Source organism: Microvirga rosea (assembly GCF_020595095.1).
GTDB classification, from domain to species: Bacteria; Pseudomonadota; Alphaproteobacteria; order Rhizobiales; family Beijerinckiaceae; genus Microvirga; species Microvirga rosea.
Genome location: NZ_JAJDOP010000006.1, coordinates 1 through 115,343 on the forward strand (window position 1 = coordinate 1; position 115,343 = coordinate 115,343).

General features: G+C 61.3%; 102 protein-coding genes (1 of these 102 running past the window's edge). 60 read left to right on the forward strand and 42 right to left on the reverse strand.

The window, feature by feature from the left end:
* On the forward strand, positions 1–1,440 hold a 1,440-nt coding region (gene gatB, locus LJD17_RS16105; RefSeq protein WP_264478446.1), incomplete at its 5' end, for an Asp-tRNA(Asn)/Glu-tRNA(Gln) amidotransferase subunit GatB.
* Positions 1,437–1,937 (forward strand): GNAT family N-acetyltransferase, encoded by a 501-nt coding sequence (locus tag LJD17_RS16110; RefSeq protein WP_227385222.1) that lies wholly within the window; start codon positions 1,437–1,439, stop codon positions 1,935–1,937. The genes gatB and LJD17_RS16110, both read left to right, overlap by 4 nt.
* Positions 1,938–1,959: 22 nt before the next feature.
* Here the strand turns inward: LJD17_RS16110 and LJD17_RS16115 are convergent, their stop codons facing one another.
* A complete protein-coding gene (locus LJD17_RS16115) occupies positions 1,960–2,364 on the reverse strand; it encodes a DUF4345 domain-containing protein (RefSeq protein WP_227385223.1) in 405 nt (134 codons plus the stop codon).
* Between the two features lie 133 nt (positions 2,365–2,497).
* Here LJD17_RS16115 and LJD17_RS16120 point away from each other — a divergent pair, with 133 nt between their 5' ends.
* The 3 genes from LJD17_RS16120 (at position 2,498) to LJD17_RS16130 (ending at position 4,313) form a co-directional block, all read left to right on the forward strand.
* Positions 2,498–3,139, forward strand: a complete 642-nt coding sequence (locus tag LJD17_RS16120; protein ID WP_227385224.1) for a glutathione S-transferase family protein — start codon at positions 2,498–2,500, stop codon at positions 3,137–3,139.
* The gene (locus LJD17_RS16125; RefSeq protein ID WP_227385225.1) at positions 3,136–3,594 is read left to right on the forward strand and encodes a GNAT family N-acetyltransferase; all 459 of its coding nucleotides are present in this window, start codon (positions 3,136–3,138) and stop codon (positions 3,592–3,594) included. The genes LJD17_RS16120 and LJD17_RS16125 overlap by 4 nt, the downstream gene beginning before the upstream one ends.
* Before the next feature lie 107 nt (positions 3,595–3,701).
* The gene (locus LJD17_RS16130; protein ID WP_227385226.1) at positions 3,702–4,313 is read left to right on the forward strand and encodes a LysE family translocator; all 612 of its coding nucleotides are present in this window, start codon (positions 3,702–3,704) and stop codon (positions 4,311–4,313) included.
* Between the two features lie 48 nt (positions 4,314–4,361).
* On the opposite strand, the gene LJD17_RS16135 is transcribed toward LJD17_RS16130, so the two are convergent.
* Entirely contained in the window at positions 4,362–4,616 is a 255-nt protein-coding gene (locus LJD17_RS16135; RefSeq protein ID WP_227385227.1) for a hypothetical protein, read from the reverse strand.
* 196 nt (positions 4,617–4,812) lie between these two features.
* Here LJD17_RS16135 and LJD17_RS16140 point away from each other — a divergent pair, with 196 nt between their 5' ends.
* Positions 4,813–5,520 (forward strand): glutathione S-transferase N-terminal domain-containing protein, encoded by a 708-nt coding sequence (locus LJD17_RS16140; RefSeq protein ID WP_227385228.1) that lies wholly within the window; start codon positions 4,813–4,815, stop codon positions 5,518–5,520.
* A 90-nt stretch (positions 5,521–5,610) separates the two neighbouring features.
* Here the strand turns inward: LJD17_RS16140 and LJD17_RS16145 are convergent, their stop codons facing one another.
* Positions 5,611–6,018 carry a DUF2147 domain-containing protein gene (locus tag LJD17_RS16145; protein WP_227385229.1) on the reverse strand — a complete coding sequence of 136 codons (408 nt, stop codon included), beginning with the start codon at positions 6,016–6,018 and terminating at the stop codon, positions 5,611–5,613.
* A gap of 225 nt (positions 6,019–6,243) precedes the next feature.
* On the opposite strand from LJD17_RS16145, the gene ndk reads away from it, so the two are divergent.
* The 3 genes from ndk to LJD17_RS16160 all read left to right on the forward strand — a co-directional run bounded on the left by ndk (position 6,244) and on the right by LJD17_RS16160 (position 9,355).
* Entirely contained in the window at positions 6,244–6,666 is a 423-nt protein-coding gene (gene ndk / locus LJD17_RS16150) for a nucleoside-diphosphate kinase (protein ID WP_227385230.1), read from the forward strand.
* A gap of 80 nt (positions 6,667–6,746) precedes the next feature.
* Entirely contained in the window at positions 6,747–8,906 is a 2,160-nt protein-coding gene (locus LJD17_RS16155; RefSeq protein WP_227385231.1) for a molybdopterin-containing oxidoreductase family protein, read from the forward strand.
* An 86-nt stretch (positions 8,907–8,992) separates the two neighbouring features.
* Complete coding sequence (locus LJD17_RS16160; protein ID WP_227385232.1) at positions 8,993–9,355, forward strand: hypothetical protein; 363 nt, start codon at positions 8,993–8,995, stop codon at positions 9,353–9,355.
* A gap of 68 nt (positions 9,356–9,423) precedes the next feature.
* On the opposite strand, the gene purN is transcribed toward LJD17_RS16160, so the two are convergent.
* Complete coding sequence (gene purN / locus LJD17_RS16165; protein WP_227385233.1) at positions 9,424–10,071, reverse strand: phosphoribosylglycinamide formyltransferase; 648 nt, start codon at positions 10,069–10,071, stop codon at positions 9,424–9,426.
* The gene (gene purM / locus LJD17_RS16170) at positions 10,071–11,138 is read right to left on the reverse strand and encodes a phosphoribosylformylglycinamidine cyclo-ligase (protein WP_227385406.1); all 1,068 of its coding nucleotides are present in this window, start codon (positions 11,136–11,138) and stop codon (positions 10,071–10,073) included. Before purM ends, purN begins: the two co-directional genes overlap by 1 nt.
* A gap of 178 nt (positions 11,139–11,316) precedes the next feature.
* Between purM and LJD17_RS16175 the strand changes: the two genes are divergently transcribed.
* From LJD17_RS16175 to LJD17_RS16200, 6 genes are all read left to right on the forward strand, one after another.
* Entirely contained in the window at positions 11,317–11,850 is a 534-nt protein-coding gene (locus tag LJD17_RS16175) for a CDP-alcohol phosphatidyltransferase family protein (RefSeq protein ID WP_227385407.1), read from the forward strand.
* A gap of 25 nt (positions 11,851–11,875) precedes the next feature.
* Positions 11,876–12,997 carry an AI-2E family transporter gene (locus LJD17_RS16180; RefSeq protein WP_227385234.1) on the forward strand — a complete coding sequence of 374 codons (1,122 nt, stop codon included), beginning with the start codon at positions 11,876–11,878 and terminating at the stop codon, positions 12,995–12,997.
* Entirely contained in the window at positions 12,990–13,682 is a 693-nt protein-coding gene (locus LJD17_RS16185) for a P-loop NTPase family protein (protein WP_227385235.1), read from the forward strand. Before LJD17_RS16180 ends, LJD17_RS16185 begins: the two co-directional genes overlap by 8 nt.
* 76 nt (positions 13,683–13,758) lie before the next feature.
* Positions 13,759–15,993 (forward strand): RNA degradosome polyphosphate kinase, encoded by a 2,235-nt coding sequence (locus tag LJD17_RS16190; RefSeq protein ID WP_227385236.1) that lies wholly within the window; start codon positions 13,759–13,761, stop codon positions 15,991–15,993.
* Positions 15,993–17,519 carry an exopolyphosphatase gene (ppx, locus tag LJD17_RS16195; protein ID WP_227385237.1) on the forward strand — a complete coding sequence of 509 codons (1,527 nt, stop codon included), beginning with the start codon at positions 15,993–15,995 and terminating at the stop codon, positions 17,517–17,519. The genes LJD17_RS16190 and ppx overlap by 1 nt, the downstream gene beginning before the upstream one ends.
* A gap of 144 nt (positions 17,520–17,663) precedes the next feature.
* Complete coding sequence (locus LJD17_RS16200; RefSeq protein WP_227385238.1) at positions 17,664–18,287, forward strand: 2OG-Fe(II) oxygenase; 624 nt, start codon at positions 17,664–17,666, stop codon at positions 18,285–18,287.
* A gap of 120 nt (positions 18,288–18,407) precedes the next feature.
* On the opposite strand, the gene rnd is transcribed toward LJD17_RS16200, so the two are convergent.
* Both rnd and LJD17_RS16210 read right to left on the reverse strand, forming a co-directional pair.
* A complete protein-coding gene (gene rnd, locus LJD17_RS16205) occupies positions 18,408–19,568 on the reverse strand; it encodes a ribonuclease D (protein ID WP_227385239.1) in 1,161 nt (386 codons plus the stop codon).
* 43 nt (positions 19,569–19,611) lie between these two features.
* A complete protein-coding gene (locus tag LJD17_RS16210) occupies positions 19,612–19,998 on the reverse strand; it encodes a hypothetical protein (RefSeq protein ID WP_227385240.1) in 387 nt (128 codons plus the stop codon).
* A 272-nt stretch (positions 19,999–20,270) separates the two neighbouring features.
* Here LJD17_RS16210 and aspS point away from each other — a divergent pair, with 272 nt between their 5' ends.
* Genes aspS through LJD17_RS16225 form a run of 3 tightly spaced genes read left to right on the forward strand, consistent with a single transcriptional unit; the run spans position 20,271 to position 24,063 of the window.
* Positions 20,271–22,079, forward strand: a complete 1,809-nt coding sequence (aspS, locus tag LJD17_RS16215) for an aspartate--tRNA ligase (protein ID WP_227385408.1) — start codon at positions 20,271–20,273, stop codon at positions 22,077–22,079.
* On the forward strand, positions 22,076–22,969 hold the full coding sequence (locus LJD17_RS16220; protein ID WP_227385241.1) for a glycosyltransferase family 2 protein: 894 nt from the start codon (positions 22,076–22,078) through the stop codon (positions 22,967–22,969). Before aspS ends, LJD17_RS16220 begins: the two co-directional genes overlap by 4 nt.
* Positions 22,966–24,063, forward strand: coding sequence for an acyltransferase family protein (locus LJD17_RS16225; RefSeq protein WP_227385242.1), 1,098 nt, complete (start codon positions 22,966–22,968; stop codon positions 24,061–24,063). The genes LJD17_RS16220 and LJD17_RS16225 overlap by 4 nt, the downstream gene beginning before the upstream one ends.
* Here LJD17_RS16225 and LJD17_RS16230 read toward each other — a convergent pair.
* On the reverse strand, positions 24,035–24,655 hold the full coding sequence (locus tag LJD17_RS16230) for a CatB-related O-acetyltransferase (RefSeq protein WP_227385243.1): 621 nt from the start codon (positions 24,653–24,655) through the stop codon (positions 24,035–24,037). The genes LJD17_RS16225 and LJD17_RS16230 overlap by 29 nt on opposite strands.
* 102 nt (positions 24,656–24,757) lie before the next feature.
* Between LJD17_RS16230 and LJD17_RS16235 the strand changes: the two genes are divergently transcribed.
* Positions 24,758–27,058 (forward strand): NADP-dependent malic enzyme, encoded by a 2,301-nt coding sequence (locus LJD17_RS16235; protein WP_227385244.1) that lies wholly within the window; start codon positions 24,758–24,760, stop codon positions 27,056–27,058.
* 23 nt (positions 27,059–27,081) lie between these two features.
* Here the strand turns inward: LJD17_RS16235 and LJD17_RS16240 are convergent, their stop codons facing one another.
* The gene (locus LJD17_RS16240; RefSeq protein WP_227385245.1) at positions 27,082–28,944 is read right to left on the reverse strand and encodes a hypothetical protein; all 1,863 of its coding nucleotides are present in this window, start codon (positions 28,942–28,944) and stop codon (positions 27,082–27,084) included.
* 81 nt (positions 28,945–29,025) lie between these two features.
* Entirely contained in the window at positions 29,026–29,352 is a 327-nt protein-coding gene (gene erpA / locus LJD17_RS16245; protein WP_227385246.1) for an iron-sulfur cluster insertion protein ErpA, read from the reverse strand.
* 94 nt (positions 29,353–29,446) lie between these two features.
* Between erpA and LJD17_RS16250 the strand changes: the two genes are divergently transcribed.
* From LJD17_RS16250 to LJD17_RS16315, 14 genes are all read left to right on the forward strand, one after another.
* Positions 29,447–30,655, forward strand: a complete 1,209-nt coding sequence (locus LJD17_RS16250; protein ID WP_227385247.1) for a deoxyguanosinetriphosphate triphosphohydrolase — start codon at positions 29,447–29,449, stop codon at positions 30,653–30,655.
* 82 nt (positions 30,656–30,737) lie between these two features.
* The gene (gene argS, locus LJD17_RS16255; RefSeq protein ID WP_227385248.1) at positions 30,738–32,498 is read left to right on the forward strand and encodes an arginine--tRNA ligase; all 1,761 of its coding nucleotides are present in this window, start codon (positions 30,738–30,740) and stop codon (positions 32,496–32,498) included.
* A 118-nt stretch (positions 32,499–32,616) separates the two neighbouring features.
* Complete coding sequence (locus tag LJD17_RS16260) at positions 32,617–34,005, forward strand: SPOR domain-containing protein (protein ID WP_227385249.1); 1,389 nt, start codon at positions 32,617–32,619, stop codon at positions 34,003–34,005.
* A gap of 75 nt (positions 34,006–34,080) precedes the next feature.
* Positions 34,081–35,100 carry a beta-N-acetylhexosaminidase gene (nagZ, locus tag LJD17_RS16265; RefSeq protein WP_227385250.1) on the forward strand — a complete coding sequence of 340 codons (1,020 nt, stop codon included), beginning with the start codon at positions 34,081–34,083 and terminating at the stop codon, positions 35,098–35,100.
* Positions 35,101–35,139: 39 nt separating this feature from the next.
* The gene (locus tag LJD17_RS16270) at positions 35,140–35,940 is read left to right on the forward strand and encodes a segregation and condensation protein A (protein ID WP_406600826.1); all 801 of its coding nucleotides are present in this window, start codon (positions 35,140–35,142) and stop codon (positions 35,938–35,940) included.
* 1 nt (position 35,941) lies between these two features.
* Entirely contained in the window at positions 35,942–36,661 is a 720-nt protein-coding gene (gene scpB, locus LJD17_RS16275) for an SMC-Scp complex subunit ScpB (RefSeq protein ID WP_406600827.1), read from the forward strand.
* The gene (locus LJD17_RS16280) at positions 36,658–37,779 is read left to right on the forward strand and encodes an ABC transporter ATP-binding protein (protein ID WP_227385252.1); all 1,122 of its coding nucleotides are present in this window, start codon (positions 36,658–36,660) and stop codon (positions 37,777–37,779) included. Before scpB ends, LJD17_RS16280 begins: the two co-directional genes overlap by 4 nt.
* 57 nt (positions 37,780–37,836) lie before the next feature.
* On the forward strand, positions 37,837–38,079 hold the full coding sequence (locus LJD17_RS16285; RefSeq protein ID WP_227385253.1) for a twin-arginine translocase TatA/TatE family subunit: 243 nt from the start codon (positions 37,837–37,839) through the stop codon (positions 38,077–38,079).
* Positions 38,080–38,163: 84 nt separating this feature from the next.
* A complete protein-coding gene (gene tatB / locus LJD17_RS16290; protein WP_227385254.1) occupies positions 38,164–38,742 on the forward strand; it encodes a Sec-independent protein translocase protein TatB in 579 nt (192 codons plus the stop codon).
* A complete protein-coding gene (tatC, locus tag LJD17_RS16295; protein ID WP_227385255.1) occupies positions 38,739–39,539 on the forward strand; it encodes a twin-arginine translocase subunit TatC in 801 nt (266 codons plus the stop codon). Before tatB ends, tatC begins: the two co-directional genes overlap by 4 nt.
* 95 nt (positions 39,540–39,634) lie before the next feature.
* Positions 39,635–41,119, forward strand: coding sequence for a serine--tRNA ligase (gene serS / locus LJD17_RS16300; RefSeq protein ID WP_227385410.1), 1,485 nt, complete (start codon positions 39,635–39,637; stop codon positions 41,117–41,119).
* A gap of 1 nt (position 41,120) precedes the next feature.
* Positions 41,121–41,882: a 5'/3'-nucleotidase SurE gene (surE, locus tag LJD17_RS16305; RefSeq protein ID WP_227385256.1), complete on the forward strand. Its 762-nt coding sequence runs from the start codon at positions 41,121–41,123 to the stop codon at positions 41,880–41,882.
* Positions 41,883–41,909: 27 nt separating this feature from the next.
* A complete protein-coding gene (locus LJD17_RS16310) occupies positions 41,910–42,605 on the forward strand; it encodes a protein-L-isoaspartate O-methyltransferase family protein (protein WP_227385257.1) in 696 nt (231 codons plus the stop codon).
* 171 nt (positions 42,606–42,776) lie between these two features.
* On the forward strand, positions 42,777–44,012 hold the full coding sequence (locus LJD17_RS16315) for a peptidoglycan DD-metalloendopeptidase family protein (RefSeq protein WP_227385258.1): 1,236 nt from the start codon (positions 42,777–42,779) through the stop codon (positions 44,010–44,012).
* Between the two features lie 974 nt (positions 44,013–44,986).
* Here the strand turns inward: LJD17_RS16315 and LJD17_RS16320 are convergent.
* Positions 44,987–45,910: an ATP-binding protein gene (locus tag LJD17_RS16320; protein WP_227385259.1), complete on the reverse strand. Its 924-nt coding sequence runs from the start codon at positions 45,908–45,910 to the stop codon at positions 44,987–44,989.
* 238 nt (positions 45,911–46,148) lie between these two features.
* On the opposite strand from LJD17_RS16320, the gene yajC reads away from it, so the two are divergent.
* From yajC to LJD17_RS16345, 5 genes are read left to right on the forward strand one after another with little or no spacing between them, the layout of a single operon-like run.
* The gene (gene yajC, locus LJD17_RS16325) at positions 46,149–46,436 is read left to right on the forward strand and encodes a preprotein translocase subunit YajC (RefSeq protein ID WP_227385260.1); all 288 of its coding nucleotides are present in this window, start codon (positions 46,149–46,151) and stop codon (positions 46,434–46,436) included.
* Between the two features lie 30 nt (positions 46,437–46,466).
* A complete protein-coding gene (gene secD / locus LJD17_RS16330; RefSeq protein WP_227385261.1) occupies positions 46,467–48,074 on the forward strand; it encodes a protein translocase subunit SecD in 1,608 nt (535 codons plus the stop codon).
* Between the two features lie 12 nt (positions 48,075–48,086).
* On the forward strand, positions 48,087–49,025 hold the full coding sequence (gene secF / locus LJD17_RS16335) for a protein translocase subunit SecF (RefSeq protein ID WP_227385262.1): 939 nt from the start codon (positions 48,087–48,089) through the stop codon (positions 49,023–49,025).
* A 5-nt stretch (positions 49,026–49,030) separates the two neighbouring features.
* On the forward strand, positions 49,031–49,417 hold the full coding sequence (locus LJD17_RS16340; protein ID WP_227385263.1) for an Mth938-like domain-containing protein: 387 nt from the start codon (positions 49,031–49,033) through the stop codon (positions 49,415–49,417).
* Between the two features lies 1 nt (position 49,418).
* Complete coding sequence (locus LJD17_RS16345) at positions 49,419–50,267, forward strand: phytoene/squalene synthase family protein (protein WP_227385264.1); 849 nt, start codon at positions 49,419–49,421, stop codon at positions 50,265–50,267.
* Positions 50,268–50,313: 46 nt separating this feature from the next.
* On the opposite strand, the gene trmFO is transcribed toward LJD17_RS16345, so the two are convergent.
* On the reverse strand, positions 50,314–51,732 hold the full coding sequence (gene trmFO / locus LJD17_RS16350) for a methylenetetrahydrofolate--tRNA-(uracil(54)-C(5))-methyltransferase (FADH(2)-oxidizing) TrmFO (RefSeq protein WP_227385265.1): 1,419 nt from the start codon (positions 51,730–51,732) through the stop codon (positions 50,314–50,316).
* Between the two features lie 89 nt (positions 51,733–51,821).
* Between trmFO and LJD17_RS16355 the strand changes: the two genes are divergently transcribed.
* A complete protein-coding gene (locus LJD17_RS16355; protein WP_227385266.1) occupies positions 51,822–52,580 on the forward strand; it encodes an SDR family oxidoreductase in 759 nt (252 codons plus the stop codon).
* A gap of 66 nt (positions 52,581–52,646) precedes the next feature.
* Here LJD17_RS16355 and LJD17_RS16360 read toward each other — a convergent pair whose 3' ends face one another.
* A complete protein-coding gene (locus LJD17_RS16360) occupies positions 52,647–52,802 on the reverse strand; it encodes a DUF1127 domain-containing protein (protein WP_227385267.1) in 156 nt (51 codons plus the stop codon).
* A 394-nt stretch (positions 52,803–53,196) separates the two neighbouring features.
* Here LJD17_RS16360 and LJD17_RS16365 point away from each other — a divergent pair, with 394 nt between their 5' ends.
* Entirely contained in the window at positions 53,197–53,988 is a 792-nt protein-coding gene (locus tag LJD17_RS16365) for a hypothetical protein (protein WP_227385268.1), read from the forward strand.
* 143 nt (positions 53,989–54,131) lie between these two features.
* Complete coding sequence (locus LJD17_RS16370) at positions 54,132–54,653, forward strand: DUF6790 family protein (RefSeq protein ID WP_227385269.1); 522 nt, start codon at positions 54,132–54,134, stop codon at positions 54,651–54,653.
* A 43-nt stretch (positions 54,654–54,696) separates the two neighbouring features.
* Here the strand turns inward: LJD17_RS16370 and LJD17_RS16375 are convergent, their stop codons facing one another.
* A complete protein-coding gene (locus LJD17_RS16375; RefSeq protein ID WP_227385270.1) occupies positions 54,697–55,638 on the reverse strand; it encodes a DMT family transporter in 942 nt (313 codons plus the stop codon).
* Positions 55,639–55,761: 123 nt separating this feature from the next.
* Between LJD17_RS16375 and LJD17_RS16380 the strand changes: the two genes are divergently transcribed.
* Positions 55,762–56,280 (forward strand): Lrp/AsnC family transcriptional regulator, encoded by a 519-nt coding sequence (locus LJD17_RS16380; RefSeq protein WP_227385271.1) that lies wholly within the window; start codon positions 55,762–55,764, stop codon positions 56,278–56,280.
* Between the two features lie 6 nt (positions 56,281–56,286).
* Here LJD17_RS16380 and LJD17_RS16385 read toward each other — a convergent pair whose 3' ends face one another.
* Complete coding sequence (locus tag LJD17_RS16385; protein WP_227385272.1) at positions 56,287–56,451, reverse strand: hypothetical protein; 165 nt, start codon at positions 56,449–56,451, stop codon at positions 56,287–56,289.
* Positions 56,452–56,671: 220 nt separating this feature from the next.
* Here LJD17_RS16385 and ilvD point away from each other — a divergent pair, with 220 nt between their 5' ends.
* On the forward strand, positions 56,672–58,513 hold the full coding sequence (gene ilvD, locus LJD17_RS16390; protein WP_227385273.1) for a dihydroxy-acid dehydratase: 1,842 nt from the start codon (positions 56,672–56,674) through the stop codon (positions 58,511–58,513).
* Between the two features lie 296 nt (positions 58,514–58,809).
* The gene (locus tag LJD17_RS24105) at positions 58,810–59,247 is read left to right on the forward strand and encodes a hypothetical protein (RefSeq protein ID WP_264478448.1); all 438 of its coding nucleotides are present in this window, start codon (positions 58,810–58,812) and stop codon (positions 59,245–59,247) included.
* 105 nt (positions 59,248–59,352) lie between these two features.
* Here LJD17_RS24105 and LJD17_RS16400 read toward each other — a convergent pair whose 3' ends face one another.
* Entirely contained in the window at positions 59,353–59,643 is a 291-nt protein-coding gene (locus LJD17_RS16400; protein ID WP_227385275.1) for a porin, read from the reverse strand.
* Between the two features lie 75 nt (positions 59,644–59,718).
* Between LJD17_RS16400 and LJD17_RS16405 the strand changes: the two genes are divergently transcribed.
* Positions 59,719–61,137 (forward strand): serine hydrolase domain-containing protein, encoded by a 1,419-nt coding sequence (locus LJD17_RS16405; protein ID WP_227385276.1) that lies wholly within the window; start codon positions 59,719–59,721, stop codon positions 61,135–61,137.
* Here the strand turns inward: LJD17_RS16405 and LJD17_RS16410 are convergent.
* Entirely contained in the window at positions 61,128–61,961 is an 834-nt protein-coding gene (locus LJD17_RS16410) for a CPBP family glutamic-type intramembrane protease (protein ID WP_227385277.1), read from the reverse strand. The two genes, LJD17_RS16405 and LJD17_RS16410, sit on opposite strands and share 10 nt — an antisense overlap.
* A 171-nt stretch (positions 61,962–62,132) precedes the next feature.
* On the opposite strand from LJD17_RS16410, the gene LJD17_RS16415 reads away from it, so the two are divergent.
* Genes LJD17_RS16415 through LJD17_RS16430 form a run of 4 tightly spaced genes read left to right on the forward strand, consistent with a single transcriptional unit; the run spans position 62,133 to position 69,893 of the window.
* On the forward strand, positions 62,133–63,392 hold the full coding sequence (locus LJD17_RS16415) for an NHLP bacteriocin system secretion protein (protein WP_227385278.1): 1,260 nt from the start codon (positions 62,133–62,135) through the stop codon (positions 63,390–63,392).
* Positions 63,389–65,584, forward strand: a complete 2,196-nt coding sequence (locus tag LJD17_RS16420; RefSeq protein WP_227385279.1) for an NHLP family bacteriocin export ABC transporter peptidase/permease/ATPase subunit — start codon at positions 63,389–63,391, stop codon at positions 65,582–65,584. The genes LJD17_RS16415 and LJD17_RS16420 overlap by 4 nt, the downstream gene beginning before the upstream one ends.
* Positions 65,581–68,367, forward strand: a complete 2,787-nt coding sequence (locus LJD17_RS16425) for an NHLP bacteriocin export ABC transporter permease/ATPase subunit (protein WP_227385280.1) — start codon at positions 65,581–65,583, stop codon at positions 68,365–68,367. The genes LJD17_RS16420 and LJD17_RS16425 overlap by 4 nt, the downstream gene beginning before the upstream one ends.
* A complete protein-coding gene (locus LJD17_RS16430) occupies positions 68,364–69,893 on the forward strand; it encodes an AprA-related methyltransferase (RefSeq protein WP_227385281.1) in 1,530 nt (509 codons plus the stop codon). The genes LJD17_RS16425 and LJD17_RS16430 overlap by 4 nt, the downstream gene beginning before the upstream one ends.
* On the opposite strand, the gene metX is transcribed toward LJD17_RS16430, so the two are convergent.
* Both metX and LJD17_RS16440 read right to left on the reverse strand, forming a co-directional pair.
* Positions 69,862–70,998, reverse strand: coding sequence for a homoserine O-acetyltransferase MetX (metX, locus tag LJD17_RS16435; protein WP_227385282.1), 1,137 nt, complete (start codon positions 70,996–70,998; stop codon positions 69,862–69,864). The two genes, LJD17_RS16430 and metX, sit on opposite strands and share 32 nt — an antisense overlap.
* The gene (locus tag LJD17_RS16440; RefSeq protein WP_227385283.1) at positions 70,998–72,983 is read right to left on the reverse strand and encodes a RiPP maturation radical SAM C-methyltransferase; all 1,986 of its coding nucleotides are present in this window, start codon (positions 72,981–72,983) and stop codon (positions 70,998–71,000) included. The genes metX and LJD17_RS16440 overlap by 1 nt, the downstream gene beginning before the upstream one ends.
* Positions 72,984–73,176: 193 nt before the next feature.
* On the opposite strand from LJD17_RS16440, the gene LJD17_RS16445 reads away from it, so the two are divergent.
* Genes LJD17_RS16445 through LJD17_RS16460 form a run of 4 tightly spaced genes read left to right on the forward strand, consistent with a single transcriptional unit; the run spans position 73,177 to position 77,469 of the window.
* Positions 73,177–73,569 carry a Nif11-like leader peptide family natural product precursor gene (locus tag LJD17_RS16445; RefSeq protein ID WP_227385284.1) on the forward strand — a complete coding sequence of 131 codons (393 nt, stop codon included), beginning with the start codon at positions 73,177–73,179 and terminating at the stop codon, positions 73,567–73,569.
* Between the two features lie 19 nt (positions 73,570–73,588).
* The gene (locus LJD17_RS16450) at positions 73,589–75,058 is read left to right on the forward strand and encodes a radical SAM family RiPP maturation amino acid epimerase (protein WP_227385411.1); all 1,470 of its coding nucleotides are present in this window, start codon (positions 73,589–73,591) and stop codon (positions 75,056–75,058) included.
* Positions 75,059–75,071: 13 nt separating this feature from the next.
* Positions 75,072–76,559, forward strand: coding sequence for a radical SAM family RiPP maturation amino acid epimerase (locus LJD17_RS16455; protein ID WP_227385285.1), 1,488 nt, complete (start codon positions 75,072–75,074; stop codon positions 76,557–76,559).
* 40 nt (positions 76,560–76,599) lie between these two features.
* Positions 76,600–77,469 carry a GNAT family N-acetyltransferase gene (locus LJD17_RS16460; protein ID WP_227385286.1) on the forward strand — a complete coding sequence of 290 codons (870 nt, stop codon included), beginning with the start codon at positions 76,600–76,602 and terminating at the stop codon, positions 77,467–77,469.
* 10 nt (positions 77,470–77,479) lie between these two features.
* Here LJD17_RS16460 and LJD17_RS16465 read toward each other — a convergent pair whose 3' ends face one another.
* The 3 genes from LJD17_RS16465 to LJD17_RS16475 form a co-directional block, all read right to left on the reverse strand.
* On the reverse strand, positions 77,480–80,536 hold the full coding sequence (locus tag LJD17_RS16465) for an autotransporter outer membrane beta-barrel domain-containing protein (RefSeq protein ID WP_227385287.1): 3,057 nt from the start codon (positions 80,534–80,536) through the stop codon (positions 77,480–77,482).
* Between the two features lie 156 nt (positions 80,537–80,692).
* Positions 80,693–81,046 (reverse strand): VOC family protein, encoded by a 354-nt coding sequence (locus tag LJD17_RS16470; RefSeq protein WP_227385288.1) that lies wholly within the window; start codon positions 81,044–81,046, stop codon positions 80,693–80,695.
* 28 nt (positions 81,047–81,074) lie between these two features.
* On the reverse strand, positions 81,075–82,307 hold the full coding sequence (locus tag LJD17_RS16475) for a hypothetical protein (RefSeq protein ID WP_227385289.1): 1,233 nt from the start codon (positions 82,305–82,307) through the stop codon (positions 81,075–81,077).
* A gap of 721 nt (positions 82,308–83,028) precedes the next feature.
* On the opposite strand from LJD17_RS16475, the gene LJD17_RS16480 reads away from it, so the two are divergent.
* On the forward strand, positions 83,029–84,018 hold the full coding sequence (locus LJD17_RS16480; protein WP_227385290.1) for a homocysteine S-methyltransferase family protein: 990 nt from the start codon (positions 83,029–83,031) through the stop codon (positions 84,016–84,018).
* A gap of 11 nt (positions 84,019–84,029) precedes the next feature.
* On the opposite strand, the gene LJD17_RS16485 is transcribed toward LJD17_RS16480, so the two are convergent.
* The 12 genes from LJD17_RS16485 to hutI all read right to left on the reverse strand — a co-directional run bounded on the left by LJD17_RS16485 (position 84,030) and on the right by hutI (position 99,362).
* The gene (locus LJD17_RS16485) at positions 84,030–85,274 is read right to left on the reverse strand and encodes a carboxylate-amine ligase (protein WP_227385291.1); all 1,245 of its coding nucleotides are present in this window, start codon (positions 85,272–85,274) and stop codon (positions 84,030–84,032) included.
* A gap of 161 nt (positions 85,275–85,435) precedes the next feature.
* Positions 85,436–85,924 carry a GAF domain-containing protein gene (locus tag LJD17_RS16490; RefSeq protein WP_227385292.1) on the reverse strand — a complete coding sequence of 163 codons (489 nt, stop codon included), beginning with the start codon at positions 85,922–85,924 and terminating at the stop codon, positions 85,436–85,438.
* A 173-nt stretch (positions 85,925–86,097) separates the two neighbouring features.
* Positions 86,098–89,298: an efflux RND transporter permease subunit gene (locus LJD17_RS16495; protein WP_227385293.1), complete on the reverse strand. Its 3,201-nt coding sequence runs from the start codon at positions 89,296–89,298 to the stop codon at positions 86,098–86,100.
* Between the two features lie 11 nt (positions 89,299–89,309).
* A complete protein-coding gene (locus LJD17_RS16500; RefSeq protein WP_406600828.1) occupies positions 89,310–90,461 on the reverse strand; it encodes an efflux RND transporter periplasmic adaptor subunit in 1,152 nt (383 codons plus the stop codon).
* A 255-nt stretch (positions 90,462–90,716) separates the two neighbouring features.
* Positions 90,717–91,508, reverse strand: a complete 792-nt coding sequence (locus LJD17_RS16505; protein WP_227385295.1) for an ABC transporter ATP-binding protein — start codon at positions 91,506–91,508, stop codon at positions 90,717–90,719.
* Positions 91,505–92,281 carry an ABC transporter permease gene (locus LJD17_RS16510; protein WP_227385296.1) on the reverse strand — a complete coding sequence of 259 codons (777 nt, stop codon included), beginning with the start codon at positions 92,279–92,281 and terminating at the stop codon, positions 91,505–91,507. The genes LJD17_RS16505 and LJD17_RS16510 overlap by 4 nt, the downstream gene beginning before the upstream one ends.
* Before the next feature lie 101 nt (positions 92,282–92,382).
* Entirely contained in the window at positions 92,383–93,324 is a 942-nt protein-coding gene (locus tag LJD17_RS16515; protein ID WP_227385412.1) for an ABC transporter substrate-binding protein, read from the reverse strand.
* A 196-nt stretch (positions 93,325–93,520) separates the two neighbouring features.
* Positions 93,521–94,093, reverse strand: coding sequence for a HutD/Ves family protein (locus LJD17_RS16520; RefSeq protein WP_227385297.1), 573 nt, complete (start codon positions 94,091–94,093; stop codon positions 93,521–93,523).
* A 10-nt stretch (positions 94,094–94,103) separates the two neighbouring features.
* Positions 94,104–95,768: a urocanate hydratase gene (gene hutU / locus LJD17_RS16525; RefSeq protein WP_227385298.1), complete on the reverse strand. Its 1,665-nt coding sequence runs from the start codon at positions 95,766–95,768 to the stop codon at positions 94,104–94,106.
* A gap of 12 nt (positions 95,769–95,780) precedes the next feature.
* Positions 95,781–96,614, reverse strand: coding sequence for an N-formylglutamate deformylase (hutG, locus tag LJD17_RS16530; RefSeq protein WP_227385299.1), 834 nt, complete (start codon positions 96,612–96,614; stop codon positions 95,781–95,783).
* 4 nt (positions 96,615–96,618) lie between these two features.
* Entirely contained in the window at positions 96,619–98,157 is a 1,539-nt protein-coding gene (hutH, locus tag LJD17_RS16535; RefSeq protein ID WP_227385300.1) for a histidine ammonia-lyase, read from the reverse strand.
* The gene (gene hutI / locus LJD17_RS16540; RefSeq protein ID WP_227385301.1) at positions 98,154–99,362 is read right to left on the reverse strand and encodes an imidazolonepropionase; all 1,209 of its coding nucleotides are present in this window, start codon (positions 99,360–99,362) and stop codon (positions 98,154–98,156) included. Before hutI ends, hutH begins: the two co-directional genes overlap by 4 nt.
* 141 nt (positions 99,363–99,503) lie before the next feature.
* Here hutI and LJD17_RS16545 point away from each other — a divergent pair, with 141 nt between their 5' ends.
* From LJD17_RS16545 to LJD17_RS16570, 6 genes are all read left to right on the forward strand, one after another.
* On the forward strand, positions 99,504–100,865 hold the full coding sequence (locus LJD17_RS16545) for a formimidoylglutamate deiminase (protein WP_227385302.1): 1,362 nt from the start codon (positions 99,504–99,506) through the stop codon (positions 100,863–100,865).
* Positions 100,862–101,614 carry a histidine utilization repressor gene (hutC, locus tag LJD17_RS16550; RefSeq protein WP_227385303.1) on the forward strand — a complete coding sequence of 251 codons (753 nt, stop codon included), beginning with the start codon at positions 100,862–100,864 and terminating at the stop codon, positions 101,612–101,614. Before LJD17_RS16545 ends, hutC begins: the two co-directional genes overlap by 4 nt.
* A 176-nt stretch (positions 101,615–101,790) precedes the next feature.
* Positions 101,791–103,554: an alkaline phosphatase gene (locus LJD17_RS16555; RefSeq protein ID WP_227385304.1), complete on the forward strand. Its 1,764-nt coding sequence runs from the start codon at positions 101,791–101,793 to the stop codon at positions 103,552–103,554.
* A gap of 61 nt (positions 103,555–103,615) precedes the next feature.
* Positions 103,616–104,059 (forward strand): hypothetical protein, encoded by a 444-nt coding sequence (locus LJD17_RS16560; RefSeq protein ID WP_406600829.1) that lies wholly within the window; start codon positions 103,616–103,618, stop codon positions 104,057–104,059.
* A 2-nt stretch (positions 104,060–104,061) separates the two neighbouring features.
* Positions 104,062–104,742 (forward strand): ABC transporter ATP-binding protein, encoded by a 681-nt coding sequence (locus LJD17_RS16565; RefSeq protein WP_227385305.1) that lies wholly within the window; start codon positions 104,062–104,064, stop codon positions 104,740–104,742.
* A complete protein-coding gene (locus LJD17_RS16570; protein WP_227385306.1) occupies positions 104,739–105,968 on the forward strand; it encodes an ABC transporter permease in 1,230 nt (409 codons plus the stop codon). The genes LJD17_RS16565 and LJD17_RS16570 overlap by 4 nt, the downstream gene beginning before the upstream one ends.
* Before the next feature lie 103 nt (positions 105,969–106,071).
* On the opposite strand, the gene LJD17_RS16575 is transcribed toward LJD17_RS16570, so the two are convergent.
* From LJD17_RS16575 to aldA, 8 genes are all read right to left on the reverse strand, one after another.
* Positions 106,072–107,748, reverse strand: coding sequence for a GMC family oxidoreductase (locus LJD17_RS16575; RefSeq protein WP_227385307.1), 1,677 nt, complete (start codon positions 107,746–107,748; stop codon positions 106,072–106,074).
* Positions 107,749–107,783: 35 nt separating this feature from the next.
* A complete protein-coding gene (locus LJD17_RS16580) occupies positions 107,784–108,539 on the reverse strand; it encodes an SDR family oxidoreductase (RefSeq protein ID WP_227385308.1) in 756 nt (251 codons plus the stop codon).
* Between the two features lie 33 nt (positions 108,540–108,572).
* A complete protein-coding gene (locus tag LJD17_RS16585) occupies positions 108,573–109,661 on the reverse strand; it encodes a mandelate racemase/muconate lactonizing enzyme family protein (protein ID WP_227385309.1) in 1,089 nt (362 codons plus the stop codon).
* Between the two features lie 56 nt (positions 109,662–109,717).
* On the reverse strand, positions 109,718–110,692 hold the full coding sequence (locus tag LJD17_RS16590) for an ABC transporter permease (RefSeq protein WP_227385310.1): 975 nt from the start codon (positions 110,690–110,692) through the stop codon (positions 109,718–109,720).
* A gap of 7 nt (positions 110,693–110,699) precedes the next feature.
* Entirely contained in the window at positions 110,700–111,701 is a 1,002-nt protein-coding gene (locus LJD17_RS16595) for an ABC transporter permease (RefSeq protein WP_227385311.1), read from the reverse strand.
* On the reverse strand, positions 111,694–113,220 hold the full coding sequence (locus LJD17_RS16600; RefSeq protein ID WP_227385312.1) for a sugar ABC transporter ATP-binding protein: 1,527 nt from the start codon (positions 113,218–113,220) through the stop codon (positions 111,694–111,696). Before LJD17_RS16600 ends, LJD17_RS16595 begins: the two co-directional genes overlap by 8 nt.
* 62 nt (positions 113,221–113,282) lie before the next feature.
* On the reverse strand, positions 113,283–114,260 hold the full coding sequence (locus LJD17_RS16605) for an ABC transporter substrate-binding protein (RefSeq protein ID WP_227385313.1): 978 nt from the start codon (positions 114,258–114,260) through the stop codon (positions 113,283–113,285).
* Between the two features lie 78 nt (positions 114,261–114,338).
* Positions 114,339–115,343: the 3' portion of an aldehyde dehydrogenase gene (gene aldA / locus LJD17_RS16610; protein WP_227385314.1), read on the reverse strand. The gene runs 468 nt beyond the window's last position; only the last 1,005 of its 1,473 coding nucleotides appear in the window; its start codon lies beyond the right edge, outside the window; it ends in the stop codon at positions 114,339–114,341.

Here is a 115,343-nt window from a genome sequence, read left to right on the forward strand (position 1 = left end):
GGTGCGACAGGCGATTGGGAAATCGTCATCGGCATGGAAATCCATGCCCAGGTGACCAGCCAAGCGAAGCTGTTCTCCGGCGCATCCACGGCCTTCGGCGGCGACCCGAACAGCCACGTTTCCCTGGTGGACGCCGCCATGCCCGGGATGCTGCCGGTCATCAACGAGGAATGCGTGCGCCAAGCGATCCGCACGGGCCTCGGCCTGAAGGCGCAGATCAACCTCAAGAGCACGTTCGACCGGAAGAACTATTTTTATCCGGACTTGCCCCAGGGCTACCAGATCAGCCAGTACAAGAGCCCGATCGTCGGCGAAGGACAGGTGATCGTGGACGTGCCGGAGACCGGCGAAACGATCACGGTGGGCGTCGAGCGTCTCCATCTCGAGCAGGATGCCGGCAAGTCCATCCACGACCTGCACCCCACCATGAGCTTCGTCGATCTCAACCGCTCGGGGGTCGCCCTCATGGAGATCGTGTCGAAGCCGGATCTGCGCTCGTCCGACGAGGCGCGGGCCTATGTGACCAAGCTGCGCACGATCCTGCGCTATCTGGGCACCTGCGACGGCGACATGGAGAAGGGGAACCTGCGCGCCGACGTGAACGTCTCCGTCCGCCGCCCCGGCGAGCCTCTCGGCACCCGCTGCGAGATCAAGAACGTCAACTCCATCCGCTTTATCGGTCAGGCCATCGAGGTCGAAGCCCGGCGCCAGATCGGGATCCTGGAGGATGGCGGAGTCATCGATCAGGAAACCCGGCTTTTCGATCCGGGCCGCGGCGAGACCCGTTCCATGCGGTCCAAGGAAGAGGCGCACGATTACCGCTATTTCCCCGATCCGGATCTGCTGCCGCTCGAATTCGACCAGGCCTACGTGGACGATCTCGCGCAGCACCTTCCTGAGCTTCCGGACGAAAAGAAGGCCCGGTTCATCGCCGATTACGGCGTGCCGGCCTATGACGCGGGCGTGCTTGTAGCGGAGCGTGCGTCCGCGGATTTCTACGAGAATGTCGCGAAGGGCCGGGACGGCAAGGCTGCCGCGAACTGGGTCATCAACGAGCTCTTCGGCCGCCTCAACAAGGAAGGCAAGGACATCGCGTCCTCGCCCGTTTCGGCGCAGCAGCTCGGCGGGATCATCGACCTCATCGGCGAGGGCGTCATCTCGGGCAAGATCGCCAAGGACCTGTTCGAGATCGTGTTCACCGAAGGGGGCGATCCGCGCCAGATCGTGGAAACCCGCGGCATGAAGCAGGTCACCGACACGGGCGCCATCGAGACCGCGATCGATGCGGTGATCGCCGCCAATCCGGACAAGGTGGAGCAGGCAAAGGCGAAGCCGACCTTGCTGGGATGGTTCGTCGGCCAGGTGATGAAGCAGACCGGCGGCAAGGCCAACCCGCAGGCGGTGAACGAGATGCTGAAGGCGAAGCTCGGTATCGAATGAGCGACGTCGTCACGACAGCATCCGGATCCTTGCGCCCCGCTGTGGACGCGGACGCCCAGGACCTGTTCGGACTTCTGGCTCTGTGCTTTGCCGAGTATCCCGGATGTTTCATCGACCCTCATGATGATCTTCCCGATCTTCTGAGGGCCGGGTCGTCCTTCGACCGTAAGGGCGGGGCATTCTGGGTGGTCGAAGACGAGCGCGGGCGCGTCTGCGCCTGCGTCGCGGTCGATTTTCCCGAGGAGGGAACGGCGGAGCTGCACCGGCTCTATGTCCGGCCGGACCGGCGCGGAGGCGGGCTCGGCGCTTCCCTCGTGCGGCAGGCGGAGGATCATGCCCGGGAGCGGCAGGCGCGGCGCATGATCTTCTGGTCGGACACGCGCTTTACCACCGCCCATCGCCTGTATCAGCGGCTCGGGTATGTCCAGGTTCCGGGAGAGCGGGATCTCGGCGATATTTCAAACTCGGTCGAGTACCGCTTCGAGAAGGATCTCTGACGCGCCAGACGTCGTCGTGGGGTCAGGCCACCCCGAATTCCTCCGCATAGCGGTTGGCGACACGGGTTTGCCACAGGCACAGGATCGGCGCGACGATCAATTCCAGGAACAGTCCGCCGATCATGAACAGGGACGGCAATCCCGTCAGCATCAGACCAACAAGGCGACCGAGTCCGCCGATCGCGACGAGAAGGGTCAAGATCCGGAACCGGTTGGTCTTGATCTCGATGCTCGGCACCGTGCTCCAGAAGCACACGCCGATACCGAGGAGCAGGGCCGACAGAAAGCGAAAATGGCTTTCGGCCGAGATGCTCACCGCATCGCCCGTCAACGCCTGGCCGAAAAGCACACCATAGAGGCCGATCGCAACCGGCACGATGGCGACGATCGCGACCGTTTGTTGAAGAAGCCGTCGTTCCTTGTCCATGGTCGCCCCCAAGCCAACTATTCCTGAGATTCTGGTCCTTCTGACCGATTGAATCAATCCGGCACAGGACTTTCCCATTTTGCCGGTGGAGCGAATCCTCTAGGGTCCGGCCAGTTTCTCGCAGAGGTCAACGATGCCCGCACGTTTCGAACTCCACGGCATGTTCGTTTCCGGCCCGACTTACAAGGTCGGCCTGATGCTGTCCCTGGCCGGTGAGCCCTTCGATTACACGCACCTGAATCTGATGGAGGGGGAGCACAAGCGCCCGAATTACCTCTCAAAGCAGCGTTTCGGGCAGGTGCCTCTCCTGGTGGACCGGTCGAACGGCCGCCATCTTTGCCAGTCCGCCGCCATCCTTGAATATCTGGCCGATACGCTGGGCAGGTTCGGCGGCTCGTCCCTCGAAGAGCGTTTCCAGGCGCGGGAATGGCTTTATTGGGATTTCGATCGGCTTGCCTCGCCCCTCTACAGGGCTCGCTTGATCAAGGCCGGCTTCCGTCCGGCGCCTCCCGAGGTCTACGAGGATTGCCTTGCCTCCGCCAAGGCAGCGGTGAAGGTGCTCGACACGCACCTCGCCGGCCGTGACTGGCTCGTCGGGGAGGGCGTCACCATCGCCGACGTCGATATCTATGGCGTGATCGCCTTCGCGGATGCCGCCGGAATCGACCTGAACGATTATCCGAACGTTGCGGCCTGGAAGGCGAGAATAGAGGCGCTGCCCGGATTCCAGCCTGCCGACGCGCTGTTGCCGAAAACCTCCCGTGAGGCCGCATGAGCGCCCTGACGTTCCGAGAGGCCGCGCCACAGGATCTCGAGGCGATCATCCGCCTTCACGAAGAGGATGAGCTGGGAAGCCATGGCGATGCCTGGACGCCTGAAAACCGACCGGCCTACGAGGCGGCCTTTGCGGCGATCGCGCAGAGTTCGGAAAACAGCCTCTTCGTAGCCCTCGACCGGGACGAAGTGGTCGGCACGTTTCAGCTCACCTTCATCCCCAACCTGACGAGCCGCGGAGCGCTCCGCGTGAAGGTCGAGAGCGTGAAGGTCAAAGGCGCCCGCCGCTCCGGCGGCATCGGCTCTCAGATGATGATCTTTGCGGAGGAGGAAGCGCGGCGCCGGGGCGCAGGCATGCTGGAACTGACCTCCAACAAGACCCGCACGGAGGCCCACCGCTTCTACGAACGGCTCGGCTACACCCGCAGCCACGAAGGCTTCAAGAAGAAGCTCTGACGACTTCGGCGGAGGACGTCCGGCTGTCCTGGCGATCCGTCGGAAGCGGGGCGGCTTGCAAGGTTGGCCAAGGGAGCAATACTCTCCGAGCGGCAAGGGGAGTGCTCATGACGACGACCGCGCTGATCGCTTACGTAGCAGCCCTGTTTCTGGCGGCGGCCACTCCCGGCCCGGCCATGTTTGCCGTGATTTCCACGGGCCTTACCCGGGGAGCCAGATCCGGCGTGGCCGTTGGGCTCGGTAGCGCCGCAGGGGATATGGCGCTGGTATCTCTGGCCCTTGTCGGCCTTGCGGCCCTGGCAGCTGCATTCGGATGGGTGTTCGCCGTCGTAAAATATGCCGGCGCCGCTTACCTGATCTGGATCGGCATCAAGATGTGGCGCAAGGCAGCCGAGGCCCTCCAGGACGCTCCGGCACGCCCGGGCGGTCGCTTCCGATCCGCGGTGCTGGGTGCGGCAATCGCCTTCGGCAATCCGAAGGCGATCCTCTTTCACGCCAGCCTGATGCCGCTCCTCCTGGACATCAGCGCCCTGAGGGCATCCGACATCGCCGTGGTGCTGGCAGCGGTTTGTTTCGTGAACGTCGCGACCATGTCGTTCTATGCGGCCTTGGCCGGGCGGGCATCGCAATGGTTCCGCACCCCGGCCCGCATGCGCTGGGTCGGCCGCGTCGCCGGAGGCGCCATGGTCGGTACGGGCGCCCTCATCGCAACCCGATGAGGGGCCCGTCCGGCGGCCTGGGCCGTTTCTGAGGGCGGATGCCTCAGGTCAGGCCTTGTCGCCGCCTTTGATGCGCTTGTTGCAGTCGCTCCAGAATTTCGGCCACTTCATGTCTTTCGTGACCTTGCCGGCCGCCTTGGCGTCCTTCCATTCGGCGCTGCATTTCTTCATGCGTTCCCGCGCCGCGAGCTGACCGGCGGTCGGCTCCTTTTTCGGCGTGGATTGAGCCGATGCCGGGAGCGGCGCGGCGAGCAGAAGAGCGGCCGTCACGGCCAGAGCGGTGCGCGAGATCAGGTTCGTCATCGAATCCCCCTAAAGGCCCCATGTTATGAAAACGGGCGCTTTGGGCATCTCATATGAAACGTTGAAACATGCAAGTCGGACACGGCGGCCATGCGCGCTGTCCACGGAAATTCGTTGCGATTGGTAGCGACCGTCACAATCTTATGTCTTAACGTCCCACGACGAACGTTTCGTTCATGACCAGGAGAGGAATGTCATGGCGGGAGCCGCCCAACAACCCATCGATCTCTACTACTGGCCGACACCGAACGGATGGAAGATCACCATCATGCTCGAGGAAACGGGGCTTCCCTATACGGTCCATCCGGTGAATATCGGCAAGGGCGATCAATTCCAGCCTGACTTCCTCGCCATTTCGCCGAACAACAAGATGCCCGCCATCGTCGATCCCGCGGGGCCGGACGGCAAGCCGATCTCGGTCTTCGAGTCCGGGGCCATTCTGCAATATCTCGGCCGAAAGACCGGCCAGTTCTACCCGCGGGACGAGCGCAGCCGCGTCGAGGTCGATCAGTGGCTCTTCTGGCAGATGGGAGGGTTCGGCCCGATGCTCGGCCAAACCCACCATTTCCGCATCTACGCGCCGGAGAAGGTGCCTTACGCCATCGAGCGCTATACCAACGAGACCAACCGCCTCTACGGCGTTCTGAACCAGCGGCTTGCCGACCGCGAGTTCGTGGCCGGCGCGTATTCCATCGCCGACATGGCCATCGCCCCCTGGGCCAAGCTCTGGGAACGGCAGGGCCAGAACATCGAAGAGTTTCCCAACGTCAAGCGCTGGCTTGCCGCCGTGCTGGCCCGCCCCGCCGTCACGAAGGCCATCGCCGTCAGCTCCGAGGAGAAGGCGAAGACCGATCTCAAGGATCCGGCTGTTCAGGCCATTCTTTTCGGCCAACGGGCCCGGTAGCGCTGGTGAAACGGGTCTACCCTCCGGACCGTGCGGGAGGGTAGGGCCCCTTCAATCGGCCTCAAAGGGCCGATCCGACCGGTTTCCCGGTCAGTTGACCTTGGTCCAGGTCTGCGAGCGGCAGACGAGGCCACCGAGGATGCAGCCGGAGAGCTGCATGGCTTTGCCGCCCTGGAACGACATCTTGCCGGTATAGGTCTTCCCGTCCTTGTAATTATAGAGCTGTCCCGTAAAACCTTCGCCGGAAGGCTGGAGGTTGGAGATCATCTGGACGCCAACGAGGTTCCGCCCCTTCAGGTTGGGATCGGGATTGTTGACGTCCTTCGTCTCCCCTTCAACGGCGACGATCGTTCCGCAATAGGCGCTCCCGCACTTGGCCACCCGGACCCGGGTTTCGCGGCTCTCGCTGAGATAGGTACCGCTCGGATCGGTGGATTGGGCCTGGGCGGAGCCCGCGAGGGACAGCAATATCATGGCGGCGAAGGCGACAGGTTTCATGTTTCACTCCGGAAAAGCCGGTCTTCGGACGGACCGTGCCTGAGACACTAGGGCATTTCCGACCGAAGAATACGGGATCCGGCGAGGAAAACGCCGTCGGGGGCGAAAAGCACGATAACTCTGTTGCCAATCTCGCCTTCGCAGGCGCTAAAAGGCCCTTGAGGCCTTGGAAAGCGGCCGGTATAAGCGCCCCACTTTCCATATTTCTCTTCAAGAGTGAGTTTCATGGCCATTGAGCGCACCTTCTCCATCCTTAAGCCCGACGCGACCGAGCGGAACCTGACCGGCGCCATCAACGCCGTCATCGAGAAAGCCGGCCTGCGCATCGTGGCGCAGAAGCGCATCATCATGAGCCGCCGCGAGGCCGAGACATTCTACGCCGTTCACAAGGAACGCCCCTTCTTCGGCGAGCTCGTGGACTTCATGATCTCCGGCCCGGTGGTGGTGCAGGTACTCGAAGGCGACAACGCCGTGGTCCGCTACCGTGAGATCATGGGTGCGACCAACCCGGAGAGCGCCGCCGAAGGCACGATCCGTAAGCTCTATGCGAAGTCGATCGGCGAAAACTCCGTCCATGGTTCGGACAGCCAGGACAACGCCAAGATCGAGATCTCCCAGTTCTTCTCGGGCAACGAGATCGTCGGCTAAGGCCTAGATGATATGGCATAGGAAGGCCGCCTCCGGGCGGCCTTTTCGTTTTCGGGATCCTCGTCCATGATGCCCTCGCCATGAACCAAAGTCCTCGCGTCGAACGCCGCCCCTCCGTCTGCCCCCATGACTGCCCGTCGACCTGTTCGCTCGATGTGGAGGTGATCGATGGCCGCTCCATCGGCCGCGTGCACGGAGCCCGAAGCAACACGTATACGGCGGGGGTCATTTGCGCGAAGGTGGCGCGATATGCGGAGCGCATCCATCATCCGGACCGTCTCCTTCATCCCCTGAGGCGTATCGGTCCGAAAGGCTCCGGCGCGTTCGAGCGCGTGTCCTGGGACGAGGCGCTCGACATCGTGGCGGCGAAATTCCTCGAGGCGGAGAGGGATTTTGGCTCCGCATCGGTCTGGCCCTATTACTACGCCGGGACCATGGGCTACGTCATGCGCGACGGCATCAACCGCTTGCGTAACGTCAAGAAATATTCCGGCCAGTATTCGACCATTTGCACCGCAACCTCGTACACCGGTTTCGTCGCCGGGACAGGCCGGCTCGCGGGCCCCGATCCGCGCGAGATGGCGGTGTCGGATTGCGTCGTGATCTGGGGCACCAACGCGGTGCATACGCAGGTCAACGTGATGACCCACGCGCTCAGGGCACGCAAGGAGCGCGGGGCCAAGATCGTGGTCGTGGACATCTACATGAACGCGACGATGAAGCAGGCCGACATGGCGCTGCTCGTGAAACCGGGAACGGACGGCGCTCTCGCCTGCGCCGTCATGCACGTGCTGTTCCGGGACGGCTATGCGGACCGCGCCTATCTCGCCCGCTACACCGATCGTCCGCAGGAATTCGAAGCGCATCTTAAAAGTCGCACTCCTCAATGGGCCGCAGCGATCACAGGGCTCTCGGTGGATGAGATCGAGGCGTTCGCGCGCCTCGTCGGCGAGCGCAAGCGAACCTATTTCCGCCTCGGTTTCGGTTTCGCCCGTCAGCGCAACGGTTCGATCAACATGCATGCGGCCTCATGCATTCCGGCGGTGACGGGAGCCTGGCAGCATGAAGGGGGCGGCGCCTTTCACAGCAACAGCGCCATCTATCATTGGAACAAGGGCCTCATCGAAGCGCACGAGACGGTCGATACGTCCATCCGTCGTCTGGACCAGTCGCAGATCGGCCGCATCCTGACGGGGGATCCGGATGCGCTGCTCCATGGGCCTCCGGTCAAGGCCATGCTGATCCAGAACACCAATCCGGTCTCCGTTGCGCCGGAACAGGAGCTCGTGAAGCGTGGTTTCTCGCGGGAGGATCTGTTCGTCTGCGTGCATGAGCAGTTCATGACCGAAACGGCGCGAATGGCCGATATCGTCTTGCCCGCGACCATGTTCATGGAGCACGACGACCTTTATTCCGCCGGTGGGCATCAGCATTTCCAGGTGGGTCCGAAACTCATCGAGCCGCCGGGCGAGTGCCGAAACAATCACGAGGTGATTCACGCCATCGCTCAGCGGGTCGGTGCCGCGCATCGCGCCTTCGACATGGAGCCGCGGGCGCTGATCGACGGGACGTTGAAGGATTCCGGCTGGGGCTCGCTTGCGGATCTGGAAGCGAGAGTGCACGTCGATGCGCAGCCGCCTTTCCGAGAGGCCCACTATCTCGACGGCTTCGCCTATCCGGATGGCAAATTCCGGTTCATGCCCGACTGGACAAAGGTTCCATCGGGCAACAACGGCCCGATGGGGCCATGGACGGCGATTCCGTCCTTCCCGGACCACTGGGCCGTTATCGAGGAAGCGACCGGCGAGCATCCGTTCCGTCTGGCGACGAGCCCCGCGCGGCAATTCCTCAATTCGACCTTCAACGAGACGCCGACCTCCCGGGAGAAGGAGGGGCGTCCGGAGGTGATGATTCATCCCCTCGATGCCGGGCCTCTCGGCATTGGCGACGGAGACTGGGTCCAGCTGAAAAACCATCGCGGGGACGTGTACTTGAGGGCGCGCCTGTTCGACGGCGTGAGGCGCGGCGTGCTGATTGCGGAGGGACTCTGGCCGAACGAGGCGCACCCTCATGGTCGGGGCATCAATACGCTGACCGGAGCGGATCAACCGGCACCCTATGGCGGTGCCGCTTTTCACGACAACCGGGTGGCTCTGGCGAAAGTCGATCCGGCCATCGCGTCGGCCCCGTCACTTTCCTCAGCGGCAGATAAAAGGGCGGCAGAGGCCATCGTTGTCTAAGTCTTAAGGCTATTCATGCCAGCCTCTTGACCCTGACGGGGCGAGCCTATCCTTAAGCTCGAACCTTCGTTCCTTCAGGAGTCCCCATGAGAGCCGTTCTTCGTCCGGTGCTGGCTGCAATCGCCATCGCCGCTTCCACCCATGCCGCCTTCGCAGCCGCCTCCAACACGCCCACGCAATATGCGGTGGATCCTGCGCTGAAGACCGCGAGCATCGGTGAATTGCAATCCCGCGTTCGCCAGGCCTGCGCGGTGACGCAGGCGAAGCTTCAGAACGTGAGCGAGTTCTCGCTGTCGCGCAAATGTGATTGCTACGCGGGCCGTACCATGAGGTCCCTGAGCGCCGACGAGGTCCAGGCCTATCGCGATACCGGCGTCTTCAACGAAGGCGCGCGCGCGAAGGCCCTCGGGGCGCTCGATTCCTGCAAGCTGCAGCGACCGGCCCTGTAAGCGGCGGTCCTTTCGGATCCTTCAGCCCCTGCGCACCCGCTCCGGTGCGCGGGTGATCTGCATAAAGGTCACGAGGGGGAACGAAGAGCCCCCTCGGCATTCCAGCCCTTCGTGAACAGGACGCGCCCGCGGTCGAGGCTGGCACGGCCGTCGCAGATCATCCGGAGGGCCTGCGGGTACAGCAGGTGCTCCTGCGCCAGAACCCGCTTTGCGAGGCTGTCTTCCGTGTCCCCGGGAATAACCGGCACGACCGCTTGCGCCACGATCGGCCCGGCATCCAGTTCGGGCACGACGAAATGCACGGTGCAGCCATGCACCAGCACACCTTCCTCCAGGGCCCGCTTGTGCGTGTGAGTTCCACGGAACAGGGGCAGCAGGGACGGATGAATGTTGATCATCCGGCCTTCCCAGCGTTCCACGAACCACGACGTGAGCACGCGCATGAAACCGGCGAGGCAGACAAAATCGATGTCACGGCTCCGGAGGGCCTCATCGATGGCTTGCTCGAAGGACTCGCGGGTGGAATAGGCCTTGTGATCGATGGCAAGCGCCTCGATCCCGGACGCTTTGGCGCGCTCAAGCCCGCCGGCATCCGGGCGATTGGAAAGCACGAGGGCGATCTCGCCGGGAAACTCGGTCTTCTGCGCGGCCTCGATGAGCGAGACCATGTTGGAGCCGCGCCCGGAGATCAGAACGGCGATGCGACGTCGGTTCATCAGAGGGCCAGGCGTCCGGAGGTTTGAACCGCTTCGCCCGTGGTGAGGGAAACCGTCTCGCCGATACGAATCGGATTTTCGCCGGCGGCGCGCAGGCGTGCCATGACTTCGTCCGCCTTATCGGCGGCGGCAACGACGATCATGCCGATCCCGCAGTTGAAGGTGCGCAGCATTTCCGCCTCGGCAACGCCGCCGGTCCCGGCCAGCCAGCCGAAGACCGGTGGAACCGGAATGGCGTTCAGGTCGAGGCGGACCCCGACGCTCTCAGGCAGAACCCGCGGAATGTTGTCGGGAAACCCGCCGCCGGTGATGTGGCACAGCGCGTTGATCCCGTCGCCGTCTCTCAAGGCTGCAAGAAGCGGCTTCACATAGATCCGGGTCGGCTCGAGAAGCGCCTGGGCGAGGCTGCTGCCTTGGGCGAACGGCGCCTCATCGGTCCATTGGAGGCCGGAGAGCTCGACGATCCGCCGGACCAACGAGAAACCATTGGAATGGACACCGGAGGAGGGTAGCCCGATCAGGACGTCCCCGACGGCCACATCCTTGGGCAGAAGGGTCCCGCGCTCGGCCGCGCCGACGGCGAAGCCCGCGAGATCGTAGTCACCACGGGCATAAAGGCCCGGCATTTCCGCCGTTTCTCCGCCGATCAGGGCGCAGCCCGCCAGGCGGCAGCCTTCGGCGATGCCCTTGACGATGGCCACGCCGACCTCGGGCTCGAGCTTCCCGGTCGCGAAATAGTCGAGGAACAGCAGGGGTTCTGCGCCCTGAACGATGATGTCATTGACGCACATCGCCACGAGATCGATCCCGATCGTGTCGTGAATGCCCGTATCGATGGCGATCTTGACCTTGGTCCCGACACCGTCATTGGCGGCCACAAGGATCGGGTCCTTGAATCCGGCAGCCTTCAGATCGAAGAGGCCGCCAAATCCGCCGATCTCGGCATCCGCGCCAGGGCGCCGGGTGGAGCGCACCAAGGGCTTGATCTGGTCGACCATGGCGTTGCCGGCATCGATATCGACGCCTGCCTGTGCGTAGGTGAGCCCGTTCTGCTGTTTCTCGGTCATCGGCAGTCCCCGTCCATGCGGGGCAGTAAGGCGAGAGGCCGCCAGAGGCAAGGGGTTTGTGCGTGGACCGGCGTCCGTCGCCATCGCGACGCGCTCCATCCCCTCGGGGAGCGACATGGCGACAGTCTCAAGCGTCGCCGTTGCGATTGCCGTTTCGACACCCCATCCTTCTGTGACGATGACGATCCCAAACTTTATTACAATCGCGCGCCTCATCATTGTGCCGTTCCTGATCGTGATGATCATGCAAGGGCGCTGGGAAACTGCCTTTGTGCTGTTCGTGGCGGCGGGGATATCGGACGCCGCCGATGGGTTCATCGCCCGGCGTTTCGACATGCGCAGCGAGTTCGGGGCCTATATCGATCCTATCGCCGACAAGGCCCTGCTGGTTTCGATCTACGTCACGCTGGCCGTTGTGGCGGCAATCCCCGGCTGGCTCGCCATTGCGGTCGTCTCGAGAGATGCGATGATCGTCGGAGCCGTGCTCCTGTCGTGGGTCATGCAGCGGCCCGTGGAAATCAAGCCGATCGGCTTCAGCAAGCTCAATACCGGCGCCCAAATCGCCTTTGCGGCCCTTGTGCTCGGGACCAATGCCTTTGGGGTTGCTGTGGACGATACGCTCCGGCTTGCCATGATGGCTCTCGTCGCCGCCTTGACCGTTGCCTCTGCGGGTGCCTATCTCGGAGGATGGCTCCGGCACATGAGCGGCTAGGGCAGGAGAGGGACGAGACCCGGCAATGACGGTCCAGCGGCAGATTGCTTTTTGGCTCGTGGCCTTCGTGGTCACCGTGACGCTGCTTATGGTCCTGCGCACGGTCCTGCTGCCCTTCGTGGCCGGCTTCGCCCTTGCTTATCTGCTCGACCCCCTGGCCGACCGGCTCCAGCGCATCGGCATCGGCCGCCTGGGCGCCAGCCTGGTCATCCTGATCCTCTTCGTCCTGATCTTCATCGTTCTGCTGGTGGTGGTGGTGCCCCTGGCTGCCCAGCAGGTCGGCGCCTTCGTCCAGCGGCTGCCAAGCTACGTCGCCAGGCTTCAGCAGCTGGCGGTCGAGCAGGGCGGTCCCCTCATCGAGCGGTTCGGCGGTTCCAGCGCCCTTTCCGAGATGCAGACCTCGGTGGGCAATCTCCTGAGCCAGGGCATCGCCTGGGTCGGGGCCTTTCTCCAGTCCCTTTGGTCGGGGGGACAGGCCCTGCTCAGCATCTTCTCGCTTCTCGTCGTGACCCCGGTCGTGGCCTTTTACATGCTTGTCGACTGGGATCGCATGGTGGCGACCGTCGATTCCTGGATGCCTGTGCGTCAACGAGAGACGATCCGGGCGATCGCGCGCGACATCGATATGGCGATTGCGGGATTCGTGCGCGGGCAGGCGATGGTCTGTATCATCCTGGGCACTTTCTACGCGGTCGGACTATCCCTTATCGGCCTGAATTTCGGCGCCATGATCGGCATGACGTCCGGGATCCTGAGCTTCATCCCCTATGTGGGTTCGCTCACCGGGCTGATCCTCTCCATGGGGGTCGCGATCGTGCAGTTCTGGCCGGATTGGACCTGGATTCTCGCAACTCTCGGGGTCTTCGTGTTCGGACAGTTCGTCGAGGGCAACATCCTGTCGCCGAAGCTCGTCGGCGATTCAGTCGGTCTGCATCCCGTCTGGCTGATGTTCGCGCTTCTCGCCTTCGGTGCGCTCTTTGGCTTCGTCGGCCTGCTCATGGCCGTGCCGCTCGCGGCCGCGATGGGCGTGATCGCCCGGTTTGCCCTCAAGCAATACCTGGCGAGCCCAATCTATCGAGGAGCCGACCCGGTCATCCTGATGCCGGGCCCGGAGGATGACAAGAAGCGGATCGAATTCGATGCGTGAGGGCCCCAAGCAGCTCGCCTTTGACCTTCCCCTCGATCCGCGCTTCGGACGCGAGGATTTCCTCGTCAGCCCTTCGAACGAGCAGGCTTACGCCTTCATCGAAAGCTGGCCCGACTGGCCCGATACCACCCTGATGCTTCATGGGCCGCGCGGCAGCGGCAAGAGCCATCTTGCGGCGATCTGGGCGGAACTGGCCCATGCGTGGACCATCGACGCGTTCGAGGTCGTCAAGGACAAGGTTCCCCATCTCGTCTCCAACGGTGCGCTGGTCATCGAGGATCTCGACCGGGTCGAGCGCGACGAGGCTTCCCTGTTCCACCTGCTGAACCTTGCCCGCGAGAAGCGCGCCTTCGTGTTGATGACCTGCGCGACACCGCCGGATACCTGGGGGATCCGGACGCCGGATTTGCTGTCCCGCCTGCGCCTTGCGGCCACCGTGTCCCTCGACCCGCCCGATGATGCGCTTCTCAGGGCAGTACTGGTGAAGCTGTTCGTGGATCGGCAACTCGTGGTCGATACCAGCGTTGTCGATTACATTGCTTTGCGCATCGAGCGGTCGCTTGCCAGGGCCGCCGAGGTGGTGACGCTCCTCGACAAGGAGGCCTTGAGTCGGGGGCGGCGCGTATCGCGCGCCATCGCATCGGAAATTTTAGGGGCCATTCAGGACGCTGATGAGATCGATTGAAGACGAGGTAAAGCCTCCGACATCAAGCCGTCGTGAAACCGTCACGAAGTCCAAACCAAAACGGGCTCCGCGAAAGATGACGGAGACCGATGTGCGCAGCGCCCTTGTGTTGGACGAAGCCGAAATCGTCAGTGAAGTTCCGGCCCCGAAGGCACCGCCGGACATCGAACTCGACGGCGCGATCCTGCGCCAGTTTCCGCAGCGCTTCATCAATCGCGAGCTGTCATGGCTCCAGTTCAATCGCCGCGTTCTGGAGGAGGCTTCGAATCGGAACCACCCGCTTCTGGAGCAGCTGCGCTTCCTGTCGATTTCCGCAGACAACCTCGATGAATTCTTCATGGTTCGTGTCGCCGGTCTGCGCGGCCAAGTTCGATCCGGCGTGGCGACGACGTCCCAGGATGGACTGACACCTCAGGAGCAGCTCTCGAAAATCGCCGTCGAGGTGTCCAAGCTCGCCTCCGACCAGCAAGGGCGATGGAGGGAACTGAGAACTTCCTTGCAGGAGGAAGGGATCGTCCTCGTGGACGGCTCGGGCCTGACGAAACCAGAAGCGTCGTGGCTGGAAGATTACTTTCTCAACCACATCTTCCCGGTTCTGACGCCGCTCGCCATCGATCCGGCCCATCCGTTCCCGTTCATTCCCAATCTGGGCTCGTCGATCGCCCTCAAGCTCGTCCGCCAGAGCGACGGCAAGGTTCTGAACGCGCTGATCCGCCTTCCCGTGAAGGCAGAGCGCTTCATCCGTCTTCCCGATTTTTCTGAGACCGGCTCGACCCGCTTCATCGCGCTCGAACAGATGATCGTGCTCTACACGAGCCGGCTCTTTCCGGGCTACAACGTCCAGGGGCAGGGGGCATTTCGCGTCATCCGCGACTCCGATCTCGAAGTGGAGGAAGAGGCCGAGGATCTCGTCCGGCACTTCGAGACCGCCCTCAAGCGCAGGCGTCGCGGCAGCGTCATTCGTCTCGAAGTCGAAAGCGCCATGCCGGAGGATCTGCGGCAGTTCGTGACCGAGGAGCTCGAGATCGCCGAGGACGAGCTCTTCGTCGTCGAGGGAATGCTCGGCCTCAACGACCTGTCTCAGCTCGTGAGCCTCGAGCGCCCGGACCTGAAGTTCAAGCCGTACAACCCACGCTTTCCCGAGCGGATTCGCGAGCACAGCGGTGATTGCTTCGCAGCCATCCGGGAGAAGGACATCATCGTCCATCATCCCTATGAATCCTTCGATGCCGTCGTGCAGTTCCTGCATCAGGCTGCGCGCGATCCGAACGTCGTGGCGATCAAGCAGACGCTGTACCGCACCTCCTCGAACTCACCGATCGTCGCGGCACTCGCCGAGGCCGCCGAGGCCGGAAAGTCCGTGACGGCTCTCGTGGAGCTGAAGGCCCGCTTCGACGAGGAGGCGAATATCCGCTGGGCGCGCGATCTCGAGCGTGCCGGTGCGCAGGTCGTGTTCGGTTTCATCGAGCTGAAGACCCACGCGAAGCTGTCCATGGTCGTGCGCCGCGAGGGCGGGCAGCTCATCACCTATTGCCATGTGGGAACCGGCAACTACCACCCCATCACGGCGCGCATCTACACGGACCTGTCCTTCTTCACCGCCGATCCGGTGATCGGACGCGATGTTTCGCGCATCTTCAACTTCGTCACCGGCTACGCGGAGCCGGCGGAGCTGGAGCGCATGGCGGTGTCGCCGATCAACCTGAAGCAGCGTCTCCTCCAGCACATCGGCGAAGAGATCTCCCATGCGAAGGCCGGGCGTCCCGCGGCGATCTGGGGCAAGTGCAATTCCCTGGTTGATCCGGTCATCATCGATGCGCTCTACGATGCAAGCGCCGCCGGTGTGCAGATCGATCTCATCGTTCGCGGCATCTGCTGTCTGCGTCCGGGAATTCCGGGACTTTCTGAGAATATCCGGGTGAAGTCCATTGTCGGGCGCTTCCTGGAGCACACGCGCATCTACGCGTTCGGCAACGGCCAGGGACTTCCCAACCAGAAGGCCCACGTCTACATCTCCTCGGCGGACCTGATGCCGCGCAATCTCGACCGGCGGGTCGAGGCGCTGCTCCCGATCCTCAATCCGACGGTCCATCAGCAGGTTCTGGATCAGATCATGCTCGCCAATCTCCTGGACAACGAGCAGAGCTGGATGGTGCTTCCCGACGGTACCAGCCGCCGGATCGTTCCTGCGAAAGGCGAGGAGCCTTTCAATGCCCATAGGTACTTCATGACCAATCCGAGTTTGTCGGGCCGCGGCAAGTCCCTCAAGACGTCGAGCCCGAAGGCGCTCGCCAAGCGCGGGCAGCGCTGATGGTTCTGGCTGAGCGCAGCGAGGCGCAGGGGCGGCTCAAGATCGGCCGCCCGGTCGCCATCATCGATATCGGCTCGAACTCGGTCCGCCTTGTCGCCTATGAGGGCGTCTCCCGGGCTCCCACGCCCATCTATAACGAGAAGGTGCTCTGCGGCCTCGGGCGCCATGTGGCCACGACGGGTCGCCTCGACGATGACGCGGTGGAACGAGCGTTGCGAGCTCTCGCCCGGTTCCGGGTGCTTTGCGACACCATGGACGTCTCGGAAATCTATGTGCTGGCGACGGCAGCCGCCCGGGACGCCTCCAATGGTCCGGCTTTTCTCGAGGCGGCCGAAAGGGCCTGCGGTTGCTCCATCGAGCTGCTGTCCGGCGCAAGGGAAGCGCAATTCTCGGCTTACGGGGTGGTCTCCGGGTTCTTTCGTCCCGACGGGGTCGTGGGCGACATGGGCGGCGGCAGCCTCGAATTGGTGGACGTGAAGGGCGATCAGGTCGGAGAGGGCGTTACGATGCCTCTCGGAGGCCTCGCACTTCAGGACCTCAGCGGCGGATCCCTGCGCCGCGCGGAGCGGATCATCCGCACGTCCCTGGAAAGGGCTGCCGATCAACTCGCAAGCCTTCACGGCCGCACGTTCTATGCGGTGGGCGGCACCTGGCGTGCCCTGGCGCGGCTGCATCAGGCGGTTGTCGGCTACCCGCTTCACGTGATGCACAATTACGTCATCAACCCCGATGACAGCATGGACTTCCTGCACCTCGTCGAGGATGCGGAGGCCAAGACCCTGAAGGATATCGAGAGCATCTCCGAGGCACGGCGCCCCTTGCTCGCCTATGGGGCGATCCTGCTCGAGCAGATCATCCGTCTGGGCGAGCCTCGGGAGATTGCCATCTCCGCCCTCGGCGTCCGCGAAGGCCTGCTCTACGACAAGCTCGATGCCGACAAGCGCCGGCTCGACCCACTGCTTCGCGCAGCGAGCGACCTCAATCTGCTTCGGTCGCGCTCCCCCCGTCACGGGGAAGAGCTTTGGGAGTGGACCAGCAGCTTCATCGAATCCGTGGGGCTGCCCGAAACCGAATATGAGCGCCGCCTGCGGCAAGCCGGATGCCTCCTGGCCGATATCGGCTGGCGGGCCCATCCCGATTATCGGGGTGAGCAGAGCCTGAACCTCATCGCCTATGGGGCGTTCGTGGGCTTGGATCACCCGGGACGGGCTTATCTTGCCCTGTCGAACTTCTTCCGGCACGAGGGCCTCTCGCCCGACAAGGTCGGGTCCCGGATCGTGACGCTGGCGGGCTCACGCCTGATGGAGCGGGCACGGTTGCTGGCCGCCATGATGCGGGTCGCCTTTCCTGTATCGGTCGCCATGGAGGGGGTCCTGCCGCAGACGCCACTCATCGCCAGGGGCCGGAATGTCGTCCTGCAGCTGCCGGGCCATCGGGCCGATCTTGCCAACGAGCGGCTCGTCGGCCGCCTCAAGGCCCTGGCGAAGCTCCTCAACCTCGATCCCGTCATCGAGATCATTTCCTGACCGGCTCGGGAACGCCCTTTCCTTTTCGGCTCGGGGAGTCTCGCTCGGCGGTCATGCGTTGTCGGGTCGCGCTTGTGCGGCCCGGCTGGTATATGAGCGCGATCTAGAGTAGAAAATCGCTGCCTTAAGGCCAGGGAGACCTTCATGCAGACCATTGATCTGAATGCCGTCCGTAACGCCAAGACGTCAAAGCAGCCCTATGACTTTCTGCTGACGGAGAACATTCTCAGGGCGGATGTCATCGATGATCTGCGGCGGGATTTTCCCGATATCGAGAAGCCCGGCTACCTGACCGTCGACGAGGTCAAGCTCCAAGGCCGCTTCAAAACCCTGATCGATGAACTCGAAGGTCCGGAGCTCACGGAGGAGCTTTCCAAGAAGTTCGGGATCAATCTTCACCAGTATCCCCGCCTGACCACGATCATGAAGCGCTCCCAGCCGAAATACGGCGCGATTCATACGGACGGGCCGTCCAAGGTCATGACCATGCTGGTCTATATGAACGACGATTGGAACCAGGGAGACGGGGGACGCCTGCGCGTTCTCTATGACGGACAGAATTTCGAGCCCTACGCCCTGGAAGTGCCGCCGACCATGGGCACCATGTTCGCCTTCCTGCGCTCGGATAATTCCTGGCACGGCCATCGCCCCTTCGTCGGCGAGCGGCGGGTGGTCCAGATCGCCTGGGTCAAGAGCCAGGCCGACGTCGACCGCAAGAAGAAGCACAACAAGTTGGCCCAGTTCTTCAAGGGCATCTTCGGGCGGTGAGTCGGCCGTCATTGCAAGACCGAGTGCAAAGCAGCGCTTCTGATGCGAAGCTCTCCCTGCGGTGGCGAAACCCGGGGAGGGGCTCGTCACGGTCGGTGGAGATGCGAGCCGCCCGCACCTTCAAGCTGGCGTAATCGCCTGCATCTTTACCCGTCCCCGTTCCAGAACAAGACCCAGCTGCCCATTCTTGAGCGCCAGCGCCTTTTCTCCGAAGAGGGCGCGCCGCCAGCCGTGAAGGGACGGGACATCGGCATCGTCGTCCTCCGCGATCGCCTCCAGATCGTCCACGGTGGCGATGATCTTCGGCGCGACGCCTTCCTGTTCGGAGACCGCCTTCAGCAGAACCTTCAGCAAATCAACGACCGCGCCGGTATTGCCCCGTCCGCGGCTGCGCTCGGGGATCGGCACGCTCGCCGGATCCCGGGTCAGGCCCCGCTCGACGGCTTCGAGAATATCCGCTCCCGTCCGGGAACGCTCGAACCCATTGGGAATCGTCCGCAGGCGGCCGAGAGCCTCGACGCTGCGCGGGCCGGAAACCGCGATGTCGATGAGCGCATCGTCCTTGAGAATACGACCGCGCGGAACGTCCCGGCTCTGCGCCTCACGCTCGCGCCAGGCCGCGACTTCCATGAGGACCGCCACTTCCTTGACCTTGCGGACACGCCCGAAGAGGCGCCTCCAGGCGTTGTCCGGATCGGCCTGATAGGTTTCCGGGGACGAGAGGATCCCCATCTCCTCGTCCAGCCAGGGCAGGCGACCGTTCTTCTCCAGCTGCGCCACCAAGGCCTCGTAGACCTTCACCAGATGGGTCACGTCGGACAGAGCATAGGTGAGCTGGGCATCGGTCAGGGGCCGCCGGGACCAGTCTGTGAAGCGCGATGACTTGTCGATGCGCGCCTTGGCAAGGTCATTGGCGAGCTGTTCGTAGGAAACCGAGTCGCCGTAGCCGCACACCATGGCGGCCACCTGGGTATCGAACAGGGGCTCCGGGACGATTCCGCCTAGGTTCCAGATGATCTCCAGATCCTGCCGCGCCGAATGGAATACCTTGACCACGTTGCGGTTCGCCATCAGCGCCATGAACGGCGCGAGGTCGATCTCCGGGGCCAGGGGGTCGATCAGGCACGCGTCGGCGGGGTCCGGCCCTGCCATCTGAATCAGGCAGAGCTTCGGATAGTAGGTCGTCTCCCGTAGGAATTCCGTGTCAACGGTCACGAACGGGTGGGCGGCAAGGCGGTCACAGGCCCGGCGAAGGGCATCGGTGGAAGAGATCAGTTCCATAAAGGCGTTTTAGCGGAAGCTTGGCGATCCGGCGACCCCTGTCTTAAGGCTGCCCCTGGATTTTCCTGCGTTCCTTGGCTTGCCGTTCCGCCCGCTTGATCAGCCAGTCGATGATGTTGCGGTCGACCACGAGGCCTGTTTCGGCGTCGACGAGCCGTTCGATCCGGTCGGCCCTGAAGCCCCGGTAGCCGTCATCGGCCATGTCGATGCCTCCCAGAAGGGTCTTGCCCGGCCCGACCTTCAGCTCGCGCGCGATGATCCAGCGCCGGCTCGGATTGCCGGCCTGATCCGTATAGTGAAGCTCCAGCGCGCCTTCCATGGGATAGACATGCCAAGCGCCCTCAATCCGCTCCTCGACGGGGGCGTTCCGGGCCGGCCTCAACAGGGATGTTGCATGTGCGTGAATCATAGACGGGATATGGTGATTCACGCTTTGTTCCGCAAGAATCACCGGCCCTTTTCAGGGGAAATTCTGAAGGCCGATTCTGGGTCGAAAAGGCCCGCTTCGGAGGCTCCCGCGGGCACGGTTCCGCTGGGGGCCTGAGTGGTGACCCGGCGGAGCAGGTTTCCCATGCGGGTGGCCTCTTTGGCGCCGGGTCCGTTGAGAAATCGTCCTTTCGCCTTGACATCCGATGGCCCGCATGAATGGTGCGCCGATAATCCGAATAATCTCTTCTCATGCAGGCTTCCATGTCCGCCTCTATGCATCGTTACCGTTCCCACACCTGCGGCGCCCTGCGCGAATCCGACGTCGGGCAGACGTCCCGTCTGTCCGGCTGGGTGCATCGTATCCGCGACCATGGCGGCGTCCTCTTCATCGACCTGCGCGACCATTACGGCATGACGCAATGCGTCGCCGATCCGGATTCCCCGGCCTTCAAGCTGGCGGAAACCGTTCGGTCCGAATGGGTCGTGCGCATCGACGGCAAGGTGCGCAAGCGTCCCGCAGGCACCGAAAATCCGGATCTCCCGACCGGCCTTGTCGAGGTCTACATCACCGACATGGAGGTTCTCGGCCCGGCGGACGAGCTGCCCATGCCGGTCTTCGGCGATCAGGAATACCCGGAGGAAACCCGGCTCAAGTATCGCTATCTCGACCTGCGCCGGGAGAAGCTGCACAGCAACATCATGAAGCGTGGCGCGATCATCGACTCGCTCCGCCGCCGCATGAAGGACAGCGGCTTCTTCGAGTTCACGACGCCGATCCTTACCGCCTCCTCCCCGGAAGGTGCGCGGGACTTCCTCGTGCCCTCGCGCATTCATCCCGGCAATTTCTACGCGCTGCCGCAGGCCCCGCAGCAGTTCAAGCAGCTGATCATGATTTCCGGGTTCGACCGGTATTTCCAGATCGCGCCCTGCTTCCGCGACGAAGACCCCCGCGCCGACCGCCTGCCGGGCGAGTTCTACCAGCTCGACGTGGAAATGAGCTTCGTCACCCAGGAAGACGTATTCCGCACCATGGAGCCGGTGATCCGCGATACCTTCAAGGAATTCGCCGACGGCAAGCCGGTGACGGAGACCTTCCCGCGGATTCCCTATTTCGAGTCCATGCTCAAGTACGGATCCGACAAGCCGGACCTGCGCAATCCCCTGGTGATCGCTGACGTGTCCGAGGTGTTCACCCGCGAGGACGTGACGTTCAACGCCTTCAAGAACGTCATCAAATCGGGCGGCGTGGTGCGGGCGATCCCCGCGCCGGGCGCTGCTTCCCAGCCGCGTTCGTTCTTCGACAAGCTCAACGACTGGGCCCGCTCGGAGGGCGCCCCCGGCCTCGGCTACATCGTGTTCGAGGAAGAGGGCGGCCAGATCACCGGCAAAGGCCCGATCGCGAAGTTCATTCCGGATGCGGCTCAGGCTGTCATCCGCGAGCAGGCCGGCGTTGGCGCCGGCGATGCGGTGTTCTTCTCTGCCGGCGTCGAGGACAAGGCTGCGTCCCTCGCCGGCAAGGCCCGGGTCCGGATCGGCGACGAGCTCGGCCTCGGCGACAAGAACCAGTTCGCCTTCTGCTGGATTACCGAGTTCCCGCAATACGAGTGGAACGAGGACGAGAAGAAGATCGATTTCTCGCACAATCCGTTTTCCATGGCCGACATGGATCACGAGGCGTTCATGGCGCTCGATCCGTCCGAAAAGGACCGGATCCTGAAGATCACCGCGCTTCAGTACGACATGGTCTGCAATGGCTATGAGATGGCCTCCGGCAGCATCCGTAACCACCGGCCCGATCGCATGGTCAAGGCGTTCGAGATCGCCGGTTACGGCGAGAAGGAAGTCATGGAGCGGTTCGGCGGCATGTACCGTGCGTTCCAATACGGCGCACCGCCCCACGGCGGCATGGCGGCCGGGATCGACCGCGTCGTGATGCTGCTGTGCGGTGCCCAGAACCTGCGCGAGATCACCCTCTTCCCGATGAACCAGAAGGCCGAGGATCTCCTGCTCGGGGCACCGTCCGAGGTGACGCCGAAGCAGCTGCGCGAACTCCACATCCGCCTGAACCTGCCGGAGAAATGAGCGGGGGACCGCTGGAGCGGGATCCGCCCGTGGTGACCGCCATCGTCGTGGCTTTCGACAGCGCTCATGCGCTGCCGGAATGCCTTGCGGCGCTCAAGGACGAGAGGGTGGCTGCCATCGTGGTCGACAACGCCTCCACGGATGGGAGCATCGCCGTTTCCGAGCGGATGGGCGCCAAGGTCATCCGCAATGCCCGGAACGAGGGATACGGCCGCGCCAACAATGCGGGGGTGCGCGCCGCAGCGACGGAGTTCGTTCTGATCGTCAACCCGGATGTAATCGTCACGAAAGGTGCCGTCGCGGCCCTTCTGGACGCTGCCCGGCGCTATGAGGATGCGGAGTTCTTCGCGCCCCAGATCGTCGAGCCGAGCGGGCGAGTGTTCTTTCAACCGCGCTCGCTTCTCGCAACGCAGCTGACCAATCCGGGCGGCAAGCTCGTTCTGCCGGAAGGGGAGGCCTGCGCGCCGTTCTTTTCCGGCGCCTGCTTCCTCATGCGGCGGGAGTTTTTCCTCAAGCTCGGCGGCTTCGATGAAGAAATCTTCCTCTTCTACGAGGATGACGACCTGTGCCGCAGGATCAGCGACCGGGGAGCGGCCCTCGTGTATGTGCCGCAGGCGATCGTGCGTCACGGGCGCGGGCGCTCCAGCGGCCCCAAGCGCGGTCTCGTCTTCAAGTCCCGTTGGCATCAGGCGTGGTCCCGGGCCTATGTGAGCCGCAAATACGGATTGCCGGACCCGGCGCCTTCCATGTTTGCCGTCAATGCAGTCAAGACCATCGCGGCGGGACTGTCCTTTCGACGCAGTCTGATCGAGCGCTATGGCGGTTCGGCCGCAGGCGCATTCGCCTTCATGCGTCGCAGGAAAGCGCTGCAGAAAGAGGGTTTGTCATGAGGCTGCCTTCGCTCGTCACGGATGCGCCCACCCTCTCGACCGCGATGGGGCAGGAGCGGAACAACTTCACGCTCATCCGGCTGCTCCTAGCCCTGGCCGTGGTGGTGTCCCATGCATTCAGCGTGACCACCGGCGAAGTCATGGATGAGCCCCTGGCCGCATGGACGGGCTTTACCCTCGGGGAGCACGCGGTGAACGGCTTCTTCGCCATTTCCGGCTTCCTCGTAACCATGAGCTTCGACCGTCGCGGCTGGCGCGATTATGTGATCGCCCGGTCCCTGCGCATCACGCCGGGCCTGATCGTGGCGACGCTGATCGTGGCCCTCGTCCTCGGCGGCCTGATGACGCGCCTGCCGCTGATGGAATATCTGACGAGCGATTCCTTACGCCGCTTCATCGGCGCGACGCTCACGAGCTTCAAGAGCAACATCGCACTTCCCGGCGTTTTCGTGGGCAATCCGTTCCAGTTCCCGATGGGGACGGTCTGGACGCTGAAATATGAAGTGCTCTGCTATGTCGGCGTTCTGGGCCTGGGGCTTGTTGGACTTGTCCGCTTCCGCCCGGCGGCTCTGGCGCTCGTCGCAGGCTTGGCGATGGCTCTGCTGGTTCTCGATCTCATTCGTCCGACCGCCCCGAAGGGGCTTGAAACCGCCTTGCGGCTGCCGCTGATCTTCGCCTTTGGCGGAGCGCTGTACGTTTGGCGCAACCGCGCGCGCTTGTCCGGTTTTCTGCTGCTGTTCCTGGTGGTCGCCACAGGCTTGGCGCACGGAACGTTTCTCTACAAGACGCTCCTGTTTGTGACCTCCGCCTATGGGGTGATCTGGCTGGCGCTCGCGCCCGTGGCGACGCGCTGGTCCTGGGAACCCGATGCCGATCTGTCTTACGGCACGTATCTCTACGGGTGGCCGGTACAGCAGGCGTTGCACGCCGTCTTTCCGACCGCTGCCGCCATCGTCCTTCTCGGGCCTTCCCTCGTGATCACGCTCGTGGTGGCGGCACTGTCCTGGTATGGCGTCGAGAAGCCCGCTCTGTCCCTCAAGGCCAAGGCCCTCGGCCGGCGGACGATCAAGACGATTGAGCCCGCAGCACCCTGACGGCGGCGATCAGTTCCCGAACGCGGTCGCTTTGCAGAAGCGGAATGAGAACGGCGATCTTCTCCCGCGGCAGCTCCCACCAGGCCGAATCCAGAAGCCCCTGGATCGTCGGCTCATCGAAGCGATAGCGGATCACCTTCGCGGGGTTGCCACCGACAATGGCATAAGGCGGCACATCCTTGGTGACGACGGCTTGGGCGGCGATGACGGCCCCATGGCCGACGGTGACGCCCGACAGGATGATCGCGCCCGATCCGAGCCAGACATCGTTGCCGATGGTCACGTCCCCCCGCGATGTATGGTAGTCGTCCGTTTGGGGCGCCGTCGGCCATAATTCCCTCAAGGCCGAGAAGGGATAGGTGGTGGTCCAGTCCATCCGATGATTGCCGCCGAGCAGGATCTCGACCTTGTCGGCGAAGGAGCAATAGCGGCCGATCGTCAGCTTTTTGCCCGACTCGGGGAACCGGACCTTCGGGCGTCCGTAGGAAAACTCACCGACATCAAACCCGTACCGATCCACGAGCCGAGCAAGGTGGATATTCGTTTGGTTGTGCGGATTGCGCCAGTTCTTGAGTCGATGACGAAGTTTCATCGGATGTGCTTACTCACGGACAAGGGCGTTGACGAGGCGGAACAAGGCGCGCACAAGTGCGCCCACTTGAAACGATGCGCGTTGGCGTGAGGAGCGTAGGGGATGGCTGACAACATCTCGCAGGATCTGAAATCGGGAGCGATGTTCTATCACCGCTATCCACGTCCAGGAAAGCTCGAGATCCAGCCAACCAAGCCCCTCGGCAATCAGCGCGACCTGGCGCTTGCCTATTCTCCGGGCGTTGCCGCTCCTTGCGAGGCCATCGCGGCGGATCCGAGCGAGGCGGGTAATCTGACGTCGCGCCAGAACCTCGTGGCGGTGATTTCGAACGGTACGGCCGTTCTTGGGCTCGGCGATATCGGCCCCCTTGCTTCGAAGCCGGTCATGGAAGGCAAGGCGGTCCTGTTCAAGAAATTTTCGGGCATCGACGTCTTTGACATCGAAGTGGCCGAAAAGGAGGTCGACCGGCTCGTCGAAGTCATCGCCGCCCTGGAGCCGACCTTCGGAGGGATCAACCTCGAGGATATCAAGGCGCCCGAATGCTTCGAGGTGGAGGAGAGGCTGAAGGCCCGCATGGGTATCCCGGTCTTCCATGATGACCAACACGGCACGGCCATCATCGTAGCGGCGGCGGTCACCAATGCCCTCGAACTCGCCGGAAAACGCATCGAAGACGTGAAGATCGTCACCTCCGGCGCAGGCGCGGCGGCGCTCGCCTGCCTCAATCTCCTGGTTTCCCTTGGCGCCAGGCCGGACAATATCTGGGTCACGGACATCGAGGGCGTCGTCTATGAGGGCCGCGAAAAGCTCATGGACCGGTGGAAATCGGTCTATGCGCAGAAGACCGATGCCCGCAATCTCGCGGACGTGATTACGGACGCGGATATTTTCCTCGGACTTTCGGCCGGCGGCGTCCTCAAGCCGGCGCTTCTCGAGAAGATGGCCCCGCGTCCGCTGATCCTGGCGCTTGCGAACCCCTATCCTGAAATCATGCCGGAAGAGGCGGAGGCTGCCCGGCCCGATGCGATGATCTGCACCGGCCGTTCGGATTATCCGAACCAGGTCAACAACGTCCTGTGTTTCCCCTACATTTTCCGGGGAGCCCTGGACGTGGGCGCAACCACCATCAACGAAGCCATGAAGGCCGCTGCCGTCAAGGCGATTGCCGGACTTGCCCGCGAGGCTCCGTCCGAGGTCGTCGCCCGCGCTTATGGCGGCGAGGCGCATCCTTTCGGACGCAAGTCCCTGATTCCGAGCCCGTTCGATCCCCGCCTGATCCTGCGCATCGCTCCCGCCGTCGCGCGGGCCGCCATGGACAGCGGCGTTGCGACCCGTCCGTTGGCGGACCTGGAGGCCTACGCGGATTCGCTGACGCGGTTCGTCTTCCGCTCCGGGTTCATCATGAAGCCCATCTTCTCGCAGGCGCGGGAGAATCCCAAGCGCGTCATCTATGCGGAGGGTGAGGACGAGCGCGTTCTGCGGGCCGTTCAGGTGATCGTCGAGGAGGGGATCGCGAAGCCGATCCTGATCGGCCGTCCGGCCGTGGTGGAGACCCGCATCAAGCGCTTCGGGCTTTCCATGGAGATCGGGCGGCACTTCGACCTGGTCAATCCGGAGGACGATCCGAGATACCGGGACTATGTGGCGACCTATGTGGAGGCCGCCGGACGAAAGGGCATCACTCCCGATGCCGCCAAAACCCTGGTGCGCACCAATTCCACCATCATTGGGGCGCTGGCGGTCAGGCGAGGGGACGCGGATGCCCTGATCTGCGGTCTCGAAGGGCGCTTTCAATCCCGGCTCAAGCACATCAAGGACATTATCGGTTTCGCTCCGGGCACCCACGAGATGGCTGCCCTGTCGCTGGTCATCACCTCCAAGGGGGCGTTCTTCCTGTCCGACACCCACGTCCAGTTCAACCCGGACGCGGAAGCGATCGCCGATATGACAATCGCCTGCGCCAGCCATGTGCGCCGGTTCGGCCTGGAGCCGAAAATCGCGCTCGTATCCCATTCGGACTTCGGTTCGACCGACACGCCCACCGCGATCAAGATGCGCAAGGCGCTCGAGTGCATCCAGGAGCGGGCGCCGGATCTCGAAGTGGACGGGGAGATGCAGGCGGACGCCGCTCTGTCGTCGATCATCCGCGAGCGGGTCTATCCGGGGTCGCGCCTCAAGGGCGAAGCGAATGTGCTGATCATGCCGAACCTCGATGCCGCCAACGTGGCCTTCCAGTTCACGAAGATGCTGGCGGATTCGATTCCCGTCGGGCCGATCCTGATCGGACCTGCGAAGCCCGCCCATATTCTGACGCCGTCGGTGACCGCGCGCGGGATCGTCAATCTGACCGCCATCGCCGTGGTGGAAGCGCAGGCCGCGGAAACGCAGCCGACGCTGATTTAAACCGCCGATGCGGGCGGCCGCCGTTACTCGGCGGTCGCCGTAATATCGAGCTTCTGAATGACCGATGCGGGCTCGGAGGCCGTAACGATGTCGGCAATGCCGAGGCCGCCGGAATCCTTGGCGCGGGCGTTGATCGCCAGGCGCCCCGGCTTGGCGATGAAGCGTGCGAGCGCCTGGCTCAGCGCTCTGGCCTGTTCGGAACTGCCCAGCATCGAAGGCACCACAACGGCCGTACCCGCCGCGAAGGTCCGGCGGAGCGATTCAGGCGAGGTCTTTTGCTCCTTGGCGGCCTGGGTCAGGTAGCGCTCGAACAAGCCGCCGTTCTCCACCACGAGATTGAGGGCCTTCGCCCGGGCCCCGATCAGCGCAACCGTCGCCAGCGCGGTATCAGGGTTGAACACGTCCTTGCCGACGTCGCCTAACGTGCCTGTCAGGGCGATGCGGCCCATGTCCTGTCCCTGAACGGAGACTTCCCTGAGGTTCAACTCCTGCGTCGTCTCGTTCCAGGCGGCCGACACGAGAAGCGACATGTCGACTGCCTTGTAACCAAGGCTCGTCAGGTTTTGGATGCCCTCATCCTTGCTGTTTTCCGGCAGTGCCATGGCGAAGTTCCGGAGGGCGATCCGCAGATTGGTCGGGATCGCATTCACCGGCTGATCGGCCGTCACCTCGAACGTCTTCAGGCTTGCCTTGACCCGCTGAGGCATGCCCGGCTTTGCCGCGTTCGGCACATCGATGTCCACGCCCGAAACCTGCATGCTTCCGAGCGTCGGAGCGAGACTGCGCAGTGCCGCCGCGTCAAGGTCCTTGAGGGATCGATTTTCGAGGTTCTTCAAGCCTTCAAGGGTCGATGCAAAGGAGAAACCGTTGAATGCTATGGTTTCGATCCCGATACGTCCGTCGTCCTTGCGGACTTCGAGACCCTCGATACGGGCATCGGCCGGTTGGCCTTCCTTGGCTCCCGTAAAGGCCATGCGTTTGATCCGGGAGACGGTCTCGCCGCTCTCGTTTGAGGGGCGTGCCTTCACCTCGACCCCGAATGCTTCGACGGTGCCGATACCGATGGCGCTGAACAGGTCCGCCGCCGCCGCGATCAGCCGCTTCTGCTCGTCTTCGGACAGGTCCTTCTTGTCGCCCAGCTCCGAGAAAAGGCTCATGGACCCGGCCCAGGAATTCTTCGTGGGGCGGGCTGAGAAATCCCGGCCGCTCAGGCGCTCGATCGTCGCGCTGGTGTTGTTGCGTCCGTCGACGAAATCGATCTTTTCGACGGAGAAGCTGCCATAGATGCTGGTCAGGGGACCGGAATCGGCCTTCGTCTCATAAAGCCGCGCAAACGCCGGAAGATCGATGTCGCTGACCGTCATGCGGCCGTAGCTGGAGACCGTCCGCTTGGAGCCGTCCATGATCTCGGTGCCTGCGGCGCCGGCGACCGCTTCGGCAATCCGGCCTTGGCGAATATTCGTCAGGACGACGTTCTTGTAAGTGATGGTCTGTGTCTTCGGGCCGAGTTTCTGCTGCAATCTCAGGTCCGGAATCACGATTTGCGCGGCGCTGATCCGCGACAGCCGGGTTGCGATGGGCTCCGCGGACGCGCTCGAGAACAAGGCCTCGATATCCGCCTTCGGCGTGGCGACGCCATTGAACTGGATCGTCTTGGCCTCATAGTCAGCTCCGCCGAAGCTAAGCTTGACGTTCTCGAGGCTGAAAGTGTCCGGCGTTTGAGCCAGGGCGACGCTCCAGAGGGGCGCGCGCACTGCGCCGACGGCTATCCCGTGGGTCGGCGCATCGATCCGGACATCGCGAAAAAGAACCGGCTCGAACTGAAGCCCGAAGGCACCTGCCGCAAGGGCTAATGCGCAAACGCCTGAACGGTAAGGAAAGCCCATATTGGTCCTCGAAAATGCGGCAGCCGCAAACAGCCGGATGGGAATCCGGCCGAGAGAGCATAGGGGATCGGGAGGGAATGTTTAGAGGGAAAACGACGTGCCGCAGCCGCAGGACGCCGTGGCGTGTGGGTTCTCGATCTTGAAGGACTGGCCGATGAGGTCGTCCACGAAATCGATCACCGATCCGTCCATGTACTGGATCGACACCTGATCCACCAGTACGGCCGCGCCATCCCGTTCTACCAGGAGATCGTCGTCCTGGCGTTGGGTCTCGACGTCGAATGCGTACTGGAACCCAGAACAGCCGCCCCCGTTGACGCTGATTCTGAGCATCGCGCCAGCCGGTTCACCGGCCATGATCTCGTTGATGCGGCGGGCAGCGCTGCGAGTCAGGGTAATTTCGGCCATTCGCGAATCCAGTCCGTGGAGGAACGTAACCTTGGACAACATCTGTAGAGCAAGGTAAGTGCCCGTTGACAAGGCTTCAACCCGGGGAAGACGCGTGCGGTCCTTTGGCGAGAGATGGCGAGCGCCCTATGCCTGCGATCCATGGGAAACGCGGGGGCGCCTTTATCCCGAAGCCGTTTCCCCCACCCGGAGCGAATTCCAGCGTGACCGGGACCGTATCATTCATTCCACGGCCTTCCGGCGCCTGAAGCACAAGACCCAGGTCTTCGTCTATCACGAGGGCGATCACTACAGGACCCGGTTGACCCACACCATCGAGGTCGGTCAGATCGCCAGGGCTCTGGCCCGCTCCCTCGGCCTCGACGAAGACCTGGCCGAGGCGCTCGCCCTGTCGCACGATCTGGGGCACACCCCCTTCGGCCATACCGGCGAGGACGTGCTCGACGCCTGCATGGCGGATTTCGGTGGGTTCGACCATAACGCCCAGGCCCTGCGGATCGTCACGAGGCTCGAGCGCCGCTATGCGGCCTATGACGGCTTGAATCTCGCCTGGGAAACCCTGGAGGGGCTCGTCAAGCACAACGGTCCGCTTCTCGACGGCTCCGGTCGCCCGACCTTGCGATACACCGAACGAGGGGTGCCCCTCGCCATCCTCGAATATAACGCCGTTCAGGATCTGGAACTCGGCACCCATGCGGGCGGCGAAGCCCAGGCCGCCGCCATCGCGGACGATATCGCGTACGATTCCCACGATATCGACGATGGTCTCAGAGCCGGGCTGTTCCAGATCGAGGAACTGCGCGAAGTCCCGTTCTTGGATGAGCTTCTGCGGGAAATCGACGAGAGCTATCCGCGTCTGGAACTGTCGCGCCGAATTCACGAGCTGACCCGGCGGGTAATTACCCGGTTCGTCGAGGATGTGGTGCGGGAAGGCGAGCGGCGGCTCGAGGCGCTCGATCCGGGAAGTGCCAAGGCTATCCGGGGCGCGGCCGAGCCGGTGATTTCTTTCTCGAAGGCCATGCGGGAGGCCGATGCTTCCATCAAGCGCTTCCTTTACGCCCGCATGTACCGGCATCCGAGCGTCATGAGCGTCCGGCGGAAGGCCGACGATATCGTCCGGGACCTGTTCGGGCGGTTCAAGGCCGAGCCTGAGACTATGCCGGAGGAGTGGAGGGCGGGCCTCACGAAGGATGACGAACCCCGGCTTGCCCGCCGGGTCGCCGATTACATCGCCGGGATGACCGACGGCTATGCGATCCTCGAGCACCGGCGTCTGTTTGACGTAACTCCCGAGTTGCGCTAGCGCACGATCACCTTTGCCGGCCGCGCCTTTGAGGCGCGCCAAAGCTTCTTAAGGGCCGTTCGCCCGATCGAGACAGAGTACCATGAACATCTTCGGACTGTTTGAGCAGCGGGTGGCGGATGCGCTTGGCCGGTTGGCCGAGGCGGGAAAGATCCCATCGGGCCTTGACGCAAGCCGCGTCGTGGTGGAGCCGCCGCGGGATCCGTCTCACGGAGATCTGGCGACCAACGCCGCCATGGTTCTTGCCAAGGAAGCGCGCATGAATCCCCGCGCCCTGGCGGATCTCATCGTCGCCGATCTGCGCGACGACCCACGAGTGGCGAACGGCGAGGTTGCGGGCCCGGGCTTCATCAACCTCAAGCTCGTTCCGGGTGCGCTCCATGAGGTGCTGCGCGCCGCCGTCACCGATCGCGAAGGCTTCGGCCGCAGCACCCAGGGCGGCGGAGCGGCGGTGAACGTCGAATATGTTTCGGCCAATCCGACGGGCCCCATGCATGTGGGTCACGGCCGTGGCGCGGTCTTCGGGGATGCGCTCGCTTCCCTGCTGGATTTCGCCGGGTATCGCGTGACCCGGGAATATTACATCAACGACGCGGGCGCGCAGGTCGACGTGCTGGCCCGCTCGGCCTATCTGCGCTACCGCGAAGCTCTCAGCGAGGACATCGGGGCTATTCCCGAGGGCCTTTATCCGGGCGATTATCTCAAGCCGGTGGGGGAAAAGCTCGCCCGCGAGCACGGAAGGGAGCTTCTCGGAAAGCCGGAATCCGAATGGCTCGCCCTGGTGCGGGAAGCGTCCATCAACGGCATGATGGACATGATCCGGGAGGATCTCGCGGCCCTCAACATCCGCCACGACGTATTTTTCTCCGAGCGCACCCTTCAGCAGGACGACGGTGGAGAGGTCGCCAAGACCATTGCGGATCTGCAGGAGCGCGGCCTCGTCTATATGGGCCGGTTGCCGCCGCCGAAGGGCCAGAAGGACGAGGATTGGGAGGACCGGGAGCAACTCCTGTTCCGGGCCACGGAATTCGGCGACGAGGTCGATCGCCCCCTGCTGAAGTCGGACGGCTCGTTCACTTATTTCGCGTCCGACATCGCCTATCACCGGTCCAAGTTCGAGCGCGGCTTTGCTTCGATGATCGACGTCTGGGGCGCCGACCACGGCGGCTACGTCAAGCGGATGCAGGCCGCCGTGAAGGCCGTGACCGGAGGCAAGGGCGATCTGGACGTCAAGCTTTGCCAGCTCGTTCGCCTCTTGAGAGGTGGAGAGCCGGTCAAAATGTCCAAGCGGGCCGGGGACTTCGTGACGCTCCGTGATGTGGTGGATGAGGTCGGACGGGATGCCGTTCGCTTCATGATGCTGTTCCGGAAAAACGACGCCACCCTGGATTTCGACCTCGCCAAGGTGGTCGAGCAGTCCAAGGACAATCCCGTTTTCTACGTCCAGTACGCCCATGCCCGCTGCGCCTCCGTTTTCCGGCAGGCGAGGGAAGCCTTCCCGGATGGAGACTTTTCGCCGCAACGGCTTGCCGAGACGGATCTTTCTCTGCTTCAAGATGAGGCGGAAATGGATCTTATCCACCGGATCGCGCAGTTCCCACGGATGGTCGAAGCGGCTGCCGAGGCCCATGAGCCTCATCGGGTGGCTTTCTACCTCTACGATGTGGCGAGCGCCTTCCATAGTTTGTGGAACAAAGGGAAAGACTTGCCTCAATTACGCTTTGTTAATCAAACTGATAAAGATTCAACTCAAGCGAGGCTCGCTCTCGTGCATGCCCTGAAGGGTGTGCTGTCTGCGGGGCTTGCAATTTTGGGCGTTACGGCTCCCGACGAAATGCGTTGATTTTCTGAGGCGGGACAACCGTTTCCGAGCGCTCGTACGGGTTACCTAACGTCTGGCCGATATGGACGATGGGCGTCCGTATCGCAGTACCCGGAGGTCCGGCGCGATGAGCGAATCAATGAAGCCCCGTTTTGCGGTCGATCTGAACGAGATCGAACGTCAAATCGCCCAGGCGCAGAGCGCCCCCGCCCAACCCGTGTCCGCCGGACGGGGCGATCCGCTGGCGGAACTGGCCCGCATCGTGGGTCAGGACGATCCTTTCCAGTCCCTTCTGGCGGCTGATGCGCCTCAGGCCCGCCGTGCGGCGCCTGGCAGCCCCTCAGCCGACGAGCTCTTTGCCGTGCGCCCGCAGGCAGCGGCGCCGTCCCACTATGCTGCTCAGGGCAGCCAGGGAGATTACGGCCACTCCGACCCGGGCTACGACTCTCACGCCTACGGGCAGGCTCATCAGGCCGCTCCGGCGCAGGATTACGGTTATCAGCCTCAAGCGACCGATGCTTACAATCAGCCTTACGAGCAGAGCTATTACGAAGGGCAGGGCGACGGTCATTCTACTGCGGGATATCCGGACGATGTCGACGGTTACGGCATGGAAAAACCGCGGTCGCGCAAGGGGCTCATCGCTATCGGAGCCGTCTTGAGCGCCGCCGTGATCGGCGGTGGGGCTGCATTCTTCATGGGTGGCGCGCATTCCGCCATCGGTGGTGGCGAGCCGCCCTTGATCAAGGCGACCAACGAGCCGATCAAGGTTCAGCCGCAGAATCCCGGCGGCGTGGAAATTCCCAATCAGAACAAGCAGATCTACGAGCGCACCAATCAGGACGCCGAAACGAAGGTGGTCAATCGTGCCGAACAGCCTGTCGACGTCAAGCAGGCCGTGCGCATGAATGCCGCATCCGAGGCGACCGGTGCGACTTCGCCGTCGCCCCACCCCGTAAACGGCCTGAATCTCGGCGAGCCGCGCAAGGTCCGGACCGTGACGATCCGGCCCGATGGGTCTTCGGCTTCCGATGCTCCTGCCAAGGCGACTGCGGTTGCCGCTGCACCCCCGGCGATGACCATGCCTGCGGCGGCGCAGCCCCAGGCCGCGCCCCAACCCAAGCCGGCGGCATCGACCCCGGCAGCGGCAACGCCGAGGGCGGCTCCTGCCCCGGTTGCGGAAGCCCCGAGCGACGCTTCGACGCAGCAGAAGCCGCAGCCGCAGCGTGTTGCGTCGGCGCAGCCGACGGCCGTGGCCCCGTCGGCTCCGTCCGCCGCCCCGGCCGAGGGGGGCTTCGCCGTCCAGCTCGGCCTCGCCAATTCTGAAGCCGCGGCCCAGAAGGTTCTGGTCGGCTTCCAGAAAAAGTATCCGGAGCTCGAGGGTCAGCCGGGTCTCATCCGCAAGGCCGAGGTCAACGGCAACACGATCTTCCGTGTCCGGGTCGGCCCCATGTCGCGGGACGATGCCTCCACCCTTTGCTCCAAGGTGCAGGGGCAGGGTGGCCAGTGCTTTGTGGCCAAGAACTGACGGACCTTGGTTCCCGCCGGGATAATCCAGCGTGAGGTCCTTGACCCTGCCGGGCAGGGGACTTAAGGCGCGGGAATGATGACCCGCGCCCTAATCGCCGGCTGTTCCGGCCTATCCCTGACCCCCGAGGAATCCGCCTTCTACCGTGAGGCCGGGCCGTGGGGGTTTATCCTGTTCAAGCGCAATGTGGAGAGCCCCGAGCAGGTGAGGGCTCTTTGCGAAGCCCTGCGGGAAACGGTCGGGCGTGCCGATGCGCCGATCCTGATCGATCAGGAAGGAGGCCGGGTGCAGCGGCTGGGTCCGCCGAACTGGCCGAAATACCCCTCGGGCGGCACCTATGGCCGGATCCATGCCAACGATCCCATCGTTCGCCGTGAAATTACGAGGCTCGGCGCCCGCTTGATCGCCCATGACCTGCGCGCCGTTGGCATCACCGTGGATTGTCTGCCCGTTCTCGACGTTCCGACGCCGGGCGCCCACGATGTCATCGGCGACCGAGCCTATGGCCGTTCTCCGGAGCAGGTCGCCGTGCTGGGCCGCGCCGCGGCGGAGGGGCTTCTGGCCGGCAGCGTCCTGCCCGTGATCAAGCACATGCCGGGACACGGCAGGGCCGGCGCCGACAGCCATCTCGCGCTGCCGGTCGTGGATGCGTCCCGCGCCGAGCTGGAGCGGCACGACTTCGCACCGTTCCGCATTCTCTCCGACATGCCTCTCGCGATGACGGCCCATGTGGTCTACACGGCGCTCGACCCCGACAATCCCGCCACCACATCGCCCATCGTCATGTCCGAAATCGTCCGGGGTCATCTCGCCTATGACGGCCTCGTCATGACCGACGACCTCTCGATGCAGGCCCTCTCGGGCTCCTATCGGGAGCGGACCGAGAAAGCCTTCGCGGCCGGATGCGACATGGCGCTTCACTGCAATGGCAGAATGGACGAGATGGAAGCCGTGGCCGAAGGCACGCCCATGCTCGAAGGCGAGGCCTTGCGGCGCGCAGAGGCTGCTCTGCGGCGCATCGGGCACGAGGCGGAGCCGTTTGATCCTGTGGATGCCCGTGCAAGACTTGACGCCGCGCTTGCGATGGTCGCCTAAGCGGCCGATGCTGCGTGCCGATCGTATAGAGTATCATTGATGGCAGAGCCCTTACCCTTCGAAGACGGTGCTCCCGTAGAGCGCGCGGAAAGCGAGCCCGCGCTGCATGTCGATGTGGATGGGTTCGAAGGCCCCTTGGACCTTCTGCTCGAGCTTGCGCGCCGGCAGAAGGTCGATCTCCACAGGATTTCGATCCTCGCCCTGGCCGAGCAATACATCACCTTCATCGAAGAAGCGCGCCGCATGCGCCTTGAGCTCGCGGCGGACTATCTGGTGATGGCCGCGTGGCTCGCCTATCTCAAGTCCCGCCTCCTGCTGCCTGAACCTCCGAAGGGCGAGGAGCCCAGCGCCGAAGAGCTGGCGACGGCCCTGGCCCTGCGCCTGCGCCGCCTCGAGGCCATTCGCGAGGCCGCCAAGAAGCTTGGAGAGCGGGATTGGCTCGGCCGCGATGTCTTTGCCCGCGGAGCCCCGGAACCCGTGGTGGTCCGGCGGGACGCCCGGTACGAGGCCAGCCTCTACGACCTCCTCACAGCCTATGCGAGGCAGCGGCAGATCAAGCTCAACACGCGGGTCACCCTGCACAAGCGTTCCGTCTGGTCGTTGCAGGAGGCCCGCGAGGCCCTTGAGCGGCTCGTGGGACACCTGAGCGACTGGACCACCCTCGATACTTACTTGGTGCAATATATGGTCGAGCCCGCCATGCGGCCGACCGTACTGGCGTCCGCCCTCTCGGCGACTCTTGAAATGGTTCGCGAAGGCAAGCTCACCGTCCGGCAGGACGAAGCCTTCGCGCCGGTCTGGGTCAAGCCGGTTCAGGATCCGGCGGAGGCAGGAGCCTGATATGGATGAAACACAAGACATGGCCGAGGAAACCGCCGAGGTTTCCCAGGCCGACGCGGCCGGTATTCCCGATCACCACGAGGCGACGCGCATCGCCGAGGCGCTTCTGTTCGCCTCCGCCGAGCCGTTGAGCGTAGACGATCTGGTCGGCCGCCTTCCGGAAGGAGCCGATGTCGGAACCATTCTGCAGGACCTGATGGCGCTTTACGCCGGCCGCGGGGTCAATCTCGTGCGGGTTGCCGGACGCTTCGCCTTTCGGACCGCCAGCGACCTCTCTTTCGTTCTGGCCCGCAACGTTGTCGAGCAGCGCAAGCTCTCCCGTGCCGCCATGGAGACGCTTGCGATCGTCGCCTATCATCAGCCGGTCACCCGGGCGGAGATCGAGGAGATCCGTGGTGTCGCGACCTCGAAGGGGACCCTCGACACCCTGCTCGAAACCGGCTGGATTCGACTCCGGGGCCGCCGCAAGGCGCCCGGCCGGCCCGTGACCTACGGGACGACACCTCAGTTTCTCGAGCATTTCGGCCTGGACGCCATCGAGGATCTGCCGGGTCTGGAGGAGCTCAAGGGCGCAGGCTTCCTTGAGGGGCGTGTGCCGCCGGACCTGTCGATCCCCGTTCCGACGGACGACCAGGCCCTTCGGGAAGATGAGGATCCCCTTGACGGTGACGACCTTTTCCAGCCGCTCAGCATCGACGAGAGCGGGAACGGCTCTGAATGAGCGGGAAACGCGTTCAGGTGAGGGATCGGTTTCGTCTGCCCCTCTGGGGACAGCGGGGAACGGCCGGGGCGTCGATCCCGGCGCAGCTGGCATTTGATGGCATCGTTCAGGCCTACGGGGAAATGCGGGCTCTCGATGGGGTCTCGCTGACGGTCGATCCCGGAGAGCTGGTATGCCTTCTTGGCCATTCCGGCTGCGGCAAGACAACCCTTCTCCGCATCGCGGCCGGGGTCGAGACGCCGAGCGCGGGCCGGGTTCTGATGGATGGCCTCGAGGTCAGCGGTCCCAGGGCCTATGTGGAGCCGGAGCGGCGCGGCGTCGGGCTGATGTTCCAGGATTACGCCCTGTTCCCCCATATGACGATCCTCCAGAACGTCATGTTCGGGTTGAAGGACCTTTCCGCCTCCGAGGCCGATATCGCCGCCCGCCGGGCCCTGTCGCGGGTTGGCCTCGACCGTTATGCCGATGAATTCCCGCACACGCTTTCCGGCGGGGAGCAGCAGCGCGTGGCTCTGGCCCGCTCGATCGCGCCGCGCCCTGGCGTGCTTCTCATGGACGAGCCGTTCTCCAACCTCGACCGGCGCATGCGCGATGCGATCCGCGACGAGACCGTGGCGATTCTCCGGGAGACCGGCGCGACCACCATCGTGGTCACCCATGATCCGGAGGAGGCGATGCGCATTGCGGATCGCATTGTCCTCATGCAATCAGGGGCGATTATCCAGGAAGGAACGTCGGAAGAGATCTACAAGCGGCCGGTCAGCCTTTTTGCCGCACGGTTCTTCTGTGATTTCAACGAGGTTCCGGGCGTGGTAAGAGGAGGGCAGGCATCCTGCCCGGTCGGTGTCTTTCCGGCGCCGCATCTTCCCGATGGCCCGGCAGTCATCTGCATACGGCCCCAAGGGCTGCGCCTCAAACCGTCCGGCTTCTGCTTGCCGGGTCGGGTTGTGTCGCGGCGCTTCCTCGGGGAGGTGGACATGGTCCATATCGACGTCCAAGGCGTCGATCGGCCTCTCCAGGCCCGCATTCACGATCCTCTTCCCGTTAAGGAAGGGCAAGATGTGGGAATCGAGATCGATCCAAAGGATGTCCTTGTTTTCGCCGCGTCCGATCCCTAGGTTGGCGGCACGTTTCGGTTGAGGAGCCGCGCCCGAAAGAGGCGCAGGAGGATTGCCATGGGTGGCGCGAGTATCTGGCATTGGATCGTCGTGGGTCTGATCGTTGTCCTGTTGTTCGGACGCGGCAAGATTTCCGACATGATGGGCGATGTCGCAAAGGGCATCAAAGCCTTCAAGAAGGGCATGGCCGAAGACGAAACGCCTTCCAAGCCGGTCGAGCCGGTGGAGCCTGTCCGCACTATCGATCATCAGGCGACACCGACGGCCACGACGGCCACGACCAACAACAAGGTCGGCTAAGCGCCGCGATTTGAGGCCGTCCGCGGGGCGTGTTGCGTCTCGCGGTCAAGAGAGTAGCGTTCGAGGCAGGGTTGGGTCCGCGCCATGTTTGACATGAGCTGGGGTGAGGTGATGGTCATTGGCGCCGTGGCGCTGATCGTCATCGGTCCGAAGGATCTGCCGAAGGCGTTGCGCACCGTCGGACAGGTAACCGGGAAGCTTCGCCGCATGGCGGCGGAGTTCCAGGGGCAGTTCCAGGAGGCGATGCGCGAGGCCGATCTCGACGATGCGAAGCGCCAGCTTCAAGGGCTCAACGATTCCGTGACGTCCATGAACAGGGGCTTCAACCCGATGCAGACCATCCGGGACGAGTTGAAAGGCGCTATCGAGACCCCGGCCTCGGCAGCCGCCGATCCTTCATCTTCCAGCCAGCCGCCTGAGAAGAGCCCGGCCGAAACCGTTTCCGAGGCGGCGGCTCAAGCACGGGGCGAGGCGAGCCCGCCGGCGCCCGTGGATCCGCTTCTGGCGCTTCCGATCCCCTCCGTTCCGCCGATCGTCGATCCGGCGGAGTCCATCGCCACCGTCCTGAAGCAAGAAGCCGAGGCAAGGGAAGGGGCGGCTCAGCCGCTCTCGACCGTTCCGGCCGCGCCGGCAACAGACAAACCTGACGCGAAATCCGAATGACGACCGTCGAAGAGGATGAGGTCGAGGCGTCGCGCGCGCCCCTGATCGAGCATCTGACCGAACTGCGCACCCGCCTGATCAAGGCGCTCGTGGCTTTCGTCCTGATGTTCTTCGTCTGCTTTGCAGGCGCGAAGTACATCTACAATGCGCTGGTATGGCCATACGTGATCGCTGTCGGATCGCCCGAGAAGGCGCACCTCGTCTACACCCACGGCCTGGAATACCTCTTCACGCAGATCCAGGTCGCTGCCTTCGGGGCCGGGTTCCTGGCCTTTCCGATGATCGCGATCCAGATCTACAAGTTCGTCGCGCCCGGTCTCTACAAGAACGAGCGCCGGGCCTTTCTGCCCTATCTTTTCGCGACCCCGGTTCTGTTCACGGTCGGAGCCGCCGTCGTCTATTTCATCGCCATGCCGCTGCTCATGCGCTTCTCGGTCGGCATGCAGCAGCTCGCGACCGATTCGTCGCCCGGCATCGAATTCCTGCCGAAGGTGAGCGAGTATCTTTCGCTGATCATGACCTTGATCTTCGCCTTCGGCATCTGCTTCCAGTTGCCGGTCGTCCTGACCCTGCTGGCGCGAGCGGGAATCATCGATTCGGAATTCCTGAAGAGCAAGCGCCGTTATGCGGTCGTCGTGGTATTCATCCTGGCTGCCGTCCTGACGCCGCCCGACGTGATCAGCCAGTTCGCCCTTGCGGTCCCCACCTTGCTTCTTTACGAGGCGTCCATCTTCTCCGTCCGGATGGTGGAGAGGCAGCGTGCGGAAGCTGAGGCCGCACGTGCGGCAGCCGAATAGGGTCTTCCTCCTTTACGGCCGGCCGCCAACCTTGGCATTGATTAAGGGCGGCCTGGAGCAGAAAACGGGCCGTGCTTCGCAAGACGGTCGGTTCCATGCATGACATTCGCTTCATCCGCGAGAATCCCGCGGCATTCGACAAGGGCCTCCAGAGCCGGAACATGGGGCCCTTGTCCGCCTCCCTGATCGCGCTCGATGATCGCCGCAAGGCCGCCGTTTCCGCGCTTCAAACGGCCCAGGAACGTCGCAACGCCCTCTCCAAGGAAATCGGCCAGGCCAAAGCCAAGAAGGACGAGGGGCGAGCCCAGGAGCTGATGGCCGAAGTGGCGCGCCTGAAGGAAAGTGTGCCGCATCTGGAGCTGGTGGAGCGCCAAGCCGAGAAGGCGCTCTCCGACGCGCTCGCGGCTGTGCCGAACCTCCCGAAAGAAGATGTTCCATACGGCGAGGACGAAACGGAGAACAAGGAACGTCACCGCTTCGGCAACCCGAGGAATCTCGCGGCGGCCAAGCAGCATTTCGAGATCGGCGAAGCGCTCGGCCTGATGGATTTCGAGGCGGCGGCCCGGATGTCCGGGGCCCGCTTCGTGGTGCTGAAGGGCGGATTGGCCCGCCTGGAGCGCGCGCTCGGCCAGTTCATGATCGATCTCCACACCAACGAGCATGGCTATACCGAAATCAACCCACCGCTTCTCGTGCGCGAGGAGGCCATGTTCGGTACCGCCCAGCTGCCGAAGTTCCGCGACGACCAGTTCGGCACGACACGGCCGACCGACATCCAGGATCTGGCCGAACGGATCATGAAGGATTACGGCAAGTCCTACGGCGAGAAGACGAGCGATGCCGTCGAGGCCCTGAAAAGGCTGCTGAACGAGGGCATCGAGTTCAGCGATCCGGAATACAGCGATCTGATCGACTTCGTGTGGAAGAACGTCGCTCATTACTGGAAGGAGATCCGGAACGACCGGGTCGATCTTTGGCTGATCCCGACTGCTGAAGTGTCGCTCACCAATCTCGTGCGGGAGCAGATTCTCTCCGAGGAGGAGCTGCCGCTGCGCTTCACGGCGCTGACCCCGAGCTTCCGGGCCGAGGCCGGCGCGGCGGGCCGTGATACCCGCGGCATGATCCGCCAGCATCAATTCGTGAAATGCGAACTCGTTTCGATCACGGCGCCGGAGAAATCCGCCGAGGAACACGAGCGCATGTTGACCAGCGCCGAAAACGTGCTGAAGAAGCTCGATCTGCCGTTCCGTACCATGACCCTCTGCACCGGCGACATGGGCTTCGCGTCCGCCAAGACCTACGACATCGAGGTCTGGCTGCCAGGGCAGGGAATGTACCGGGAGATTTCGAGCTGCTCGGTCTGCACCGATTTCCAGGCCCGGCGCATGAATGCCCGCTACCGTCCGGCCGACGGCAAGGGGCCGCGCTTCGTCCACACCCTGAACGGGTCCGGGCTCGCGGTGGGCCGCACTCTCGTAGCCGTGTTGGAGAACTATCAGAACGAGGACGGCAGCGTCACGATTCCGTCGGCGCTCCAACCCTACATGGGCGGGCTCACGCGCCTCGAGCGGCAGGGCTGACATGCGCATTCTCTGCACCAACGACGACGGCATTCACGCTCCGGGCCTCAAGGTCCTGGAAGCGATCGCCAGGAACCTCTCGGACGATGTCTGGGTCGTCGCACCGGAAACGGACCAAAGCGGCGTCGCTCACTCCCTGTCCCTCAACGATCCCCTGCGCCTGAGGCAGATTTCGGACCGGCATTACGCGGTCAAGGGAACGCCGACCGATTGCGTCATCATGGGCGTGCGTCATCTCATGCGGGAACGCAGGCCCGATCTCGTGCTGTCCGGCGTCAACAGAGGACAGAACGTCGCCGAGGATGTGACCTATTCGGGCACCGTCGCCGGGGCGATCGAGGGGACGATCCTGGGCGTGCCGTCCATCGCCCTCTCGCAGGCCTATGGAGCCGGAGGCCGGCACGATCTCAAATGGCATTGCGCCGAGCATCATGGGCCGAAGATCATCCGCAAGGTGCTCGATATCGGAATCGATCGCGGAATCCTCGTCAACGTGAACTTTCCCAATTGCGAGCCGGATGAGGTCGAAGGCGCCGCCGTCGTGAACCAAGGACAGCGGACGCAGGAGCTTCTGCGCCTGGACGAGCGCGAGGACGGTCGTGGCAATCCGTATTACTGGATCGCGTTCGAGCGGAAGCCTTTCACGCCTGGCAACGGGACGGATCTCTGGGCCATTGCCAACCGGCGCATCGCCGTCACGCCGCTTCGTCTCGATATGACCGATGAACCGAGCCTGACGCGCTACGCCCAGGCCTTCGAATAGAAAGCCGTTCCCGCGATGAAGGAGCCGATGCCTCGACCGGAGCCGATCGACCTGATTCCGGAGGGGTACGACGACGCTCGCGCCGAGGAGCAGGCCATTGGCGTTGCGTCCTTCATTCTCTCCCTTCGGGCGCGCGGCATCCGCGACACGGCGCTCCTGCGCGCCATGGAGCTGGTGCCACGAGAAGTTTTCGCCCCGCGGCGTTTCACCGATCTCGCGCGCACCGACATCGCCCTGCCGCTTCCCTGCGGCCAGACCATGACGGGACCACGGACCGTCGCGGCCATGCTGCTGGCCCTCGGCGTGGCGCCGGGGCAGAACATCTTCGAGGTCGGGACCGGCACCGGTTACGTGACGGCGCTTCTGTCGCGGCTCGGCGGACAGGTCTTTACCATCGAGCGCTTCAACACCCTGGCTGAGGGTGCCCGGCAGCATTTGAAGATCGTCGATGCCGACAAGGTCCGGATGGAAGTGGGCGACGGTCTGGCCCTGCGGCCCCGGGAGCGGTTCGACCGTATCTTGCTCAACGGGGCGGTGCCGGAAATTCCCGAGGCGGTGACTGACCATCTCGGACCGGGAGGCAGGCTGGTCGGTGCCCTGACCGTCGAAGGCGCGCCGCGCCTCGTCCGGATCGAGCGCTTGCAAGAGGGCGAGCTGCGACAGGAACTCGGCCCGCCGCTGCGCCTGTCCCCTCTCGTCCGAGGCGTAGCCGAGACGCTTTAAAGCCTCGCATTGAAATTTTTTGCTTACGGTTACGACAAAATTCGGGCCGGAAACGGTTGCTTAACCTCAATAGGGCTTTAATGCCGCCATCGAGTTGCGTCGGTTGGGGTTTGAGTTATGCGGCAGCGTAGGTGTTCTGGGCATTGGGTCGCGATATCGCGGATCGCTCTTGTGAGCGTGATCGGGAGTACTGCCGCAGCCTGTACTTCGGACACGGTCCGGTTCGCCGACAATCCGTTCTCCAATCCCTTCTCGACGAGCGAGCGGTTCGATTCCAATCAAACTGCCGCCGCGGCGCCGGCTCAGCCACAGCAGATGGCATCCGCCGTGCCGACCGCGCCCGTGCAGTCGCAGTCTCTTCCTCCGGTCCACGCTCAGCCCCTGTCTCAGCCGGCGCAAGTCGCAGCGGCTCCCGCCAGGGCATCGTCCGGCGGGCAGGCCGGTTGGTCCTCCGCGGGCGGTACGGCGATTACGGTCGGCAGCAACGACAACATTAATACGATCTCCCAGCGCTATGGCGTTCCGGGGAGCGCGATCCTCGCGGCGAGCGGGCTGTCGAGCGCGAACCAGATCAAGCCCGGCCAGCAGCTTGTGATCCCGGTCTACAGCGCATCGGGCACGCAGGTCGCTGCAGCCCCCGCCCGGGCCGTCGCCCCGGCGCCCGTCGCGCCGGCCGGCCAACCCAAGTTCCGCCTCGTGGAGAACAAGAAAGGCGAGGTCGTTTCCAACGAGCCCGTGGAAGCGCCGAAGCGCGTGCGCCCTGGAATGGCCGTCGCCAAGGCCGAGCCCGTTGCGCCTTCGCCCGTCAAGGCCGTTTCCGCACCGGCTCCGGTGAAGGTCGCGTCCGCCGGCAGCGAACCTCTCGTGTCCGCGCCGAAGCCGGTCGAGCCGCAAAAGGTTGCGGCCATCGCCGAGCCTCAGCCGGTAAAGCCTGTCGCGGCGCCCCAGCCCGTTGCCCCCGCGCCCGTCGCCGCAGCCCCCGCGCCCCAGCCCGCCAAGGTTCAGGAGCCGGAGCAGACCGCCAGTGTCGCGGAGCCCGCTGGTGACTTCCGGTGGCCGGCTCGTGGCCGGGTCATCGCCGGTTTCGGTGCGAACGGCGGGAATGAAGGCATCAACATCGCAGTCCCTGAAGGAACTCCCGTGAAGGCCGCCGAGGCCGGTGTGGTGACCTATGCGGGCAGCGAAGTGAAGGGATACGGCAACCTCGTCCTCGTCCGGCACGAGAACGGCTTCGTGTCGGCCTACGCCCATAACGGTTCGCTGAACGTGAAGCGCGGCGAGCAGGTGAAGCGGGGCCAGGTCATCGCGACCTCCGGCCAGACCGGCAACGTGACCTCGCCTCAGCTCCATTTCGAGATCCGCAAGGGCGCGACCCCGGTCGACCCGCTCAAACATCTCGGCGGCTAATCTCTTTCCCTTACGATCGGATATCGAGACCCGAACCGATCGCGTGAGGGGACGGCGGAGCTCAGCCGCCGTCCCTTTACTTTTTGCGTTCAAGGCTCCGCCCTGCGCTCAAGCGCGGCGATGTTGGGCCTGCCTTCGTGGCCGGGGCCGCGGAGCGGATCGGGACGATAGAGCACCCCCGTCATTCCGGGACGGCCCTGCGGGCCGGGCCCGGAACCCATACACGCTGAGGTTTGTGGACGGGTGCGCGGCTGCCATGGCTCCTGATCCGAGATCGTTAGCGGCTCTGGGTTCCGGGCTCTCGCGCTGCTCGCCCCGGAAGGACAGAGCACCACCGTCATTCCGGGGCGCCGCAGGCGAGCCCGGAACCCATACACGCTGAGGGTGCCGGAACAGAACGCACCGGCTGCCATGGCTCTTTCTCCTGCACGGTCGTGTTGATGGGTTCCGGGCTCTCGCTGAGGCTCGCCCCGGAATGACAGCGGAGCGCATGACGGGCGAGCCCGTGACAGCGGAGCGCGTCACGGCATGGGGCGGTGGCCTCCGGGCTGGGCGGCCCGGAGGGGAAGCGATCGAGGGTGGCGCGTCGGGCAGCCCGGCTCGATGGTGATGGTGAAGGGAAGAGCCGGGAGGCCTCTTCGCGCACGGTTCTTTTAGGCGGACAGGAGAGGCAAGGCTCAGGCATCGCCGCAGGCGTGATCCGTTTCGTGCAACGGGGGCCTGCGACCGATCCCGACAACCCGCCCAGCATCCTGGGCCTCCCGTCACTTGCTTCTGCGTCAAGAGCGAGCACGGGACCGTGTCCGGTCCCGCTCTTGCGACGCCTCGCGAGTGCGCCCCTCGTCAGGACCTGATCTGTGAAACGATATAGCTCAGCTTGTCCCGCCCGTCAAGAACAAAATGAGAACATTACTGCCTGGCTGAGCCATGGCGCAGGTGCGGAGTCTGTTCGCCTTTCGGCTCCGAAAGAGCCATCAGATCGCCTTGCCGAGGCGACCGGCGAGGTCCTGGATGTACTGCCAGGCCGTGCGGCCGGAGCGAGCGCCGCGGGTCGTTGCCCATTCCAGCGATTCCGCCCGGATGGTCGCGCGATCCACGGCGAGGCCGAGGTGATCCACATAGCCGTAGACCATGTCGAGATACTCGTCCTGGCTGCACTTATGGAAGCCGAGCCAGAGCCCGAACCGGTCGGAAAGGGAGACCTTTTCCTCGATGGCCTCTCCGGGATTGATGGCGGTGGAGCGCTCGTTGTCCATCATGTCCCGGGGGAGGAGGTGGCGGCGGTTCGACGTGGCGTAGAAGATCACGTTGTCGGGCCGGCCCTCGATCCCGCCCTCCAGCACCGCTTTCAGAGATTTGTAGGACGTATCGTCGGTATCGAACGAGAGATCGTCGCAAAAGATGATGAAGCGGTGCGGGTCGGCGCGCAGCAGACCCATGAGGTCGGGCAGGGTCTCGATATCCTCACGATGGATCTCGATCAGCTTGAGAGGGCGCGATTCGGGGCCATGGAAATGATTGATCTCCGCGTGGACGGCCTTCACCAAGGACGACTTGCCCATGCCACGGGCACCCCAGAGGAGGGCGTTGTTGGCCGGAAGCCCCGCGGCGAAGCGTCGGGTGTTCTCCGCAAGGGTATCGCGCACCCGGTCGATGCCGCGCAAAAGGCTCATCTCCACCCGGTTCACTTTCGGGACGGGAGCGAGCCGCCGGGAGGCCGCCTGCCACACGAAGGCGTCCGCCGCCGTAAATTCTGCGTGAACCTTGGAGGCCGGGGACAGGCGATCGAGGGCATCGGCGATCCGCTGCAGAAGCGCGAGAGCCTCGGGCGAGGCAGCGGGAGGCAGGTCGGAAAGAGGCTTCTCGGAAAGAGGCTTGTCGGAAAGAGGCTTGGACATGGCGCTTCTGGCGGATAAAAGCCCTGCTTAGCGTGGAAGCCAGGCATCGTCCATGGCGACGGGCTTTGGAAATCCCCCCAACTTCATTGATTTCGTGAAGTCGATGGGTATAGTCCGCCGCGTTCCAACCCCGTCCGGCGCGGGTGAGCCCTGAAAGGCCCACCACGCGCCTTACTCCATGGAGAGCCGCTTGTTCATTACGCCCGCCTTCGCGCAAGGGGCCCCCGCCGGGTCAGACATGATGTCTTTGGCGACGAATCTCGTCCCCTTCATCCTCATTTTCGTCATTATGTGGTTCCTGATCATTCGGCCGCAGCAGCGCCGGGTCCGCGAGCATCAGGAGATGATCAAGAACGTGCGCCGCGGCGATACGGTGGTGACGTCCGGCGGGATTGTCGGCAAGGTGACCCGGGTGATCGAGGACACCTCCGATATCGAGGTCGAGATCGCGGACGGCGTGAAGGTGAAGGTCGCGCGCGCCAATATTTCCGAAGTCCGGACGAAGGGCGAGCCGGTCAAGGCCTAACGGCCCTGCCTAGAAAAGGTTGAGTTGACGATGTTGCGCTTCTCGAAGTCGAAGATCATCGCCACGATGGCGGTCATCCTTATCGGCCTTCTTCTCGCCGTTCCGAGCTTGATGGGTCGCGAGGAGCGGGAAGCCTTCCAGCGCTCCCTGCCGAGCTGGGTGCCCTCGTGGCTGATTCCATCCCGTGCCGTCGTGCTCGGTCTTGACTTGCAGGGCGGCTCTCACGTCCTGCTCGAGGTGGATATCCCCGACCTTCTGCGGACGCAGAGCACCACCCTTCGCGACGACGTGCGGCGGGTGTTGCGCGAGGCGCGCGTAAATCCCCAGGGCGGCATCCAGCTCAACCCGCGCGGCGTCCAGATCCGCGTTCCCGATGCGGGCGACCGCGACAAGATCCTGCCGCGTCTGCGCGAGCTGTCTCAGCCGATCGGCAATGCTGTGCTCGGCCAGGGCGGCGGACGCGACCTCGACGTGGCGGTCACTCCGGACGGGTTGATCACGCTCACCTATACGGACGCAGGCATCAACGAGAAGGTGCGGCGCGCGGTCGACCAGTCCATCGAGGTCATCCGCCGCCGTATCGACGTCACCGGCACGACGGAGCCCAGCATTCAACGGCAGGGCGCGGACCGCGTCCTCGTCCAGGTGCCTGGCCTTCAGGATCCGCAGCGCCTGAAGGAGCTGCTGGGCCGAACCGCCAAGCTCGAATTCCGCCTGCTCGGCCAGCAGGGCGCCACCGACGTGGACATGCTACCGATGCGGGATGCCGGAGGCCAGAAGTCGCCCGTGGAGCGGCGCGTCATCGCCGAAGGCGCCGACCTCGTGGATGCGCAGCCGGCCTTCGACAGCCGCACCAACGAGCCCATCGTCAACTTCCGCTTCAACATCCGCGGTGCTCAGCGCTTCGGACAGGCGACCTCCGAGAATATCGGACGCCCGCTCGCCATCGTGCTCGACAACGAAGTGATCTCCGCGCCGACCATTCAATCGGCGATCACGGGCGGCTCCGGCCAGATTTCCGGCCGCTTCACGGTGCAGCAGGCCCAGGATCTGGCGGTTCTCCTGCGCGCCGGCGCCCTGCCGGCCAAGCTGACCATCGTCGAGGAGCGCACGGTCGGGCCGGGCCTCGGGCAGGATTCCATCGAGGCCGGCAAGAAGGCGACCTATGTGGCGGCGGTCCTGGTCATGATCTTCATGATCGTGACCTACGGATTGTTCGGCCTGTTCGCGAACGTGGCGCTTCTCGTCCATGTGGGCCTGATCTTCGGCCTCATGTCCGTTCTCGAGGCGACGCTGACGCTGCCGGGCATCGCCGGTATCGTTCTGACGATCGGCACTGCCGTCGACTCGAACGTGCTGATCTACGAGCGCATCCGCGAGGAAGCGCATGCCGGTCGCTCGATTCCGTCCGCGATCCAGGCCGGCTTCGAGCGCGCCTTCGCGACCATCGTGGACTCGAACAGCACCATGGCGATCGCCGCCGTGATCCTGTTCTTCCTCGGGTCGGGGCCGGTGCGCGGCTTCGCAGTGGTCTTTATTCTCGGCATCCTGACGACGGTGATCACCGCCGTGACGCTGACGCGCATGATGATTGCGCTCTGGTATCACTGGATGCGTCCGAAAACCCTTCCTTTCTAAGGAACTTGTACCGTGCGCCTTATCCGCATCTGGCCTGAAAGCGCCCATTTCGACTTCATGCGCTTCCGGCGCTTTTCCTTCCCGCTCTCGGCGGCTCTGTCGGTGCTGACGGTTCTGCTGCTGCTGACCCATGGCCTGAATTTCGGCATCGACTTCAAGGGCGGCACGCTCATGGAGCTGCAGGCCAAGTCCGGGCAAGCGGACGTCGCCAAGATCCGTCAGACGGCCGAAGGATTCGGCTTCGGCGAGGTCGAGGTTCAGGAGTTCGGGACGGCCGGCGGGCTGTCGCTGCGCTTCCCGATTCAGGCGGGCGGCGAGGCGGCGCAGAGCGCCGTGGTGCAGAAGGTGCGGGATACCTTCGGAAACGATTATGAGTTCCGCCGCGTGGAGACCGTCGGTCCCCGCGTCTCGGGCGAGCTCGTCCAGTCCGGCACCATCGGCATCATCCTTTCGGTGATCGCGGTGCTGTTCTATCTGTGGTTCCGCTTCGAGCGCGAGCTGGCCATCGGCGCCATCGTCGGCACTCTTCACGACATCGTTCTCACCGTCGGGTTCTTCGTGATCACCCGGCACGAGTTCAACATGACGTCGATCGCCGCGATCCTGACCATCGTCGGCTATTCGCTCAACGAAACCGTCGTCGTGTTCGACCGAACCCGTGAGCTCATGCGCCGCTACAAGACGATGCCGGTGACGGAGCTTCTCAACCTCTCCATCAACACCACCATGTCACGAACGGTGATGACGGCGACCACGACGGCATTGTCGCTGCTGGCGCTCGTGCTGTTCGGGGGGCGCGCCATCGAAGGCTTCGCACAGGTCATGTTGTACGGCGTCGTGGTCTGTACCTATTCGGCGATCTTCATTTCGTCGCCGATGCTGATCTATATCGGCCTGCGCAGCACGGAAACGGTCAAGGCGCCCGAGGGCAAGGTCGCCCCGGCGGAGTAAGGCTCATGAGCGGCGGCCGTATCTATGACGGCTTCGTGCCGGGGCGTTATCCCATCGACGCCTATGGCAACGGGGGCTTCCGCTTCGCGGACATGTCCCATCGCGGGTCCATCCTGATCCTGCCGTCAGGCATCAAAGCCTGGCCGGTCTCGTCGGTCGCCGAAATCACGGCAGAGACTCTCGCGCCGGTTTTCGCGGAAGCGGAGGAGATCGAGTTCTTTCTGCTCGGCACCGGCGTCGATGTCGCGGCCATCCCGGAACGGTTGCGGCTGAATTTCCGGGAGCACCGCATCGGTCTCGACGTGATGCAGAGCGGCGCCGCGGCGCGGACTTACAACATCCTGCTCGCCGAAGGCCGCAAGGTCGCGGCGGCGCTGATCGCCGTGCCCTGACATGGCGTCCGAGGATCTCGCCTTCGCCTATTCCCATTGTGAGGCGCTCGTTCGCGAGGCCGATCCGGATCGGTTCTGGGCCAGCCAGTTCGCTCCGGCGGACAAGCGTCCACACATTCACGCGCTGCACGCGTTCAACTACGAAATCGCGCGGGTGCGGGATTCCGTCCGCGAGGCCGTCCTCGGAGAGATCCGCCTGCAATGGTGGCGCGATGCCCTGCAGGGTGAAGCGCGCGGCGATGTGAAGGCCAATCCGGTCGCCGCCGCCCTGGACGACACGATCGTAAAGTTCCGGTTGCCGCGCGCGGCGCTGGTCAGCGTGATCGATGCCCGGATCTTCGACCTCTACGACGATCCGATGCCGTCGCTGAACGACCTTGAAGGTTACTGCGGAGAAACGTCGTCGAGCCTCATCCGGCTTGCAAGCATCATCCTGATGGGCGGATCCGATCCCGGAAACGCGGATGCGGCCGGTCATGCGGGCGTCGCCTATGCGGTAACGGGACTCCTGCGCGCCTTTCCGTGGCATGCCCGCCAGGGCCAGGTCTTTCTCCCCGCAGACATTCTCGGCCGTCATGGGGTGGTGCGTGACGACATCGTGACGGGTCGCGGAGGGCCGGGTCTCAAAGGGGCGCTTGCGGACCTGCGCGCCGTGGCGCGGCGGCACCTCGACCAGGTCAGGACACTCCGTCCGACCATTCCTCCCGATGCGGCGCCCGCGTTCCGCATGCTCGCCCTCGTGGAGCCCTATCTCCGGCAAATGGAACGGCCCGATTACGATCCGTTCCATTCCCAGGTGGACTTGCCACGCTGGCGGAAGATCTGGGCGCTGTGGCGCAAAGCGCCCTAGGCCCCCGCGTTTATCGCCCCGATCGGCGGTTGCGCGTCGCGGAGCGCTACTCCGCCGCCGCCGGCAGTTGAGCTGCGGCCATCCAGGCCGCGAGATCCGCCCGGGCGCGATCCGTCAGCATCTTCTTCCGGGCGATGGCTTTGGCGGAGCCCCGTAGCCGCTTGCCGTCCTCCGCCTTCGGTGCCTGGGCAAGGGGCGGGAAGAGGCCGAAATTCACGTTCATGGGCTGGAAGGAGCGCGGACCCTCGTCGATGGTCTCGATATGCCCGCCCGTGATGTGGTTGATCAGCGCCCCGAGGGCCGTGGTGTGCGGCAGGGGCTGGATCGGCTGGCCGAGCCGTTCCGCAGCTGCAAAACGCCCCGTCATCAGGCCGACCGCAGCGCTTTCCACATAGCCTTCGCAGCCGGTGATCTGGCCCGCGAAGCGCAGGCGCGGCATGGCCTTCAGGCGCAGGGTTGGATCGAGGAGCTTCGGCGAGTTGAGGTAGGTGTTGCGGTGAATGCCGCCGAGGCGCGCGAATTCCGCGTTCTCGAGGCCCGGGATCATGCGGAAGATGCCGGTCTGCTCGCCGTATTTCAGCTTCGTCTGGAACCCGACCATGTTGAAGAGGGTGCCGAGGGCGTTGTCCTGGCGCAGCTGCACTATGGCGTAGGGCTTGCGGTCAGGATTGCGTGGATCGGTGAGGCCGACGGGCTTCATGGGGCCGTGGCGCAGGGTCTCGCGGCCGCGCTCGGCCATGACCTCGATGGGAAGGCAGCCGTCGAAATACGGCGTATTGGCCTCCCATTCCTTGAACTCGGCCTTGTCGCCCGCGATCAGCGCGTCCACGAAGGCCTCGTACTGCTCCTTCGTCATGGGGCAGTTGATGTAGTCCTTGCCCGTGCCGCCGGGGCCGACCTTGTCGTAGCGCGATTGAAACCACGCCACGTCCATGTCGATGGATTCGCGATACACGATGGGGGCAATGGCATCGAAGAAGGCGAGGGACGTCTCGCCGGTGAGTGCGAGAATCGCTTCCGCCAGAGAGGGAGAGGTGAGCGGGCCGGTGGCGATGATGACGGAAGACCATTCCTCCGGGGGAAGGCCCGCGATCTCGCCGCGTTCGATAGTGACGAGGGGATGCGCCTCGAGGGCGGCGGTCACGGCGTCCGAGAATCCGTCGCGGTCCACGGCCAGCGCCCCGCCTGCGGGTACCTGGTTGGCATCGCCCTTGGCCATGATGAGCGAGCCGAGGGAGCGCATTTCCTGATGGAGCAGGCCGACCGCATTGGTGTCGGCGTCGTCGGACCGGAAGGAATTGGAGCAGACGAGTTCCGCCAAGCCCTGGGTCTTGTGGGCGTCGGTGCCGCGCACCGGCCGCATCTCGTGGAGAACCACCGGGACGCCCGCCTGGGCGATCTGCCAAGTTGCCTCGGAACCTGCGAGGCCGCCGCCGACGACGTGGATCGGTTGAAGCTTGCTCATGATCATCCTCTCGAACGGCGCTTTGTTGACCCTCCCGACCGTACGGGTCAAGCTGGACCATTCCCAATCGAGCAAAGGTTTTAAGGATCATGGCCTCAAAGCGACCCATCGTGCTTATAACAGGCGGCAGCCGAGGCATAGGCGCTGCGTTGGCGCATCTGGCGGCAAAGCGCGGTTACGATGTGGCCGTCAATTACCGTTCCGAGCGGGATGCGGCCGAACGGGTGGTCGCGGCCTGTCGCGAGGCGGGAGCCGCCGCCATCGCCTGCCAGGGCGACATGGCGGCCGCGGCGGATGTCATTCGGGTGTTCGATGAGGTTGCGGCCGGCCTTGGGCCGATCTCCCATGTGGTGAACAACGCGGGCATCACCGGGCGTTCCAGCCGTTTGGAGCAAGCGTCGGACGAGACCATCCGCGCCTGTGTCGACGTGAACGTCCTCGGCGCGCTTTGGGTGGCGCGGGAAGCCGCACGGCGCCTGTCCAAGAGCAATGGCGGCCAGGGCGGGACGATCGTGAACATTTCCTCCGTCGCCTCGCGGCTGGGGAGCGCCGGGGAATATGTCTGGTACGCGGCCTCGAAAGCCGCCGTGGACGCCATGACAATCGGGCTGTCGCAGGAGCTGGCCGGGGAGGGCGTGCGGGTGAATGCCGTCTCGCCCGGGATCACCCGCACGGAGATTCACGAGAAGAGCACCGGCGATGCCGCGCGCGTGGAGCGCTTTCGCTCCAAGATCCCCATGAACAGGATCGGCGAACCGGAAGAGATTGCCGAGACGATCCTGTTCCTGATGTCCGATGCTGCTTCCTATATCACCGGCGCCAACATCAGCGTGTCAGGCGGGAGATGAAGGGTCCAGAACGGCAAACGCCCGCCGAAGGGCGGGCGAGGGCCTTTGCTGCAATGCAGCAATATATTATGCAGTGGCGTGCTGCCGAGCGATGTTGTCGATCTGGAAGCGGGAGATGCCCAGATCGTCAAGCTCGCGGTCGGAAAGCTGCGACAGCTCGCGGACGGTCTCGCGATAACGCATATAGGCGCGGACCTTAGAGAGGATGTAGGTAACGAACATTGGTAGCTCCTTGAGTTAGCCGGCCCGGGGTGACCGGCGGCGTTTGTTCTTGCGTGTGCAATGCAGCATATAAGGGAGTGCGGCGCCGAAGAGGAGTGGTAATACTGTAGGTCTGTTATGCTTTAGTAGCATGACGCCCTAAGGCCACGTTAACAGGCATGTGCCGGGTGCATCCAGAACTGGTACAGCACAGCTTGCCGGAGCTTGGCAGTATCCGGGCTGATAAGAGCATGGCTTCCGAGTGTTCGGCTGTAATTCACCGATGGCACCAAATATGAACGAATATTCATCTCGTATTGATGAAGTATAGATTGCCACAATGGCTAAGATTTCAGGAACCTGAAATAAGAGTTCGCGTTCTCTTCCCGATTGTTGCTTTGGAGGAGATGTTGCGATGAAGACTATCGCCTTTGGTCTAGGGCTCGCGCTGTTGAGTACCACCGTTTACGCTCAGGCGCCTGCGACGCCCACACCTGACACATCCGCGCCCACTCAGAGCCGGACCGATTCCTCGACGACCCTCAGACACTCCACGGGCGACCGGAGCCCGTCCTCCGGGACCGAGACCCGCATCCGCGCCCGGATCGACAGCGGTGTCCGCACCGGAGTCGAGACCCGCGAGCATCGGGATGTCACGGTTCAGCGTACCCGTTCCATTCGGGAGGTCGAGGAGCCGAGCGTGTCCGTTTCGCGCCGCCGTGTCGTCACCTCTTATGAAGAGCCGGACACCGTCGTCCATCGCACCGTCGTCAAGAAGAAGCCCGCCTCGAAAAAGGTCGTGGTGAAGACAAAGAAGAAGCCCACCAAGGTCGTGGTCAAGAAGCGCCATTACGTGGTTCATGATGAGCCGGTCGAGGTGCGCCGCAAGACCGTGCGCCGTTACGAGGTCCATGAGCCGAGTGTCTCCGTGACCCGCCGGAGCGTCCGGCATATCCGCGAGGAATCGCCCCGCGTCGGCGTATCCGTGGAGCAGCGCCGGACCGTTCGTCCGTCCGCCGACGTGAACGTATCCACCTCCGTTCGTGAACGTTCCTCGAGCCCGGAAGCCACCGGCTCCGTTTCGACCCGCAGCCGCATGAACTTGGATACCGGCTCGCGGAGCAACACCTCGACGCAGAGCGGTTCCGGCGGCACGCGCCTTCAGCAGCCGAGCGGCTCTTCGACGAGCGGCAGCACGAACCAGTAAGGCCGGACATCGGCAGAACTGAAAGGGGCCGATCTTTCGGCCCCTTTCCTTGTTAGCCACGTGTCGGCCATGCGCTCCTGCCGCTTGCCGCAGTGCTGCCGAGGCGGCACAGTGCGCTCCGAAAAACCGCCATCGGGGGCATCATGCAGCGGACCATCGTCTTCCTGTTGAGCAATTTTACGCTGACGTTCTTCGTCCTCGGCTTGCTGGCGGCGCTGGTTTCGCTCCTGCCGAAACCGCGTCCCTGGAGCCGGCTTCAGGTCGTGGAGGCGCTGCTGTCCTGGTTCCTGTTCTTTTCCTTGGGCGTGACCTTCCTGTACAATTTCGTGATGCACGTCTTCTTTTCCGAAATGGCGGCTTCTTTTATCGGATGGCAGACAAGTCCTTTTCAGAAGGAAGTCGGGTTCGCGAGCCTCGGCTTCTCCGTGGTCGGCTTCCTGGCCTTCAAGGGCAGTCCCGGTCTGCGCCTGGCGGCGGTCGTAGGACCTGCGTGCTTTCTCTGGGGCGCAGCCGTCGGGCATGCCGTGCAGATGGTGGAGGCGCACAACTACGCCCCAGGCAATGCCGGCGTGATATTCTACACCGACATTCTCATACCCCTCTTCGGCCTTATCCTGTTGCTGCTGAGCGATAAGCGGAACGCTGGTATGCTACGGACCGCCTAGGGTCCGGGACGGAACTAATCACAGGCTGGGTCGGCGATGAGGGTCACCCTTTGGTGTGGATTTCCTTCGAGGCAAGCAGCCCGCTCGCTAGCAATACGCCCAGGGTCATGAAGCCGATTCCTACACTTGCCGCGAGGCTGGGAACTTCGCCGAGCACCGGGATCGCCAAGACGGCCGCCAACACCGGACCCAGAGGGGACAGTGCAGCGGCGCGAGAGGGGCCCAGGCGATCGATGGCGTATCCATAGAGAACGACGGCAATGACGCCGGAGACCAATCCCTGAAGAATCGCCTGAACGAGAATCGCGCCGGCCATTCCGTTGGTTGCGGCCTGAACGAGGGCAGGGGCACCGAGCGGAAGCAGAAGGATGACGGACCAAAGGCCGATGAGTCCCGCCGCCTGAAGAGCTGTGAGCCCGCTGCGCCGATAGGCGTGGGTGTAGATGCCCCACAGGAACGCGCCTGACAGGATAAGTAGGTGGCCACGCCAGGCGCCGCTTGTCGGATCGAGCAGGCTGTGACCGGCAACGCTCAGATCCGCTGCAAGGATCAGGCCAAAGCCGAGAACGCGAGAGCCGCCCAGCTTGTCACCGAAGACGAGCCAGCCGATCAGCGCCACGAACAGCGGCATGGTGCCGGGCAGTAGGGGACCGATATCGGCGGCGGGCGCGTACCGCATCCCGGTTGCGACGATGAGGAAAAAGGGCGCCCCTGAGCACAGAAGGCCAAGACCGATCTTGAGAGGAAGGCCCTTGGGCCAGATGCCGCCCCGGATCGTGAAGGGGGCCAGCAGGAGAGCCGGTACCGCAAAACGAACGATGCCAATGGCGGCCGGGGGCAAGTCATGGGTGACGGCGTGGCGCGTTCCAACCATCCAGAAGGCCCAGATAATGACAGTGACAAAGCCTGCTCCCCATCCGAGAAGCATGCGCCGATCGGCTTTCTCAAGAGGCGGGGCGGAGGGATTGTGAACAGCTTCGGACATGGATGCTTCCTTCATCGGGATTCCAGAATGCTCCGAAAGGCCGAGGCATGTCCTTGCGAAGTTCAGTCATGATGTGTTGTCATCTTGGCATAAAATTGCGCCAAAGCCCGGAAGAGCGTTGAAATGCCCTATATCAACCTGGATGCCATTGATCTGAAGATCCTGTCTGCCCTGCAAGGAGACGGACGGCTGACCAACAACGAGCTGGCGGACCAGGTCGGGCTGTCGCCGTCCCCTTGTCTGCGGCGGGTCCGGCGCCTTGAGCGGGATGGCTTCATCCGCACCTACCGGGCCGTGCTGGATCGGGAATCCGTTGGTCTCGGTCTGACGGTTTTCGTGGAGATCAAGGTCGAGAAGCACTCCCGCGACAACGCCAGGGCCTTGCAAGACGCGCTTTCCGGCATGCCCGAGGTCGTGGCCTGCCACATGGTCTCCGGTACGGCGGATTTCGTGGCCGAGATCGTTGTGCCGAATTTGAAGGCCTATGAGCGGATGCTGACGGAAAAGCTCCTCACCCTTCCGATGATCGGCGATATCCGCTCGAATTTCGTTCTGACCCGCGCAAAATCCGATGCGCCTTTGCCGTTATCCCATCTCAAACGGGACGTGCGAGCCGTGGGCGTGGCTCCAGACTGCGAGTAGGGTCGGCTATCTGTAAACCGTTTCGATGGTCCTCAGCTTGGCCATAGCGAGCTTTGCCAAGTGACTCCTCGGGTGGGCCGTCTGAACGGCCCGGATCGCCAAGCGGATTTCCTGGAGAGCCCGGTTATCGAACGCAATCAGAACGCGGGAGAAGCTGGCTTGAGATGACATGGAACGCCTCCGGTCTTGTCCGCTGGAGAGTCTAAATTGTCATTAACCATGCGGCAGCCCGCTTACTGTGCTGAGGCGCACACGCCCGCCATTTCGAGGCTATGTGCCGTGAACATGGGTGCTGCGTCGCCATCGACGCATCCTTGGGGTTGGACGGAAGAGGGCGCCTGTGTAATAAACCTCCGCCTTTCGCGTTTCTTTCGTAATTTTAGGTCTCGCTATGCCGCATTATCGTTCCCGTACCACCACCCATGGCCGCAACATGGCCGGCGCCCGCGGACTTTGGCGCGCCACGGGCATGAAAGACGAGGATTTCGGCAAGCCGATTATTGCGGTGGTCAATTCCTTCACCCAGTTCGTGCCCGGACACGTGCACCTCAAGGACCTGGGCCAGATGGTTGCGCGCGAGATCGAAAAGGCCGGAGGTGTCGCCAAGGAATTCAACACGATTGCCGTGGATGACGGCATCGCCATGGGACACGACGGCATGCTCTACAGCCTGCCCTCGCGCGAAATCATCGCGGATTCGGTCGAGTACATGGTAAATGCCCACTGTGCCGACGCGATGGTCTGCATCTCCAATTGCGACAAGATCACCCCCGGCATGCTGATGGCATCGCTGCGCCTGAACATCCCGACGGTGTTCGTCTCCGGCGGTCCGATGGAGGCCGGCAAGGTCAATCTGCGCGGCAAGCTCAAGGCCATGGATCTCATCGACGCGATGATCGTCGCGGCCGACGACAGCTATACCGACGAAGAGGTGACGGCCGTCGAGCGGTCCGCCTGCCCGACCTGCGGTTCCTGCTCCGGCATGTTCACGGCCAACTCCATGAACTGCCTGACGGAAGCGCTGGGACTGTCGCTGCCCGGAAACGGGACGGTTCTGGCAACCCATGCGGATCGCAAGCGCCTCTTCGTCGAGGCCGGGCACCTGATCGTTGATCTCGCACGCCGATATTACGAGCAGGACGATGCTTCCGTCCTGCCGCGCTCGGTTGCGAGCTTCGAGGCATTCGAGAATGCCATGACCCTGGACATCGCCATGGGCGGATCCACGAACACGGTGCTGCATCTCCTGGCTGCCGCCCATGAGGGTGACGTGCCCTTCACCATGAAGGACATCGATCGTCTCTCGCGGCGTGTTCCGGTGCTCTGCAAGGTCGCGCCCGCCGTGGCGGACGTTCACATCGAGGACGTGCATCGGGCCGGCGGAATCATGGGAATCCTGGGCGAGCTCGACCGTGCCGGGCTCATCCATCGCGACACGCATACCGTGCACAGCGAGAGCATCGGCGACGCGCTCGACCGGTGGGACGTGACGCGGACCAACAGCGAGGCCGTGCGGACCTTCTATCAGGCGGCCCCGGGCGGTGTGCCGACCCAGGTGGCTTTCAGTCAGGAAAGGCGCTGGGAGGAACTCGATCTGGACCGGCAGAAGGGCGTCATTCGTGACAAGGATCATGCCTTCTCGAAGGACGGAGGGCTGGCGGTGCTTTATGGCAACATCGCCGAGGATGGCTGCATCGTGAAGACGGCGGGCGTCGATGAGAGCATCCTGACCTTCAGCGGGCCAGCGAGAGTTTTCGAGAGCCAGGACGACGCCGTGAAGGGCATTCTCGGTGGCGGCGTGAAAGCCGGCGACGTGGTGGTGATTCGCTATGAGGGGCCGCGCGGTGGCCCCGGAATGCAGGAGATGCTCTATCCGACCAGCTACCTGAAGTCGAAGGGCCTCGGAAAGGCCTGCGCGCTCATCACGGATGGCCGCTTCTCGGGCGGTACCTCGGGCCTCTCCATCGGCCACGCTTCCCCGGAGGCGGCCGAAGGCGGTCTGATCGGTCTGGTGGAGGAGGGCGATCGCATCGAGATCGATATCCCGAACCGGTCCATCCGTCTGGCGGTGAGCGACGATGTCCTTGCCCAGCGTCGGGCGGCCGAGGAAGCCAAGGGGACCAAAGCCTGGAAACCGCAGGGGCGCACCCGCAAAGTTTCAACGGCCCTCAAGGCTTATGCGGCTATGACGACGAGCGCGGCCCGGGGCGCGGTGCGGGTTATTCCCGACTAGGCTGCGCCTCGCGTCCGGCCAAGAAACAGGGAGGGCTGCAGCCCTCCTTTTTTGTTGCCGGTTTTGTTGCCGGGTCTCACGTTTCTTTGAAGACCGGGAGATCCCCTTGGCCGGCTCATCGAGCGAAGACATAGAAACGCGGTATATTTCAAGCTTTTAGTCCTCTCGGGGGTGGCCCTTTCCAGAGAGTGGTGCGGTCATCGCCCCTGTCCGAACGTCGAACTTTTTGATCGGGGTCGCGTTGGCCCGACAACGACCCTGGCTTTCGGCCCGCCGCCTAACGGAGGAGACTTTCGATGCGACGCATAACCTTGACCGCTGCCCTTGGGGCTCTGCTCATCAGCACGGCCGGTGCGATGGCACAGCCTTATCCGGCGCCTGTTCCGAACGCCAGCGGCTCCCAGACGACGAACCCGCTGACCTATGGCGATACCGCGCGCCCCGGTATGATGCCGTATCCGGGTCAGGGCGTGGCCGTCGGTACCTGCGCGCCTTCGCCGAACGCCAGTGGCTCCCTGACCACGGCTCCGTGCTCCTACAACAATGCCGGCACGACGCCCGGCAATGAACCGATGGCGACGGGATCTATCATCGTGCAGCCGGTCCCCGGCCCGATGTACGCTCCAGGGCCGATGTACGTGCCAGGCCCGATGTACGTCCCGGGGCCGGTGCCGAATGCCAGCGGCTCGCAGGTCACGGACCCCGATAGCTACGGCAATACGCTTCCGCGCTAACGGAAGCGTTTGACCACCAAAGCCTCGCCGCCTTTAAGTCGGTGAGGCTTTTTTTATGGTTCCGGTAAGGGCAATCCGCAGGTTGGCGCGCACCCCGCCTGTGGGCTAGCGGACCCCTTCGGCCCGGATGACGGCGCGCAACGGGCCATATTCCGTCTGTTTGCGAACATCGAGCTGCACGCGGCCGCTGGCTCCCGTTCGGACGGAATCCGATCCACGGGTGCGGCTTGCGCCGATAACCGTCTCGGCGCGAACGCGGCCACTGACGCGCACGCAGGTGTCCGAGCCCTGCAACGCCGAAAAGCCCGGAGGGCAGGCGAGAGCGGTTCCCGGCATTATGGCCACAGCGCTGAACAGCAGGCTTGCCGCTGCGGCAGTAATGAGGCTTGGTTGCATCGGATCCCTCGCGTCTGTTGCCGGATCATAGAGCAAGATGAGTCAGCTGGCGCGTCCTTTGTGGAAGGTGGAATCATGGATGCCTGGCTCGATGCGGCTTTATCCTACATTTCGTCGTGGCTGCCGTTTCAGCTGCGCACCCTGGATCAGCCGGGCTGTGCGGTCGCCATCACGTTTCAGGAAAAGCTCGTTTACGAGGCTGCCTTCGGCGTTGCCGATCTTTCAACGGGTGAGAAGCTCACCCCCCGTCACATGTTTCGCGTTGCATCCCATTCCAAGACATTCACGGCAAGTGCGATCCTCAAGCTGCGCGAGATGGGACACGTCCGCCTCGACGATCCGGTTGGACGCTATGTGAAAGGGCTCCATCCGCGTGTTGCCGAAGCAACCCTGGAGCAGCTCCTCAGCCATAGCGCAGGCCTTACCCGTGACGGCCGGGACAGCGGCCAGTTCATGGACAGGCGGCCCTACCTCTCTGCGGAGGAGTTGCGGGCCGATCTCGGAAACACTCAGCCTCTGGAGCCGGGAGAGGCGTTCAAGTATTCCAACCACGGTTACGGGCTGCTCGGTCTCGTGGTCGAGGCGATCACAGGTGAACCTTATGCCGCGTGGGTACAGCGCGAGGTTCTCGAGCCCGCAGGCCTGCCGGCGATTGCGCCCGACACTCCCTTCATCGGAAATCGCGTTCTCGCGCGCGGTCACAGCGCGCCTCTGCCATTGGGACGCCGGGTCGTCATTGCCGGCGATGCCCCCGCCAATGCCATCGCTCCGGCCGGTGGTTTCGTCGCGAGCGCGAGCGACCTTGTGCGCTTCTTCGCCCAGCTCTCCCCGAAGGCCGAGACGAGCATTCTCACCGTGGCCAGCCGACGCGACATGATCCGGCGCAGGTGGCGTGACGAAGGTGGCGTCCAGGAACGCCATTACGGGCTCGGCACATTGATGGGGCCGCCGGGCGAATGGGCGTCGTTCGGCCATTCGGGATCGCTGCAGGGCTTTTTATCCCGGACGGCCGTCTATGTTCCGCACGGCGTTGCCATCACCGTTCTCGCCAACGCGATCGATGCACCGGCCGCCCTTTGGGTCGAGGGAATTGCGCATATTCTGAAGACATATTCGCAAAAGGGCGCCCCGGCGGATGATATCGCGGATTGGCGCGGCCGCTGGTGGAGCATCTGGGGCGCCACCGATCTTGTGCCGCTCGGGAAGCGGGTCGTCACGGCCACTCCTTACTCGTTCTGGCCTTTTGCCGACGGCAGCGAGGCGGAGATGAGCGATTGCGACAACGGACTCATCGTGCACGGATCCGGCTTTAACAGCATCCGCGAGCCCTTGCGCAGGGTTCGCGATGCCGAAGGCCGAGTGTGCGAGGTCTGGGTCGGCGGAAGCAGACTCGTCGAGGAGGAAGCGCTGCGGGACGAAATGGTCTCGCGCTACACCTCGCGGGGTCGTCGGACAGCCTCCGATCCGTCTCCCGGATCGTCGGATCAGGGCTGAAAGGCTTTGACCGCAAGCTGTAGCGGAAGGTGGGCTGCGGCGTGGGCGATCATGGCCGCTTCAACTCCGAAAAGCACATAGAGCCTTCCACAGAGAAGCCCCACAATCCCGTTGAGCACGAGCGCGCGGAGGATGATCAGGGGGGTCAGGGCCGTCAGGAGGCTCGTGAAAGGGAGATGGGCTGCGCCGAACACCAGGGCTGCGATTACGATGGCGGTCCATTGATGCCAGGATCGCATCTTTCGATCCTTGGTGAATATCCGCACGAGCAAGTAAACCAACCCGGAAACAAGGAAGAGACGCATAAGGACCTCCTCGTTGACGCCTCCATAGAGGACGCCGGTCAGGAGGCTCAAACCGAGAGACCGATCGAACGCGGGCATCGAGAAACGCGTTGCTCCGGCCTGGAACACCATCAGATCGGCTGCAACGACCATAAGGCCGGCGATAATGCCGAGACCCGCAGCGATCAGGAAGGAGCGGACCACCGGAACCGGGCCGTTGCCGCCGGCGCAACGAACGATAAAAGGCGCGCCTGAAAGCCCGCAGGCTGCCGCGGCGCGGAGACCCAGGAATGCCGCGAGACCGAAAAGAACGAGTGTCTGGAGAGCGGCAATTCCCATCAGGGGGAGCAGGCCCATCGTATAAGCCTGTCCTGCATTGGCACGGGCCGCCATCAGCATCGGGAGAGTGCTGAACGAGCCCAGAAGGCACAGGACAACCAAAATGATCGTCGCGCGCAGATGAAGAGCGAGGGACGGCCTCGGTACGTCGTCTTCTGTCAGTTCTGGGCCTTTGGATTTGAAGGATTTGTCGCGCTGCATGGAGGTTTCGGTTGGAAACTGGACGGGAAGTCGCCCGATCCAGCGGAAAGAAAGATGCAATATTACACTTGCGGTTGCGGCTAAAGTATACTGGGCGATTGAGTAAAGTGAAATCTTTACACTATAGCTAATACACTTATTATTCACATACTTCACCTGCCGCGGTTGCAAATGCTTGAAACGAAGTCCCCGCCTTTCGGAGTGAGGGAAGAGCCTATTCGGGATCCGGAACAGCTCAACCGCGCCCTTCATCTGACGTCACCCTCGACCTGGATCGCCCTGGCGATCCTGGGGTTATGCGTCGTCACGATCCTGGGCTGGGGCATCCTCGGCCGTCTCTCCTTCTATACGCAGGGAATGGGCATCATCCTGATGCAGCGTGGCGTGGTGTTCGACATTGCCGCGACGTCCACCGGAACGGTGAACACCATTCATGTGAAGGTCGGCCAACAGGTGGAGAAGGGCGACTTGCTGTTCACCATCCAGCAGGATGAGTTGGCCGCGAGACGTCAATCGGCGGCTCAAGCGCTCAAGCAGCAGCAGGATGCCCTGGCGACGTACCAGGCGTCCTCCCAGGCGGATATCGCACGCCGCAAGGCCAATCTTGCGCAGCAGCTCCAGTCCATGCAGTCGAGCCTGAAGGATGCGCAGAGCAATTTGGCGCAACTCCAGGATATCTATGCGGGCCTGCAGCAGGAGCTTCAGCGCGGCTACACCACGAGACCGCAAGTCCAGGCGGCCTTTGATCGCATGACGTCAGTGCAATCGTCGATCCGGGACATGAACGACAGAATGGCGTCGCTCCAGACGCAGCAGATCGAGTTTGAAGACGATGTCGCGCGGAATGTCGCCGACCTGCAGATGAAGGTGACGAGTGCCCAGGGCTCGCTGCGAGACCTGGACGTACAGCTCGAATTCGGCGGCTTGATCCGCAGTCCCTCGAAGGGCTTCGTGACGGAGATTTCGACACAGCAGAATGCGATCGTTTCCTCCTCCAGTCAGTTGGCGGTTGTCGAGACGGGCGAAGAAGCGCTCGTCGTGCATGCCTATCTTCCGATTTCGGGCGGAAAGCGCGTCCTGGTCGGCATGGATGCTCAGATCAGTCCAACATCCGTCGAGCGTGACATATACGGCTCTCTTCGTGGGCGTGTCACAAGCGTTAGTGCCTTGCCGGTGACACACCAGGGTCTGATGAATGTCATTGGCGACGAGACGCTCGTATCGCAACTCATGGCAGGCGGGGCTCCCATCGAGGTGCAGCTGAGCCTCGAAAGTGATCCCAACACACCGAGCCGTCTCAAGTGGACGTCATCCTCCGGCCCGCCCGTGCAGATTACTCCGGGTACGACAGCCCAGGCCATGATCAGGGTGCAGCGGGAACGGCCGATCTCTCTGGTCATCCCGCTTGCGCAGACTTGGCTCGACCTATGACGGCCGGAATTCTCTCCGGGTTTCCTTTTCTGCAGCAGAGCAACCGTGTCTCCACGCCCACAGTCCTGCAGATGGAGGCGATGGAATGCGGCGCCGCGGTTCTCGGCATCATCCTTGGCTATTACAAGCGGTTTGTGCCTCTCGAGGAACTGCGGGTGGCCTGCGGTGTTTCGCGGGACGGGGTTCGGATCGGCAATATTCTGCGGGCCGCCACGCAATACGGCATGAAGGGCGGCGGATTGCAGCTCAGCGCCGAACAGGCTCTCCAACTGAAACCGCCCTTCATTGCCTATTGGGACGCCAACCACTTCGTCGTTGTCGAAGGGGCGAATTCTCATAAGGTCTTCATCAACGATCCCGCGTTCGGGCGGCGCAGCATCGGCCGAAAGGACTTTACGGAGGCCTTTTCCAACGTCGTTCTACGTCTGGAGCCCGGCCCCGAATTCAAGCCAGGTGGAAGACGCGGTCATCTCCTGTCGACGCTCTATGCCTGGACCGACGGCTCACGCCCGGCTCTCTCGGTCATTGTCGCGGTCACGCTGCTGCTCGTTCTGCCGAGCGTTCTGCTGCCCGCGTTTCTCAAGGTCTTCATCGATGAAATCCTCGTCAGGGGATTTCGCTCGTGGCTGTTCCCGCTCCTGATCGGCTTCATCCTGGCGGCCTTGTTGAGCGGCGCACTGACCTGGCTGCAGCAAACGATGCTTCTGCGGTTGCAGATGAAATTCGCCATCACGATCGCAACGCGGTTCATGTGGCATATGTTGCGCCTCCCGATCATGTTCTTCAAGGAGCGGTATGCGGGGGACGTGGCATCGCGGATGCAATCGGCCAACCATCTCGCATTGCTGCTATCGGGCCCGCTCCCCACCATGGTGGTCAACGGTTTCACCGCGGTCGGCTATGGGCTCATCATGAGCCTCTACAGTTTGCCGCTCACTCTGATCGCCGGAGGCCTGACGGCGCTCAATGCAGTCGCGGTCCGCCTGATGCAGCGCCGATTGCGCGATCTGAATGCCTCCTTGCTCAATACCAGCGCCAAGGCCTCGGGCGCGGCGATGGCGGGTCTGCGATCCCTCGACAGCATCAAAGCGGCAGGCACGGAGAGTGATTTCTTTCGGGTCTGGTCCGGATACCAGACAAACAGTCTCAATACGTCGCAGGAGCTGGGGCGAACCTCGGTGGCGTTAAGCACCGTTCCTTCAGTTCTCAGCCACGTGACCACGGCGCTCGTTCTTGGAGTCGGAGCGCTACTGATCATCGACGGACGTATGAGCATCGGTGGACTTGTGGCTTTCCAGATGCTCCTTGGATACTTCGTCGGCCCTATTCAGCAGCTCATCGGGTTCGCGTCCCAGCTCCAGGAGGCAAGCGGCCATATGAGCCGTCTCGACGACGTGCTCAAGAGTCCTGTCGATCCGATGCTGACAACGGCTCCCGAGCCATCAGCCCTGCAGGATGGAGCGACGAGACTGCTGACCGGTGATATCGAGCTGCGTAACGTCTCTTTCGCCTTCGGCAGCCTCGATGAGCCGTTTATGAAGGACATCAACATCCGGATCCGGCCTGGGCAGAGAGTCGCAATCGTTGGTCGCAGCGGCAGCGGCAAGTCGACATTGCTTCGCCTCCTCCTGGGCCTCTACCGTCCGAGCGCTGGCTCCGTCCTCTTCGATGCTCAGCCGATTGAAAAGACGCCGAGGGAGGTCCTGACGGCCTCCATCGCCTGGGTCGACCAGGACATTTACCTTTTTGAGGGCACGATTGCCGAGAACCTGACGCTCTGGGATCCCGTCACGCCATGGGAGGCGGTGGTGCAGGCCGCGAAAGATGCCTGCATCCATGACATGATCATGAGCCGCACGGGCGGATATGACGGAAAGGTCCTAGAGGGCGGAGGCAATTTCAGCGGTGGGCAGCGACAGCGGCTCGAAATTGCCCGGGCCCTCGCACGGCAGCCCTCCATCCTCGTTCTCGACGAGGCGACAGCCGCTCTCGACACCTATACGGAGGCTCTGATCGACAGCAATATCCGGCGCCGCGGAATGACGTGCATCATCGTGGCGCATCGCCTGAGCACGATCCGTGATGCGGACGAAATCGTTGTGATCAAGGACGGTGCCATCGCGGAGCGAGGGACGCATCATGAACTTGTCGCCGCGAATGGCGAATACGCCGAGCTGATTGCGGCATCATGAGCATCCTTGACAACATCCTTGGGCAGGACAAGCTCGACGAAATCCTGACTGAAGGTTGGGCGGAACCGGCTGCAGGTCTGGCAAAGTCTCTCGGTATCGGAGGTAAGCGCAAGATCGTCGGAGGAAGGGATGCCTTCCCTCTGATCGGAGCCGGACGTTGCTGGCTCGTACTGTCCGGGACCGTGGATTTGTTTTGGGAGGATGCCGCCGGCCGCCTGTTCCTGGCTGAGATCGAGGCCGGTGGCCTTCTGGACGCCGTGATGGCGCAGAATGGGCCCGGACGGATTCTCGCGGTGCCCTCCGAGGAAGCGGAGATCGTCGAAACCACGCGCGGCGCGCTCTATGCGCTGCACCTCGGGCAGGCGGGCGGAGATAAGTTCGTTCAAGCCTGGAGCATCTGGCTCGCCGCGATGAAAGGTTTTCTTCAGCGCGGCGTCATGGTCCAACCGCCGAATGATCCTCAAATAACGACAGCCGCGTGGGATGGGCCCCTGGACCGGCTGAATGCAACCCTTGTCGCGAGTGCTACGGCAGCGCGTGAGACTGTCCTTCGAACACGCCTTCAGCGCATCAGGCAGTCACAGAACACGACCGCGCACGATTTCACGAAGGGGCTTGCAAGCGTTGCTGGCATCTTCGACCGCGATGTCCCCGGCGGGACCGGCATCGAGCAGATCAGTCTGGCCGACGCGGCCGGAATCGTCGTGCGCGCTCTGAAAATTGAACAGGATGTCATCACGCCGGATGCGATGGACACGTTGCCCGAAACCGAGGCGATTCAGATTTTCGCCCAGGACAACGGTTTGCAAATCCGCACCATTGAACTGGACGAGGCATGGTGGACGCAGGACCACGGGCCGCTTCTCGCATTCCAGAATCCGGGGCGGCGCCCTTGCGCGCTGCTTCCGGCGCCGCGGAACCGCTATTGGATCTGCACCGGCAATGCCCGAAGGCTCGTGGATGCCAAAGTCGCCGAGACGATCGATCCGAGCGCCTATGCGTTTTATCCACCGCTGCCGTCGGGGGCGCTGACGCCGTGGCGCATCTTCCGGTTCGGACTCGGCGGCGGGCATCTCGACGCTCGCAACATCATCGCATGCATGATCGTGGGAGGACTTCTGTCTCTCGTCACGCCGCTTGCCATCGGCTGGCTCATGAATCCGATCATCCCAGGCGCCGAGCGGGATCAGGTTTATGTGGTCATTCTTCTGCTGATCACGACAGGCGTCTCAGCCGCCCTCACCACCGTCATTCAATCCCTGGCGACCGTTCGTCTGGAGGGGCGAATAGACAACCGGGTTCAGGCGGCGGTGTGGATTAGGCTCCTGAACCTGCCTGCCGCCTTTTTCAGGGACTACACGGCGGGAGATCTCGCAAACCGCGCCGACAGCATCAACGGCATGCGTCAGATCGTCGGTCAGTCCCTGAGCCTGTTCCTCGTCAGCGGCATAGGAGCCGTGTTCAGCTTCGGGCTCATGGCGTATTACGATTGGCATGTTGCCGTTATCGTGCTTATCGCCTGCGCCATATTCGGGGCCGTGACCTATGTGGTTGGCCGTCAGGTTCTGACCTATAACCGGCAGACTCTCGACATGGGAGGGCGGATTCAGGGCCTGATCCTGCAGATGCTCGGCTCTATTGCAAAGCTGCGGGTCGCGGGTGCCGAGCGCCGGGCATTCCTGCAATGGCTCGACCTTTACCGGCGCAGCATCGACATTTCCTTGCGTCAGCGGACACTCAATAATCGCCTGCTGATTTTTCGTTCGATGTTCGAATATCTGATCCCCCTGATCGTGCTCGTGGTGATCGGATACCAGATGGGGATCCTGCTCGCCTTCTTTCACTGGGACGATGCGGTTTCCAACGCGACGGCGACTCCACCGCTCAGCACGGCCGAGTTCGTCAGCTTTAACGTCGCTCTGGGGCAGTTCCTGGGATCTGCTTTTTCCTCGACGAAAGGCACTCTGCTCCTCGTGATGCTGAAGCCCCTCTACGATCGGGTGAGGCCGATCCTCATGGCCGAGGAGGAGCAGCGCATCAGCCATGGGCATTTGGCTCCGATCAAGGGAGAGATCGAGTTTCGGGATGTTTCCTTCCGCTATGGCCCCGAGGAGCCGCTCGTGCTGCGCCAGCTGTCCTTTGTCGCGGAGAAGGGCAAGGTGACGGCGGTCGTCGGTCCTTCAGGCGCCGGAAAGTCTTCCGTCGTTCGCCTGCTCCTTGGCTTCGAAACGCCCGAAACGGGCTCCGTTCTGGTGGACGGAAATGATATCCGCTTTATCAACCGCTGGGATCTGCGGCGTCAGTTCGGCGTCGTTCTTCAGGATGGCGGCCTTCTGAGCGCGTCCATCTACGACAATGTCGCGGCAGGTTTGCCGTTCTCGACCGAAGAGGTATTGGCGGCTCTACGCGCGGCGGGACTCGAGGACGATATCAAGGCTTGGCCGATGGGCCTGAGGACCGTGATCGGGGACAGCTCGTCCGAGATTTCCCGCGGCCAACGGCAGCGCCTGATGATCGCCCGCGCCATCATCCGCAAGCCCCGTGTCCTGATCTTCGACGAAGCCACGAGCGCTCTTGATAACGTGGTTCAAATGAAGGTGACCCAGAATCTGAAGGCCCTCGACTGTACCCAGATCATCATAGCCCACCGCCTCTCGACGATCATCGATGCGGATAAGATCGTCGTTCTCGACGCGGGACGTATCGTCGAGGCGGGGACCTACACGGAGCTCTTGGAGAAGAATGGCCTTTTCGCGCGGCTCGTGGAGCGTCAGGTCGAATGACGTCGGCGCTCTCCTCGGCCTGGTCGACCTTATGTCATCATTGCGATGGCATCGCCTTGGGGACGACGCTGGAAACCCTCTACGAGGCCGGCGTCCTTGAGCGTCTGAGGCAGACGCCGATGTCGGCCCAGGAAATGTCTCGACATTTTGGCCTTTCCTCCGGCTTCGCCGCACTTGCCGGGAAGCTGCTCCAATCTCAGGCCCTTGTAGAATATGGCGGCGGAATTTTTCATCTTTCAGGGACCGGGAAGGATGCTCTTGAGCATCCCCGTTCGTTTCTCGGCATGCGGGCGCGCATCGGACAGGCCACGGCGCTTCTGGAGGCGCTGATTGCAGGTGGCGGAAATGAGCCGGCGGGTGGGATTGATCTTGCGTTCTTGAAAGATGGCGGCCTGTCTGAGCGATGGCGCCAGCAGGCCTTGGGCCCTCTTGCGGCCGTTGCATGGTTTGGACTTGATCGCCGGGGAATCCTACAGAAATTCAAGGACGATCCTTACCGTCCGGCGGATGCTGCGGAAAAGGCCGCTCTGAAGATCCAGGAGGCTGTTGGGTGGATCGCCTTTGATGCGAACGGGAATGCCCACGTTACCGAGACGGGACGGGCCGCCCTCAATTTTGCAGTCCAGTATGCATATCCCATCTGCTACCTGCCGACTTTCGCTTCCGTGCCCGCGCTTCTCCACACGGGAAAACAATTGCCGCGCGTCAACGGCGAGGAAACCCATGTGGATCGCTCTCTCGATATCGCGTTCAGCGGAGCCGTATTCTCAAAGACCTGCCGCGATCCCTTCTTCGATATGGCGCTTCCCCTGTTCGATGGCGCGGCAGGCGAGCAGCCTGTTGCGATCGTCGATACCGGATCGGGCGACGGAACCGTTCTCAGGAGCCTCTTCGAAGCTGTACGGACGCGAACCCAGCGAGGACAGGTTCTCGACCGGCATCCGCTTGTTCTTGTCGGGGTGGAGGTCAATGAGGTGGCTCGCCGAGCGACGGAGGAGCGTCTCTCGGAACTCGGAGTTCCCGTGAGGGCCATTCTTGGCGATATCGGAGACCCGAGACACATTGCTGTGGCGCTCACCGCATTGGAGATCGATCCGATGCGAGTCCTGCATGTCAACAAGTCCGTCATTCACAATCGGACATTCCTGGTGCCCGAATATCGCTATGCTGCGCCTGAAACCAAGGCAGTGTTCACACGTCCCGGCGGCGATTTGATCGCGCCCGATCTTCTTTTCTCGAATCTCGTAGAGTTTTTTGCCGATTGGAAGCCTTTTCTCGGCCGCCACGGGATGATTTCCATAGAGGCCCATACGGTCGCGCCTGAGCGCGCCGCTTCCCGCATCGGCGGAAATCTCATTACCCTGCTCGATGCCGCTCATGGTTACTCGACGCAATATCTCGTGGAGATCGACGTTCACCGAAAAGCACAAGATCTTGCGGGCATCCGACGCCTTGCGCAGCATGACATCGGCGCCGCAATGGTCGGGGCGCCCATCATGTCGATCGACCATCTCCACCATGGATAGGTTGAGAGCGGTTTTTAAGGAAATCTGCCAGAAGCGGTTCCAAACTGGCGAAGTCATAGAGAAATGCCCCATGACCGATGGCGCTGTTCAAGACCTCGTGGCGGACCGGGACGGCCCGAGGCGCAAGAGCCACGCGGATTTCGTCCATCTCCTGAGGCGGATAGCGCCAATCGGCGCTGTAGCTGACGAGCAGGAGTGGAGAGGTAAAGCGCCCGAGCGCCGCTGCAACGCTCCCGTACTCTCGGGATAGATCGAAGTAGTCTATGGCGCGGGTGAGATAAATCAGGGCATTGGCATCGAGATTTCCGGCTGACGCATTGTGGTGAACGCGTGCCAGAAACTCCTCAATGGCGAATTCAGGCTCGAGCGTATAGCGTAGCGGACGATCCTCGATGGTTCTGAGACCGAACTTACTCTGGAGAGTATCGCGGCTCATCCAGAACAATGCGCCTGTCATCGCCAACAACCCTAAACCGGCATTCGGGGGAGGGCCGTCATAATAGTCCCCGCGGTTCCATGCAGGGTCGCTGGTCAGTGCCGCGCGCAAGACGCTCCAGAGGGCGGTATTATGGGTGCTTGTCCTTGCCGTGGCGCTGATGAGCACTGAGCTCTCGACCTGGTCCGGATATTTCGACATCCATTCGAGAGCCTGAAAGCCTCCCATGCAACCGCCGATTACCGCATAGAGGCGTGTGATCCCGATCTGGTTCAGCAACTGGCGTTGCGCGGCTACCATATCGGCGATCGTGATCACCGGAAAGCGCATGCCATAAGGGCGCCCCGTCGTAGGATCGGGCGACATCGGCCCGGTACTCCCGCCGAAGCTGCCGATCACATTAGGGCAAATTACAAAAAAGCGATCCGTGTCGATCGCCAGGCCAGGGCCGATGGCCTGGCTCCACCAGCCTGCGCGTCCGCCTTGATGCCACGGCGGGCCGGCGGCGTGCTGATCGGCCGTAAGGCCATGAAGAAGAAGAACCGCATTATCCCGGTCTGGGGAGAGGGTGCCATATGTCTCAAAGGCGAGGTCCACCTGGGGAAGCACATTTCCCGATGTGAGTCCCAAAGGCTCTTCCAGCCTCACCGTCTCTCGAGCGATCTTCATCAGATGGCGGCCAAAAGCTGCTCGACCGCATCTTCACCCGGCATGAAGTAGCCTCCTGGGAAAGCGCTGGGCGCCGGAAGCAGACGATGCGGACGCCAAAGCGGCAGTCCGACGAGGCGCCCATCGAGACGAACCATGAGACGCCGCGTCAGAAGCTCCTCGACCGATTGGGCGATCGATGCGTCGTCGCACCCCATTTCGATCAGCCGCCCACGAAGTTGGGCTTCGGGCAATGCCTCGTCAGCAAGCTTCAGGATCGTGCGTGCCAACCCAACGATATGGTGCTGACGTTCAACCGCACAGTCGCGGGTGTCATCCACGATGAGGGTGTTGTTTTCGTCGATCATCGACAGCATCGGCAGAGCCCCGCCACGCGTCCATGCGGAGAACCACGCTCCAATCGCCTGCCGTGCGGATTCAAGACCGGGTCTGTGAGACGTGTCGCCGGGTGCGTCGGCGCTGTCGTTCTCGAAGAAGTACACCTGGTCGTGGAGTTCCTGATCCCCGAGCGGATATGCGTACCGGTAAAGCTCTGAAGGGGTCAGTTGAAGATTATAGGACGTTGGGTTGGTGAAGTATGGACTGTACCGGTCGAACCGGAGCGTGATGGCGGCTCCCGGCTGAAGATGGGAGATCAGTGGGATCCACTCCGACATTTCAGCGTACCAGGCGTCATCTTCGCCAGGAAAGCCGCAAAGGAGGCTCCAGCTGACCCGGATCCCCAACTGGCGGCTCCATTTGAGAAGCTGGAGATTCTGGGACGCTGTGCAACCCTTGCGCATCAGGCGAAGAACGCGTGAATCCAGGCTTTCGATTCCCGGCTGGATCCACCGGACGCCTGCGGCCGCCAGGGTTTCCAGCTGTCGCTTCTTCATGTTGGACTTGACCTCGAAGAAGATCGAGAAGTCATGACCTTCATCCGCAAGGCGCGGCATGACCTTGTCGAAATAGCCCATGTCGAGAATGTTATCGACCGCCTCGATCCGGCGGACCTGATAGCGCTCGGACAGTTGGACCATGTCGTCGACAACGGTTTCGGCAGGCTTCGACCGGTAGGACATCGTCCCACCATTCAGTCCACAGAACGTGCAGTGACTCTTCGCGCCCCACCAGCATCCCCGCGAGAATTCCATGGGAAGGCCCGGAATGATCTGGCTGGCATAAAGGGATTGTGACAGTTCCTCGAAATAATCGTCGTAATCCGGCAATGGTAACGATCGAATGTCGTCCGTAATTGCTCGCGGAACACCATCGCCGCCACTTGCGGACGGGTAGCCGGATGTTCGATGAACAGGAGCGAATACGCCAAAGGGTATTTCCTCCGGTGCGAGGTCCCGACCCTGTTCCAGAATGTTATCGACGAGTGGGGCAATAAAGCCGTCTGCCTCGCCCGAGACCACGAAGTCTACCCAGGGAAACTGGGAATGCGTTGTGCGACCCATGACGGATTCACAGTTGGCTCCTCCGATCATCGTCACAACGTCCGGCGCAATTTCCCGGATCCGACGCAGAAGAGCCAAGGAGGCCACGTGCTGCTGGAAAGTGGACGTGCATCCGACAATGCGCGGCTCAAGGGCGAGGATCTTCCGGGCCGTCCAGTCGATGAAATCCGTCATCTGTCCGCGCAGGGCAAGAAGCTGCCGAGCATCGGGAGCCCTGCGGCCCCGGCGCGGGTTGCGCTCTATGAGGCGTGACAGAAAACGGTCATGGTCCGGACGGAAATCCGGAAAAGCGACTTCGCCGAAGAGCCAGTCAACCACCGCTTCCTCGGGCCGGATGCTCTCCAGCGTTCGATAGCCCTTGATGCCGATGTACTCGAGGAACCAGAGGCTCGGATATAGAACTTTTGAGGAGATGCCGGCTCCGGCCAGAATAGATTTGAGAAGCCCGAGGGCAATCGATGGCCGCTCGACCCCGGAAAGAGGCATATTCACGAGGCAGACATCCACCCGTGGGTCTATGCGGTCAGTGGTGGATGCCGTCACCCGCTCCATCTCCTGTTGCGGCAGATTACTTAAAGCTCATCAAGTACCGTTAAGAACATTTCAAGATGCTTGACGGCCTCAATACGTTCAGCTTACCTTGCCTTCAATATATTCCGCAAGGTTTCTGCGCCTTCCAGGGATATACCCCACACTTTGAAACCCCTATCAGAGTATATCCCCGAAGAGGTGGCCTATGGCAGTCGAAGATGCTGAGCGTTTCGCAAACGATCTTGTGGGCAATAAGGCGCTGCTCGCCGAAGTAAAGCAGCATGCGACCGGCCTCGCTTCGGTTGTCTCCATTGCCAAGCAACATGGTTATAATTTTACGCTCGACGAAGCGAAGAAATATATTCAGTCGCGGAGCCCTCAGGAGCTGACCGACCAGCAGCTCGATGCAATCGCCGGCGGAAAGAAGCATCACTCGAGCGTCGCGACCAGCACCAAGGTTGCTCAGACGGCCTATGTGGCGAGCAGCGCCGTCGAGGCCGCTGAGGTCGCGACCACGGCCGTGCAGGTCGCAGAGGGCGCTGTCGACGTTGCCGCCGCGGCTGAGGTTGTGGCCGTCGTTGCGGCCGTTCTGACCTGATCGCCATCCCTTGACCGACATGCTCGATCGCCTCTCCGAGGCGCGGCGGTTTGACGGCAGCCTGCCGGCTTTGCAAGATCCTCAGGCGTTTCTTGCGCGAGCGATCGAGCGCCGAACGTCGCAAGAGCGGTCGGTCATTGCCGAGACTAAGCGGTTTCGTGAACGTCTGATTGGCGACGGAGCGTTTCGTACGGCACTGCGCTCCGGGACGCTTTCGGACGCAGACGATTTTGAGCGCTACCGCCCGCTCTGGGATCAGGAACTCGGTCATACGGTTTGGAACTCGGCTGCCCTTGCCGCGTGGCCGGAAGTGCAGCTTTGGAAAAACTGGCACGAGGATCTCGTCTGTTATCGTGATCTGATGACGGCTTATCCGTCGCGGTACGGCACTCATCCCGGTTTCACGGCCTGGCGTCGGCGGCAGGAGGCCCGCACTGCGAGCGAGCTCGGGCCCATGCATTTGGCGATCACGCATCCCGTCGTGGCTTACGAGTTGGCACGGGGATGTTCGGTAGGATGCTGGTTCTGCGGCATCTCCGCAGATTCCTTTTCCGGAACAGCCGCGTATGCGGACCATGGTCCTCTCTGGCGGGAAATTCTCTCCGTCATGATGGACCGGCTCGGACCAGCGGCGCGGACGGGCTTCTGCTACTGGGGTACCGATCCCGCCGATACGCCCGATTACGATCACTTCCTTGCGGACCACCAGCGTATTACGGGATGGGTATCGCAAACGACGACAGCCACTCCTTTGCGGAATATCGATCTGACCCGCAGAATTCTGGCGCTTTCCGAAAGGGAAGGGCCGGTGCTGAACCGGTTTTCGGTTCTGACGACCCGGCAGCTCCACCAAATCTTCGAGGCCTTTACGCCTCTGGAGCTCCTGCTCGTCGAGCTCGTTCCGCAAATGCGCGGTTCATTGATGCCAAAGGCGAGAGCCGGCCGGGCCCTCGCCCGTGGGACGTCCCAGCCGGAGCGCGACCTCGGTCTCAGCAGCGTTGCGACGACGATCGCGTGCGTGTCCGGCTTTCTGATCAATGTGCCGGAGCAGAGGCTGCGGCTCATCGCGCCGACCCGTGCGAGCGCGGAATGTCCAGAGGGCTACAGGACCTTCGTCGACAAGACGTTCTCGGACGCCGCAGACTTCGCAAAGCTGCTTGATGAGGTCCTAGCGCTACATATGCCCGAAGATCTGAAAGGGGAGGCGCTCATCGGCTTTCGCCCCGATCTGAGGGTTACAATGGACGAGAGCGGGTTGCGGCTCGAGAATCAGGCGTCCGTTCATACGGTCGGCAAAGTTCCATTCCTAGCGGAGCTGGTCGATCTGTTGGTAGGCACTCCCCGAACAACCCAGGACGTCATCGAGGCGCTTGTCGTATCAGGCGCCAATTTCTTTGACGTCCACCGCCTGTTGATAGAACTTTATGAATGCGCGCTCATTGAGCCGCGCGATTGTTGGGCTGCAGGGTCCATGGCGCTGCGTGCGTGAAGCGAGATGTGAGATGAATATAACGGAAGCCACAAAGCACTATCGCAACATCTTCGAGCGCCGGACCCCGGAACAGATACGGACGCTTGCCCATATCAAGCGCTTTATGGAGCGCTTGGTCGCGGATCCCGGCTTTCGCCAGGCTCTCGCCGACAATCCGGATGATCCCAAAAGCGTGGCGAAGCGTTACGGGATCGGCGTCGATCCGAATGAAATGCTGCCGCTGTATCACCGGCGATACCTCCGCTACCGTTTCACCGACGAGGAGGCGCAATGGCCGCTTGCAGTCGCATGGGACGAGTACATGAAAGATATGTTCCGCCATCGTGACTTGCTTCGCGATGAGGGGAGCATGGAGGACATTCACCCTCGTTTCCATGCTTGGCGCGAGCGGCAGATCCGCCGCTCCATGAGCGAACTCGGCGGCTCAGGACCTTCGATCACTCATCCGATCGTTGCTTTTGAATTGAGCGAAGGGTGCACGGTGGGATGCTGGTTCTGCGGTCTGTCGGCTGAGCGCTTCCGCGGATATTTCCCTTACACCGAGGAGAACGCCAGCCTATGGCAGGATATGCTCCGGGCGGTTGACGGTATGTTTGGATCGGCCGCGCGAACGGGCTTTTGCTATTGGGCGACGGATCCTTGCGATAATCCCGATTATGATCGGTTCATTGCGGATTATTACCACATCACCGGTGCGCTTCCGCAGACAACGACGGCAGCGCCATTGAAGGATCCGGACCTGACGCGCCGCATCCTCGCGCTCTTCGACAAATATCGGACGGTCACAAACCGATTTTCGGTCCTGACTGTGAAACATCTTGAAAAGATCCATGCGGCTTTCACGCCTGAGGAACTCATGGGTGTCGAGCTGGTGATGCAGAATCGGGAGTCTCTGACCGCCAAGGCGGATGCAGGACGCGCCCGCGAGCGTCAGGCGAAGCTCCGTGCCGCCGGAAAGCCCGACAAGATTTCGGAACTATCCCGCGATCATACGACGATTGCCTGCGTATCCGGCTTCCTCGTCAACATGATGAAGAAGACCGTTCAGCTCGTCACCCCGGTGCCGGGCAGCGAAAGGTGGCCGCTCGGGTATCGCGTCTTCGGAGAACGACATTTCTCGACGGGTGAAGAGTTCCGGCAGTGCCTGGAAAGCCTGATCGACGAACACATGGCCGAGAGCCTTCCAGGGAGCTGGCCGGCCCGTTTCCGGCAGGATCTTCGCTTTGAGCCCATGGAGGGCAGGTTCAAGCTCCATTCCCGGTCCACCGAGCATACCATCCAGAACGCGATTTGCGGGGAAACGGCCGGAGCACTCCTTGCCCAGGGCAACCTGAGCGTGGCCGACGTGATCGAACGTCTTGTCGAGGACGGGGTCAGTGTCCTGGTCGTGGCGGATCTGCTCGAGAAGCTCTTCCAGGCCGGCCTCATCGAAGAGCCCGACGTCGGCGAAGTCCCGCAGGTCATACCAGACAGGCAAACGGCATCCTTAGCAGTTTGAGGCCATGAGCTTCGATGGTGTGCGGATTGCTCCAATCTCCTTGGAGAATCTCGCGGCAATCCGGCATCTGACGTTTCCCGCCGTCTACGACATCGTGCGGGAGCGTTATCCGTCTCAGTTTTACGCAGTTGCGGCTTTCATCGGCAGTGATGCGATTGGTCTGGCAATCGGAGTTGCCGGGCCGCGATCGGAATGCGAAGTCCTCTCGGTCTATGTCGTGGATTTTTGCCGGAGGCAGGGCATCGGTTCATCGTTGTTATTGCGGCTTGAACAAACATTCCTGGAAAAAGGCTTTCGAAAGGGCGTGCACTTTCTGACGGTCAACCCCGAGGAGCAAGGGCCGGTTCGCTTCCTCATGAGCCGGGGCTGGAATAGACCGGTTATTGTGAAGCTCATATGCCGCAGCACCTTGAGACAAGCCTTCGAGACCCCTTGGCTTGTTCGCGCGAAGCTCCCGGATCAGCATCGCGTAATCTCCTGGAGCGCATTAACATCGGTCCAGCGGAGCACGATTGCTGCCGGAATCGAAAAATGGATCCCAGATGAGCTCGACCCGTTTAGCTTCGAAAATGGGAGCGACATCGGCACCAGCATAGCACTCGTGGCAGGTGCCGACGATCATGCGCCCGTCGCAGGCTGGGTCCTGACGCACCGCTTGGATGCTTCTACGCTGCGTTGGACATGTTCTTTCATCGACCCATCGATCCAGGGAAAAGCGCGCATCCTGCCGCTTTGGCTCGAAGTCGCGCGGCGTCAAAAAAACGTCGATGGGTTGGAGAACTTCGTTTTTACAATTCCTTTGTCGCAGCCTCGGATGGTGCGCTTCGCCACACGCTATATGCGTCCTTGGCTGACGGGCTTGGATTATTCTTGCATGACAATGAAAGAACTCACGCCGACCATGGCGTGAGTTCTGCTTTTCAAAAACGCAAGGTGAGGTTTCCCTTAAGTGCGTGTTCCTGCGAACGTGCTCCGATCTGACCCGTATACGATGCCCCCAGGCTAAGTGACTGGGTCGCCTGCCAGTCGATGCCAGCTTCTCCTACGAGAGTGTCTTGGTCGAGAGGAACGCCGGAAATCGTGAAGGCGGACGCTCCGCCGGCAAAAGCCATCAGGGCCGTTGGCCTGATGTCGCCATAAGCGCGGCGCCAGCCCACCATTCCACGCAAGGTCACCGCATTGTCGTCACCGAACTGGGCTTCCGCTCTGATGCCGAGCGTGGTCGTCCCAAGATTATAGGACGAGCCGTACCCGGTCAGGGCTGCTGCTCCTCCGTTCTCTTGGTAACTGGCGGTGTGAAGGCGAAGGATGGACGCGCCTACAAAAGGCTCCACGTGGCCCCAGCCCCAACCTAAGCGATACCCGGCTTCACCGAAGGTCTGGAACGTCGATCCTCCGTAGGAGGCTGTCGTTGTGTCGGAGAACAGCGGAAAGAATATGTGTCGTGTGGTGTCGAAATCATGTCTGGCATAAGACGTGCCGAGACGTAGCGCGAGCGGGCCCCAGGTCGCAGAACCGTAAAGAGTGCCAAAAATGCTCTCATTCGTCTCCGACGAATACCTGGAAGCGGCGTCGGCTTTTGTGCGGATATAGCCAGCAGCGGCACCGAGCAGGTAAGCGGGGTTGAACTTTGTCTCCGCTCCGAGAATAAATCCGCCAGTCGACCGGTCGATGCTTGCGGCGTCACCGTCCGAGCGAGTCTTGCCCCACGCGCCAAAACCCTCTCCCCAAAAGGCAAACCTACGCTGGTCGAAGGCAGGCAGGGTCATGACTTGTGGCACAGCTCCCGGCCGGTCCGCAGCATAATCGGCCAGAACACGAGGGCCGTTACCGACGAGGCTCGATTGGGGGGAGCGATTCAGACGACCGAGAACGGCGCCCTGCAGGAGATCGGCATCCTGGTACGCAGATGTGACGGCGGATGCATGCATTTCCCCTGAAAGAGCATCAAATGCCTGCCTGGCTCCCGACACGGTCTGGCTGAGCACTGCGTTGAAGACCGGGTTGCCTTTTCCCAACGCGTCGATGGCATCCGCAGTGACATACTGGTTCCTCGTAAGCGCGACCGAGTGGAATGGCAGAGGGTCGACAGGAATGATCGGCGAACTGGCCCGCGTCAGAGTCATCGTGACGCTGTTGGCACCGTAGGTGAGTGAAGGCGTCAGAAAGGCAAGGTTGGATGTCACACCAGAAAAGCGGCCGCTGAGACCTCCTTTGGACGTCAGAATGGTATAAGTCGTGGAAGGATTGTACGTGCCTTGGCCGGCACGAACCTGCACGGTTCCACCCTGCAACGTCGCCTTGCCATCCGCATCGATCCTGTCGGATTGACCGGCCGGGGTTGCCGCAACCACGAAGGCGGAGCCTGCATAGAAGAGCACGTCGCCACGGACATTGAGGGGATCATTCACATTACCGGGAGCGACTGAGCCGCCCGACAGGGCGGTCATGCCGCCAATTGTCCCCGAGCCCGCCAGGGTTGCCCCTGAACCGACGGTCACGGACGAGGCGAGAGATCCGTCGATACGAAGTGTCCCCCCTTGGATTTGCGTTCCGCCCGTATAGATGCTCGCACCTGTTAGGGTCAGACTCCCGGCACCTTGTTTCGACAGTGTTCCGGAGCCGGAGACCGATGCTCCGAAGATGATGTTGTCTGAATGGTTGAAGATGAGGGCGCCCGCACTCGTCACTGACGTGGTTGACAACACGCCTGCGGATGAGCCGGAGCCGATCTGCAGCGTGCTGTCCTCTGCAATCGACACCGCTCCGGCGGATAAGCGTCCGCCATTCGTGAGGGACAGAAAACCAGGGCCAACGCTATCGTCCCCGACATAGAGGGTTTGTCCGACACTCCACAGGGAACCAGCTCCATCGACGTTCGCCGTGACGTTGATGCCGATCTCTGCGTCCCCCAGCGTCTCAAGCCGCCCTCCGTTGGACACAGTCAGGTTTCCCGGCGTCAAAAGAGATGCAAACGATGCCACGCCCGAGCGCGCAACGGATCCGGCGTCGGCCACCGTAAAGTCGCCGCCCAGGACCATGCCGAAGGCACTCGCATCGAGCCGCCCGCCGCTCTTGACGATGATGTCTCCATCCATGGTTCCGGCTGCTCCGCTCACATTGAGCCAGCCGCCTGTGGAAACCGTGAGGCTTCCGCCGTTGACGATCGCATCGCCGCCGACATTGAAGCTTCCATTCACCACGAGATGCGAGCAGCAGACCGTCAGGTCTCCACCGAGGGAACTTGCCCCGGTCACGGTGAATATGCCGTCTCCGGCGACTTCCAGGGATCCATCGCCGGAAAATGAGCCGGCGAATGTCGAACTCCTGTCGTTCATTCCGGTGATCAGTGTTGCGCCGGCTCCAATCTGCACTGAACCGGAGCCTTCAAGGGATCCGAACGTCGGATTGCCCGGGCCTGGTGCGATGATGGCGGTTCCATTCACGATCATCCGCGCATTTCCGCCAGAGGCATCGTCGGTGATCATGAACGTGCCGGACGGGTCCACCTGGACGATCACGTCCTGAATCGTTGCGGTGCCCTCGAACGAGAGGCCGGCGCCAGGGCCGACCCTGACCATCTGCGGCAGGGTGGGAACAGCGTTGATGAAACCTGTCCCGCCGACCGTCAAAAATCCTGACGGGCCTTGAATATTAATGGTGTACGCGGAGGTGTTCGCATTGAAGTCGAAGCCGGAGACGTTGAACGTCTGACCGAGATTGATTGATAACGCGGAGGGGCCGTCCGCGAAGGTCGCCGTCGCTCCGGCCCCATTGGGAACGACCGCAGGAGCCCAGTTTAATGCGTTTGCGTAGCTGTTGTCTGCTGCCCCCGTCCAGGTCTGTGCCTGGGCCGTCGCACAAAAGAGAGACACGGATGCTGGGAGCAGAGTGACGATCGCGGTCCCCCAGAGCCCGCGAGCGCGCACCTTGCCACCGGGCCTTGCGGTCCGAAAGACGCGCTTGGAGCTGCACATGTTGATCCTCCCAGACGACGAATACCAGGAACCGCCTTGCCTTCCTTTAGGTCATGATCCCGTAAGGGGGGATTGGGATCGGCGGGAAATTCAAAGCAAAAAGGCACTTTTTCCCACGTTGTTGCCGAGAGATCACGCCTTTGTATCCCTAGGGATCTAGCGGGCGTGACTGAGGATATTCACCAGTTTGCCGAATGGGTCGCGCACATAAAATCGCCGCACGCCCCAGGGTTCTGTCGCCGGGCCGTATTCGATGGGAAAGCCGTTCTCTTGCATCCGTCTCAGGGCTTCATCAAGATCGTCCACTTCGATCGAAAGATCAGGCACGTCAGTTCCCGATCCGCCTTCCGATGCGACGCTGATCTGAATGCTCATTGGGTCCCCCTGGCCAAAGGTCTGGATCCAGCCCTGGTCCATCAGCAGGTCAAGACCGAGAACATCCTGATAGAAGCGTTTCGCTTGGCTCAGGTCCGATGCCCCGATATTGGCGACGATGCGCTGCACTCTCATGGGATATTCCTGCTTTGAACATTCGTATCTAGGGCGTCGTCCGCGTCGGAACGGGCGCCGAGTACCCTTTCGTCGTGAGATTTTTACACCAGGCGGGACCTAAGGGTCGTGGTTCCATAGGGCAGGCAAAGCGGAAGCCCCATACGAAGTCCGTCTGCACCGCGAGAAGGCGAGGTGCCTCCCGTTGAGCGCCGACCCCGAAGAAGGCGTTGACAGAGAACCAGGCCGGGTTAGGGGCTCCATTGACGCTCTCTGCCAGGCCGGCATCGCTCATGCGGTCGGTGAAGATCGCAAAGGCCGGAACGCCGTCCTTCGTGATCGCGGCACGGCTGTGGCAGGTCAAGCAGGATGAACTGTTCACGAACCCTGCTTCCGTTACGGAGTTGCCGACCCGGGTAGGTATGCCCGTCGCCGTCACGAAGTCCACCTGGGTGCCCTTGAGACGATAAGAGCGCCACGCCGCATCCTGCCGAGACGGTCGGCCGGAGGTGTTGACGCCATTCCCCATGCCGATCTCGGCCTGGGCGAACAGTGCTTGAAGAACGGGGCTTATAGTGCCTCCGTCGGGATAGACTTTTGCAAGGTCGAAGGCATCGACACCGGCACTGTCGACATTCGTCCGCTTGTTGGGGCCTGTATAATTGTTCGCCAAAGGCTCCGTGCTTCCGGATGGCGTGGGGCCTGCCGCGGTGTATCCGAAGCTGTCGTTGCAACCAATCCAGTCGCACCGCCCCTGATTGTTGACGTGCTCGAACGTTGCCCATGTCCAGTTTGGAACGTCCTTGCTGGAAATATGCATCGACAGCAAAATATACGGCTTCGGGGCAGCAGGCATCGTGTCACCCGGCGCCGAGCGGGGAACGAAGTTCATGATGATGTAGGGATGGCTCGCATCGTTGAGATCGATCCCCACTTGGGACGCTCGGTCCGCCGCAAGCCAGTTTGCCTTCACCATGATGGACGAGATCGGGAAATCGATCTTCGTCAGGAACGGCGGGGACGCGTGTGCCGCAACTGGGTCAGGCGGAACCGCACGTCTGGGCGCGACGCTGCCGAGCAGGGTGAGCTTGTTATCGAAAACGCGGATCAGCCCTTCCGTGGAATAAAGCTCGTTGTCGAAAACATAATCGACCATTGGTTGATTGCGGAAGATGATCTCGTCCTGCAGGGCTCCAATTACCGGTGACTTGAGAATTTCCGGAACGGCTTCCCAGCGCTTGTCACTCTTCCCGAGAACCCCTAGTGCCTGTTCGATGCTCATTTGATGAGCCGTGACCGGTGCGCGGACCTGATGGCTTGGAACCCCCGGCGTTGGGCCTGGATAGACCGGGCAGTGTTCGGGGGCGCCGGTGTTCGATATTTCGACTGCAGGGCAGCACCGACCCTTCGTCTCTCCCGGCCGACACCGCGGCCACGGGTCGCTCGGCCACATCTGGCGGTCTGTCGTCCAATCTTCCCAAAAATTATCGCGGACGGCTCGCACGAACAGGGTCCAGGCGAAGGCGTCCGGGCAGGTCATGGACGGGTTTGAAACCGCCGGATCAAAGGCGTAGCTATTCCCCGTAATGTGAAGGCGACATTGCGGCGAGTCCTTTACGTCGGCCAGCGGGACCATGGCATAGTCGATCTGATCAGGGCGGACGGGTTCTGTTGGGACCTGCGCTTGTACGATCCCGATTCCGATGGATAATCCAAATAGGATCCCAGCCGTAAGCTTGCCGAACCTTCCCATTGCCCGCCCCTAAGATGGAATTTGTCTTATGGCCCGTCGAGGCCTCGCCTGAATGTGTGGCATAGGGAATGAGGAAATGGCTAGGGCACTCCCGGCATCACGTCAGCCTTGTGCAAGCTTCGGAGGTCCTGTTTAGCCTCAGCCGTAAGTCGTCGCAGTCCAAGCTCAGTAAAAATGAGATAAACTTGCGAGATCGATCAAGTATCGTAGGTTCATGCCCCAAAAATTCAGCTCATGACGCGCGGATGATATGACAGCAGCGTTCGAACAGGCCTTTCAATCAGGTGTCGTCTTCCTCACGGACGGAGGAATCGAGACGCGTCTCATCTATGAGTTCAGTCTCGGTCTTCGCGATTTCGCGTCATTTCCCGAGCTGTTCGACAGTCGCGGTCGTGCTGCTCTGCGGAAGGTTTATACAAGCTATCTCGACGTGGCAGCCCAATCTGGAAGGCCGATGTTGATCGGCAGCCCGACCTGGCGTGCGCATCCCGATGGGCTCAGACATGCGGGCTTCGGAGAACCCGATGATCTCACCCGGGTCAATACGGAAGCCGTTTCGTTTCTCCGAGAACTCCGAAGGGAGATGAAGCTGGAGAAGCAGGTCTATATCGCTGGGGTGATTGGGCCCAGAGGGGATGGTTACCGGGCTGAGGGGGCGCCTCAAACCGAGGAGGCACAGCACTATCATCACGCCCAAGCTCGAGCTCTTGCCGATGCGGGCGTCGATTTTCTCTATGCGCCGACCTTCGCGAGCCGTACGGAACTGATCGGCGTTGCGCTTGCGATGGCCGGAACCGGATGTACCTACGCGTTGGCCCCGGTGATCAATGGGCACGGCGATCTTCCCGACGGAAGCAGCCTGTCGGAGGTCATAAGCTTCATCGATGCCACTGTTCAACCCCGGCCCCTCTACTACCTGACAGGGTGCGTCCATGCATCGACCTTCAGCGACGCGGTCGCCGACGACGATAGGTTGCAGCCTCTCATGCCAAAGCGACTGGTGGGGATGAAGGCGAATGCATCAGCGCTCCCACCGGAAAAATTAAATGATCTTGATCATGTAGAGGGGGACGAGCCAGCTGCCTTCGCTCGCGGCATCCTCAATCTACACAATAAATACAGCCTGCGAATCCTGGGCGGCTGCTGTGGCACCGATGCGGGACATATTCGGGCCTTGGCGGAGGGTTTGGCGGAGTTCGAGGCTAAATCAACCAAGAATCGTCCAGCAACGGTCACGTGACTGGCCAGGGACTAAGGGAGAAACATCCTTCCTTCTTCCAGGCAATCACAAAGACCGTCATAGACTTCCTGCAGCCGCGGCAACCTATAATCCCCGTCGACTGCCTTTTCGATGCGCCTGGCGAGAGGGCCGCTTTCCAAGATCGTATCAAGGACTGGCATCCAGCCCGTCATGAGAAACCCTTTGGCTTCCGCATTCGTCACGAGACGGCGCCAGAGATCACGTGCGGTGCAAATGCTCGTGGTAAAGCCGAGGCTGGCAAGGTAGGCCGGGTTGTCGATAAGGGCTTCGTCGGCTGTCCGAATGCAGGCATTGAAAATGCGCACGAGGTGCCCGGTCGACAGGGCGGGCGAGATCTGTTTATGCAGGTTTCCTTGCTCATAGAGCATTTTCACGACTGCAATAATGGCAGCGGCGACCGAAATGTCCGCTCCGGGACATTCCTGAGTGTCGATGACCCTGATCTCTATGGAGCCTCGACGGAAGCGCGGAATTGCTCCTCGCGCATTGAGCCACTCATCCTGGAGAGCTCCAGCACGATCATGCTCCGCAATGGCTCGGTACATCGGCGTCAGAACAGCCTGCTCATAATGTGCGCGACTAGAAGCGCTCTCCGGAATGACCTGTCCCGTGATGATCGGAAAACAAGCCGCGTTGGTCCGGTAGGCTTCCATCCGGAAATCAGCGAATCCGGTCTTGCGGCCATCTGCGATGGGTGAGCTCGCTGCCAGGGCGGGAATGATCGGCAAAATGAGCCGAATAATCTCATGAAGGCGAACAAACTGCTCTTCGCCGGAGAAGGGCAGGTTCACATGCATGCTCTGCACATTCGCCCAACCATGAGTTCCCGTTTCGAAGATGTTCTTGAATGCAGCATAAATACCCTCAGGGTCGTTGCTCCAGACATGGGTATCGCGGGCCGGGTCCATCCAAGGGTGCATGGCGGACGGCATGAGACGTGCGCCTTGAAGTCTCAGTGCTTCATTCGCCGCTTTCACCTCCCTCTGAAAGCCTTCACTTATCCCATCCAGGTCAGCGGAGGGATGGAGCAACTTGATCTCCAGAACATGCGCCATGAACTCGTTGGACCACCCGAAGGGATCCCGGTTGAGCGCATTGACTTGACCGCCGTCCGCAGCTCTCAAAATTTGGCCTACGATAGGGCGGCACCCGAGCGTTTTCTGGTCGACGACGCAATATTCGATCTCGACTCCATATGCCGAGAAAGCATCGAGAGAGCGTGCCGCTTTATCCATTGATCACGCCGCCCTTCGCTACTTTAGACATGTTGACGAAGAAACGCCTCGATGTGGGTGCCAAGCAATTGCCACCGGCCTCGTAATCGATGCTTGGCTAGCGCTTGTCCAAGTACACGGGGCGGGATTCTGTCTGGCAGCAGACGTTCATGGCGCCGATTTCAAGCGCTCTGCTCAAGGAGTGCTGGCAGAATTTGCCTGGCAATCATCATGGCAGGCTCGACATGATCCTCATTGTAAACACCCTCGCGATCGAGCAGGTTCACGGTTCCCAGCACCTCGCCGTTGAAGACGATTGGAAGGTTCATCACGCATCCTAACCCGAGCCCGACGATTGTCTCATGATCGGGAAAGAGAGGGGTGAAACCGGCGGGAGTCTTAGCAAGAAAAGGCTTCATCTCTGTGCGGACGCGTTGCGTGTAGGCGTTTGGGAGAACCGGTTTGCGGCCACCGACTGCGTATACCTCGGGATTGGTCGAGTGAATGCGCTCTACCTCGCGGCCGCCGGCGAGCATGCATGTCACGGTGTACAGACGATAGCCAACGGACCTTGCAAAGGCGTCGCCGGCAGCCGTGAGGATAGGATGAGGTTGACCGGGAGCCTCCCATGATTTTTGGACCTCGAGTACCAACTGAGTCACGTCCGTCATCGCTTCATCCTTAAAAGATATTCGCTCTTGCTCATGCGTATGCTGGCTTCTCGGCATGCCGAGTCCCGCCTTGCAGAGTTCCTGATCGTCATACACGAGGCTATGCCACCTGAAAATGCAGTCTTCCATGGGCCTTGGGCAAAATGGTCCTGCCAGTGGTTTGTGGTCGCCCGCTACGGGGCGAGCTTTTCCCCGTCGGGTTCTGACAAAGGTGCTTCCTTGGGACGTCGCGAGAACCGACTTGTACTCATCCAATTCGTTAACTTCCGAATTGCCACATAAAAGACCGGGGTGAGGAAAAGTCCGAAAAGCGTTACGCCCAACATACCCGCGAAGACAGCCGTTCCGAGAGCCTGCCGCATCTCCGCGCCGGGGCCGGTCGCAATGGCAAGGGGAAGAACGCCGAGAATGAACGCAAAAGCCGTCATCAGGATTGGACGTAGCCGAAGGCGGCACGCCTCTACGACGGCGGCGATGGGATCCAGACCTTGTTCTTCCTCGGCCTGCTTGGCGAATTCCACGATCAGAATGGCGTTCTTGGCGGCAAGTCCGACCAGAACCACGAGGCCGATCTGCGTCAGAATATTATTGTCCATCCCGCGAATCATGACCCCAACGAGTGCCGAGAGCACTGCCATTGGAACAACCAGAATGATGGACAAGGGAAGAGACCAGCTCTCGTACTGTGCCGCCAGCACGAGAAAGACGAACAGTACGGATAGGCCGAATATCAAAATGGCCGTGTTGCCGGTCTGCTTTTCCTGGAATGCCAGCTCTGTCCATTCGAAACTCGTCCCTTGGGGCAGGACCTCCCGAGCAAGCTGCTCCATCGCATCAAGCGCCGTTCCCGAGGACACTCCGGGCGCTGCCTCGCCCTGGACCGGCACTGAGGTGTACATGTTGTAGCGCTGGATCAGATTGGGCCCGGATATCTCGCGCATTTCTACCAGCGTACCGAGAGGCACCAAGGCTCCCGTCGAGGAACGGACGCGCAGGCTATTAATATCGGACGGCTCGATTCGAAAGCGCTGGTCGGCCTGTGCCCGCACTTGCCAGACTCGTCCTAAGAAGTTGAAATCATTCACATACGCGGCGCCGAGATTGACCTGCAGAGCCTCGAAGATATTGGCGATGGGAACGTTGAGGATGCGGGCTTTTGCACGGTCGATCTCCAGGAAAACCTGGGGTGCATTCGCTGAAAATGTCGTAAAGACGCCTGCGAGATTGGGATTCTGCCGAGCTCGACCCATAATCTCGTAAGCGGCCGCGAGGACGCGATCTACCTCGTCTCCCGTGCGCTCCTGAAGCTGAATACGAAATCCGCCGCTGTTGCCCAACCCTCGGACCGGCGGAGGCGGAATGGCGATAATGAACGCCTCCTGGATGGATTGGAGGCGGCCGAACAATTGCCCAATGATTGCCTGACCCGATTGTCCGGCTGCTACACGGTCATCAAACGGCCGAAAGCTCGCAAAGATTGCAGCCGCATTGGTGGCGTTGGTGAAAGTGGCGCCGGAAAAGCCTGCGAATGCAACCGCGTCCTTAACGCCAGGAGTTTCCTGAATGATCTTTGATGCCCGCTGAACGACCTCATCCGTGCGGGACAGCGACGCTCCCTCCGGCAACTGAACCACAACGATGGCGTATCCCTGGTCGAGCGTGGGGATGAAGCCTCTCGGGATGGTGTTTGCAATCCATACCGTCCCGGCGATCAGCCCAGCATATATGGAAAGCGCAATGAGCTTATGTCGGACGACGCCTCCAACCGCCCTGGCATAGGCGCCGGAAGTCGCATCGAAACCTCTGTTGAACCTGTCCGCCATCCAGCGGCCTGTTCGAGCGATCGCGTTGCGGGGGCGTTCTTCCTGATGCGGCTTCAGGAGGAGGGCCGCGAGGGCAGGGGAGAGCGTTACGGAATTGAAGGCCGAAATCAGGGTCGAGACTGCGATGGTCAGGGCAAACTGGCGGTAGAATTGGCCTGTTATACCTGGAATGAACGCTGTCGGGATGAAGACTGCGCTGAGCACCAATGCGATTGCCACGACGGCGCTGCCGACCTCATCCATGGTTCTATGCGCCGCCTCTCGGGGGGACATTCCGAGGGAGATGTTGCGTTCCACATTCTCCACGACCACGATGGCGTCATCGACGACGATACCGATCGCCAGCACCATGCCGAAGAGGGTCAAGGTGTTGATGGAAAAACCAAGAAGGGACATGACCGCGAAAGTGCCAATCAAGGATACAGGGATCGCGATGATTGGTATTACGGCCGTTCGCCATGATTGCAGGAAGACAAGTACGACGAGAACGACGAGAAGCGCCGCCTCGAAAAGGGTTTTGTAAACTTCGTTCACACTTTGCGCGATGAACTCGGTCGGATTATAGACAATCTCATATTGGAGACCAGGCGGGAAATTCTTGGAAAGCTCCGCCATGGTGGCAATGATCTGCTCCGCTGATCCGAGTGCATTGGTATTGGGGCGCTGAAATATGCCGAGAGCCACGGCCGGCTTCCCGTTGAGATAGGAGTTCGTGACATAATCCTGTGCCCCGAGCTCGACCCTTGCCACGTCCTGCAGCCGCACGAGGCGCCCATCCTCGGTGGCGCGTACAATGATCTGGCGAAATTCACGAGGGTCCTCGAAGCGTCCTTGGGTTTTCACGACGAGCTGAAAGGCACTGTCCGTCGGCGCCGGCTCCGCACCGAGAGATCCGCCCGAGACCTGCACGTTCTGTTCCTGCACCGCTCTGACGACATCCCCGGAAGTCATGCCGAAAACGGCGAGTTTCTCAGGGTCGAGCCAGACACGCAGGCTGTATTGGCGCTCACCGAAGAGAATGAGGTCTCCGACACCGTCAAGGCGAAGGAGGATGTCTCGCACATTGTTGCGCGCATAATTCGACACATAGAGCTGATCGTAAGTGTTGTCCGGCGAGAGCATATGGACAACCATCATCAAATCCGGAGAACTCTTGGCCGTTGTTACTCCAAGGGCGCGTACCTCCTGGGGAAGCCTGGGAGTCGCGATGGCTACCCTGTTCTGAACAAAGACCTGAGCGGTATCGAGATCGGTGCCGAGCTTGAACGTGACGGTTAGGGCCATCGACCCGTCCGACGTTGAATAGGAGGACATGTAGAGCATGTCCTCAACACCGTTGATCTGCTGCTCAAGCGGGGTCGCTACAGTCGATGCAACGGTTTGTGCGTCAGCTCCTGGATAGCTGGCACGCACCACGATGGTCGGCGGCGCAATCTCTGGGTATTGAGCGATAGGGAGGGTCGTGTAGGCAATTCCGCCGACGAGGAGAAGAACAACGGACAAAACGGTTGCAAAGATCGGACGATCAACGAAGAAGTGGGCGAACCGCATTCGACCCTCCGTTATTCATTGAGGTTGCGGTTTGCGGCCTCGCGGACCGGCGGCAAGGTTGAGACTTGCGGATTGACCTTTATTCCGGGTCGAACCCTCGCCAAACCGTTGACCACGATATTTTCATCGCCCTTCAGCCCCGTACGGATGACCCGATAGCCATCAATTCTTGGCCCGGGGCGAACGGGCCTTATGCTGACGGTGTTATCCTCACCGACCACGTAGACAATTCGACGGTCCTGATCGCTTCCGACAGCCTCGTCGGGAACGAGAATACCTTTATAGGGATTTGAACCCATAAGGCTGATGCGTCCGAAAAGACCCGGTGTGAGGAAAAGATCCTTGTTGTCGAAGATGGCCCTAGCCCGAATGGTACCGCTTGCCGCGTCAAGACGGTTGTCGATGAAATCAAGCTTACCTGTGCGTTTGGCAAGCCTCTCGTCGGTCATCGTCAATTCGACCTGATTGGGGCCGTCCTGGGTCGACGTACGCGTTCCACCGTTCTCCTGCCGCGAGTAGGCAAGATAAGAACGTTCATCGACATCGAAATAGAAGTGTATCGGATCCAGCGAAACAATGTTTGTCAGGATCGTTTCGTTGGCGTTGATCAGGTTGCCGACGGATACAAGTTTGCGTGAGATCCGCCCGGCAATGGGAGCCTTGATCTGCGTGAATTCTAAATCCAGGCGCGCATTGCGGAGGGCGCCCTGTGCGCGATCGAGCTCGGCCCGAGCCGTTAGAAAATTTGATCGACGCTGGTCTAGGAGCTGCTCGGCGATATTGCCGGACTTACGCAGCTGCTCCGCTCTGTCCAGATCATTCGACGCAAATTCGACCCTGACCTGGGCGGAAGCCACCGTTGCTTCCGCTTGTTCCAAGGCTGCCTGGTACGGGCGTTGATCAATCGTAAAAAGGGGGTCGCCTTCCTTGACGATCGCGCCGTCGACGAAGTGAATTTTGTCCAGGTAGCCGGATACGCGGGCCCTGATATCGACTTGATCGATGGCGTCGAAGCGCCCGATGAAATCGTCCCGCTCTACGATGTCTTTGACGACGGGTTTGGCAACGGTGACTTGTGGCGGCGGTGGAGTTTGAGCGTAGGTGAGTTCAGGGGGCAGCAACGCCAACGCGGCAATAAGGGTCACGGTCCTCAGACACGACATAGCGTCCTCCGTCCGAATGAGGCGAAGATCATTCAATGTATTCGCCTCGTCGAATTACAGAAAATCAGGGTGAAATGCTTTTCCGCAAATCCGATATGTCACATTAACGTGGCAGTTGGGTGGCTATGTTAAGCGGGGTTTCCCTCGTCAGACAAGATGATCATTGTTACAGCAGCGAGAGCTTCTTGTCGGGAAGAATCGGTTTCATCAGCTGAAAGTCGTTTGCGATATAAAGTTTCTTTTCGGACCGTGCCTTCAGTGAACTTCGCTGGCACGCATCGCTTCAACCCGTATTTCCTCCGTCAGGAGAGCCTTGAGGTCGGAGAACTCAATACTGGTTTTCATCCTGTAGTGCCGCGGATGCGGAAGCTCGACAGGGATATCGGCCTTGATTTGTCCTGGGCGCGCCGTCATGACGACGACGCGGGACGCAAGGAAGATTGCTTCCTCGATGTCGTGAGTTACGAACAGGACGGTCTTTCGCTCCCGCTCCCAGATCCCAAGTAGAAGTTCCTGCATGAGAGAACGGGTCTGATTGTCGAGGGCGCCGAATGGCTCGTCAAGAAGCAGGATGGCGGGATCGTTGGCAAGCGCACGCGCGATAGCCGTTCGTTGCTGCATGCCGCCTGATAACTGCTTCGGGTAATGCTGCTCGAAGCCGCGCAACCCCACCTTGTCGATATAGGACGCGACAATTTCCCGGCGCATGCTTGACGGGACGCTTTTCTCTCGCAAACCGTATGCGATGTTATCCGCGACGGTCAGCCATGGAAAGAGGGTGTAGGATTGAAACACCATGCCGCGATCGGCGCCAGGTGCCCTGATTTCCTGCCCTTTGAGAACGACCCTGCCGGATGTCGGCTTGTCGAGGCCGGCAACAATCCGGAGCAGAGTCGACTTTCCGCAGCCGGAGGGCCCGAGAATGGTGATGAAGTCGTTCTCCGTCACGGAAAGATTGGTGGGCTCGAGCGCCCGTACGGGAGCGCCTCCCCGCATGCCAGGGAAAACACGCGACACGTTGTCGATCGTCAAAACAGTGTTTGTCATGCTAGCCGCCAAGGAAAGAGTGTTCGGTTCAAAGCCTTGAACATGAAGTCCGAAATAAGCCCGATAATGCCGATCACGATAATTCCGAAAATCATCTGCCCGGTTGCGAGAAGGGCTTGGCTGTCGATGATCATATGGCCGATGCCGGATGATGAGCCGATCAGTTCGGCGACGATGACATATGTCCATGCCCAGCCGAGCACGAGACGGAGAATCTCTGCAATTTCGGGAGCATTGGCCGGAATGAGAACGCGCCGCACGACACCCCGGTCGTTCGACCCAAGGGTATAAGCCGCTTCGACGAGATCGCGGCGCGTATTGCCGACCGCGACTGCCACCATGAGAATGATCTGGAAAACAGACCCTATGAAAATGACTAGCAATTTCTGCATTTCGCCGATTCCAGCCCACAGAATAAGGAGTGGAACGAACGCAGAGGCAGGCAGGTACCGGGCGAAGGAGATGAAGGGTTCGAGGAACGCCTCAAAGGGTTTGTAGGCCCCCATCAACACACCGATCGGAACCGCAACGACAGCCGCGAGGATAAAGCCTCCGACCACGCGCCAGACCGTCACCCCGATATCGGTCAGAAACCCGAATTTCGTCAGGAGGAGCCATCCATCCTGAAGCATGGTGATTGGATCGGCCAGGAATGTTCGCGAAACGTAGCCACCGAGTGTCGCGAAAGCCCAGGCCGCAACGAAGAGCACAAAAAAAGATATACCAAGAACGACGCGTAGGCCTTGGCTAACTGGTTCGAGTGGACGTCTCATGAACGAATGCCCGCCGCCTGGAAAGGAGCCCAGTCCAGGTCCGCATGAGGGAAAGGAGCGAAGCGGCGGCTCGCTATGGGAGCCGCCGTGCAAGGGATCAGCTACTGGATGAAGCTGGTATCAGCGAGCGCGTTCATGTCCGGTCTCTGCTTGATGATGCCAATTTCCAGCAGAAGGTCCGCGGCTTCAGCCGAAAACGTCTTGAACTCGCTGTCGAAGAACTTCTTATTGGCCTCTCGGTCCTGCCAGCGCAGGAACTTTGCCGACGCGGCAAAGGCCTCGCCTGTCTGTTTTACGTCGGCTCCCATAATCTCATAGGCCTTCGCGGGTTCTTTGGCGATCATATCAAGAGCTTCGAAATAGCTGTCCGCAAGAGCTTTTGCGGCCTTTGGATTGTCGCTCAGGAATTTCGGCGTGCAGCCGAAGGTGTCCATCACCATCGGATAATCGAGGGTCGTTGCAATGATCTTGCCGGATTGCGGCGCCGCGCGCACGGAGGAGAGATAGGGCTCGTAAGTCATGGCGGCATCATTCTGGCCTGCGATGAAAGCCTGAGCGGCGGGACCTGGCTCCATATTGACGACAGTCGCGTCCTTTACGGAAAGACCGTTTTTCTTGAGCATCCAAGCAAGCGCGAAATAGGGGGAGGTACCGGGTGCTGAAGCAGCGACGGTTTTTCCCTTGATATCCTTGATCGAGCCGATCGTGTTGCGCACGACCATGCCGTCGGCGCCGTAGCTCTTGTCGAGCTGGAAGATCTGCTTCGTCGGGACACCGTTCGCGTTCCAGACGATCCAGGTTTCAACTGTGGTGGCGGCGCATTGAATGTCGCCGGACTGGATCGCGAGGTGGCGGCTGGCCTGAGGCACCTTCTTCAGCGTGACATCGAGGCCGTTCTTTTTGAAGATGCCCGCTTCCTGTGCGAGTGTCAGGGGAGCAAAGCCGGTCCAGCCGGAAATTCCCACCGCTACCTTCGTATCCTGCGCCGATGCCGAGCCCGCTGCCAGCGAAAGCAGCGCCAAACCACCTATGATCGATTTCATCATGACCTCCACGTCACCCTGCCGTCTCGTCTATCGGTCGCCGTGACATCTCTGGTCTATCTCTGTCTTTTGCCGTCACGGTTCGATGCGAGTGTCCGCAGATCGCACCATGACGGAAGTCGGATGTCAAATGTATAGACATGAGGGGCTGCTGGAACTTTCCTCATTCGGCACGAACTTCACACTTTATTGCTCTCTAATCAGGCGTAATCTCGATCAGCACCGCCCTGCCAGGGCCAGAGAGAGGGATGAGATCAGTCCAGGCCGGCAGCATCAGCGTGTCGTGCGTCTCCAGCGCATGCATGGTTCCGCCCAAGGTTACGTTCAACCGCCCATTCAAGGGTGTAATAAAGGCCATGTGGGCATCTTCGGCCAGGAGGGCTGTTCCGGCCTCAAGCGTCCGCGTGCGATGACGAAACTGCCCACGACGGGTCATGACATTGAGGTCGCGGATTGGACCTGACAGGAGACGGCACGTCGTTGGGTCGTCCCCCGAGAACGATAACTTGTCCGACGGGCCCTTCAGTCGGAATGGAACTCCTCCGACGGTCAGCTCGATGTTTCCGCCTTCCATCACGATCAGGGTCCGGTCGACACCCGGAAAAGCGGAGAAGGGGCCCTCCATCGCCACGTCGGCCATGCTGATGCGCCAGCCGAAAGTGTCAAAGCCGGCGCCATGCGGAAAGACGGAAATCTCTGACGTCGTCCCGCCGCCATTCTTCCACGGAACCCTCACGAGCTCTGCAGCGCGAATCACATGAGGGGTCATGGTTTTCTCCTCAACGGAGGCTTGGAAGGTTCAGGTTGTGCTCTTGTGCGCAGTCGATCGCAAGATCATAGCCCGCATCCGCATGACGCATAACTCCTGTGGCTGGATCATTCCACAAAACCCTCTCGATGCGTTTCGCGGCTTCCGGGGTTCCGTCACAGACGATGACCATCCCCGAGTGTTGTGAGAATCCCATTCCAACGCCGCCGCCATGGTGGAGGGAGACCCAAGTGGCGCCTGATGCGCAATTCAGCAGCGCATTGAGGAGCGGCCAATCCGAAACGGCATCGGACCCGTCCTTCATGGCTTCCGTCTCCCGGTTCGGACTTGCCACGGAGCCGGAATCCAGGTGATCACGCCCGATCACGATGGGCGCTTTCAGCTCTCCCTTCGCCACCATTTCGTTGAAGGCGAGCCCGAGGCGATGACGATCGCCAAGCCCAACCCAACAGATACGTGCTGGAAGGCCTTGGAACTTGATGCGTTTCTGCGCCATGTCGAGCCAGTTATGCAGGTGCTTATTGTCCGGCAGCAGCTCCTTCACCTTTGCGTCCGTACGATAAATATCTTCCGGATCGCCGGACAGCGCAGCCCAGCGGAACGGCCCGATGCCGCGGCAGAAGAGCGGGCGAATATAGGCCGGAACGAAGCCCGGAAATGCGAAGGCATCCTCGACGCCTTCTTCCTTTGCCATCTGGCGGATGTTGTTGCCGTAGTCGAGTGTCGGCACGCCATCCTTATGGAAATCAAGCATGGCCCGTACATGCTCAGCCATGGATCGCTTGGCGGCATGTTCAACCGCTTTTGGATCCGTTTCACGCTTGGCTTCCCACTCGGCGACGCTCCAGCCTTTTGGCAGGTAGCCATTTACGGGATCATGCGCGGATGTCTGGTCCGTAACCGCATCGGGGCGGATGCCGCGCCGATAGATTTCAGGATAGAGCTCGGCCGCGTTGCCAAGAAGGCCGACGGAAAGGGGCTTCCGTTCACGGCACGATTGCTCGATGAGACTCATGGCCTCATCGAGCGAGTCCGCCCGTCGATCGACATACCCTGTTTTGAGACGCATTTCGATCCGGCTCGCCTGGCATTCGATAGCCAAACAGGAAGCCCCTGCCATCGTGGCCGCAAGAGGCTGAGCGCCCCCCATGCCGCCCAGGCCGGCTGTCAGAATCCAGCGACCTGAGAGGTCGCCGCCATAGTGCTGACGCCCGACTTCCACGAACGTCTCGTAGGTGCCCTGCACAATCCCTTGGCTTCCGATGTAGATCCACGACCCTGCAGTCATTTGGCCGTACATCATGAGACCCTTGCGGTCGAGTTCATGGAACTTGTCCCAGGTGGCCCAATGCGGAACAAGGTTTGAATTCGCAATCAGGACACGAGGAGCATCCGGGTGAGTACGAAAGACGCCGACCGGCTTACCCGACTGGACAAGGAGCGTCTCGTCCGGTTCCAATGTCTTCAGAGTCGACGTGATGCGGTCAAAGCTCTCCCAATCACGCGCCGCCCGCCCAATTCCTCCATAAACGACAAGCTCACCGGGTTTTTCCGCGACCTCCGGATCGAGGTTGTTCATGAGCATGCGTAAGGGAGCCTCGGTAAGCCAGCTCTTCGCCGAGAGTTCAGTTCCGTGAGCAGCGCGGATCACCCGTGCGTTATCAATGCGGTGCATGGCAGTTCCTCGTTAGGCTTCGTGCTTTGCGAAAGTCAGACAGCATTCCAGAATATGGGTAAGGACACTACGCATCGGCGCCGCGAAAGAGGCATCATATGGCGTCGGCCATTGCCCTTCCGCGACCGGGCCGATGGGCTCGTGCATATACCCTCGGCAAGCCAGCTCCATCTGTATGGCATGAATTCCGGCAGCAGGCTTACCCATATTTCGGGTGATATAGCCGCCCTTGAACCGACCGTTCGTAACGTGCGTGAACGCGCTCTCGGTGCAGATCGCCTCGATCTCACGTGTCAGTTCAGGATCGCAACTTGCCCCGTCATTCGTGCCGATGTTAAGGTGCGGAAGTGTGCCCTGGAACAGACGAGGAATGACAGAGCGGATGGAATGGCAATCATAAACCACAACGTGGGTATGCTGCGTTTGCAATCGTTCAACTTCGGCCTGAAGAGCTGCATGATAGGGGGTAAAGAAAAGATCCCGTCGTTCGGCAAGAGCCTTCTCGTCCGGCTCCGCTCCAGGACGATAGAGGGCTTCGCCGTCGAAAGTTGTCGTCGGACACAACTCTGTCGTCGCTTGCCCTGGATAGAGTGAGATTCCTGCCGGATCCCGATTTACATCGATGACGGTTCTTGAGATCGACGTGCGAATGATGGTCGCGCCGAGACCGGATGCGAAGTCATAGACATGTTCGATCCACCAATCCGCGTCCTTCCGTGATAGCCATGGCGATACCAGTCCATTTGCGTATTCCGGCGGTATTTCCATGCCAGTGTGTGGAATACTCACAAGAAGTGGGGCGTTGCCACGGCTGATCGATAGCCAGGGAGGAGAGGTTTTGGTCATCGGATCACGCCGTGAGAGATGGAAGCAGCGCTGCGCCTGCGGCTTCAGCAAGTGCGCCGGAGCTCACCAGCTCCGTAGCCAGTTTCATTTCAGGAGCCATGTGGCGATCATCGGCTAAGGACGGTACCTGTTCACGCAACAGAAATCGGACACGCTCGAGGGGCTCGCTCGTTCTCATGGGAGCATGAAAGTCGCAACCTTGGGCTGCCGTCAGCAGCTCTATCCCAACCACGTTGGCCGTGTTCCGTGCCATGGGAATGAGGCGACGTGCCCCATGAGTTGCCATGGAGACATGGTCCTCCTGATTTGCCGAAGTCGGGATTGAGTCGACGCTTGCAGGGTAGGCGCGTTGTTTGTTCTCCGACACGAGCGCGGCCGCTGTCACCTGCGGGATCATGAACCCGGAGTTCAGTCCAGGCTTTGGTGTCAGAAAAGCCGGGAGCCCCGAAAGCGCAGGATCTACAAGCATCGCTATGCGGCGTTCCGTCAACGATCCAATTTCGCAGATCGCCATAGCAATCATGTCGGCCGCAAACGCAACAGGTTCCGCGTGAAAGTTTCCACCGGAGATTACCTCGCCGGTCTCGGCAAATACCAGCGGGTTGTCCGATACTCCGTTCGCTTCAGTTTCAAGCGTGCTGGCCGCCTGCCGGAGGAGATCGAGTACGGCTCCCATGACCTGTGGTTGGCAGCGCAGGCAATAGGGATCCTGGACGCGATCGTCGTTTGTGAGGTGTGACGCACGGATCACGCTGCCCTGCATCAGAGTTCGCAAGGCAGCTGCGACCTCGGCTTGGCCCTTGTGACGGCGCAGTGCTTGGATTCGAGGATCAAATGGTCCGTCGGATCCTTTCGCTGCGTCCGTCGCCAGAGCTCCCGTAATAAGAGCAGCCTGAAACACGCGCTCGGTTTCAAAAAGACCGGCGAGGGCAAGGGCGGTGGAGACCTGCGTTCCATTGAGCAGCGCGAGACCTTCCTTAGGGCCGAGCACCAGAGGCTCAAGGCCCGCCTGGCCAAGTGCTTCCATCGCAGGAACCTGCTCGTCGCCCACGAAAAAGGCCCCGATACCCAGTAAGGCTGCAGTCATGTGCGCCAGAGGTGCAAGGTCGCCGGAAGCACCGACGGATCCTTGGGCTGGGACAACGGGAATAAGTCCAGCCGTAAGACAGTCCTGAAGATGTTGAAGAGTCGACCAGCGAATTCCTGATGCCCCCTGCGCCAGACTCGCAAGTTTCAAAGCCATCACAAGGCGCACGACCGACGAAGGAAGCGGTTCACCGACGCCTGCGGCATGGGATATCACAATGTTGCGCTGAAGAGTCTCTAAATCCGACGCTCCGATGCGGACGCTGGCCAGCTTTCCAAACCCCGTGTTGACCCCATAAACAGGATCCCCCTTGGCGACGATCTGTTCAATCGTGCGCGCACCTGCTTCGACTTTCGAGCGGACGTTCAGGTCAAGTTCTATGCCGCTGCCTCGATAAATCCGCTTCCAATCAGTGAGCGGGACCGAGCTGGGCTGCAAGATGACGGTTGTGTTCAATGTCCCCTCCATATGCGGGCATGCAACGGATTGAAGCCGATCCTGTAGACTAGCTCCGCTGGGCGCTCGATGTCCCAGATTGCAAGATCGCACCATTTGCCCGCTTCCAGCGTGCCCATATCGTCTAAGCGTCCGAGGGCGCGTGCCGCTTCTCGCGTGACGGCTGCGACGCATTCTTCCACCGTGAGGCGAAAGAGTGTCGCACCCATGTTCATTGTCAAAAGCAACGACGTCAGAGGTGACGTGCCGGGGTTGCAATCTGTTGCAAGCGCCATGCGAGTGCCATGGTGCCGGAACGCTTCTACAGGAGGGAGTTTGGTTTCGCGAAGCATGTAGAAGGCACCCGGCAGCAGAACTGCGACGGTTCCGGCTTGAGCCATCGCTTTGGCGCCTTGATCGTCGGTGTATTCGAGGTGATCCGCCGAGAGAGCCTTGAAACCTGCAGCCAGCTCTGCACCATGTAGGTTTGAGAGTTGGTCGGCATGCAGCTTGATATTCAATCCAAGCTCTTTTGCCGCCTTGAAAACCCGGCCAGTCTGATCCGGTGAAAAGGCGATCCCCTCACAAAATGCGTCGACAGCGTCGATCAAGCCTTCTTGCACCAGGGCTGGCAGCATCTCCCGGCAGACTTTATCGATGTAAGCATCTTTATCCCCGCCGGCCTCGGGAGGAAGCGCATGAGCTCCGAGGAATGTCGTCGTGACGTTGACGGGGCGCGCCGTGGAAAGTTGGCGAGCGGCGCGGAGCATCCGCGCCTCCGTTTCAAGATCGAGGCCATAGCCCGACTTGATCTCGACGGTGGTGCAGCCCTCCGCAATCAAGTGGTCGAGCCGCCGAAGCGCGCTGGCGATGAGCTCGCTTTCTGTCGCAGCCCTTGTGGCTTTGACAGTGGAAATGATTCCACCTCCCGCGCGAGCAATTTCCTCATAGCTCGCCCCGTTAAGACGAAGCTCGAATTCTCGGGCGCGATCCCCTCCAAAGACAAGATGAGTATGACAGTCGATGAGGCCTGGAGTGATCCACCGGCCGTCGCAGTCGATCTTTTCCATGGCCTCCCACGAGGCTGGAAGCCGGTCGGATGGCCCAGCAAAGACAATGCGCCCATCCTTCGCGGCGATGGCGCCGTCCTCAACGATTCCGAGGCCGCCCATGTGCTCGGCCAGGGTCGCCAGACGGGCCCGGTACCAGATCCGGTCGAGGCGCATGGTCCATCCTCCCATCTTCTTCGGTATTGTCTATACATAAACGCGAGTTGAAATTATTGTCTAGACTTATTCTGAGGTCTGGGATCGATTTAGGATCCTGAACCAGACGAAAGGGGACACGACGCTATGGCGACAGGGCAGGTGCGTAGGCTTTTCCTCGATCAAGCCCTCCTGCCAAGCGGTTGGGCCAGAAATGTCGCTTTGGATATCGATAGCGGCTTTATCCAAAGTGTCACCCCGGATGCCCCTCATCGAGACGGTTGGGAGCGGATTGCCGGCATTGCGCTTCCTGGCCTTCCCAATCTTCATAGTCATACGTTCCAGCGTGGCATGGCGGGTCTTGCGGAAAGGCGAGGTCCTACTGGGGACAGCTTTTGGACATGGCGCCAGGTCATGTATCGTTTCCTCGAGCACCTTACGCCTGACGACGTGGAGACCGTCGCAGCTTTCGCCATGATGGAGATGCTTGAGGGCGGCTTCACCTCTCTGGCTGAGTTCCACTATCTCCACCACGACCGGGACGGTCATGCCTATGGCGATATCGGGGAATTGTCCGGACGTATTGTTGCCGCTGCTGCCGAGGCAGGGATTGGACTCACGCTCCTCCCCGTCTTTTACGCCCAAGGCGGTTTTGGTGGGGCTGCGCCAAACGATGGGCAAAAGCGTTTCATCTGTGGAGTCGATGCTTACGTGCGGCTCCTTGAGAGTGCCAAGAAGGCGGTCCGGTTCGTCGACGACGCCGTTCTAGGGATTGCTCCGCACAGTCTGCGGGCCGTAACTCCCGAAAGCCTGCATGCCGTCGTAGGGATGGCGCCGGAAGGACCTGTTCATATCCACATTGCAGAGCAGACCAAGGAGGTCGAGGACTCCTTGGCATGGTCCGGGATGCGACCTGTCGCGTGGCTGTTGGCCCATACGCCGGTGAATAAGCGCTGGTGCTTGATTCATGCGACGCATCTTGATGAAGAGGAAATTCAGGGGCTTGCCGCGTCCCGGTCAGTCGCTGGACTGTGTCCGATAACAGAAGCAAATCTGGGTGATGGAATTTTTCCCGGGGTACCATTCCTCAGCAGGAGCGGTGCATTTGGTGTGGGTTCGGATTCGAACATCCACATCTCGGCTCCGGAGGAACTCAGGCAGCTGGAATATAGTCAGCGTCTGTCTCATCGTGGTCGGAACCTGTTTGCGGAGCGGGAAGGGGAGTCAACAGGCCGGAGCCTCTACACCAAGGCACTGACAGGGGGAGCGCAAGCTCTTGGAAGACGGGTTGGTGCACTTAGAGCCGGCTCCCGGGCGGATCTGGTTGTGTTAGATAGTGACGCTCCCGACTTTGCTGGCCTCTCCGGAGATGCTTTGCTCGACACCTACATCTTCGCAACAGGTGCGCGGGCAATCGACAGAGTTATTGTCGGAGGTCGAACCGTCGTTACTCATGGACGTCATTACAAGCGGGACGAGATTTCTGCCCGGTTTGCAAAAGTTATGACCAGGATCCGATCATGAACACGAAGTCGGCGCGGACTCCTCAACCTTCCGAAGCGAAGCACCTCTATCAGCGCATCCGTGACGATATCGAGACTCGAATCATGTCCGGAGAGTGGCCACCCGGCCACCGGGTACCTTTCGAGCACGAGCTGATGGCAGAGTACAATTGTTCTCGCATGACCGTGAACAAGGTCCTGTCCGCCCTTGCCGCGAACGGGCTTATCACGCGTCGCCGCCGCGCCGGAACGGTTGTCGCGGAGCCAAGCACCCAACAAGCCGTTCTTGAGATTCAGGACTTTGCCCTTGAGGCGGCACGCGCCGGCACCACCTATCGCTTCACGATTCTCGAGCGAGCCATCGAAGTCCTTGACGTCGCCGGCGCCCAGCGCACCGGTCTGCCGGTCGGAACCACGATGCTGTCCCTGACAACCTTGCATCTCATGGACAACATCCCCCGGGCTTATGAACAGCGACTGATTCATCTGGCAACGGTCCCGGAGGCGAAAAGAGAGGCGTTCAAACAGGATCCCCCCGGAACTTGGCTGCTCAGACGTGTTCCCTGGACGGATGCCGAACACGTCGTCCGGGCTGTGAATGCAGATGCCAGCCTGGCCAGACGGCTCAAGATCCAAACAGGTTCAGCCTGTCTGGTACTTGAGCGGCGTACGTGGCAGGCAGGTGTTTTCGTGACGGAGGCCCGCATTACGTACCCAGGAGAAAGGCATCATCTCGTGGGTCGCTTTTCCCCGGCCATGCAGGGCCTCTGAGCAGCTGCGCCTGCAGTTCTGGCCTCAAGTGCCATATAGGCAGACATCTCCTTCCTCTGTCATTCAACTGACATTCGGTTTGCGTAATCGGTGGGACCATACTGCCGAGCCCTCTTCATCGCTATGGCAGTGGCTCAGACTGAGACGTGTCTCTAGCGGATGCATGAGGATTTCCGATGAAATATGGATTGTTGGCGATACTCGCCGTTATGGCCGTGCCAGGAGTTGCCCAGGCGCAGGCTGTTTATCCCATTGATCGCGCGACGATCCTTTCGGGAGCCAAGTTTGATTTCAAGATCGAACTACCCAAGATCATTGCGCAGAAGGACATCAAGGTCACGATCAACGGCGAGGATGCGGAGAAGATCCTGGGCGGCTCCTTCTCCTATATCGAGAAAGAAGACGGCGGCGATGCTTCCTCTCTGATTATCCGCAGTGCGGCCATTGCCAATGCGGGCGACTACGTCGTGGACGTCAGAGCAGGCGATTTCTCGAAGACGGTAAAATGGTCGGTGTTCGGCACCCCTGCCCAGAAACAAGCAAAGAACATCATCTTCCTCTTGGGTGATGGCTTGTCCGTCGCGCACCGAACCGGCGCGCGGATCATGTCAAAAGGCAATGTTGAAGGAAAGGCGAGCGGCCGTCTTGCGATGGACGACTTGCCGGCCATGGCCTTTATCGGGACGGCCTCGACGGATTCTATTGCAGCGGACAGCGCCAATACCATGAGCGCTTACATGACCGGGCACAAGTCGGCCGTGAACGCCCTCGGCGTCTATGCCAGCAGAGCCAAGAACACACTGGAGCATCCGAAGCAGGAGACCATCGCGGAAATCGTTCGACGCAACACAAAGATGTCGATCGGCGTCGTATCCGGCTCCGAGCTCCAAGATGCAACCCCGGCGGCCGTCGTCGGACACACCCGTCGTCGTGCCGATAAGGCAGAGTTGATGGCGGATTTCTTTAATGTGAAGCCGGAGGTTTTGCTTGGGGGCGGTTCAGCGTACTTCTTGCCAAAAACGACTGCCGGATCCAAACGTAAAGACGATATCGACTATGTGACCAAGTTCAGGGAAGCTGGTTATGTGGTTGCGACCAGCGACGAAGAGCTGGCCAAGGCGGCACGCGAAACCAATACCGGTAAGCTGCTGGGTCTCTTCCACCCGGGCAACATGGATGTCACATTGGACCGGAAGTTTCTCAAAAAAGGCACGGTCGGTAAGTTCCCAAATCAGCCTGGCACCGTCGAAATGATGCAGGCTGCGCTTAATGTTCTTTCTCGGAACGCTGAAGGGTTCTTCCTCATGGTTGAGGGGGCCTCCATCGACAAGATGTCCCATCCATTGGACTGGGAGCGCGCGCTGGTTGACACCATCGAGTTCGACAAGGCTGTCGCAGAAGCCCAGGCATTTGCCAAAACGCACCCTGACACCCTGATTATCGTGACAGGCGATCATACTCATGGCGTTTCCATCATCGGGACGATCGACGACAGCAAGCCCGGCGAAGAGATGAGAGAGAAGGTCGGTACCTACGCTGAGGCCGGCTTCCCGAATTATGCCGACAGCGATGGAGACGGTTATCCGGATCGTGTTGACGTCTCACGCCGCCTGGCCGTGTTTGCGAACAACTTCCCGGATTATTACGAGACATTCCGACCGAAACTCGACGAGCCCTTCGTCCCTGCGGTTCAAAACGAGAAAAAGCAGTACGTCGCCAACGAAGCTTACAAGAATGTCCCCGGTGCCGTGCTCCGGATCGGCAATTTGCCTAAAGATGCCGATACAGGTGTGCACGCTGTCGACGACGTCATCCTGCAGGCTCAGGGACCCGGATCGGAGAGATTCCGCGGTTATTTGGAAAACACCGATGTGTTCCGCGTGATGGCCGAGGTTCTGGCTTTAGGAAGCGGATCGTTGGTTCAAAAGGCGCAGAAATAGGGTGATAGGGTGGAGCGGAATTGACCGCTCCACCTTCACACGGGTGAAAGTCACCAGGCCAATGATGCTCACACGCCGCAACACCTTAATGGGACTAAGCTCCCTCATCGTCTCCGCAAGCAGCGCAAACGCATCCATGCCTGAGCTGACCTTTGAACAGCTCTACGACACCATAGGCGTTCTTGGCATGACCCTGTCCGGACGGGTCAAACAACTGAGCGGGCAGCGAGTCCGTATGAGAGGTTTCATGGCTCCTCCGCTAAGAGCCGAAGCAAACTTCTTCGTCCTGACCAAGGTTCCTATGGCCCTCTGTCCCTTCTGTTCTTCAGATGCAGACTGGCCAAGCGACATCGTCGTGGTTTACTTGAGTGAAAAGCAGACCTTTGTACAATCCAATACCACTATCGAAGTCGAGGGTACTCTCGAGCATGGGTCATGGACGGATCCGGAGACAGGCTTTGTCAGTCTCCTTCGGTTGGCCAGTTCGCGTTTCCGGATGTCGTGACAATGCCGAGCGTGAAGCTTCGTGACGTCCAAGTGCGGATTGCAGGTCTTGAAAGACCTGTGATCGATGTGCCTCAACTCTCGATTGACGCTGGAGAGCGAGTCGCCATAACAGGACCCTCGGGCGCCGGGAAAACAACGCTCATCAATGTGCTGGTAGGGCTCGAACGTCCAAATACAGGTAAGGTTATTTGGGACAAAATCGACATCTTCGATCTTAACGAGGCAGATCGAGATGGCTGGCGAGCCAAAAACGTCGGCATCGTTTTTCAGGAATTCCACCTGTTTCCCGGGCTCGGCGTCCTCGACAACGTGCTGCTTCCACAGCAGCTTCGATCGTTCCGTTCAAGCGCAGAGCACCGCATGCGAGCGATCGACCTTCTTCGCCACGTCGGCTTAACGCGACTTGACCAGGATGCCGCAACCCTTTCCCGAGGTGAAATGCAGCGGGTTGCGATTGCGCGAGCCCTTTGTACGCGTCCGAGTGTGGTTGTGGCCGACGAGCCGACGGCGAGCCTTGACAAGAACAGCGCCGACGCAGTCACAGAATTGCTCGTGGATCTGTCCGGTTCCTTGGGTGCCACACTGATCGTCATCACCCACGACAGCTCACTTGAACGGGCGATGACGCGTGCCATCTTCATGGATCGTGGTTTCGTCATGACCTCTGAGGGTAACGTATGATCCCAGCAAGATTCATCTGGGCCGATTTGCGTCGCCTCTGGGTCGGGTCGACGGTCGTCGTTCTTCTCATCGCCAGTGCAACGGGTCTGGGCGTCGCCGTCAATCTTCAGGAGCGAGCACTTCGCCTCGGCAGCGCGCGGGCGGCCGAGGGATTCGACTTGGTGATCGGTGCGGCGGGCAGCGAAACACAGCTCGTCCTGTCTGCGGTTTTTCTTCAGCTGGCGCCACTGCCGTTGATGCCCGGTTCCATTCTGCAGAAGCTATCTGCCGATCCAAAAGTGGAGATGGCCGCGCCGGTAGGTTTTGGGGATTCCTTCGACGGTATGCCCATCGTCGGCACAAGTGCTGCCTTCATCGATAGTCGGGGCCATGGAAAACTGACCGAGGGGAGGATATTTCGGCAAATCTCCGAGGCAGTCGTTGGCGCCAAGGTGAAGCTTTCGATTGGAGATGAGATCAAGCCCTTGCACGGCTTGCCGGATGAGGGCGGACATACTCACGGAGAGCTGGCTTACGCCATCGTCGGGAGAATGGCGGAAACCGGTACGCCCTGGGATAAGGCAATTCTGGTTCCGATCGAAGGAGTATGGAGAGTTCACCATCTCGTGGATGGTCATGATGACAGAGAAGAGCACGAACCAGAACCCGCGAGCATGACAAGCATCCGAATTGGCCCGCCCTGGAATAATCCCCCGGGCGTGCCGGCCATCATCGTGAAAGCAAAGACGATAGCCGACGCCTATCGCCTAAGGGCCGAGTATCGGAGGGATGCCACCCTCGGCGTTTTTCCCGCTGAAGTCCTGACGCGCCTTTTTGCTACTCTCGGAGATGTTCGGTCCGTTCTGGCTGCAATCGCCATGACAACGCAGGCGCTTGTCGCCGCCGCCGTGATCTTAGTTTGTACGGTCCATTTGTCGCAAAGACGCAAGCAACTAGCCGTTCTTCGGGCACTGGGAGCGCCTAGAAGGGCGGTTTTCGGCCTTGTTTGGGTAGAGATCCTCATTCTCGTCGGTTTGGGCGTCGCCCTGGGAGTTGGCCTTGGCTATGCTGGAGCAAGGATCTTCTCGGGCTGGTTGTCGGCTACGAGCGGGATTACGGGCCCGATTGCCCTGAACCTGGAAGACCTGACACTTGTCGCCGTGCTGCTTCTGATCGCCGCCGTAATCGCAACAATTCCTGCTGCTATGGCCTATCGACAGCCGACCTCTATTGCGCTCAGGTCGTAGCAATCGTTGAGCGGAAGTGCTTTCCTGTCCCGTCCGAGGCCCGGCGGCTTGCCGGGGCGGTCCCCTGAAAGACCTTGAATAGGATTGCCACTTCAAAGGAGCGTTACGTCGCCGCAACGCCGTGACCGTGCTCCGTCAGAGTATAGGGCGTGTCGCCCGCGGCAGCCGGCCCCACGATGAACTCCGCGCATCGACTCCCCATCATCATTGCCGGAGCATTCGTATTTCCGGCGTTGATGTTGGGCATCGCGGAGAGGTCGCATACGCGAAGATTGTCGACCCCGCGCACCCGAAGGCGAGAGTCGAGCACCGCGAGGGCATCCTCGGCCGGGCCCATTCGGCAAGTGCCGGCAGGATGATAGTTGGTTTTCACGAACCGACGGCAATGCGCCATGATCGCTTCGTCACTCAGATCTGTAGGATCAGGGATAGCTACGCGGGAAATCCGCTCCTTCAAGGGGTTTGTCTGAAAGGCACGTAGGAAGAAGCGCTGTCCGTCGATCATCGATCGGGCGTCGGCGGGATCTTTCAGCAAGTTGGGCGAAACAAGCGGCATATCGTCAGGATCGGTCGAGCGCAATCGGACATAGCCACGAGAACGCGGTTTTATGACGACAGTCGTCACGGTCAACCCATAGGTGTCCTTAACAAGTCCGAGGGTATCGCGATCCAGGTAGACGATTGGAACACAGAAGGCCTGAATCGTCGGCTCGCCATCTCGATCAGTCGGATTAACGAAGGCGCCCGCCTCGACGCCTGCAGACAGAATTGGCCCGGTTCCGAAAAGCCGGAACTGGAGACCGTTGAGGATCATCCGCCAACCGACACCTTGCTTATAGTATCCGTGAGGACCACTTGCCATTGCGATGATCGGCACCTCCGGATGATCGATCAGGTTTTCGCCCACGCCCGGCAAATCGGCCAGACAGTTGATGCCGTGAGTTTTCAACTGGTCCGCCGGGCCGATGCCGGACAACATCAGGAGTTGCGGCGTCACAAGGGATCCTGCTGCAACGATGACCTCGCCATCAGCATAGACCTTCTTCTCTGTACCGTCTGCGGCTCGATACACCACGCCGGTCGCACGATTGTTTTCCACTTCAATCCGGCGAACGCGTGATCTGAGACGTACCGTGAGTTTGGGATTGTCAAAAAGAGGGGCGATGAACGCATAAGCGGCGCTGCTGCGCTTCCCGCGTCTGTTCATGAACTGATAGAAGCCGACGCCTCGTTGCTTCGCGCCGTTGAAGTCGTGATTGAAGGGTTCGCCCAGTGCCTGAACGGTCTGCACGAACCATCGTGACATGTCGTTGATATGGCCGGGATCGGACACCAGCAGAGGGCCGTCGGCGTTGTGCAGGTCGTTATAGAGGCGATTGTTGCCCTCCATGCCACGAAAATGCGGCAGGACGTCCGCCCAGCTCCAACCGGGGTAATCATTCTCTCGATGCAGAAGCTCGTGCCACTCCTCGTAATCCGACGGCCGTCCGCGCATGTAGACCTGAGCGTTTACCGAAGACCCTCCGCCAAGAACGTTCGCCTGAGGGATGTCGTGAATGCGGCCGGCAAGATGTTCCTGCGGTACCGTGTGATGATAACGCATGTATTTGCTGCCATTGATCATTTTAAAGATGCCCGGCGGCATATCCAGCAGGGGATGGCGATGAGAATAGCCGCCCTCCAGCAGGAGGACGTGGTGTCCGGCTTCGACCAATCTTGCAGCTGCGACGCAGCCTGACGATCCGCCGCCGACCACAATATAGTCAAACCGTTCTGTCATTCCTGCGTCCTTTCGAGTGACTTCAGGTGGCCCGGTCAGGCCGTCCAGCCGCCATCGATCACGTGAATCTGTCCTGTCGTATAGGCGGCGGCATCACTGGCGAGATAGACAACGAGAGCCGCGATCTCTTCCGGCCTGCCCAGACGCCCCATCGGCTGACGGGCGATAAACGCGGCGCGCGCCTTTTCGTAATCGCCTTGAGCGCGCATCCTGTCGTGGAGAGAGGGAGTCTCGACAGTGCCCGGGCAAATGGCGTTGCAGCGTATTCCTTGGGTTACATAGTCGGCCGCAACAGAACGGGTGAGGCCCGCAACGGCAGCTTTGGTGACGCAATAGGCCGCTCGGTTTGCCACGCCCTTCACAGCGCCGGCAACCGAACTCATATTGATGATCGATCCGTGGCCTTGCTCAAGCATGCCTGGCAGAAATGCGCGTATCATCCGGAACATGGCCGTGACATTGAGGTCCAGGGAGAAGGCCCAAGCGTCATCGTCGCACTCGAGAAGGTTGCCCTGGTGAACCGTGCCGGCGCAATTGAAAAGGATGTCGACGTGACCGATTTGAGAATGCAGCGCCGCTATGGATTCCGGGCTGCGCACATCCAAAATGGCAGTTCGTATCGAGGATTGCCCTTGGCCCAACGCCGTCAAAGCTGCTTCGTTGATGTCGGTTGCAACAACCGTCGCTCCGGCATCGGCCAAGGCTAATGCGGAGGCACGTCCGATACCCTGCGCTGCAGCGGTTACTAATGCTGTGCGCCCTTTTAGAAGCTCGCTCGAGAACGTATTCATCAATGGTAGCACCCTTCCAACGTCAAGGACTTGTCATGCTCTGATGCGTGCAAGGCTCTCCCAGTCAAAAGCGATTCCATGGCCTGGGCGGTCAGGTGCGAGCGCAAACCCGTTCTCGATCCGAAGCGGCTCGGCAATATAGCGCTCCAGTCCGAACCCATGCGCCTCAAGGTAGGAGCGATTTGGGCATGCCGCCAGAAGATGGACGGTGACGTCATGAGCGCCATGGCTTGTCACCGGCATATTGAATGCCTCTGCCAGATGAGCGATCTTCATGAAGGGCGTGATCCCGCCGCAGTTCGTTACATCGGGCTCAGGGTATGTGACGCCGCCTCCGGCGATATAGAGCTTGAACTCCCATAGGGTACGGAGATTCTCGCCTGCTGCAACCGGAACTCCGCCTTCGCGTACAATACGTGCGTGCCCCGCCGGGTCGTCTGGAATGGTAGGTTCTTCCAGCCATGTCAGATCGAATGGTTGCAAGGCACGTGCTGCTCGAATGGCGCCATCGACCGTCCATTTCATATTGGCGTCCGCCATCAGTGGAAAATTTTGGCCGAGATGCTCCCGCATTGCCTTCACGCGCGCTACATCTTCGAAAAGGTTGGCACGACCGACCTTCATCTTGATCGCACGGAATCCTTTCTTGAGGTTCTCGTCGGTTTGCTGGAGGAGCTTGTCGAGAGGCAATTCAAGGTCGATGCCGCCGGCGTAACATGGAACACGGTGGTCAAATCCGCCGAGTGCCTTCCAGAGGGGCTGTCCAGCGCGCTTCGCCTTCAGATCCCAAAGCGCCATGTCGATGGCAGAGAGCGCCAGGACAGTGGGGCCGCCACGCCCCCCATAGTGAAGTGCCCACCAGGATTTATGCCATAGACGCTCGATCTCGTCCGCCTCTTCGCCATCGAGAATTTCCGGAAATTCGCGGGTCAGAATTGCATCGATCGCGGCTCCGTTTCGTCCGACCGTGAAGGTGTAACCGACACCCTCGGCGCCCTCGGCATCGCGAATTCGAACCGTGTTGAGTTCGAATGCCCGCATTTCTCCATGCATGGAATCCGTCAGTACGGTTGGTAGGGGAATGCGATAGAACCCAGGTTCGATCTCTGTGATATGGGGCATGCTGTGCCTTCGTGAATCATGTGATCAGGTTGCTTTGAAATGTTTGCCGTTCTCACTCAGGTAGCTTCCTCCGCACGGAGGCTGAGCCTTGCCTGAATGGAGACCACAAGAAGCAGAAAGGCACCGCGGATGACGGACTGCCAATAAGCGGAGAGACTGATCCAGCCGAGGCCGTTCTCGAAGTTTAGGATATTGAAGATGAGGCCGAGCAGAAGAACGCCCACAAGGGTCGAGCCCACCGATCCAACGCCGCCGGTCAGCAGGGTGCCTCCCACGACGACAGCCGCAATTGCGAACAGCTCCCACCCGACGCCCTCGATCGGCTGGCCCGCTCCGAACTGAGCTGCAAGGATGACGCCTGCCAACCCCGATAGGCATCCGCTCATAATATAAACGGCCGCTTTCACCCGGCCGGCCGGCAGACCCATCAGACGGGTGGCGTCCTCGTTGCCGCCGACAGCCAGCACGGTTCGGCCGAATGATGTCAGGTTAAGGACCAGAGATCCGAGCAAATAGACGAAGAGGGCGATCCACGCAGGGATGGGGAAGGAAAAAAAGTCTCCTTGGCCGATTTCTGTGAAACCCGAATCGTAGGACACGGAGACGGATTGGTTCTCGGCCAGCAATAGGGCACAGCCGCTGGCCGCCAGCATGGTCGCCAGCGTCGCGATGAAGGGCAGGATATTGAGGCGCGTAATGATGAAAGCGTTACAGGCTCCGATGGCGAAGCCAGCAGCGAGCCCGCCAAGGAGACCAGGGAGGATCCCATAAGGCGACAGCAGGGCAGCGACAACGCTCCCCAGGGCAGCGGTCGAGCCGACGGACAGGTCAATCCCGCCCGTGATGATGACGAAGCACATGCCGAGGGCGACAAGGGCGAACATGCTGTTGTAGCGCAAAACCGACAAGACGTTGAAAAGACCGAGAAAGTTCTCGTATCGCAGCCAACCGAAAACGATGAGGATAATCAGAGCCAGCAGGACGCCGTAGCGACCAATCCCACGGAATAATTTCAGTCTTGTACTGTCCATATGGACCTCAGCGATAGTTTTGACGCTGCAGCCAAACGGCCAACACGATGATGGCGGCCTTCGCCACCAGGGCCGCCGCGTCCGGGACACCGTTGGCGAGAAGCGTGTAGCGGACCAGCTGGATGATGAGGGCTCCTACGAGGGTACCGATCACGCTCGCCCGGCCACCTGTGAGAAGCGTTCCACCGACAGCCACAGCGGCAATTGCATCGAGCTCCATTCCGAGACCGACAAGGTTCGCGTCAGCAGCCGAGTTGCGGGCAATGACGATCAACCCGGCAAGGCCTGAAAGGACACCGCTAATGAGGTAGACCCGCTGCTTGACCGAGGCGACGGGTATGCCGGCAAGACGAGCGGCCCGCTCATTCCCGCCAATGGCCAGCACCTCTCTGCCGAAAACGGTCCGCCTTAGAACCCAGGCGACCGTGACCACGATGATGACCATCAGAATCGCCTGAAAAGGAATCCCGAAAAGTCGGCCCAATCCAATGAACTGGAATTCCGGCAGGTTGAAGACTTGAAGGTTGCCGTTCGTAAAGACCTGCGCGATTCCCCGACCTGCAATGAACAGCACGAGGGTCGCAATAATAGGTTGAATTCGCAGATGCGTAATAAGCCAGCCATTGAAGAGACCAAGAAGCGCCGTGGCGATCAAGGGAATGACAAAGGCGAGCGCGATGCCGACCAACGGATGGGGCAGGGGGAACAGTTTCCCAAGGAAAATCAATGGTGCGAGCGCTCCGGCAATAGCCATGAGCGCTCCAACTGAAAGATCGATTCCTCCTGTCGCGATGACAAGAGTCATCCCGACACCGACAATCACGATGGTACATACCTGGGTCAGGTTCACGTTCAACGTTTGCCACGTCGCGAAATTTGGCGTGATCGCGAGGTTGACGAGGATGAGCAGCGCCAGGGCAAGCCAGGATCCATAACGCGTCAGAAACGTTCCGACCTCCAGCCATGGCCTCTTGTCGGGAGAGGGCAGTGTAACGGCTGTTTCAGCCATGTGCCGTCTCCCGCTCATTTCCGGATCCATGAGCCATCGCTGTCATCACGCTCTGCTCGGTCAGGCTGTCACCTTCGAGCTCCGCGACCGTCCGACCGTCTCGAAGAACGAAAATCCGACTTGCTGCCTCAACGACCTCTTCGAGTTCCGACGAGATCATCAGCACCCCAAGTCCTTGACCTGCGAGTTCGCGGATAAGGTGCAGAATTTCCGCCTTGGCGCCCACGTCGATACCTCGTGTGGGCTCGTCGAGGATCAGGAGCTTCGGGTTCATGCAAAGCCAGCGGGCGAGCAGCACTTTCTGCTGGTTTCCGCCCGACAATTCTCGAATTCGCTGTTCAGGCCCGGAGCAGCGGATACCAAGTCGCTGGATAAATCGATCCACGATTGCTCGACTACGCTCCTCGTCCACGATTCCATGGCGGGCAAGTTGCGGCAGGAGCGCCAGTGTGAGGTTCTCGCGGACCGACATATCCGGAATGATGCCTTCGAGCTTGCGATCCTCAGAGCAGAAGCCCATTCCGGCTCGAATGGCGTCTGCTGGCGATCCGATGGCGTTCTGTTTGCCCGCGAATGTGACCTGTCCTCCATCCGAACGATCCGCTCCGAAAACCGCCCGAACCGTTTCCGTTCTTCCGGCACCCAGGAGACCCGCGAGCCCGACGATCTCCCCGGGGCGGACACTGAAACTCACATCCCGGACCTTTTGACCAATAACGAGATGACTGACTGCCAAAGCCGGCGGAGCGGTCTCGCTCTCAGGTTGCGGCGAGGGCCTTTCCTGCAAGGCCTGTGTGAGCTCGCGCCCAAGCATGGTCGTAACGAGATCAAGACGGGAGATGCTGCTCATGGGCGCGGTCTGCACTGTTCGCCCGTCGCGCATGATCGTCACCCGATCACAGACGGCATAAAGCTCATCGAGTTTATGGCTGACAAAGATCACCGAAACGCCTGCGCCCTTGAGCTGGCGAATGACGGAGAACAGCACTTCCACCTCTCTCTCGTCCAAAGAAGAGGTAGGTTCATCCATGATGACAAGCTTGGCATCAAATCCGATGGCGCGAGCGATGGCGATCATCTGCTGCACAGCCGTCGGAAAAGCCATGAGGGGACGGCGAACGTCAATCGTGATCCTGAACCGGGCGAGCAGGGCTTTTGCTTCCTGATGCATAGCAGGCCAATCCAGAAGCCCGAAACGGCGCTTCTCCCGGCCGAGGCAAATGTTCTCCGTGACCGAACGGTAAGGAACCAGGTTGATTTCCTGGTAGATTGTGCTGATTCCCGCTCCTTGCGCCTCCTGCGGTGAGGTGAATGTCACTTGTCTGCCGTCGAAGACGATCTCGCCGGCGTCGCGCCTATAGTAGCCGGTAAGCAGCTTGATCAGGGTCGACTTTCCGGCGCCGTTCTGTCCAATGAGGGCATGCACTTCCCCCTTCTCAACGATGAATTCGGCCTCGCGCAATGCCGGGATTCCGGCAAAATGCTTGCTGATGCCGTGCATGTGCAGAAGCGGAGCCATAACAGATATTGCTCTCCTACCTGGGCAGGCGCTGCCTTCATGTGAAGGCAGCGCAGGCTTAATCAGTAGGCGTCCGAGATGAGCTGAGCCGCATTCGACTTGTCGAAGAAGCGGTCGGTATTCACGACCCAAGGTTCGATCTTGTCGCCTTTGGCATAACGAGCCATTGTCTCGAAGGCCTTGGGGCCGAACTTCGGGTTGCACTCGACCGTTGCAAGCATCTTGCCGTCGACGATCGCCTGAAGTGCATCACGGGTGCCGTCGACCGATACGACGATCACATCCTTGCCCGGCTTCTTTCCTGCTGCTTCCAAAGCAGCAATCGCCCCGATGGCCATTTCATCGTTGTGTGCATAAATGGCCGTCGCATCCGGATGGGCCTGCAGGAGGGTTTCCGCAACCTGACGGCCTTTGTCGCGCGCGAAGTCACCGGATTGAGACGCGACGATCTTCATGCCGGAATGAGATTTGATGTAATCCTCGAAGCCCTTTCGGCGATCGTTGGCAGGCGAGGATCCTGTGGTTCCTTCAAGCTGGATGATCTTGGCGTTTCCATTCATAGCCTTCGTAAGCGCTTCAGCGGCGCGTTTTCCTTCATCCACAAAGTCGGATCCGATGAAGGTCACATAGTCCTTCCCGGCCTTGGCGAGACTCTGGTCCACGTTGCGGTCGAGCAGAATGACCGGAATCCCGGCCTTCTTGGCTGCCATTACCGCGGGAATGAGAGGCTTCTCCTCGCGAGGGGCGAGGAATATCATGTCGACGCCCTGAGCGATCATCGAATTTACGTCAGCCACTTGTTTAGCTGCCGAGCCCGCCGCATCCGTATAGACAAGCTGATAGCCGAGCTTCGCAGCTTCCGACTTCATGCTCTCCGTCTGCGCAATGCGCCAAGGATTGTTTGACTCGGTCTGCGCGAAGCCGACCTTGTATTTCTCTTTCTGCTTCAGCTTGGGCAACTCCTGGGCAGAAACCCCACCAAGCCCGAAGCCTACGACAGCAGCGCTTGTCGCAAGCGCAAGAAAAGTCCTTCTCAGCATTCTTTCCTCCTTGAGTTTTTATGCCCCGATGATTGGGGTTCTTAGCTTAATTGCACAGCCGTCCCGGGCCGTGAGAAGTCACCAGCGGATATAAGACGTCTGCTTCCGCAGGTACCCGTCAAAGCCGTACTTTCCGTCTTCTCCTCCGAGGCCCGAGTGCTTCCAGCCTGTATGGAAGCCCTGGACGAGCTCGCCGCACGGACGATTGACGTAAAGTTCTCCAAACGACAGTTCGCGCGAAAGGCGCATCACTCGGCGAAGATCATTCGTGTAGATGTAGGCCGATAGGCCATACGACGTCTCATTGGCCAGCGTTAACGCTTCATCGAAACTCTGGACTGTCATGACCGGCGCAACCGGCCCGAAAATCTCCCGCTGCATCACGGAGGCTTCGTTGCTGCGCACCCGCAGAACCGTCGGCTCAAACCAGTGTCCCCGTGCAAAAGCCCCGTCCCGCAGCCTGCGGCCGCCCGCCAGAAGTTCGGCTCCGCTGGACACCGCCTCGTTGACGATCTCCTCCACCTTGTCGACCTCGGGCCGGTTTACTTTCGGCCCCATGTCCGGATTGGTCATGGGGTCCCCGAGAGTCATCGCGTTCACGCGAGCAAGGAACTTCTCAAGAAAAGGCTCCGCAATCGCTTCATGCAGATACATGCGCTCGTTGCATGTGCAGATCTGGCCGCAATTGGTGAACCTGGAGATCACGGCAGCCTCAACGGCGGCATCCACATCCGCATCGTCAAGGACGATGAACGGGGCCTTTCCGCCAAGCTCGAGGCGGATGATCTTGAGATCCTGTGCGCCAGCCGCGTATATCTCGCGCCCTGCACGAACGCTGCCCGTCATCGTGATCAGATCGCTCAAAGGCGAGCGAACAAGGGCTTCGCCGACGGTCCGTCCGTCGCCGGTCACAACGTTGAGCACGCCTTTAGGGAGGCCAATCTCGTGGGCAAGGCGCGCGATCTCGATGGCCGATAAAGGTGTCGACTCATGTCCTTTGACCACGATTGTGTTACCCGCCACGAGGGCAGGGCCGATCTTTCGCGCTGCCAGCGCGGCCGGATAATTCCAAGCCGTCAATCC

Coding starts and splice junctions, on each gene's coding strand:
- LJD17_RS16110 (WP_227385222.1), top strand. CDS start 1,437: ATGAGCGACGTCGTCACGACAGCATCCGGATCCTTGCGCCCCGCTGTG.
- LJD17_RS16115 (WP_227385223.1), bottom strand. CDS start 2,364: ATGGACAAGGAACGACGGCTTCTTCAACAAACGGTCGCGATCGTCGCC.
- LJD17_RS16120 (WP_227385224.1), top strand. CDS start 2,498: ATGCCCGCACGTTTCGAACTCCACGGCATGTTCGTTTCCGGCCCGACT.
- LJD17_RS16125 (WP_227385225.1), top strand. CDS start 3,136: ATGAGCGCCCTGACGTTCCGAGAGGCCGCGCCACAGGATCTCGAGGCG.
- LJD17_RS16130 (WP_227385226.1), top strand. CDS start 3,702: ATGACGACGACCGCGCTGATCGCTTACGTAGCAGCCCTGTTTCTGGCG.
- LJD17_RS16135 (WP_227385227.1), bottom strand. CDS start 4,616: ATGACGAACCTGATCTCGCGCACCGCTCTGGCCGTGACGGCCGCTCTT.
- LJD17_RS16140 (WP_227385228.1), top strand. CDS start 4,813: ATGGCGGGAGCCGCCCAACAACCCATCGATCTCTACTACTGGCCGACA.
- LJD17_RS16145 (WP_227385229.1), bottom strand. CDS start 6,018: ATGAAACCTGTCGCCTTCGCCGCCATGATATTGCTGTCCCTCGCGGGC.
- ndk (WP_227385230.1), top strand. CDS start 6,244: ATGGCCATTGAGCGCACCTTCTCCATCCTTAAGCCCGACGCGACCGAG.
- LJD17_RS16155 (WP_227385231.1), top strand. CDS start 6,747: ATGAACCAAAGTCCTCGCGTCGAACGCCGCCCCTCCGTCTGCCCCCAT.
- LJD17_RS16160 (WP_227385232.1), top strand. CDS start 8,993: ATGAGAGCCGTTCTTCGTCCGGTGCTGGCTGCAATCGCCATCGCCGCT.
- purN (WP_227385233.1), bottom strand. CDS start 10,071: ATGAACCGACGTCGCATCGCCGTTCTGATCTCCGGGCGCGGCTCCAAC.
- purM (WP_227385406.1), bottom strand. CDS start 11,138: ATGACCGAGAAACAGCAGAACGGGCTCACCTACGCACAGGCAGGCGTC.
- LJD17_RS16175 (WP_227385407.1), top strand. CDS start 11,317: ATGACGATCCCAAACTTTATTACAATCGCGCGCCTCATCATTGTGCCG.
- LJD17_RS16180 (WP_227385234.1), top strand. CDS start 11,876: ATGACGGTCCAGCGGCAGATTGCTTTTTGGCTCGTGGCCTTCGTGGTC.
- LJD17_RS16185 (WP_227385235.1), top strand. CDS start 12,990: ATGCGTGAGGGCCCCAAGCAGCTCGCCTTTGACCTTCCCCTCGATCCG.
- LJD17_RS16190 (WP_227385236.1), top strand. CDS start 13,759: ATGACGGAGACCGATGTGCGCAGCGCCCTTGTGTTGGACGAAGCCGAA.
- ppx (WP_227385237.1), top strand. CDS start 15,993: ATGGTTCTGGCTGAGCGCAGCGAGGCGCAGGGGCGGCTCAAGATCGGC.
- LJD17_RS16200 (WP_227385238.1), top strand. CDS start 17,664: ATGCAGACCATTGATCTGAATGCCGTCCGTAACGCCAAGACGTCAAAG.
- rnd (WP_227385239.1), bottom strand. CDS start 19,568: ATGGAACTGATCTCTTCCACCGATGCCCTTCGCCGGGCCTGTGACCGC.
- aspS (WP_227385408.1), top strand. CDS start 20,271: ATGCATCGTTACCGTTCCCACACCTGCGGCGCCCTGCGCGAATCCGAC.
- LJD17_RS16220 (WP_227385241.1), top strand. CDS start 22,076: ATGAGCGGGGGACCGCTGGAGCGGGATCCGCCCGTGGTGACCGCCATC.
- LJD17_RS16225 (WP_227385242.1), top strand. CDS start 22,966: ATGAGGCTGCCTTCGCTCGTCACGGATGCGCCCACCCTCTCGACCGCG.
- LJD17_RS16230 (WP_227385243.1), bottom strand. CDS start 24,655: ATGAAACTTCGTCATCGACTCAAGAACTGGCGCAATCCGCACAACCAA.
- LJD17_RS16235 (WP_227385244.1), top strand. CDS start 24,758: ATGGCTGACAACATCTCGCAGGATCTGAAATCGGGAGCGATGTTCTAT.
- LJD17_RS16240 (WP_227385245.1), bottom strand. CDS start 28,944: ATGGGCTTTCCTTACCGTTCAGGCGTTTGCGCATTAGCCCTTGCGGCA.
- erpA (WP_227385246.1), bottom strand. CDS start 29,352: ATGGCCGAAATTACCCTGACTCGCAGCGCTGCCCGCCGCATCAACGAG.
- argS (WP_227385248.1), top strand. CDS start 30,738: ATGAACATCTTCGGACTGTTTGAGCAGCGGGTGGCGGATGCGCTTGGC.
- LJD17_RS16260 (WP_227385249.1), top strand. CDS start 32,617: ATGAAGCCCCGTTTTGCGGTCGATCTGAACGAGATCGAACGTCAAATC.
- nagZ (WP_227385250.1), top strand. CDS start 34,081: ATGATGACCCGCGCCCTAATCGCCGGCTGTTCCGGCCTATCCCTGACC.
- LJD17_RS16270 (WP_406600826.1), top strand. CDS start 35,140: ATGGCAGAGCCCTTACCCTTCGAAGACGGTGCTCCCGTAGAGCGCGCG.
- scpB (WP_406600827.1), top strand. CDS start 35,942: ATGGATGAAACACAAGACATGGCCGAGGAAACCGCCGAGGTTTCCCAG.
- LJD17_RS16280 (WP_227385252.1), top strand. CDS start 36,658: ATGAGCGGGAAACGCGTTCAGGTGAGGGATCGGTTTCGTCTGCCCCTC.
- LJD17_RS16285 (WP_227385253.1), top strand. CDS start 37,837: ATGGGTGGCGCGAGTATCTGGCATTGGATCGTCGTGGGTCTGATCGTT.
- tatB (WP_227385254.1), top strand. CDS start 38,164: ATGTTTGACATGAGCTGGGGTGAGGTGATGGTCATTGGCGCCGTGGCG.
- tatC (WP_227385255.1), top strand. CDS start 38,739: ATGACGACCGTCGAAGAGGATGAGGTCGAGGCGTCGCGCGCGCCCCTG.
- serS (WP_227385410.1), top strand. CDS start 39,635: ATGCATGACATTCGCTTCATCCGCGAGAATCCCGCGGCATTCGACAAG.
- surE (WP_227385256.1), top strand. CDS start 41,121: ATGCGCATTCTCTGCACCAACGACGACGGCATTCACGCTCCGGGCCTC.
- LJD17_RS16310 (WP_227385257.1), top strand. CDS start 41,910: ATGCCTCGACCGGAGCCGATCGACCTGATTCCGGAGGGGTACGACGAC.
- LJD17_RS16320 (WP_227385259.1), bottom strand. CDS start 45,910: ATGTCCAAGCCTCTTTCCGACAAGCCTCTTTCCGAGAAGCCTCTTTCC.
- yajC (WP_227385260.1), top strand. CDS start 46,149: ATGATGTCTTTGGCGACGAATCTCGTCCCCTTCATCCTCATTTTCGTC.
- secD (WP_227385261.1), top strand. CDS start 46,467: ATGTTGCGCTTCTCGAAGTCGAAGATCATCGCCACGATGGCGGTCATC.
- LJD17_RS16340 (WP_227385263.1), top strand. CDS start 49,031: ATGAGCGGCGGCCGTATCTATGACGGCTTCGTGCCGGGGCGTTATCCC.
- LJD17_RS16345 (WP_227385264.1), top strand. CDS start 49,419: ATGGCGTCCGAGGATCTCGCCTTCGCCTATTCCCATTGTGAGGCGCTC.
- trmFO (WP_227385265.1), bottom strand. CDS start 51,732: ATGAGCAAGCTTCAACCGATCCACGTCGTCGGCGGCGGCCTCGCAGGT.
- LJD17_RS16355 (WP_227385266.1), top strand. CDS start 51,822: ATGGCCTCAAAGCGACCCATCGTGCTTATAACAGGCGGCAGCCGAGGC.
- LJD17_RS16360 (WP_227385267.1), bottom strand. CDS start 52,802: ATGTTCGTTACCTACATCCTCTCTAAGGTCCGCGCCTATATGCGTTAT.
- LJD17_RS16365 (WP_227385268.1), top strand. CDS start 53,197: ATGAAGACTATCGCCTTTGGTCTAGGGCTCGCGCTGTTGAGTACCACC.
- LJD17_RS16370 (WP_227385269.1), top strand. CDS start 54,132: ATGCAGCGGACCATCGTCTTCCTGTTGAGCAATTTTACGCTGACGTTC.
- LJD17_RS16375 (WP_227385270.1), bottom strand. CDS start 55,638: ATGTCCGAAGCTGTTCACAATCCCTCCGCCCCGCCTCTTGAGAAAGCC.
- LJD17_RS16380 (WP_227385271.1), top strand. CDS start 55,762: ATGCCCTATATCAACCTGGATGCCATTGATCTGAAGATCCTGTCTGCC.
- LJD17_RS16385 (WP_227385272.1), bottom strand. CDS start 56,451: ATGTCATCTCAAGCCAGCTTCTCCCGCGTTCTGATTGCGTTCGATAAC.
- ilvD (WP_227385273.1), top strand. CDS start 56,672: ATGCCGCATTATCGTTCCCGTACCACCACCCATGGCCGCAACATGGCC.
- LJD17_RS24105 (WP_264478448.1), top strand. CDS start 58,810: ATGCGACGCATAACCTTGACCGCTGCCCTTGGGGCTCTGCTCATCAGC.
- LJD17_RS16400 (WP_227385275.1), bottom strand. CDS start 59,643: ATGCAACCAAGCCTCATTACTGCCGCAGCGGCAAGCCTGCTGTTCAGC.
- LJD17_RS16405 (WP_227385276.1), top strand. CDS start 59,719: ATGGATGCCTGGCTCGATGCGGCTTTATCCTACATTTCGTCGTGGCTG.
- LJD17_RS16410 (WP_227385277.1), bottom strand. CDS start 61,961: ATGCAGCGCGACAAATCCTTCAAATCCAAAGGCCCAGAACTGACAGAA.
- LJD17_RS16415 (WP_227385278.1), top strand. CDS start 62,133: ATGCTTGAAACGAAGTCCCCGCCTTTCGGAGTGAGGGAAGAGCCTATT.
- LJD17_RS16420 (WP_227385279.1), top strand. CDS start 63,389: ATGACGGCCGGAATTCTCTCCGGGTTTCCTTTTCTGCAGCAGAGCAAC.
- LJD17_RS16425 (WP_227385280.1), top strand. CDS start 65,581: ATGAGCATCCTTGACAACATCCTTGGGCAGGACAAGCTCGACGAAATC.
- LJD17_RS16430 (WP_227385281.1), top strand. CDS start 68,364: ATGACGTCGGCGCTCTCCTCGGCCTGGTCGACCTTATGTCATCATTGC.
- metX (WP_227385282.1), bottom strand. CDS start 70,998: ATGAAGATCGCTCGAGAGACGGTGAGGCTGGAAGAGCCTTTGGGACTC.
- LJD17_RS16445 (WP_227385284.1), top strand. CDS start 73,177: ATGGCAGTCGAAGATGCTGAGCGTTTCGCAAACGATCTTGTGGGCAAT.
- LJD17_RS16450 (WP_227385411.1), top strand. CDS start 73,589: ATGCTCGATCGCCTCTCCGAGGCGCGGCGGTTTGACGGCAGCCTGCCG.
- LJD17_RS16455 (WP_227385285.1), top strand. CDS start 75,072: ATGAATATAACGGAAGCCACAAAGCACTATCGCAACATCTTCGAGCGC.
- LJD17_RS16465 (WP_227385287.1), bottom strand. CDS start 80,536: ATGTGCAGCTCCAAGCGCGTCTTTCGGACCGCAAGGCCCGGTGGCAAG.
- LJD17_RS16470 (WP_227385288.1), bottom strand. CDS start 81,046: ATGAGAGTGCAGCGCATCGTCGCCAATATCGGGGCATCGGACCTGAGC.
- LJD17_RS16475 (WP_227385289.1), bottom strand. CDS start 82,307: ATGAGCATCGAACAGGCACTAGGGGTTCTCGGGAAGAGTGACAAGCGC.
- LJD17_RS16480 (WP_227385290.1), top strand. CDS start 83,029: ATGACAGCAGCGTTCGAACAGGCCTTTCAATCAGGTGTCGTCTTCCTC.
- LJD17_RS16485 (WP_227385291.1), bottom strand. CDS start 85,274: ATGGATAAAGCGGCACGCTCTCTCGATGCTTTCTCGGCATATGGAGTC.
- LJD17_RS16490 (WP_227385292.1), bottom strand. CDS start 85,924: ATGACGGACGTGACTCAGTTGGTACTCGAGGTCCAAAAATCATGGGAG.
- LJD17_RS16495 (WP_227385293.1), bottom strand. CDS start 89,298: ATGCGGTTCGCCCACTTCTTCGTTGATCGTCCGATCTTTGCAACCGTT.
- LJD17_RS16500 (WP_406600828.1), bottom strand. CDS start 90,461: ATGTCGTGTCTGAGGACCGTGACCCTTATTGCCGCGTTGGCGTTGCTG.
- LJD17_RS16505 (WP_227385295.1), bottom strand. CDS start 91,508: ATGACAAACACTGTTTTGACGATCGACAACGTGTCGCGTGTTTTCCCT.
- LJD17_RS16510 (WP_227385296.1), bottom strand. CDS start 92,281: ATGAGACGTCCACTCGAACCAGTTAGCCAAGGCCTACGCGTCGTTCTT.
- LJD17_RS16515 (WP_227385412.1), bottom strand. CDS start 93,324: ATGAAATCGATCATAGGTGGTTTGGCGCTGCTTTCGCTGGCAGCGGGC.
- LJD17_RS16520 (WP_227385297.1), bottom strand. CDS start 94,093: ATGACCCCTCATGTGATTCGCGCTGCAGAGCTCGTGAGGGTTCCGTGG.
- hutU (WP_227385298.1), bottom strand. CDS start 95,768: ATGCACCGCATTGATAACGCACGGGTGATCCGCGCTGCTCACGGAACT.
- hutG (WP_227385299.1), bottom strand. CDS start 96,614: ATGACCAAAACCTCTCCTCCCTGGCTATCGATCAGCCGTGGCAACGCC.
- hutI (WP_227385301.1), bottom strand. CDS start 99,362: ATGCGCCTCGACCGGATCTGGTACCGGGCCCGTCTGGCGACCCTGGCC.
- hutC (WP_227385303.1), top strand. CDS start 100,862: ATGAACACGAAGTCGGCGCGGACTCCTCAACCTTCCGAAGCGAAGCAC.
- LJD17_RS16555 (WP_227385304.1), top strand. CDS start 101,791: ATGAAATATGGATTGTTGGCGATACTCGCCGTTATGGCCGTGCCAGGA.
- LJD17_RS16560 (WP_406600829.1), top strand. CDS start 103,616: ATGATGCTCACACGCCGCAACACCTTAATGGGACTAAGCTCCCTCATC.
- LJD17_RS16565 (WP_227385305.1), top strand. CDS start 104,062: ATGCCGAGCGTGAAGCTTCGTGACGTCCAAGTGCGGATTGCAGGTCTT.
- LJD17_RS16570 (WP_227385306.1), top strand. CDS start 104,739: ATGATCCCAGCAAGATTCATCTGGGCCGATTTGCGTCGCCTCTGGGTC.
- LJD17_RS16575 (WP_227385307.1), bottom strand. CDS start 107,748: ATGACAGAACGGTTTGACTATATTGTGGTCGGCGGCGGATCGTCAGGC.
- LJD17_RS16580 (WP_227385308.1), bottom strand. CDS start 108,539: ATGAATACGTTCTCGAGCGAGCTTCTAAAAGGGCGCACAGCATTAGTA.
- LJD17_RS16585 (WP_227385309.1), bottom strand. CDS start 109,661: ATGCCCCATATCACAGAGATCGAACCTGGGTTCTATCGCATTCCCCTA.
- LJD17_RS16590 (WP_227385310.1), bottom strand. CDS start 110,692: ATGGACAGTACAAGACTGAAATTATTCCGTGGGATTGGTCGCTACGGC.
- LJD17_RS16595 (WP_227385311.1), bottom strand. CDS start 111,701: ATGGCTGAAACAGCCGTTACACTGCCCTCTCCCGACAAGAGGCCATGG.
- LJD17_RS16600 (WP_227385312.1), bottom strand. CDS start 113,220: ATGGCTCCGCTTCTGCACATGCACGGCATCAGCAAGCATTTTGCCGGA.
- LJD17_RS16605 (WP_227385313.1), bottom strand. CDS start 114,260: ATGCTGAGAAGGACTTTTCTTGCGCTTGCGACAAGCGCTGCTGTCGTA.